Source organism: Bradyrhizobium sp. Ken01 (genome assembly GCF_055807355.1).
Map to the genome: position 1 here is coordinate 1 of NZ_JBVVPC010000010.1, position 111543 is coordinate 111543.

A 111543-nucleotide genomic window follows, 5' to 3' on the forward strand; every position below is an offset into this window, starting at 1 on the left:
CAAGGCACGCGATGCGCGCACCGCCTACGCCAATGCAACTTGACAACAGAGATAGTCGCTCACCCGTCTCGCCGCTTTGCGGCGAACCACCCTCTGCCACAAGGGGAGAGGGGAACTGTCAGCGCGGCTCGACAGCGATGTTGCTAAACTCACGCCTCGCCGCGCAGCCACGCCTTGACCTTCTGCAACAGACCGTGCCGCAACTCGCCCACCGAGGCCGCTTCAGCCGGTGTCAGTGTCTGCAAAGCTGCATCGACGTCGTCGGTTGCCAGCGTCGGCTCGGGCGCAGACGACGATGCAAGCCCCGCCGCCGCAAGCGCGATCGGGCCGACCTGGGTCAGAAACACGCGCTCGTACTCGCGCGACAGGCGCGCGAGCGCGTCTTCCAGCGTCAGCCAGTCGACCGCCTTGATGTCGTTCATCAGCTTGCGGACCGGACCGTCCCCTGCCTCCATGCGCCAGAAATGCACGACCTTGGAGCGCCCGCCGGACTGATAGACGAGCGTGCCCAGAAATTCGTGGATGGCGACGTCGTGGCCGGTCTCTTCCAGCACTTCGCGATGCGCGGCCTGCTTCGGTGTTTCGCCGTCGTCGAGCTTGCCCTTGGGCAAAACCCATTCGTTGCGCTTGCGCTGGCGCACGACGGCAACCAGCGGCGGCGCACCTCGCCGCAGCACAATACCACCCGCCGCCATGACCGGCGCCCGTGCCATCACCAAATCCGTCGTCGCAGAAACGTCCCCAGGGACGATATAGGCGGCCGACGCGGCTGATTGAAGGCTAGTTTTTTCTCAGCAGCGCTTGACCTGCGCGAATGCGCGTGCCCTCGGCGATGCCGTCGCAGAAGGTGAAATCGCCGGGCGCAAGGATGATGATAGTCGAGCCGTGCTCGAACCAGCCGAGCTCCTCGCCCTTGCTCACGTTGACGTCGCAGGGAAAATTGACCGGCCCCCTGGTCTGCGCATTCAGCACCATGTCGAGGAAATGCAGCCGGATGCTTGCGACCAGGATCGCGGCGACCGGAACCAGCGTCACGGCTTCGCCAGTTGATAGATGCGTGCGGATCACCGCGCGCTCGTTCTTGCAGAACAGACGCTCAACCCGCTTCAGCGCGATCGGGTTGACGTTCCAGACATCGCCATGGATCAGCGTGACGCGCTCGATATGCGCGTCAAAGGGCGCATGGAAGCGATGATACATGCTCGAGGTCAGCCGCAGCGTGACGAAGGAGCCGTTGCGGTGCTGGTCGACCAGCACGGAATCGCCGAGCAAATCGAGCAGCGAGTACGGCGCGCCCTTGACCTGGAACAGCTCGGTGTCCGCGATCCGGCCATGAGCGCCGACGATGCCGTCGGACGGACTGGCGACAGTGGAGGGGTCCGGATCAAAGGGCCGCAGGCCCGGCTTGAGCTCCCGGGTGAAGCACTCGTGCAGACTCCTGAAATGAGTCTTGCGCGCCTCCGACAGATCGAGGTCGGAGAACAGCTTCCACAGCGCGATGGAGCCGTCCCGGACCAGCGGGTTCTCGATCTTGGAGAACCAGCCCATGAAGCGGGTTAGCGCGGCGCGGGGGATGCGGTTGGTCAACAGGAAGTTGAGGTCTTCCTGCTGGGTGAAAGTGGCGATGAGGGCTTTGACTGTCATGAATCTGTCAGCTCGCAGTATTAGCGCTTGTTGTCATGGAAACGACACTCCCGATTCTTTCTTTGTCCGTGGCCGCCGCAGCGTCCGCTGCCGCCGCCTTCCCGAAGATCAAGGCGCGGATCGAATTGTCCCGCGCCAAGCACCGCTCGCTCGCCGGACATTCCAAGATGTCCCGCCGGGTGGCGAGGCTGCTCCCGTTCTACGAATTCGAAGGCGATGCATACTTCGCCTGCGACGGCGCGCCCCCAAACATCGTGGCCCAGCGCAAGGACGGCTTCTTCCGTCTCGCGCGTCTCTACGCCGAGCGCTACCCCAAGGGCCGCGCGATGACGAAGGAAGCGGCGGAAAAGATCTCCGACCTGCACTTCACCGAAACTTACCGCGTGCCGTTCCAGTTCTCGCGTCTCGTTCGCGAGCATTTGGGCACCTCGAGCTTCGTGGAGTCCTCGCGCGGCGTCACCGTCACCGATGTCGACGGCAACACCTCCTACGACCTCACGGGGTCCTACGGCGTCAACATCTTCGGCAACGACTTCTACAAGGAGTGCATCGAGGGCTCCGAGAAGCGGGCGCACTTGCTCGGACCGGTGCTCGGCCCCTACCACCCCGTCATCCTCGATAACGTAGCGCGGCTGTGCCAGATCTCGGGCCTCGACGAAGTGTCCTTTCACATGTCCGGCACCGAAGCCGTGATGCAGGCGGTGCGGCTCGCGCGCTACCACACCAGGCGCACCCATCTGGTCCGCTTCGCCGGCGCCTATCACGGCTGGTGGGGCGACGTGCAGCCCGGCGTCGGCAATCCGATCACCGCGCACGAGACCTACACCCTCGCCGAGATGTCGGAGAAGACGCTGCACGTGCTGCGGACGCGCAAGGACATCGCCTGCGTGCTGGTCAATCCGCTGCAGGGGCTGCATCCGAATAGCAACGCGCCCGGCGACTCCTCGCTGGTTGATTCCTCCCGCGGCGGCAATTTCGACCGCGCGGCCTATACCGAATGGCTCAAGAAGCTGCGCGACGTCTGCACGGAGCGCGGCATCGTGCTGATCTTCGACGAGGTCTTCGTCGGCTTCCGTCTCGCTGCCGGCGGCGCCCAGGAATACTTTGGCATCAAGGCCGACATGGTGACCTACGGCAAGAGCCTCGCCGGCGGCCTGCCGGTCGGCGTGGTCTGCGGCAAACGCGAGCTGATGCGCCGCTTCCGCGACGATCGTCCCGCCGACGTCTGCTTCGCCCGCGGCACCTTCAACTCGCACCCCTATGTCATGACGGCGATGGACGAGTTCCTGAGCCGGCTCGCCAGCCCGAACTTCCGCGCCGTCTATGACGGACTGGACGAGACTTGGAATGAGCGCGCGGAAAGGCTCAACGGGACGATGACCGACGCCGACCTGCCGGTGCGGTTCGCGAACTTCTCGTCGATCTGGACGGTGAAATACACCACACCGTCCCGCTACAACTGGATGCTGCAGTACTATCTGCGCGCCGAAGGCCTGTCCCTGAGCTGGGTCGGCACCGGCCGGCTGATCTTCAGCCTGAACTACACCGACGCCGATTTCACCGAGGTCGCCGAGCGTTTCGTTCGCGCCGCCGAGAAAATGAAGGCCGACGGCTTCTGGTGGCACGATGGCGTCCTCACCAACAAGACCATCAAGCGGCAGATCCTGAAAGAGATGCTCGCCAAGCGCTTCGGGCGCTGAGTTTTTCGCACACTTAGCCCCGATCACCGCGCGCCCTTCTCCCTCGCCCCGTTTGCGGGGAGAGGGTCGGGGTGAGGGGGACTCTCCGCGCAGTCGGTAAGAGTTGGCGGACACCCAGCTAGCAGTACCCCCGCGGAGAGCCCCCCTCACCCGGCTTTGCGCTAGGCGCAAAGCCGACCTCTCCCCGCAAGCGGGGCGAGGTGAAGAGAGCGCGCGGCTCGCTTGAGTCACTTTAAAGGGCATCCCCAAGACGTGGATGCCCGGCACGTGGCCGGGCATGACGCAACCAATGGACATCGGAGTGTTTTGTGTACGCGGCGCGCTCAGGCGTGCTGCTCTTCGAGCGTGGGCTCGCCGATGAGGCCCAGGGTGTGCTCGGGGTTGAGGTGCAGGCCGGGGTCCATCAGCTCGCCGCGCATCAGCGCCAGCGGCGCGTTGCGGTAGAGCATCAGATCGTGGAAGGGGTCGGTCAGGATCTTCGTCATCCAGACGAGGCCGGTCTCGACGTCGCGGATGAAGAACAGGTGCACCGTGCGGAACATGAGACCGCCGCCGCCGACCACGAGCCAGATCTTGGCGACCTGCCGCATGAAGTCGGTCGCGCCCGCCCAGGGCGTGAACAGTCCAAACAGCGTGGGATCGACCAACAGCACCAGTGGCGACAGCGCCCAGATCGACATCAGCACGACCTTGCGCTGAAGATTGTAGCCGACCTTGATCTCTTCCTTGTGCTCGTGCGTCGCCTGGTTGATCTGGTCGTAGCCGTGCGGCTCGAAGAAGAAGTGGCCCGCCTGGCGCGAGGTCATCGAGACCAGCCAGCCGACCAGCGCCGAGATCATGGGGTCGACGAACAGCCAGACATAGGCGAACAGGAAGCTCAGCGCGCTGACGAAGTGCAGGCTCTGATTGATGCGGCTGTGGTGATAGTAGCGATGGTCGTCCCAGCGCTGGATCCGCAGCTGCTCGAGATAATTCTTGATCATGCTCTCCCCCAAATGCTTTCGGGTTCAGGATTTACAGAGATTCGATGTAGGCCGTGTGACATCATCATTTTGTCATGTGACGATGTGCAGCGGCGCGGTGACGCACGCGACGCGTGAGCTTGGGTTACGCTGCCTTGGCGACGTCGACCTTGCGGAAGCGCACCAGCGAGAAATGACCGAGCGGCGGAATCAGGCGGCGCTCGGCAAGCTCGATGCCGTTGGCGCCGGCGAGCCATTTGGCATAACGCGACCAGGCGAACTCGGCGGTGCGGAAGCCGAGCGGACGCACCACCGGCTGCAGCTTCTGCTCGATGAAGCGGCGCATGCCGGTATCGGCGCTGACGCGGGTGAGGATGATGAGCTCGCCGCCCGGGCGCAGCACGCGGGCGAATTCGTCCAGCGCGATTTCCGGATTCGGCACGGCGGTGACGACGTATTGCGCCATCACGACGTCGAAGCAGTCGTCGGGGAATTCGAGCTTCTCGGCATCCATCACCGCGAGGCCTTCGACGTTGTTCAGCTTGCCCTCGGTGACGCGCTGGCGCGCCTTGTCGAGCATCGCCTCCGAGATGTCGGTGCCGAAGATGCGCAGATGCGGCGCGTAGAGCGGCAGCGAAATGCCGGTGCCGACGCCGACCTCGAGCACCCGGCCGCCGATCTTGTTGGTGGCCGCGATCGCGGCCTGCCGGCCCTTGGCGAACACGCCTCCGAACACGAGGTCGTAGACCGGTGCCCAGCGGTCATAGGCCTGCTCGACCGTGCCACGAGTGAGGTCGAGCTGCTGGGTGCCGTCAAGGTTCATGATCTTAGCCATCGATGAGGTTCTCGCTGTGGTTCGAAACATTGGGTCAACCACGCACCGGCCGCCGCGCCATGCGAGGCGAGGCGCGCAAGGCACGGCTCGGCTGAAGTGAGGTGAGGTTGCCGACGAACTGGCGCGCGCTGTTTTCCCAGGAGCGCTCCAGCGCGAAGTTGCGGCAGGTCTGGCGCGACATGGTGAGCGCGCGCAGACACGCGGCGCGCAGATCGTGGTCGATCGCGCCGATCGGATGATCGGCGATGACGTCCTTCGGACCCGTCACCGGAAACGCCGCAACCGGGGTGCCGCAGGCGAGCGCCTCGAGCTGCACCACGCCGAACGTATCGGTCAGGCTCGGAAACACGAACACGTCGGCGGCGGCAAGATGCGCGGTGAGATCGGCGCCCTTCTTCTCGCCTAGGAAGACGGCGTCCGGATATTTCTTTTCGAGCGCAGCTTTCTGCGGGCCGTCCCCGATGACGACCTTGGTGCCGGGCAGGTCGAGCGAGAGGAACGCTTCGAGGTTCTTCTCCACCGCCACGCGGCCCATCGTCATGAAGATCGGCCCGGGCAGATCGAGCTTGGCCGGAGAGTCCGGATGGAACAGCTCGGTATTGACGCCGCGGGTCCAGAAGCCGAGCCGCTTGAAGCCGCGCTCGGAGAGCTCCTGCCGCAGCGAGGGCGTTGCGACCATCGTCATGGCGGCGGCATCGTGGAAGTGGCGCAGCACGGCATAGCCGACGCTCGCGGGAATGCCGGTCCGCACCGAAACGTATTCGGGAAAGCGCGTGGTGTAGGAGGTGGTGAAGGCGAGCCGGTTGCGACGGCAATAGGCCCGCGCCGCCCAGCCGATCGGCCCTTCGGTCGCGATGTGCAGCGCCTCGGGTGCCGCCCTCTCGATCCGCCGCGCAATCTCCTTGCCGCTCGGCAGCGCAATGCGCAGCCCCGGATAGGTCGGCAGCGGCCACGACCGAAAACCGTCCGGCGTCAGGAAGTCGATCTCGACATCCAATGCCTTGGCCGCGCCAGCCAGCGAGGTCAGCGTTCGGACCACACCGTTGACCTGCGGATGCCAGGCGTCAGTCGCGATTAATACCCGCATGGGGAAATCCCGAGATTTTTATGATTCTCGGCTTTGGACCATCAACCACGGATATTTCAGGCGTGTGACGTCATGGAAGTGTCGGCCCGCTGTTTTGTTCGTTAACGGGTCCGCGCAGCCACGAAACCGTCATGAAACAATCCTTGCCGCCATGAAGCCGTTTTCGGTTTTCCGCGCAAACGTCCCGAAACTTCTTTCCGTTAGTGATCTAGCCAACAGAGCACCGAAACGGTGCCGGGGTGACCAAGAAACACCGCGCAACAGGGGCGACCAATGATCAATCTGGAGACGTTGAAGACTTATTCGCGCGCCGTTGCGTTTGGCGCAGTGGCTGTCACCGCGATCGCGTTCACTGGCCCGGCAAAGGCCGCGCCGGTGCAGCTCTTCCCGTTCTTCCAGCCGCTGCCGCCGATCGCGACGCCGCAGCCGTATCAGCCTTATCAAGCCACGCCCTATCAGGCCGCGCCGTCCGAGGATCAGGACGCCGTCGAAACCCCGGCCCGCTTCCGTCGCCAGACCGTCACCTATGCGACGCGTGAGGCGCCGGGCACCATCATCATCGATACGCCCAACACCTACCTCTATCTCGTGCTCGGCAACGGCCAGGCGATGCGCTACGGCATCGGCGTCGGCCGCGACGGCTTCACCTGGTCCGGCACCCAGTCGGTGACCAAGAAGGCGGAGTGGCCGGATTGGACCCCGCCGCCGGAAATGATCGCCCGCCAGCCTTATCTGCCGCGCCACATGGCCGGCGGCCCCGGCAACCCGCTCGGCGCGCGCGCCATGTATCTCGGCGGCACCATCTACCGCATCCATGGCACCAACGCCCCCGACACCATCGGCAAGCACGTCTCCTCCGGCTGCATCCGCCTGACCAACGACGATGTCGCGGACCTCTACTCCCGCGTCAACGTCGGCACGAAGGTCATCGTGCTGCCGATGACGGAACGCCGCGCCGACCTCGGCGCCGCGACGCGGTAAGCGACAGGACATTGTGACGCAAACGGCCCCGGAACCCACCGGGGCCGTTTTCGTTTGCCCTCGGCATCCCGACGCGCGCGTGCTGCGGCGCGATCCCCGATGGAGGCGCGAATGCAATCACGTCCGCAAACGCCGCAAGGCACATGGCTGCGCGCGATCGCCGGAGCCGGCGCATTGGCACTGCTGTTGACCGCGCCCGCCTCGCTCGCACAGCAGCCGCCGAGCGACGACGCAGCCCAACAGGCCTTCAACAATTCCTGCCGCACCTGCCACTCGGTGAAAGAGGGCGACAATCGTCTAGGCCCCAACCTCAATAAAATCGTGGGACGCAAGGCCGGCTCGCTGCCGAACTACAATTATTCCTCCTCGATGAAAGAAGCCGGCTTCGTCTGGGACCAGGACAAACTCACCCGCTTCATGGTCAAGCCGGACGAAATCGTATCCGGCAACAAGATGCAGCCCTATGGCGGCGTCTCGGCGGAGGAAGCGGGCAAGATCGTTGCTTATTTGCAGGCGGCTTCGCGGTAGAGCTACCGACTTCACCGCTCCGCAATCAACCTCAGCCACGCCGCCGAATGAAACGCGCTCATTAAGAGATACATCGGCACCATCCCTTCGAGCATCGCCCCATGTCCGGCGCCGCACAGCATGTCCGCGGGGCCATCGAGCGCGACCGTCAGCACGGCCATGATCGCGAAGGTCGGCGTCGCCGCCAACGCCAGCCATCTGGCGAGGTGGCGCGCGGCCGCCATACCGTTGCGGCTCGCGCCGGCAGTTGCGCTCATGGGACTAGTCACGTCCTTCAGCGGCCTCCTCGCGAAAAGCCTTCTCGCCGGCGGTCGAGATCTCGACCCATTTCTTGTCGGGTGCCGCACCTTCGGTGTAGCTGTCGTGCCAATTCCACCATTTGTAGGTCGGCGTCTGCGGATAACCCTTCGGCGAATCCTCCCAGACCTCCTGCCGTCCCAGCGGCGTGATGTCGAGGTAATTCCAGGTGCCGCCCATCTGCTCGTCGCCGCGGCTCTTGACGAAGTAGGTGCGGAAGATGCGCGTCCCGTCCCGGTAGAACACGTTGGTCCCGTGCCACTCGTCGACGCCGAAATCCGCATCGAAACTATCGGTGACGGTGACCCATGGCATGGTCCAGCCCATCCGCTGCTTCAGCCTGCTGATATCAGCCTGCGGCGCCCGCGAGGCGAACACCAGCGTGGTGTCGCGGGCATTCAGATGCGCGACATGGGCGACCTGGTCGGCCACCATGGAGCAGCCGCGGCAGGCATGATCCGGCCAGCCGAACACGCCCGGCTCGAAGAAGGCGCGGTAGACGATCAGTTGTCGCCGGCCCTGAAACAGGTCGTGCAGACTGACCTTGCCGCCGGGCCCCTCGAACGCATAGGTTTTGGTGACTTCCATCCACGGCATGCGCCGACGCTCGGCGGCCAGGGCGTCGCGGGCACGGGTATGCGCCTTTTCCTTCACGAGCAGTTGCTGACGGGCGGCCTCCCAGTCCTGCGGCGACACCACCGGCGGTGTTTGCATGGCGGCTTGTCCGTTATTTCCTGCGTTGTCAGCTGATGTCATCATGGCTCTCCAAATCTCTTGTCTGGGCGATCGCTCCGCGTCTCGCGGAACCGCTCGCCCCTCGCCGCACATTGTCGGCCGTCAACGATCTCTCGCACCGGACAGTTGCGTGGTGGGAGTAACAAGTGTGGCGGGATTTGAATGGAGTCGCTGATCACGGCCGCGGCGCGCGCGCTCCAAGCCGGCGATCCGCTCGGCGCGCTGAACCGCGTTGCGCTGCGCAACGATGCACCTTCGCTGGCGCTGCGCGGCATCGCGATGGCGCAGCTCGGCGATCTCGCCAAGGCGAAGACGTTGCTGCGCAGCGCCGCACGCGCCTTCGGACCTAAAGAAGCGATCGCACGCGCAAGATGCGTGGTGGCCGAGGCCGAGATCGCGCTCGTGTCGCGCGACCTGAATTGGCCGGCGAAGACGCTCGCGGCCGCACGGGCGACGCTCGAAGGACACGGTGACCTCGCCAACGCCGCCCATGCGGGTCACATCGAAGCGCGTCGTCTTCTCCTTCTCGGCCGCCTAGACGAGGCCGAACGCACGCTGGCCGAGATCAAGACCACGCCGTTGCCCCCGGCTTCGCAGGTCGCCCGCGAGCTCGTGATCGCCGGCATCGCCATCAGGCGGCTCAGAACGAAAGACGCGCGCGCGGCGCTCGGGCGCGCGGCGAGCGCCGCACGGCAGGCCGGCATTCCAGCACTTGCGGCCGAGGTCGAGGGCACGAGCCGCGTGCTCGACACGCCCGCAGCGCGCCTGATCACGCGCGGACACGAACGGCCGTTGCTGCTCGAGGAGGTCGAGGACCTCGCGACATCGGAGGCGCTCGTGGTGGACACGTTCCATCACGCGGTTCGCAGGCGCGGCATCCTCGTGCCGCTCGGAAGGCGGCCGGTGCTGTTCGCGCTCGCCCGCATCCTGGCGCAGGCCTGGCCCGCGGATGTCTCGCGGGAAGCCTTGATCACGGGAGCGTTTCAGGCAAGGCACGTCGATGAATCGCATCGCGCCCGGCTGCGCGTCGAAATCGGGCGGCTCCGCACCAAGCTCAAGCCTCTGGCCGATGTCAACGCGACCAGGCAAGGTTTTGCGCTGACACCGCGCAAGACGCGGCAGGTTCTCGTGCTGGCACGACCCGTCGAGGAGAAGCATGCGACCGTGCTCGCCTTCCTCTCCGACGGCGAGCCCTGGTCGAGCTCGGCGCTCGCGCTGGCGCTGGCAACGAGCGCGCGCACCGTGCAACGGGCCCTCGAAGAGCTGGCGCGATCGAACAAGGTGCAGTCCTTCGGACACGGACGCGCGCGGCGCTGGATGACACCGCCCGTCCCGGGTTTCCCGACAGGCTTGTTACTCCCCGGACCGCTCATGAAGACCTAAGATGGGATACACACCACAGGGACCGAGCAGATGAAACGTTCAGCCGCCGAGATCGTCAGGGAATACGGGCCCTTTGCAGGCGTCGAAGCCGTGCACGGCGTCACCTATGACGGCAGCCATATGTGGTTCGCATCCGGCGACAAATTGAATGCGGTCGATCCGGCCGATGGCAAGATCGCTCGCTCCATCGATGTCGCCGCGCATGCGGGAACGGCGTTCGACGGCCGCCACCTGTTCCAGATCGCCGAGGACCGCATCCAGAAGATTGACGCTGCGACCGGCAAGGTGCTCGCCACCATCCCCGCGCCCGGCGGCGGCGGCGACTCTGGATTGGCCTGGGCCGAGGGCTCGCTCTGGGTCGGACAGTATCGGGAGCGCAAGATCCATCAGGTCGATCCCCAGACGGGAAAAATTCTCCGCACCATCGAAAGCAAACGCTTCGTCACCGGGGTGACGTGGGTCGACGGCGAGCTCTGGCACGGCACCTGGGAAGGCGAGGACAGCGACATCAGGCGGATCGATCCCGAGACGGGCAAGGTGCTGGAGCAGCTCGACCTGCCCGCCGGGACCATGGTGTCAGGATTGGAGTCCGATGGCGGCGACCGCTTCTTCTGCGGGGGCGGAGATCGCGGCAATGTGAGAACGGTCCGCCGTCCGAAGCGCAGCTAGGGTGTGCCATGAAGAATGCACGGCAATTGCGCGATCGCAGCCGTTAATTTGTTTGCCCCAATTCCACCCCATCGGTGGGCTCTAGCGCCCTCCTCGCCTGCCCTGTAGACTTCTGCCCGGGCGGCCTGGGGGATTGATGCGACTGACGCTGAACTTGAAAACTGTCCTGATCGCCGTCGCGGTGCTCGCGGCGTCGTTTTTCATCAGCCTGAAGGCGATGGACTGGCTGTCGCCGCGAGCGACGAATTCCGCACCGCCGGTCGCGCAACTGCCGCCGCTGCCGCCGGTCGCGAAGAGCTCGATCGTGGTGGCGCCGGTCGCCATCGCGCTGTCGGCGATTCGCGAGCAGGCCGAGAAGGCCGCCCCGCGCAATTTCGCCGGCAAGGCCGAGAACCCGATTTCGCAAATCCTGGAGAACGCCGACATCGGCTGGTCCGCCGTGCGCGGGCCGATGGCAGCTGCCGGCGACAAGGACGTGCTGACGATCTCGACGCCGCTCACGGGCAAGCTGAACGTGACGGGCTCGCTGTCGTCGAAAGCCACCGGCGCGCTCGGCGAGGCGCTCGGTAGCGTGCTCGGCGGCAATGCCGCGAAACAGATCGGCGCGGTCAACATCAAGAATCTGAACGCCAGCGCCGAGATCAAGGGCAACGTCGTCGTCACCTCGCGGCCGAAGCTCGCGGCCAACTGGCATCTCGAGCCCAATCTCGGCGCCCAGGTCAATCTCGGCGATACCAACCTCAACATCTCCGGCGCCAAGGTCAACGTACCTGCACAGGTGAAGCCGCTGATCGACAAGACCGTCGGCGAACAGATCAACGCCGTTTCCGAACGGATGCGCAACGATCCGACCTTGCGGGAGAACGCGAAGCTGCAATGGGCCAAGGCCTGCCGCTCGATCCCGCTGCAAGGCTCGGGCTCCTCGGCCGCGCTGCCGCCGCTCTGGCTGGAGATGAAGCCGATCCGCGCCATCGCGGCGCAGCCGCGCGTCGACGCGCAGGCCGTGACCCTGCTGATGGGCCTGGAAGCGGAGACGCGCGTCACCTCCACGCCGACCAAGCCCGACTGCCCGTTCCCCGACAAGATCTCGATCGTGCCGCCGACCGGCACCGGTGTGAACATCGGCGTCCCGATCGACGTGCCTTTCACCGAGATCAACAAGCTGATCGCCGCGCAGATGGTCGGCCACACCTATCCCGAGGACGGCTCCGGTCCCGTGGACGTCACCGTCAAGAGCGTCAACGTAGTCCCGTCGGGCGAGCGCCTCCTGATCTCGCTGCTGGTGCGCGCCAAGGAGAAGAAGAGCTGGCTTGGTCTCGGCGCCGAAGCGACCGTGCACATCTGGGGCCGGCCGATGCTCGACCAGGCGCAGCAGACGCTGCGGCTGGCCGACATCCAGCTCGCGGTAGAGTCCGAGGCGGCCTTCGGCCTGCTGGGTGCCGCGGCGCGCGCGGTGGTGCCGCAGATGCAGCAGGCGCTGGTGCAGAAAGCGACAATCGATCTAAAGCCGATTGCCGCCAATGCACGCGAGAAGATCGCCGCCGCGATCGCCGACTTCCAGAAGAGCGAGGACGGCGTCAGGGTCGATGCAAAGATCGACAGCCTGACGCTGGCCGACATCGCCTTCGACTCCAAGACGCTGCGCGTGATCGCGGAAGCCGGGGGCTCGCTGAATGTGTCCGTGACGAAATTGTCGGGAATGTAGCGCGCGCCTTTTCCCGACGGCTCCGTGCGCGTCGTCGTTTGCGCCGCTGGCAATCTGGTCGGAGGATGCTAAGCTATTCCTCGCACCCCGGGGACGAGGTGCTGACAGCACTGGTGCTGACAACGCGAGGACGACATGGAAGCCGGCATGGTCACGCCTGCGCCGGCGCTGGTGCGCTTTTCCGGCATTCAGAAGACCTACGATGGCGAGCACCTCGTGGTGAAGAACCTCGATCTCGACATCAGGAAGGGTGAGTTCGTCACCCTGCTTGGTCCGTCGGGCTCCGGCAAGACGACTACGCTGATGATGCTGGCCGGCTTCGAGGTTCCGACCCATGGCGAGATCTACCTCGCGGACCGGCCGATCAAGAACGTGCCGCCACACAAGCGCGACATCGGCATGGTGTTCCAGAACTATGCCCTGTTTCCGCACCTGACGATTGCGGAAAATATCGCCTTCCCGCTCTCGGTTCGCAACACGAACAAGGCCGAAGCGCAGGATCGTGTCAAAGCGGCATTGCGCATGATCAAGATGGAAACCCTGGCGCAGCGCCGGCCCGGGCAACTGTCCGGCGGTCAGCAGCAACGCGTGGCGCTGGCCCGCGCCCTAGTTTTCAATCCACAACTCGTGCTGATGGACGAGCCGCTGGGCGCCCTGGACAAGCGCCTTCGGGAGCAGATGCAGCTGGAGATCAAGCAACTGCACGAGACGATGGGCATCACCGTCGTCTACGTCACCCACGATCAGGGTGAAGCGCTCACCATGTCGGACCGCATCGCCGTATTCAACGACGGCATCGTGCAGCAGATCGACAGGCCCGACGCGCTGTATGAGCATCCGGTGAACAGCTTCGTCGCCCATTTCATCGGCGAGAACAATGTTTTGTCCGGCACCGTCGAGACGGTTGAAAAAGAATATTGCCGCGTTGCGCTGGCTGGCGGCGGCGCCGTGACCGCACGAGCGGTCAACGTATCAGGCGCGGGCGCATCGACCTCGCTGTCGGTGCGGCCGGAGCGGATCGCCATTATCCCGGATGGCACCTCCGGCGACGAACCGAACCGACTGCCGGCAAAGGTGCAGAACACCATCTATCTCGGCGACCACGCGCTGGCCGTGCTCGATGTCGCCGACAACAAGGAGTTCATGGTCAAGCTTCAGCCGGGGGCGCATGACAGCCTGACACATGGCAGCCTGAGAGCTGGCAGCCTAACACCTGGCGATGACGTGTTCATCACCTTCCGCCCGGAGGACTGCCTGGCCCTCGATCCCGTCTGAACCAACCATGCAGCATCGCTCCAACGCGGGCGGACCTGCACCGACCAAGCTCAACGCAAGTCACGTGAAGAAGAAGGAACAAAGACCATGCTGAAGCGCAAGATTGTTCTGGGTTTCGCCGCGGCACTCACCGCCAGCGCGGCGCTGGCCACGGTGGCGCAGGCGCGTGACCTCACCGTCGTGTCGTGGGGCGGGGCCTATCAGGATGCCCAGAAGAAGGTCTATTTCGAGCCGTTCAAGAAAGCGGCCGGCGTTGCGATGAACGACGAGTCCTGGGACGGCGGCGTCGGCGTGCTGCGCGCCAAGGTGCAGGGTGGCGCCGCCACCTGGGACGTCGTCCAGGTCGAGAGCGACGAACTGGCGGTCGGCTGCGAGGAAGGCCTGTTCGAGAAGCTGGATTATTCGAAGATCGGCGGCGAGGCCGCCTATATCCCGCCGTCGGTCAACGCTTGCGGCGTTGGCGCCATCCTCTACGATTTCGTTCTCGGCTACGACAAGGACAAGCTCAAGGAGGCCCCGAAGGGCTGGGCCGACTTCTTCGACACCAAAAAGATCCCGGGCAAGCGTGCCTTGCGTCAGGGACCGAAGACCACGCTCGAGATCGCCCTCATGGCCGACGGCGTCGCGCCAAAGGACGTCTACAAGGTGCTGGCGACCGACGAAGGCGTCGAGCGCGCGTTCAAGAAGCTGGATACCATCAAGGGCGACATCGTCTGGTGGAAGGCCGGCGCTCAGCCGCCGCAATTGCTCGCCTCGGGCGAGGTGGCGATGACCTCGGTCTACAATGGCCGCATCGACACCGCGAACAAGAACGAGAAGAAGAATTTCGGCATGGTGTGGGACGGAGCACTCTTCACCCTCGACAGCTGGGTGATCCTGAAAGGTAGCTCGAACAAGGACGCGGCCTACAAGTTCCTGGACTTCGCGGGCAAGGCGGAGAACCAGTCGAAACTGTCGGAGAACATTGCTTATGGCACCTCGAACAAGGACGCAGCCGCCCTGCTCGCGCCTGCCGTTCTGAAGGACCTGCCGACAGCGCCCGACAACATCAAGAATGCGGTCGAGATCAACGTTGCCTTCTGGCTCGAGAACATCGACCGCCTGACCGAGCGCTTCAACAAATGGGCCGCGAAGTAGCGCGCTCCGCAGGGCTCGACCGAAGGTAACACCAATGACGGATGCGCTCTTGACCGGCGCCGATGCGTCGACCGAGGTGCCGCTCAAGCGCCGATTGCGGCGGGCGGAGCGAGCACGCCAGGTCAAAGCATTGGCGCTGGTTCTGCCGCTTCTCGTCTTCCTGCTCTTCACCTTCGCTGGGCCCATCGCCGGCATGCTGTGGCGTGCCGTCGATGACCGGGAGGTGCGTCTGGTTCTGCCTCAGACCATCGCGGCTCTCGCCAGTTGGGACGGCAGGAATCTGCCGGACGAAAAGGCCTACGCGGCGCTGGCGGGCGACATCCTGGCCGCGCGCGCTTCCGGAACGATCGCGATCGCGGCCAAGCGGCTCAACTACGCCCAGAACGGCTTTCGCACGATCCTGACCAGCACCGCACGCAATCTGAAGACCGTGCCCGAGCCCGGCACGGCGAAGGAGACGCTGGGCAAGATCAACCCGGCCTGGCGCGAGCGCGCCACCTGGACCACGATCAAGGACGCCAGCGGTCCCATAACCGGCTTCTATCTTTTGTCGGCGCTCGATCTGACGCGGAACGCGGACGGCGCGATTATCGCAGCCCCGCCGGATCAGGCCATCTACCGCGACGTTTTCGCCCGCACCTTCATCATCAGCTTCAGCGTCACGGTACTCTGCCTGATCCTCGGCTTCCCGGTCGCTTACTTGCTGGCCGCGCTGCCGCCCGGCCGGTCGAACCTGCTGATGATCTTCGTCCTGCTGCCGTTCTGGACATCGCTGCTGGTCCGCACCTGCGCCTGGATCGTTCTGTTGCAGAGCAAAGGCGTCGTGAACGACAGCCTGCTCTGGCTTGGCATCATCGATGCGCCGTTGCGCCTGATCTACAATCGCTTCGGTGTCTGCGTGGCCATGACCCACGTTCTCCTGCCGTTCATGATCCTGCCGCTGTACAGCAGCATGAAGGCGATCTCACCGGCTTACATGCATGCCGCCGCCTCGCTCGGTGCGCCACCCCTCACCGCCTTCCTGCGGATCTACCTGCCTCAGACGCTGCCCGGCATCGGCGCGGGAAGCCTGCTCGTCTTCATCCTGGCGCTCGGCTATTACATCACGCCAGCACTCGTCGGCGGCGCCGCCGACCAGATGATCAGCTACTTCATCGCGCTCTACACGACCGAGACCGCCAATTGGGGCCTTGCGTCGGCACTGGGTGCGGTGCTGCTGCTCGCCACTGTTCTGCTCGCGCTCGTTTACGGAAAGCTGGTGCAGGGACAGCAGGTGACGGGAGGGATGAAGAATTGAGCGACAATTCCTCCATCCGCACGCCGAGCCAGCGCATCGCGTGGACCGCGACCATCGTGATCTCCACGCTGGTGTTCATCTTCCTGATCGCGCCGATCCTCGCGATCATGCCGCTGTCCTTCAGCTCGGGCTCGTACCTCACCTATCCGCTGCCGGGCCTCTCGCTCCGCTGGTACGACGACTTCGTCAATTCGCCGCGCTGGATGAATTCGCTGAAGAACAGCATGATCATCGGTGTGGCATCGACCCTGCTGTCGATGATGCTTGGCACGCTGGCGGCGCTGGGGCTGGCGCAGTGGAAGAGCCGGTTCAAGCCGCTCGTGCTGGCCTTCGTGCTGTCGCCGGTTGTCGTGCCCGGGGTCATCACCGCAGTCGGTCTGTATTTCTTCTTCGCGCCGATCGGGCTGACCGGCAGTTATCTCGGCTTGATTCTGGCCCACACCGCGCTGGCGACGCCCTTCGTGGTGATCACGGTCGGTGCAACGCTGCAGAGCTTCGACACCAATCTGGCCCGCGCCGCCGCCTCGCTCGGTGCTTCGCCGCTTGAGGCGTTCCGCCGCGTGATCCTGCCGCTGATCCTGCCCGGCGTGGCGTCGGGGGCCCTGTTCGCCTTCGCGACGAGCTTCGATGAGGTGGTGATCGTGCTGTTCATGGCAGGTCCGGAGCAGCGCACCCTGCCGCGCGAGATGTTCAGCGGCATCCGCGAGAACATCAGCCCGACCATCACGGCAGCGGCGGTGATCCTGACGACGGTCTCGGTCATCCTGCTCGCCACACTGGAAGGCCTGCGCCGGCGCAATGAACGGCTCAAGGGCGGCAGCGCGTGAACGGTCTCATCGTCATTCCGGGGCGCGCGAAGCGCGAGCCCGGAATCTATCGTGCCGCAGCGAGGGTGGCTGAATGGATTCCGGGTTCGCGCCCAAAGGGGCGCGCCCCGGAATGACGGAAACACCCCTGCTTATTTCTCAACCCTCCTCGCGCATTCCGGGCTTTGCTCCCGCGACCGATTGTCGTTAGAACGGTCCCCGCAACAAAACCCCAAACAACAATGCTGAGGGAGAAAAACAAATGCAAAAACTCATCGCCGCGATCGCGGCCGGCCTCGCCTTCGCCGCCACGTCAGGCGCCGCGCAGGCGCAGATTTCCGACGACGTCGTCAAGATCGGCGTGCTCACGGACATGTCGAGCCTTTATGCGGACGCGACCGGCAAGGGCTCGCTCGCCGCCGTCGAGATGGCGGTCGCCGATTACGGCGCCAAGGTCGCGGGCAAGCCTGTCGCAGTGGTCTCCGCCGATCACCAGAACAAGCCCGACGTCGGCGTCAACATCGCCCGCAACTGGTACGACAACGACAAGGTCGACGCGATCTTCGACGTGCCGACCTCGTCGGTGGCGCTGCCGATCTCGGCGCTGACGCGCGAGAAGAACAAGATCCACATCAATTCCGGCGGCGGCTCATCCGATATCACGGGCGTCGCCTGCTCGCCCAACACGGTGCACTGGACCTACGACACCTATGCGCTGTCGAACGTCGCCGGCAAGGCGATGGTCAAGCGCGGCGAGGACACCTGGTTCTTCGTCACCGCCGACTACGCCTTCGGCATGGCGCTGCAGCGCGACGCCGCCAACGTGGTCAAGGAGAGCGGCGGCAAGGTGCTCGGCGAGGTCCGGCATCCGCTCAACTCGTCGGACTTCTCCTCCTTCCTGCTCCAGGCCCAGGCCTCCAAAGCCAAGGTGGTCGCGCTGGCCAATGCCGGCGGCGACACTACCAATGCGCTGAAACAGGCGGCCGAGTTCGGCCTGACGCAGGGCGGCCAGAAGATGATCGCCTTGCTCATGGAGATCACCGACGTTCATTCGCTCGGCATCAAGTCGACGCAAGGCCTGATCATCACCGATGCGTTCTACTGGGACACCAACGAGGAGACGCGCGCCTTCTCCAAGCGCTTCAACGAGAAGGTCGGCCACATGCCGACCATGATCCAGGCGGGGCTCTATTCGGCGACCATGCACTATCTGAAGGCGATCGACGCCATCAAGACCGACGAGGCACCGAAAGTGATGGAGCAGATGCGCAAGACGCCGGTCAACGACTTCTTCGCCAAGAACGGCAAGATCCGCATCGACGGCCGCATGGTCCACGACATGTATCTGTTCGAGGTCAAGAAGCCCGAGGAATCCAAGGGCGAGTGGGACCTCTACAAGCTGATCGCCACCGTGCCCGGTGACGAAGCCTTCCGTCCGCTCGACAAGGGCGGCTGCCCGCTGGTGAAGGGGAACTAGGGGCATTCTCCGTCATTGCGAGCGGAGCGAAGCAATCCCGAAATGCATCCGCGGTGACAGCCTGGATTGCTTCGTCGCAAGAGCTCCTCGCAATGACGGGAGACGAAAAAAGCACGGCAGCGCGCCCGGCGAAAACCGGGCGCGCTTCGTTTAGCCGTTCAGAGCCGCGTTACTCCGAGTACTTGAACTCGGGCATGTTCTTCAGCTCATCCTTGCTCGCGTTGAACACGGCGTGGTCCGGATACCATTTCGACGAGGACGTGGCCGTCGTCGCGGGCTTGTTGTCGGTGCCGGTCGCGGCACCCGTCGTGGTGGTCGCGGCGGGCCGGTTGGCCGCGCTGTTCGGGTTGTTCCCGGCAGCACCGGTGTAGGCAACGGCCTCGTTGACGAATTTCAGCTTCTCATAGGGCACGGCGACCAGATGCTCGCCCAGGCCGAGGAAGCCGCCGACGCCGATCACGGCGATCTTGACGTTGCCGCTCTTGTCCATCAGCAGATCATTGATCGAGCCGATGTTCTCGTTGGCGTCGTTGTAGACCTTGATGCCGTCCATCTTGGACGTACGCCACTGTCCCGACGCGGTCGTGGTCGTCGTCGAGGCGGCAGCGGGCGCCTTGTCGGTGGTGGCGGTCGGATTTTGCGCGAACGCAACGGTTGCGAGCAGTGCGGTACCGGCGAGACCGGCCGCGATCGATTTCATCAACATATTGTCCTCTCCTTCAGCAGAAAACTCGTGCGGAGAAAACAGCTCGGATCAGTCCCAGTTCCGCGCGTGCTGCAATTTCGTCGCGTGCTGCGCGAGGATTGGAGCCGCGTGCGATTGTTCCTAAGTCACTCAGGAACATTTTGCAGCGCACTGTTCCTCGCCGACGATCGTGCGTCCTGGGTGAAGCACGACCGCAGCGAGGAACGCGCTGATCTCCGTCGCGCAGGTCAGCTCTTGTAATCGATCAGAAGCGCGGCGAAGTCCGAGCCGCCGGATGAGCTGCCGTTGGCGCCGTAAGACGACGATGACGATTGCGACTGCTGCAGTGCCTGGAGAAACTGCTTGAGTATTTCGGCCGTGGTGGAGACGGTCGACGTGCTGCTGGTCGCGTCCGTCGACGACGAATCCGATGAGCTGTCGTCCGGCGGCGGGCCTGGCGGGGGACCGCCCGCACCACCGGGGCCGCCGGCGCCATTGGCGAAGGCGGACTGGAATACGTTCTTCAGCTCGTCGGCCTGGTCTGACGTCAGCGTCCCGTTCGACACTTCGTTGGTGATGAGGTCGTCGATCTTCGACTTGATGTCGTCCTTGGAAGGACGCGCGCCGCTCGACTGATCGCTCGACCGGCCCCGCTGAAGCGCCGTGTCGATGTCGGTCAGCGCCGTCGAAAGCGCCGACTGGTCCGACGACGAGACCGTGCCGGCGGACACGTCCGATTGCAATTCCTGCTGCAGCCGCTGCAACGGCGACTGGTGGTGACCGGCGGAGGCCGCCGAAATCGAGGTCATGATGGCTCCGTGAGTTCTGCGGGGTTTCGTGGCCGACCAGGCCACGATATGGTTAGCGCGCTTAACGAGAGCTTGCCGCTTCCCTGCCCGGTGATGTCCTGCTGTTGCGGCATCGGCCATGGAAACAATCTGAAACAAATCTCCTCGCCATTTGGCCCGAATCTTGGACAAACAAAGCGCATGGCCCTTCCCAATCCCAACATCCTTGTCGTCGAAGACGACCGTGAAACCCGGACGTTGATTGCGAAATATCTGCGCAACAACGCCTGCAACGTCACCGCCGTGAGCGACGGCCGCGAGATGTCGCGCGCGATGGCCGATCATCGCATCGACCTCATCATCCTCGACGTCATGCTGCCCGGCGAGGACGGCCTCAGCCTGTGCCGCAAGCTGCGCGCGGAAGGACAGACGCCGATCATCATGCTGACCGCACGCGGCGAGGACGTCGACCGCATCGTCGGTCTGGAGATGGGCGCGGACGACTATCTGCCGAAACCGTTCAACCCGCGCGAGCTGCTCGCCCGCATCAACGCGGTGCTGCGCCGCCAGGCGGCCGCGCAGGCGGCAAGCTCGATCGAAGGCGCGAGCACGCTCGCCTTCGAGGGCTGGCGCATCGATCTGCGCCTGCGCGAGCTGCGCAATCCCGAGGGCGCGCGCGTCGCGGTGACCAGCGCCGAGTTCGATTTGCTGCGGACGTTCTGCGAGCGTCCCGGCCGCGTGCTGTCGCGCGACAGCCTGCTCGACCTCACCCAAGGGCGCAGCACCGGCTCGTTCGAGCGTTCGATCGACGTGCTGGTCAGCCGCATCCGCCGCAAGATCGAGCCCAATCCGGGCGATCCGACCATGATCAAGACGGTGCGCTCCGGCGGCTATCTGTTCACGCCGAGAACCGAAGTGGTGAGAACGGAAGCGGCAAACACGGAAACGACAAGCGCGGAAGCGGTCGCGGCAGTCTTGAGCATCTGACATGCGGCTTTTGGGATTTTTCCATCTCAGGAGCATCAGCGGCCAGATCGCTGCGCTCGTCGTGGTGTCGATCGTCGCGCTTCATCTGGTCATCACGGCGGGTTTTCTGATCACGCGGCCGGATCGCGCGGCGGCGCCGCCCGACAGCGAGCATGAGCTCGCCAATGCCGCGCTGCTGCTGTCCGCGGCCGACGCGAGCGAGCGGCCGCGCCTGCTCGCCGACATCGCGCGCGCCTTTCCGGATCTGCGGCTCGAAGCGATCGCGCCCGGCTCCGTGACGGCCATCGCCGACGGCCCCCATATGCACGGGATGCGCCGCCATCTCGGTGAGGGCTACAAGGTCGTCACGCTGCCGCCGAACGGCGGTTCGTCGCGGATCGGCATTCAGCTGCCCGACGGCACGACAGTCGCGGGCCATGTTGAACGGGGGCGGCCGGGCTGGTTCTGGGGCAATCCCTGGATATCGACGCTGCTATCTGCCGTGATCAGCGTGACGTTGCTCGGCGTATGGGCTGCGCACGCGCTCGCCGCGCCGCTGTCTTCGTTTGCAAAGGCGGCCGAGAATTTCAGCCTGGACGGGACGGCCGATCCACTTCCCGAGCGCGGCCCGGAAGAGATCCGCTCGGTAGCGCGCGCGCTCAACCGCATGCACGAGCGGATCGCGCGGCTGATGTCGGACCGCACGCGGATGCTTGCCGCGATCAGCCACGATCTGCGCACGCCGATCACGCGGCTGCGCCTGCGCGCCGAGTTCGTCGAGGACGAAGGCAACCGCAAGCGCATGCTGATCGATCTCGACCAGATGCGCGCGATGCTGGAATCCGTTTTGTCGCTGTTGCGCAACGACCGCCAGATCGAGGCGGTGACGCTGGTCGACATCGCGAGCACGCTGCAGCTCATCGCCGACCAGTTCGGCGACATGGGCCACGTCGTGCGCTATGATGGCCCGCTATCTGCGACCGCCGCGGCGCGGCCCGACGATCTGCATCGCGGCGTCACCAACCTCGTCGAGAACGCGGTGCGCTTCGGTGCCGAGGTGACGATCCGGCTCGACATCTCAGGCACCAGGCTCGTCATCGACGTCGAGGACGATGGTCCCGGCATTTCGGATGCCCGTAAGCAGGAGATGCTGGAGCCGTTCGTCCGCGGCGACGATGCGCGCACCATGGACGAGTCCACCGGCTTCGGCCTCGGTCTGTCGATCGCGCGCGCGATCGCCCTCGCCCATGGCGGCGAGCTGTCGCTGCACGACCGGGAGCCGCATGGGCTGATCGTGCGGATGCAATTGCCGATCTGGCAGCAGCCGCGGCTTGCGGCTTAACTTCAGGCCGCGAGGGGCGGATGCGCGATGGGCATATCGTCGAAGATCGCCACCGCCTCGAAGCGATAATTGCAGGCGTGGCACGTCCAGAGATAGGAGACGCGCCCTTCGCCCGGCTCGATCCAGTCGGGCGTAGGGATCAGCGTGCCGCATTGGGCACAGGGGTTGTTTCTGGGCAAATCGTGTTCTGACATGTCGCCGCTGTGGGCTTTGACCATGGTTGATTTTGTCATGGCACCTCTCCCGATTCGCTGGCCGTGACATACTCGCTTTCGTGCGCCGGTGCGAATAGACAGGCCTGCTGTCGCGAGTTGTCCGCCTGAAGGAACTCTGGCGCCAGCATTGAGTCGTCACTGCGGCTCCGCCGCGAAAAAATTAACGGCGGCGTTTGGTCACATCATTGCCGCGTTCGGGAGGCCTAAACGGCAGCCGGGCGCTGGCCTTCACTCGGTCTCAGGGACCTCCGGGATATCTGATGAAAATTTTACATGTCGCCGCGCTGCTCGCGGCCGGACTGACGTTGCCGCAGGCCGCATTCGCAGGCCAAGCGGAGTACGCCGACATGGTCGCCGCCCATGCCCGCGCCAACGGTGTGCCGGAGGCGCTGGTGCATCGCGTCATCATGCGCGAAAGCCGCTATCAGCCCGGCCTGGTCGGCCATGGCGGCACCATCGGGCTGATGCAGATCAAGCTCGCGACCGCCCGCGGGGTCGGCTACACCGGCGACGCCGCCGGCCTGCGCGATCCCAACACCAACCTCACCTATGCCGTGAAATATCTCGCCGGCGCCTATCGCGCCGCCAATGGCGATCACACCCGGGCCGTTCGTTATTTCGCCGGCGGCTATTACTACGCCGCAAAGCGGCAGCGGCAGGAGGCCGTGCAGGTCGCCAATATGGGCGAGGCCAATGTGGGCGCCCCCTGGCTCGAGCCGAACGGCAATCCGCAGCCGATGTTCGGCACCGCCCCGCACCGCAAGCTCGCCCAGCGCGTCCGCAACGCCCGGGCACAGGCGCCCAAGTAAACGCCCAGGTAAGCGCGGTTCCCGCCAAGCGCGTTGACCACCCAGCCCTGCTGGCATACATTAGAGCCGTTCCGAGGGGTGCTCCGAGGAGGAGCTGAGATACCGCTAAATGGGCAAATCCGCCCAGGACCGCGGTGACCCTTTGAACCTGATCCGGGTCATGCCGGCGAAGGGACAGGGATGTTGCAGACGACCAAGCGATCGGATTCCCCGGTATCCATCATCGGCGCAGGCATTGCTGGCGCCTGGCAGGCCTTGCTGTTCGCGCAGGCCGGCCACGCCGTCACCCTGCACGAGCGCGGTGACGCCGACATGACCGATGCCACCAGCCATTGGGCCGGCGGCATGCTCGCGCCCTATTGCGAGGCGGAAGTTTCCGAACCGATCATCTCCAGGCTCGGCCTGCGCTCGCTCGACATCTGGCGGCGCGAGCTGCCCGACACGCCCTTCAACGGCTCGCTGGTCGTCGCCCATCCGCGCGAGCGCAACGATTTCGAGCGCTTTGCCCGGATGACCGAAGGCCATCGCCGGCTCGATGCCGCCGGCCTTGCCGAGCTCGAGCCGTCGCTCGAAGGCCGCTTCCGCGATGCGCTGTTCTTCCCGACCGAGGGCCATGTCGAGCCGCGCCGCGTGCTGCCGAAACTGCACGAGCGCATCCGCGCCGCGGGCGGCACCATCAAATTCGACAGCGACGTCGCCGCGGCCGAACTCGCAAAACTTGATCCCAAAGGCATCGTGATCGACTGCCGCGGCCTTGCTGCGCGCGACGAGCAGCCGGAGCTTCGCGGCGTCAAAGGCGAGATGATCCTGATCGAGACCGCCGAGGTGCAGCTCGCGCGCCCGGTGCGGCTGATCCATCCGCGCTGGCCGCTCTATGTGATCCCGCGCGAGGACAATCTGTTCATGCTGGGCGCGACCTCGATCGAGGCCGAGGACACCGGCGTCAGCGTGCGCTCGGCGCTGGAGCTGTTGGGCGCGGCCTATGCCGTCCATCCCGCCTTCGGCGAGGCCCGCATCGTCGAATTCGGCTCCGGCCTGCGCCCCGCCTTCGCCGACAATCTGCCGCGCATCGGCATTCGCGGCAACACGATCAGCGTGAACGGCCTCTACCGCCACGGCTTCCTGATCGCGCCGGCCCTGGCCGAGCTGACGCTCGGCTTTGTCGAGCGCGGCCAGATCGACAATGAGGTGATGCAATGCGCGTGATCGTGAACGGCGAGCAGCGCGAGATCAATTCTGCCAGCGTCGACGCGCTGCTCAGCGAGCTCGACTACGAAGGCACCCATTTCGCGATCGCACTCAACTACGACGTCGTGCCGAAGAGCCGCTGGGCCGAAACCGCGCTGAAGGCCGGCGACGAGATCGAGATCATCACGCCACGGCAGGGAGGGTGATGGGGATGGCTCTCCATTTATCGCCTTGGCGCGCGCCACACACTCCGCTGTCATCGCCCGGCTCGACCGGGCGATCCAGTACGCCGCGGCGCCTCCGTATCATCGCACGGCCTCTGGAATACTGGATCCCCGCCTTCGCGGGGATGACAGCGTCATTTGAGGAGACACCCCGCACATGGTGACCTTCTACGGCAAATCCTTCCCCTCCCGCCTCCTCATCGGCAGCGCGCTCTATCCCTCGCCTGCGATCATGCAGGCGGCGATCCGGGCCTCGGGCTCGAACATCGTCACGGTGTCGCTGCGACGAGAATCCGCCGGCGGCAAGACCGGGGACGCGTTCTGGAATCTGATCCGCGAGCTCGACGTCACCGTGCTGCCGAACACCGCCGGCTGCCGCAGCGTGCGCGAGGCGGTGACCACGGCCAAGCTCGCACGCGAATTGTTCGGCACGAGCTGGATCAAGCTCGAAGTCATCGCCGACAACGACACGCTGCAGCCCGACGTGGTCGGTCTCGTGGAAGCAGCAAGCCTCCTGATCAAGGACGGCTTTGAAGTGTTCCCCTATTGCACCGAGGATCTCTCGGTCGCCAACCGCCTGGTCGATGCCGGCTGCAAGGTGGTGATGCCGTGGGCTGCGCCCATCGGCAGCGCAAAAGGCATCACCAACCGTGACGCGCTCAAGCTGATGCGCGAGCGGCTGCCCGATATCACGCTGGTGGTCGACGCCGGTATCGGTGCGCCGTCGCATGCGGCGCAGGCGCTCGAGCTCGGCTACGACGCCGTGCTGCTCAACACGGCCATCGCAAAAGCCGCCGATCCCGTCGCCATGGCCAACGCCTTCCGCCTCGGGATCGAGGCCGGCCGCACCGCTTACGAAGCCGGGCTGATGAACGCCCGCGACTTCGCCTCCCCTTCCACCCCTGTCGTTGGGACACCTTTTTGGCATGCCGTATCCTGATCGCTTCTATCCCGTCGTCGACAGCCTCAGTTGGGTCGAGCGCCTGACCAGGCTCGGCGTCGGCACCATCCAGCTGCGCGCAAAAGACCTCGACGACTCCCAGTCGCTCCAGATGGTCACCGACGCGCTGGCGATCACCGCGGGCACCCAAGCCAAGCTCGTCGTGAACGACTATTGGCGCGCCGCGATCGTCGCCGGCGCAAAGTATCTCCATCTCGGCCAGGAGGACTTGGCAGACGCCGACCTCGCTGCCATCCGCGAGGCCGGCTTGTCACTCGGCGTCTCCACCCATGACGATGCGGAGCTGGACATCGCGCTCGCCGCCGAGCCCGATTACGTCGCGCTGGGTCCGATCTTCTTCACCACGCTCAAATCGATGCGCTTCGAGCCGCAGGGCATTCCGAAGATCACGGAATGGAAGAAGCGCATCGGCCCCATCCCGCTGGTCGCGATCGGCGGCGTCAAGTTCGAGCACGCGGCGGAGATCTTTGCCGCCGGCGCGGATTCCATTGCCGTCGTCAGCGACGTCACCCAGAACGCCGACCCCGATGCGCGGGTGCGGCAATGGCTCGGCCTATCCGCGGAGGCCGCGTGATGCTTCACCTCCCAGGCCATCCACACACTCCGCCGTCATCGCCCGGCTTGACCGGGCGATCCAGTACGCCGCGGCTTCTCGGCTTGAGCCGCACCGTCTCGGAGTACTGGATCCCCGCTTTCGCGGGGATGACAGCGGTATTTGTCTCTCGCGCAGCGACGCCAACGAACTGAATCAAGGAGGATCCCATGAACATCCGCTCCAATCCCGACAAGACCGTCCCCGCCGTCACCACCGGCCCGCTGCCCTCGTCGCGAAAAATCTTCGCCTCGCCCGACGCCGCGCCTGATCTGCGCGTGCCGCTGCGCGAGATCATCCTGTCCGAGGGCGCCGGCGAGCCGAACCTGCCAGTGTACGACACCTCCGGCCCCTACACCGACCCGAGCGTGACCATCGACGTCAACGCCGGTCTGGCGCGCGGCCGCAAGGCCTGGGTGCTGGAGCGCGGCGGTGTCGAGGAATATCAGGGCCGTCAGATCAAGCCGGAGGACAATGGCAGCGTCTCCACCGACAAGGCCGCGCGCGCCTTCTCGGCCTATCACCAGCCGCTGCGCGGCCTCGACGGCCACAAGATCACGCAGCTCGAATTCGCCCGCGCCGGCATCATCACCAAGGAGATGATCTACGTCGCGGCGCGCGAAAATCTCGGCCGCAAAGAGCAGCTCGAGCGCGCGGAAGCAGCCCTTGCCGACGGCGAAAGCTTCGGCGCGGAAGTCCCCGCCTTCATCACCCCGGAGTTCGTCCGCTCCGAGATCGCGCGCGGCCGCGCCATCATCCCCTGCAACATCAATCACAGCGAACTCGAGCCGATGATCATCGGCCGCAACTTCCTGACCAAGATCAACGCCAATATCGGCAACTCGGCGGTGACGTCCTCGGTCGAGGAAGAGGTCGAGAAGATGGTGTGGGCGATCCGCTGGGGCGCCGATACCGTGATGGACCTGTCGACGGGCCGCAACATCCACACCACCCGCGAATGGATTTTGCGCAACGCGCCGGTGCCGATCGGCACCGTTCCGATTTATCAGGCGCTGGAGAAGTGCGACGGCGACCCGGTCAAGCTGACCTGGGAGCTCTACAAGGACACGCTGATCGAGCAGTGCGAGCAGGGCGTCGATTATTTCACCATCCACGCCGGCGTGCGCCTGCAATACATCCACCTCACCGCCAACCGCGTCACCGGCATCGTCAGCCGCGGCGGCTCGATCATGGCGAAGTGGTGCCTGGCGCATCACAAGGAAAGCTTCCTCTACACCCATTTCGACGAGATCTGCGACCTCATGCGCAAGTATGACGTCTCGTTCTCGCTCGGCGACGGCCTGCGTCCGGGCTCGATTGCGGATGCCAACGACCGCGCGCAGTTCGCCGAGCTGGAGACGCTCGGAGAGCTCACCAAGATCGCGTGGGACAAGGGCTGCCAGGTCATGATCGAAGGCCCCGGCCACGTGCCGATGCACAAGATCAAGATCAACATGGACAAGCAGCTCAAGGAGTGCGGCGAGGCGCCGTTCTACACCCTCGGGCCCCTGACCACCGACATCGCGCCGGGCTACGACCACATCACCTCGGGCATCGGTGCCGCCATGATCGGCTGGTTCGGCTGCGCCATGCTCTGCTACGTCACGCCGAAGGAGCATCTTGGGCTACCCGATCGCAACGACGTCAAGGTCGGCGTCATCACCTACAAGATCGCCGCGCATGCGAGCGATCTCGCCAAGGGCCACCCGGCCGCCCAACTGCGCGACGACGCGCTGTCCCGCGCCCGTTTCGACTTCCGCTGGAGCGACCAGTTCAACCTCGGCCTCGACCCCGACACGGCGAAAAACTTCCACGACGAGACCCTGCCGAAGGAAGCACACAAGGTCGCGCATTTCTGCTCGATGTGCGGGCCAAAGTTCTGCTCGATGAAGATCACGCAGGACGTGCGGGACTACGCGGCCACGCTGAACGATCCGAACGGCGTGGGCATGTCGATGAGCGGGACCGCCGAGGACGGCATGAAGCAGATGAGCGCGAAGTTCAAGGAGATGGGCGAGAGCTTGTATCTGGATGCGGAGAAGGTGAAGGAGAGTAATCGGGTGTTGTGAAGAAACATCGCATTCTCTCGAGGAGCGCGAGGTGACCGCGCTCCTCGATCAGTACACCTAAAGGCTACCTTTGCGACACCAATTGAGCCTTCGCTTTTTCAATGAAAAGTTGTAAGATGCGGATATTAACCCAAGCAGATTTGCGGAGAAGTGATGAGTCAACTGGACATTGGACTGGTTGAAGCTGGAAAATGCATTCTCTTCGTAGGCGCAGGGTTTTCGTATGGCGCAACGAATTTAAAGAACCAACCTATCGTAGGCGCCACTGGGCTAACTGAACTCCTGCTCAATGCGTGTAACATCAGTGACAAGACCGGCTACGATCTCGACACCGCCGCGGATGAATATATAGACCGATTTGGGGACGATTCCCTGGTACAACTCCTTCATCAGAATTTCACATCGAAGGACGCGACCGACGATCAAAGCACGATTATTTGCCAACCCTGGCACCGCATTTACACGACCAATTATGACGACCTGATTGAAAAAATTTCTCATAAGTACAACAAGGCACTTACTTCCAAGGAGATAACAGATCCAGTGGAGCCACCACTTATTGGCACCACCCAACTAATTCATATCTATGGAAACATCAGCCGAGCTTCGCCGGCAGAGTTCAAAGGCAAATTTCTCCTTACCGAACGACAGCGCGACAACTCGGCGTTTTTGAACAGCCCGTGGAAATGGCGCTTCAACGATGATGTACTCGCTGCCAAAGCCGTGATCTTCGTCGGATTTTCACTGACGGACATCGATCTGCGACGCCTGCTCGGACAGCTTCCGCCGCAGGTAGCTGACAAGACCTTCTTCTTTGACGTCCCGGAGATTCCCACACCCATAATGAAGCGGCTCTCTCGTTTCGGCCAGCTGGAGCTGGTTGGAGCCACCGGCCTTGCTACCTTCCTCGGACAAAGGCGAGCAGGAGCCGCAATTTCGAGCACGGAGCTCCTCCCGAACTCCCTTGAAGAGATCAACGTGGAACTTCGCATATCTCGGGACGACATCTCTCAACCCGACATCGAACAACTCTTAATTGGAGGCATTTTGCAGGAGCAAAAGCTTTCGCAGCGCGATATGGAGGGTTCGCCGGGCTCTTACATAGTTAAACGTGGCGACAACCATTTTCGCCGCGCGAGCACCTCCACGCGACCAGTGTTGGTTCACAGCGACATAGGAAACGAAAAATCCATCTTTGCTACGCAAATTGCGATCAGTCGCTGCGTTGCAGGGGGGCGCGCATTTAGATTACGCCGCGAACCAGAACAAGTCGGCGACGTAATCTCTTACTTTCAAGCCCTGGATACTCCCGCAGTAGTCGTTGCGGATGATATCATGAAGTTTCCCACGCTTGTCAGGAAACTAATCGACCTCAGGATGAACAGCCTGACTATAATCACTACTGTGAGATCGAATGTTCTCGAATCGGCTCGCACATTGGTCGAAGGGCGATTGGGACACACCAGCGCCACCGAAATTGACCTCAACATTTCATCACCGGATGAAATACGAAGAATCTCTACGTATCTTGACGAGAATGGACTATGGGGCTCCTTCGCTGAATTCAATACTACAGAGAAAGCAGATTTCATCGCTCAAAAGTGCGGCGGACAATTGAGAGATGTCATACTCAGTCTTTTCGAGCAAGGATCGCTTCACGAGCGGGTCACAACGCTCATCGGAACAATTGGCGATTTGGATCCATTTGTCTACCGCCTCCTCGTGTTGTCGGCTCTCCTTACGATCGCCGGCCACGACGAATTTGATCGACTCTATATGATCGCGGACTTGGTTGATTATAACGGCTCATACGAGGATCTCCGAGACGTCCTGCGAAAGAATGGTTTACTTGGATTGATTCAGGTGGAACGCGGCGAACTCGGCTTCCGCTCTCCAGCCTTCGCAGAGTTTTTGCTCAGAACATCCGTGGGACTGGATCGCGTCTTGGACGTAGCGAAACAAGCACTCTTTCATCTCGATAAATTTTATTCGGACGACTACGAATTTGATGGCTTGAGTCGCGCCCTTCTGAAGTTCTCCCTGTATGGCAAAATCTTCAAAGAGAAGAAATTGGAAGTGCGAATGGAGAGCTTTTATGATGAGTGCCGAGCCTTGGGCATAGCTAAACGTGATCCGCTATTCTTAGTACAACGATCGATTACCAACATGAGCGCTCGGAGATTCTCCTCTTCCAAATTATTTATCGATACTGCTTACGCGATGGCTAAGAAGAAACGTGGTTTCGACACCTACCAAATCGACACTCATTTTGCGAAGTTGCTCTTGACTGAATCTCTTCAGGAGGGGCTTAGCGATGATCTCGAACGGGAAACTGAAGCGCATGATTTGGTTCAGGGCGTATTAGCTCGCCGACGGAACGACCTTTATCATCCCCTTTCGGTTCTTCGTCTAGATGGCGATCTGGTGAGAAAATGGGGTCCTAAGATGACCCCCAGCCAACGAAGGAGGATGCTCGCTCTCATCGCAAGGGGTGGTCAACTACTCGCTGCTTTTCCCGATCAGCAGAGAAGCAGGCATCGCAGCTACTCGTCGGTGAAGCAGATATTGGAGAGAGCCAAGATCGAACTGACCAAATTCTCGTAACCGGGCAATTCAGTGTTATCAAAAAACTGACCTGTGACGGTTTGTCGGCTCCAGTCGCCTTCGCGATAAATATAAAGTTCCTCGTTGGCCAATCCTTCCCTCCACCGCCTCCCCGACCAGCTCCGCCCCAACCTCCGCCTCGTCTTCGTCGGCACCGCCGCCAGCGCGCGCTCGGCCGAGCTTGGGCACTACTACGCCCATCCCGGAAACCGCTTCTGGCGCGCGATCCATGAGGCCGGGATCACGCCGCGGCGGTATCAGCCGGGCGAGTTCGCAAGCCTGCTCGACCTCGGGATCGGCTTCACCGATCTCTCCAAGTCGGGCGCCGGGATGGATCACCAGATCGCGGCTGAGACGATCGACGTGCCCGGCTTCAGGGCCAAGATCGAGAAGTTTCGGCCACGGACGATTGCGTTCACGAGCAAGAAGGCGGCGAGCTTGTTTTACGGCAGGCCGTCAAGCGTGATTGCGCTGGGGCGGCAGAAGCGGGATGCAGGCTTGCCGGAGGTATTCGTGCTGCCCTCGCCGTCCGGCGCGGCGTCCGGGCATTGGACGATTGAGCCGTGGCGGGAGCTTGCGGCGTGGATCGCGGCGTAGCGTGAATTTGCGATAGCGCTCCACCCTCAGACGTCGTCCCGGCGAAGGCCGGGACCCATAACCCCAGGGAGTGGTTTGGCGGGGACTCGAGGTCCGGTAGAGCGACCATTCGTAGTCGATGGATTCCGCGGTATGGGTCCCGGCCTTCGCCGGGACGACACTGCCGATTTGGCAACGCATCCCGCGACAAGCTCACCCCGCATACGCCTTATCCAGATCCACAATCACGATCTTTCTCATCTGCATCATCGCCTGCATGACGCGGTTCGCCTTGCTGCGGTCGGGGTCGCCGAGGTAGCGGCCGAGCGCTGATGGGATCACCTGCCAGGACAGCCCGAACTTGTCCTTGAGCCAGCCGCAGCGGGATTCCTCGCCACCGTCGGCGGTGAGCCTGTCCCAGAAATAATCGACTTCCGCCTGGGTCTCCACGCTGATGAAGAACGACACCGCCTCGTTGAACTTGTATTGCGGCCCGCCATTGAGCGCATTGAAGCGCTGGCCTTCGAGCTCGAACACCGCCATGAAGTCGCTGACGGTCTCAACCTTGGCATTGGGAAACACCGATTTGTAGAAGGCGACGGCCTCCGGCACGTTGTTGTCGAACCAGAGAAACGGCGTGATGGAGCTCATGAACGTGTATCCTTTCGCCTCGGGCGGGCGCGCGGCGGCGCGCCGATGTTCCAAGGACGAGGCAGGAGGCAACGATCCGACAGTGGCGGCGGGATTTTCTTGTAGCCCGGATGAGCGACAGCGACATCCGGGGCCGGCACCTGCCCCGCATATCGCTATCGCTCATGCGGGCTACGGGTCCACGAAAACGCATTGACCTGTCGGAATCCACTCATTCCATTCGTCCTCCGAACGCAAGCCACCACCCGGAGCCCGCCAGATGCCCCCCACCATCACCGCCTTCGCGAACTCGCCCGACCGCGGCCGCGGACAGGCCCGCGACATGCGAGTTCGTTGGGCGCTCGAAGAGGTCGGCGCGCCGTACGACGTGCGCCTCGTTTCGTTCAAAGCGATGAAAGAACCTGCGCATCTCGCGTTACATCCGTTCGGGCAAATTCCAACCTACGAGGACGGCGACCTCACCCTGTTCGAGTCCGGCGCGATCGTGCTCCATATCGCGGAGCGCCATACCGGGCTGCTGCCGACGGAGCCGCACGCCAGGGCCCGCGCGATCGCGTGGATGTTTGCGGCGCTGAGCACGCTGGAGCCGCCGATCGTCGAGCTCGGGATGGCCATGCTGTTCGAGCGCGACAAGAGCTGGTACGCGGAGCGGCTGCCCATGCTCAGGGATCGCGTCCGTGTCAGGCTCGGCGAATTGTCCCGCCGCCTCGGCGATGCCGACTGGCTCGACGGTGCGTTCAGCGCCGGCGATCTCATGATGGTGACGGTGCTGCGCCGGTTGAACGCGTCAGGCCTGCTGGACGAATATCCAGATATCGCCGGCTATGTCGCCCGCGGCGAGGCGCGGCCGGCGTTCAGGCGGGCATTCGAGGCGCAATTGGCGGTGTTCGCCGGGGCACGCTTGGCGCCTTAAAGATCGAAATTGGTCGGCAGCATCACCACGTCGCGAATGGTCATGCCGCGCGGCCGCGTCAGCATGAACATCACGACCTCAGCCACCTCGCTCGCCTCCAGCAGGCTTCCCGAGTCCCTGGCTTCCTTCAGCTTCTCGGGTGGCCAGTCCGCCAGCAGTGCGCTGACGACGGGCCCGGGCGAGATCGAGCCGACGCGGATGCCGTGCTTGAAGACCTGGCGCCGCACCGTCTGGACGAAGCAGTTGACCGCCCATTTGGACGACGCATAAACCGGCTCCCATGGCGTGGGAAAATGCGCCGCCAGCGAGCTCGTGACGATGATGTCGCCGGTTCCGCGCGCGATCATGTGCGGCAGCACGTCGTGCACGTTTTTCATCACGACGTTGACATTCAGGTTCAGCATCCGGTCGATCGCCATGGTGTCGGCATCGACCAGATCGCCACCGACATACGTCCCCGCATTCGCATGCAGGATGTCGAGCTGACCGGCCTGCTCCAGAACGCGCGGCAGCAGCGTTGCGCAATCCTTTGGATTCAGCAGGTCGACCAGCAGCGGCAGCACGGCGTCGCCGTGCTTGTCGCAGAGCGCCTTCAGCGCGGCCTCGTCGCGGTCGACCATCACCACGCGTGCGCCCGCGGCCAACATCGCCTCGGTGCTGGCCAATCCGATGCCCGACGCGGCCCCGGTCACGGCCGCAACCTTGCCTTCCAATTCTCTCGCCATGGGATCCCATCCTGCTGACGTCACCAGGATGCAGAGTGTAGCGATTTCAGGCGGCGTTGTCGGGGACAAACCAGCGCCGCGGGATCACAGCAAGCGGCTTCTCAATCAAACCGGTACGTCACCCCGAACGTCGCCAGATGCGTTCGCATCGCGACGTCGTAGGTGCTGGCGGACGGATTGCGGCTGGCGTCGGTGGCGGATCTCGCGACAGTAAAGGACGAACTGCCGTAGTCGGCATAGCGGTATTCGGCGCGCGCCAGCCAGTGGCCGAAGAGCGCGGTTTCGATGCCGCCGCCGGCCGTCCACCCTGCTTTTGTGGTCGCCCCCGAGATGATCGCCGGCGTCAACCCGAAAAGGCCGCAGACGACGCTGACGCAGGTCGAGGTCAGCTCATAGTGCTGCCAGGCCACGCCGCCGGTCGCGTAGAGCAGCGTCCGCGGTGTCACGAGATAGCCGAGCCGGCCCCGCAGGCTGGCGTCCCATTTGGTGCGAATCGCCAGGCTCTCGCCGCGAGACTGGGAGTCGGCGAGCGATATGGTGGTGAAGCCTTCGCGCGTGGTGGTGCTGTCGGCAAAGCCAAAATCGCCTTCGACGCCCGCGGTCCATTGCGGGGCGAACTGCCAGAGATAGCCGGCATAGGGGTTGACGCGGAACGCGGTGTTGTCCATCGGGCGAATGGTGGCGCGACGCGTCAGATCCTCGGGGAAGCCGGCACGCGATTCGGACGTCGTGATGAGATCGGTGCGCGTGGCGCGCGCACCTTGACCCAAGCCCACATACGCGCCGGTCCAGGACGGCAGGATCGCGGCCTGCGCAGCCAGCGGATGCGAATGGCCGCCGATGACGGGCTCGCCGAACTTCCAGGCGAGGCCGACGCTTGCGGTGTGCGTCCGCAAGCTCGCGTCGAAATTGTCGACCGTGAGCGCCGGGCCTGCAGTCGCCGTGCGCGTGAAATTGAACGGCGCAGCGCCGAAATCCGCGTAGCGATATTCTGCGCGCACGAGCCAGTTGCCCCACAGCGCGGTCTCGATGCCGGCACCTAAAGTCCAGCCGGTCCTGGTCGTAGATTTCGAGATCAAATTGGGTGCCAGGCCGTTGCTGGCACAGCTGGCGCTGACGCAGATCAAGGTGACGTCATAGTGCTGCCAGGCGAGGCCGCCGGTGGCATAGACCAGCGTCGCCGGCGTCAGCAGATAACCGGCGCGACCGCGTAGGCTCGCGTCCCAACCGGCTTTGACTGAAACGCTGTCGATCCCGAAGGTGGACGAGCCGGCCCAGGGCGAGGCGCGAAACCCGGGAAGTCCCGTGGTCTTGTCCCCGAAGCCGACATCGCCTTCGACGCCGACGACCCAACTGGGTGCCACCTGCCAGTTGAAGCCTGCATAGGGATTGACGCGAAAGCCGGCGCCGTCGAACGGCTGGGTCAGCACAGCGCCGGTCAAGTCACGGGGAACGCCGTCTTGCAGCACTGACGTGGTGGTGAGATCGGCGCTGGTCGATCGAAAGCCGAGGCCGAGCCCGGCGTAGAAGCCGGTCCAGGACGCGGCCGCGAGCGGCGGCGCCTTCGTGTACGGTTTTGGCGCGACGTCGGCGGCCTTCGCCGGCGCTATGAGAGCCAGCCCGGCCAAAAGTGCCGTGCCACACAGCAGGGCGGCAATCATTCGGCGGGTCGATGAACGTCGCATGTCGGGCCCTGGGTCGCTGCAGGAGTGTCGAGCGATTCCATACTGCGAACGGGCGACGCCAATCGTCCTCCGATCGAAGGAGGCGGCGCACAAGGCGCGAGACTGTTGCAAGGGTGTCACTGCGGCGATACGACTTCAGCTTGAGGAGCGTCCCATGCTGACCCTCTACTCCTATCCAGAGCTGTTCGGCGTCGCCGACAACAACGGCTACGGCCTCAAGGTCTACGCCTTCCTGAAGCTCGCAGGCGTACCGTTCGTGCATGAGCACGTGTTCGATGCCTCCGCCGCGCCGCGCGGGCAGTTGCCCTATATCGTGGACGATGGCGAGACGATCGGCGACAGCGAGACCATCATCGCTCACACGACGGCGAAATACCGCCTGACCATCGACGCGGGGCTTTCACCGGAGCAGCGCCGCACCAATCACTTCGTCACGCGCATGCTCGACGACCTCTACTGGGTGATGTCGTATTCGCGCTGGAAGGACGAGCGTTATTATCCCGCGTTCCGCGACGCCTTCATCGCGCAGCACAGTCAGATCGACGCGGCAGGGTTCGAGAAGGCGAAGGCGTATAATGCGCAGCGCTATCATTTCCAGGGCATCGGCCGCTACACGCCCGAGCAGGCCTACGCGCGGGGTCTCGCCGATCTGCAGGTGCTGGCGGAAATCGTGCCGGCGAACGGCTTCGTGCACGGCGCGGCGCCTGCTAGCATTGATGTCGGCATCTACGGCTTCATCGCCAACATCTATTACTTCCCGATCCCGACACCGCTGAAAACCTTCGTCGATGCGCACGCGAATCTCGTCGCGCATTGCGAGCGGGTACATGCGATGGTGAGCGCGTAGTCCGCAGGTCTCGCAGGGTGGGCAAAGCGAAGCGTGCCCACCAACTTTTCATATGCCGCTGACACCATGTGGGCACGGCGCTTGCGCGCCTTTGCCCACCCTACGGCACCAAGTGCTACGGCATCGCCCCTATCGCATCGTGATCGCAAGGCCGCTGAGATCCGCATTCGCCATCAGGCCGACCTGCGTGCCGGACAGCTCGAGCACGGCGCCCTTCTGGTTGGTCAGCACGATCGCACGCGCGCCGCGGCCCACTGCAATGCCCGCACCGGCGGCGCCGTAGACGCCGGCGATGTCGGAGGGCCGGTTGATGTTGGAGACGCGGCCGCGCAGCACGGTCTTGGAGCCGCCGAAGACGAGGCCGTAATCGAGACCGCCGGTCGAGAGCGAATAGGCCCGACCGCGGAAGTTCAGCACGCCCGAACCGCCGGAGCCGCCGATGATCCAGCCCGCCTTGTAGATCGTCAGCACCACGGTGCCGCCGTCGGCCAGCGCCGAGGTCGAGAGGCCGGCAAGCGCGGCAATGCCGACCAGCGCGGCGCGAAGGGTGGATCCGAACTTCATGGGGGTCTCCGGGGGCTATTCTTCAAGGAGGGAAACGAATCAGACGCAGCGAATGTATCCGATGCATCGCGGCGGCAACATGATGGGGGTATAGAGCGCGAGGTGCGGCAGCGCATTCAACTGTCATCGTCCGGCTTGACCGGACGATCCAGTATTCCAGAGACCGCGGTGGGATACGGCGACGCCGCGGCGTACTGGATGCCCCGGTCAAGCCGGGGCATGACGGCGGAGTTTGGCCCGACAAGACGCTCACCCGCCATCATGCCATCATGCCATCATGCCATTCTGCTCCTGTTTTGCCCGACGGAGCAACGATTATTTTGCTTTTCCCGAAGTCAAAAAGAAAGCTCAACGATTTCCGCCGGATGCCTACTGTGCATGGGGTTGTTTTCGCGTTTTTTGTTGGAGGCGCCCCGAGCTGCCGCTACGCTTGCGCTTCCAGCCCTGCATCCGAGGTGATCCCATGCCGATCCAGCATTTCGCGCCCCCGCCCCACGTCAAGGCGCCGCCGCTGTCCTTTGCGACGCGCGCCGGCGATCTCCTGTTCGTCTCCGGCATTCCCGGCTTCGACGCTAACGGCGCGCTGCCCGACGCCTTCGAGGCGCAGTTCGCCAACGTCGTCGTCAACATCAAGCGCGTGCTGGCGGAGGCCGGCGCCGAGATCCGCGATCTCGTCAAGGTCAATGTGCTGCTGACCCGCGCCTCCGACGTGGCCGCCATGAACGCGCTCTATGCCGGCGCCTTCGGCCCGCCGCCCTACCCTGCCCGCACCACCTGCGTGGTCCACGCGCTGCCCGATCCGAAGATGCTGATCGAGATCGAGGCGGTGGCATCGCTGGCCAAGGGGTAGACGTGTGATCGTCAGGCGATAGTCAAGGGATAAGGGTCGTTCGAACAGCCGACGAATGGCTGACATATCCGTGAACGGTCGCCGCCCCGCTTGCCAGCCGCACCATTTTGCCGCACCAGTTTCCGTCTCACGTTCCCATCAGGAGATATTTCATGCGTCGCGTTCTCGCCCTCTGTGCCGTTGCCGGCATCGCCACCTCCGTGTTCGCCGTGCCGGCGTCCGCGGCGGTCGGCTATTACGTGATCCGCTGGGACAACACCGGCATCTGCCAGGTCTGGAACGAAGACCTCAAGTACAAGCCGTTCCAGTGGGGCGTGTCGACCTACAAGGTCGTCAGCAAGCCGCTCCCGACCTTCACTGCCGCCTCGGAGCTCCAGATCAAGCTGCGCGGGGAGCGCCGCTGCACGCTCTAGGCGTGAGGACAGATCGGATTTCAAAGGGCGGATCGCGCAAGCGGTCCGCCCTTTTCTTTTGGACGGGCCACTGGTTTTCGGCCGACATCGCGCATTTTCCGCGCACCCGCTTTGAACCTGGCCGGTTGGCGGACCTACTCACATCTTTCCGGGGCGCACCCCCAAGCGTCCCGCGCCAACCACCATCCTTGCCCGCTTGTTTTTGCCCGCTTGTTTTTCACCTCGCGGCTTTGGAGCCAATCGATGCGCGCGCCGACGACAGCAATGATTTTCGCCGCATCGCTCCTGCTCGCCGCAACGGCGTACGCGCAGGCCCCGCAATCCTTTCGCGTGATCTCGCCGGTCTTCGGCCAGCTTGTCAGCTTCGCGATGCCTTCGAATTTTTCCGTGGTGTTCGAGAACACCAAGGGCGGCCACTACATCCGCGAGGCCGTGCTGAAGGGCGAGACGCCTGAACGCTGGAGCGAGATGATCACCGTGACCGGCGAGAAGGGCATGACGCTCACTCCAGGTTCATCGCCGGAGAAGTTCGCGGGCTCGATCGCAGGCGGTTTCAAGTCCGCCTGTCCCGACAGCTTCGCGGCAAGGCCGCTCGGCGCCAGCACATTCGGCCGCTTCGAAGGTTTCGTCGCCGTGATCGGCTGCGGCCGCATCGACAGCGGCCCGACGCGGCACAGCGAGACCGCACTCCTGGTCACGCTGAAGGGCGCGAGCGACTATTACACGATCCAATGGGCCGAGCGCGGCCCCGAGACCGACGAGCCGCCGGTGAACGATGACCGCTGGCAGGCGCGTTTGCGCGCGCTCAGCCCGATCGAGCTCTGTCCGATCGTAGCAGGCGAAGCCGCGCCCTATCCGAGCTGCGTGAACAAGAGCTGAGCTCTCACGCGTCCTTGTAGGCGCGGGGATGGATCAGGATGTCGCGCGCTGCGGCAAGGTCGATAAATGCTTGCGCGCTGCCGCCCTGGTCGGGGTGCATGCCCTTGGCGGCGCGGCGATAGGCCTGGTTGATGTCCTCGCAGGTGAGCTGCACCCCGAGCGGCAGGCCGAGCACCTTGCGGGCGCGGTCCTCGCTGGACAATTTTTTCGGCGCAGCATTGCGGCGGCCGAAGCGCGGCGCGGTCAGGTCGTGAACGACATCGAGCACCACGCCGAGACGGCGGCGGGCCGCCAGCGTGACGCTGTGATCGTCATTGTCCACGGCCTGGCGCAGCACTGGAAGCGCCTGCTCGGCAGCCTGACGCAGCATGGTATCGGTGCTCGTCCGCGAGATCTCGGCCACGAGACGGCCCGCCTCGGCCCAATCGGCGCCGTCCGCCGACCGCAGGCGTTCGAGTGCGAGTTTCCAGGATTCAAGCCGTTCCATCATGCGCGCAACGTTTAGCAATCAACACCAGTATGCCAAGGCCGCCGTTTCCGACCCCTTAATTTCGAGTTAGCCTTTCATGAAACTTCGAGAAGAAATCGGGAGGAAATTGTCATGGCATTGCTCGCGAACCACATCGCAATCGTCACGGGCGCCGGTTCCGGCATCGGCCGGGCCATCGCTTCCGGCTACGCCCGCGAGGGCGCGCAGGTGGTGCTGCTCGACGTCAATACCGACACGGTCGCGGAAGCCGCCGAGGAGATCCGCAAGTCCGGCGGCAAGGCCGAGAGCTTTGCGCTGGATGTGACCAAGCGTGACGACTGCTTTGCACTCGCCAAGCGGGTCGCCGACGAGATCGGGCAGGTCTCGATCCTCGTCAACAATGCCGGCATCACCCGCCGCAACGCCTTCACCGCGGAGCCGGAGACGGTGGCGAAGGACTGGAACGACATCATCTCGCTCAACCTCAACGGCGTCTTCAACATGACGCAGGCATTCCTCAGCCCCTTGCGCGCCGCGAAGGGCCGCATCGTCAATATCGGCTCGATCCAGTCCTTCGTGCATCTGCGCACGCCGAGTTCGGCGGCCTACACCACCTCGAAACACGGCGTGCTCGGCTTTACGAAGGCGCTCGCGGTGGAGCTCGGCAAGGAGGGCGTGCGCGTCAATGCGATCGGGCCGGGCTTCATCGAGACCAACATCAACGCCAATGTGCGCGCGACCAATCCGGCGCTGGTACAGGCCTTCGTCGATCACACCCCGCTGGCGCGCACCGGCAAGCCCGAGGACATCGTGGGTCCAGCGATCTTCCTTGCGTCGGACATGTCGGCCTACGTCACAGGAACGATCGTGATGGTGGATGGCGGATACCGGACGGTGTGAGCGAGATGATGCTTGCCTTGCAATGCGGGGTATGCTCGCAGGAATATGCAATCCGTGCCAATCGCGGCGGTGCGGCGGCATTCCCAAGGTCAATTCGTGCGATCGCCCGCGGTTAACCTTTCGTTAACCAAACCCGCCCACCGTAGATCTACGGCTTGGGGGTCGTTTGTTCTCGATCCGCTTCCAAAGACGGGAGCGGGCGTTGATCGGGGAGTGAGTCGATGACCACTGTTCATGTCGCTGCGTCCGAGCCGGGCGCGTATGTCCTTTCACCGAACCAGATCGTTCCGCTGCTGATCGGCGCGACCGTCGACGAGGTCGAGCGTGAGCTCGTGCTGCAGACGCTCGCCCGCTGCGACGGCAATCGCACGCGCGCGTCGCGCGTGCTCGGCCTCTCGGTGCGCACGCTGCGCAACAAGATCAGGCTCTACGCCGCCTCCGGCATCGAGGTCCCCGCCTATCACGACTAGCGCGCGACGTGCCACCGATTGGTGTTGATCATGCCCAGGCGCGAGCCCGGCGGAATTGCCGCTGTCGTCAAACGCCGCTAATTAGCTTGCTTCCGGTCAAGGGAGCAGCGGCGTGGCAGACGAACAAAAACGACAGGGACCTCAGGGACCGCGCGGACGGCAGGGCGAACCGGGGCGGCCGGGACCGCAGGGTCATCCAGGCAAGCGCGGGCCCGATGGGGCGCGTGGCAAGCCGGGTCCGCAGGGCAAGCCGGGTCCGATCGGAAAGGCCGGACCGCTGGGCAAGCCCGGTCCGCAAGGCAAGCAGGGCGAAGCCGGACCGCGCGGGGCGGCCGGTGCAGAGGGACCCGTCGGACCGCAAGGGCCGGCGGGGCCGCAAGGCCCGCGCGGCGAACCGGGGCCGCCCAGCCCATTGCCGTCAATCGAGCAGGTGCTGCCGTGGCTCGATCAGCTGTTCGACGCCTGGGACGAGCGCCGCCGCCAGCGCGAGCGCGAAGCCGCCGAGCGCGACGCTCTGGAAGCCGCCGTGCAGGAAACCGACGACGCGCCCTTCGGCGATGAGGATGACGGCAGCGAAGACGACAATCACAGGAAAAAGAAGAAAAGGAAGAAGCACGGCCACAAGGACTGACAGACGAATCTATTTCGTCCCGTTCTCGCGTCGCGGCAGCATGCCCATGCGCTCGAACTGCCAGCGCATGGCGCGGTACCAGAGATAGCCGACCGCCGCGCCGCACAAGGCCAGGATCACGACGCTTGCGCTCGAGAACGAGCCGCTCCACCACGTCATCCACGCGGTCCACAGCAGCGTAAAAACGATAGCGCCTGCTTTCAGTGGAAGCAGAGGGCGGGTCATGGTGGTGCTCCCGGGTGTCAAAAGCCCGGTAAACATCATCGCGCGTTGCGACCGTTGCCACCGTGAGCCAGGTCACGGAACGGACGTTCGAGCCGCCTAACCGAAGCGCAGCCGCGAACGTTCCTTGGCCTTTTCCGCCTCGACCTCACGGTCGCGCGCCGGCGCATGGGTGTGCAGCGACGTCAGGAGCTTTCGCGCAGCCTCCGAGACCTCCGCCACCGCATGGTCGAAGGCCGCCTCGTTGACCTGCGACGGTCTGTTGAAGCCGGACAGTTTGCGAACGAACTGGAGCGCGCTGGCGTGGATCTCATCCTCCGTCGCCTCCGGCTCGAAGTTGAACAGCGTCTTGATGTTGCGGCACATGCAGTCTCTCCTGACCTTTCCCTCGAGGACGACCGGTGAAAACGAAATCCTACATCCTTCCGGACAGTTCTGCTAAGTTCCACCGCAACGCGGCCGCCGACCAGAGCCGCACGGGGGAAATAGACATGAAAGCTTCTTGCGCGGCGCTATCAGCCATCCTGTTGTCCGTCGCTTTGTCGAGCATCTCGACATCCGCATGGGCGGCCGATTATCTGGCGCCGAAACAGGGCGACTGGATCGCCAGGGATTTCAAGTTCCACACCGGCGAGACCATGCCGGAGCTGAAGCTGCACTACACCACCGTGGGTGAGCCGAGCGGCCAGCCCGTCCTGGTGCTGCACGGCACCGGCGGCTCGGGCGCGAGCATGCTGTCGCCAGCCTTTGCCGGCGAGCTGTTCGGCGCGGGGCAACCACTCGATGCCTCCAAATATTACATCATCATCCCCGACAATATCGGCCATGGCAAATCGTCAAAACCGTCCGACGGGATGAAGACGAGCTTCCCGAAATACGATTACGATGACATGGTCGAAGCGCAGCATCGCCTGGTGACGGAAGGGCTCGGGGTCAAGCACCTGCGGCTCGTCATCGGCAATTCGATGGGCGGCATGCACACCTGGCTGTGGGGCGAGAAATACCCGAAGGCGATGGACGCGCTGATCCCGATGGCCTCGCAGCCGACCGAAATGGCGTCACGCAACTGGATGCTGCGGCGGATCATGCTCGACACCATCCGCAGCGACCCCGACTACAATGGCGGCAATTATACCGGCCAGCCGCGCATGATGAAATACGCCATCACCGCCTACGGCATCGCGAGCATCGGCGGAACGCTGGCCTATCAATCGCAGGCGCCGACGGCGGCCAAGGCCGACAAGATCGTCGACGAGCGGCTAGCCATGCCGATCGCGGCAGATGCCAACGACTTCGTCTACCAGTGGGAGTCCTCGCATGACTACAATGCCGGCGAGAAGCTCGAGGCCATCGAAGCGTCGCTGCTGCTGATCAATTCCGCCGATGACGAGCGCAACCCGCCGGAGACCGGCATCACGGACGCTGCGATGACGCGGGTCAAGAACGGCAAACTGTATCTCATCCCGGCCAGCACCGAGACGCGCGGCCACGGCACCACCGGGAACGCAAAATTCTACAGCGAGCAGGTCCGCCAGTTTCTGCAAGCCGCGCCGCAGCAAACGATTGAATCTGCGCGCCGCTGATTTTGCATCGCATCAACGGCCGTCGAGGCCGCATATTATTTGAGCATGCATTACGCCGGCTGCTCGGGCTTAATCGCATCGATGTCCGAATCGACGCGCGGGACCATCGCGCGCCGATGGCACGACACGCGACGAGGAGGATCGCATGCACAGGCTCGCACTGTGCGTTTGGTTGGCCGCGCTGACAAGCGCCGCGTTCGCGTTCGACAATGGGCAATATGATCACGTCCCGCCCGACATCCGCGCCTGGTTCAAGAGCGTGATCGCACCGAACGGCGTGCCCTGCTGCGACGTCTCCGACGGCCATCGCACGGAGTACGACGTGCGCAGCGGCGCCTATTGGGTGCCGATCGAGGGACAGTGGATCGAGGTGCCCGAGCGCGCCATCATCCGCGACCGCGGCAATCCGGTCGGCCAGGCCGTGGTGTGGTACGTCCATCACCGCGGCGCCATCATCATCAGTTGCTTTGTGCCGGCGGATGCGGTGTAGCGCGATAGCGCCTCGACGCCGCGCGTGCTAGGTCGACCGATGGCTCCTGCAACCGACAGAACGCGCGCTCGCTCTCTATGCGCTTGGCCTGTGGGCCGCAAAACATCAAGCATGCCTGGAGGCATCGACCTTCGACCCATCCCCGACAGCTGGCTCCATCACGGGCCGCGGCTGGCGCTTCAGCCGGTCCTGATCTGGTGGGCTCCGTACTGCGCCGGCGTGATCGAGTGGCCGTGGCGGCGCGACAAGGGGCATAGCGATCGGGCCGGGAGATGATATTCTCAGGCATTCAATCAGGGAGACCTTCGTGACTGATCTTTGCGCCGAAGACCTCGCCACGATCTATGCCCAGCCGAGCCCGCGCGTGATCGCGAAAGCGCGCCCCGCAATCGACACGCATGCGAAGAAATTCATCGAGATGTCGCCGTTCTGCGTGCTCGCGACATCGGGAGCGGACGGCAGCGTCGATGCCTCACCACGCGGCGGCGGCACTGGCTTCGTCCACGTCGCCGGCCCCAACCAGCTGCTGATGCCTGATCGCTCCGGCAACAACCGGATCGACAGTTTTCGAAATGTGGTCGAGGGCTCGGGCTTCGTGCATCTGTTGTTCTTCGTACCCGGCATCGACGAGACGCTGCGCGTCGGCGGCCGCGGCACGCTGTCCGCCGATCCGGACCTGCTCGCCTCGATGGTTGAGTTTGGAAAGTCGCCGCGCGCGGTGCTGAACGTCGCCGTCAGCGAAGTCTATTTCCACTGCGGCAAGGCCCTGATGCGCTCGAAGCTGTGGTCATCCGAGAAGGTGCCGCGCTCGGTGATGCCGAGCATCGTCGAAGTGGTCCACGAGCAGACCGGCCTTGGTGAGCCGCAGAGGCAGGACGTGGTGGAAGCGCTCTACAAGACGCAGCTATAAGCCGGGCTTTCGAACCGCACACGGGCGTCATGCCCGGGCTTGTCCCGGGCATCCACGTTTTCGTTGCGGGGTAGCACGTGGATGGCCGGGACAAGCCCGGCCATGACGAATGGAGAGTGCGGAGTAAGGGACCTAATGTCCCTCGCCCTCGAGCCCGCCAACGTGCTTCTGGGTGTAGAGTTCGAGGCCGATGCGGCCGATCAGGTCGAGCTGGGTCTCGAGGAAGTCGATGTGGTGCTCCTCGTCGCTCATCAGCTTCTCGAACAGGTCGCGCGTTACGTAGTCCTTGACGCTGTGGCAGTAGGTCGCCGCTTCCTGGTAGAGCGCCCGCGCGCTCATCTCGGCGGCGAGATCGCACTCGATGATCTCCTTGACGTTCTGGCCGATACGCAAGGGATCGAGCACCTGCATGTTCGGGAAGCCGTCGAAGAACAGGATCCGCTCCGTGAGCTTGTCGGCGTGCTCCATCTCCTCGATGGACTCCTTGCGCCAGACCTTGGACATGTCCCGCAGGCCCCAATTGTCGAGGAAGCGGTAGTGGAGCCAGTACTGGTTGATCGCAGTCAGCTCGTGACGCAGTGCCTTGTTGAGATATTCGATAACTTTTGCGTCGCCCTGCATGGTTCACTCCAGCTCTTGCAGTCCAAATCGGCCGTAAACCGAATTTAGAACGCTTCTAAATGAGTTCGAAGACTGGAGCAACCGGCTACGGGGACGCAGCCGGGGAAAAGCTCAGTCAGGGAGGCGGAAGATTTCAGCAGGCCGCGAGGGCGAACTCGGCCGGCTGGGCCGTCTCGTCATTGGCCGCCACAGTGTCGTTGTGCGGGCAGCCGGAGCAGCAGGAGGAGGCACAGGGGCCAAGCGCTTCGTCGATAATGGTCTTGATCGTCCGGGCGCAGCGGCCGCATTCGGCGCTACAGCCGAGACATCCATAGACCTGCTTGGCATGGCGCAAGGCGTCGTCGGACTCGGCGACGGCGGCGCGGATGTCATCATCGCTCAGCACGTTACAGGAACAAACGATCATGGAAGCGGCAGGCCCTTTGGTGATGCGCCATCATCGATATTTAAGGGGCCGGCCGGATGCAAAAGGAAAAAGCGGAATTTGAAGCTATTCCAAACTAGCCCGGAAACAGCCTAGAACGGCTCTAAAATAGAGCTTTGCGCTGGATCAAGATGCGGCGGATCTAGTCGCCGCCGCCGCCTCCACCATCGCCGCCGCCACCGCAATCTCCGCCACTACTGCCGCTATCGCTGCTGGAACAGCTGCCGCCGTCGGTCGAGCTGCCGGAACTATCGCTGGAAAACCAGCTCCCCCAAGAGAAGCCGTCGCTCGTGCCCGTGGAGGTGTCGCCATCGCTATTGCCGGTGGCCCCGGCGCGGGAGCGCCGCTGACCGCGGTTCTGGAGATGGGTGATCCAGCCGTAGCCGATCGCGGAGACGATCCCGGCAGCGATCAATGCATTTATCATCGCGTTACCCATCATCGCCCTCCCCTGGCTGGGCTGCGGTCCATGTTAATTGGTCGTCCGCGGCAAAGGTGCCGTTCATTGATCATTCAATCGAAATATGGAACTTTACCCCCAAAGAGTTCCCGCGTGTTTTGCTCGAAAGGTCAGCCCATGAAGAAGTCGCTCCTGGCAATCGCTGCCGTCGCCGCTGTGGCCCTTAGCGCCGCTACACCAGCCCAGGCGCAACGCGGCGTTGCCGCGGGCGTGGCCGCCGGCATCATCGGCGGCGCCATTGTCGGTGGGGCGCTGGCCTCTCCGTACTATTACGGGCCTGGCCCTGGCCCCGGCTACGCATATGGTCCGGGATATAGCCCGGGCTACTATCCGCCGCGCTACTACGCGCCGGGCCCGGGCTACGTCGCCGACGACTATTACGGCAACGGCTGCGTCTGGCAGAAGCAGCGCTTCTGGGACGGTTATGCCTGGCGCGTCCGCCGCGCCAGAGTCTGTGGCTGAAGTCGTCCCAAGCCGGTTCATTCCAGATGCGCCGTTCATCTAGGGGCCTGAAAAAGACCGCTTTTTCTCGTCACAGCTCCGTGTGCGTTTACTGCGGATTGACCATTTGCGCGCTTCCTAGCTGCAAGGCCAATTCCATCAGAGTCTGCGTGAACCTTTGAACCCCGGGGGCTCCTAACAAGGAGCATCCATCTCTCAGGAGAGCCAAGAGTATGAAGAAGACTTTAGTTGCCGCCCTTACGGTTGCGACGATCGCCGGTTCGCTGGTGACCGCCACGCCGTCCGCCCAGGCCCATGACGGCGTCGGCGTCGGCATCGCAGCCGGCCTGATCGGCGGCGCGATCGTCGGCGGCGCCATCGCATCGAGCCGTCCCGCCTATGGTGGACCGGTTTACGTGGCCGAGCCCGGCCCGCCGCCGCCGCCCTGCTATTGGCAGCGCCAGCGCTACTGGGACGGCTACGGCTGGACCGTCCGCCCGGTTCGCGTTTGCTACTGATCTGATCGCACGGCGCTCATGAGCGCCGCGATCGAAGCCCGGCCGAGCACCTCGGCCGGGCTTTTTCTTTGGCGAAGAGCTGCGGCTCGCTATCGCGCCGCCTGGATCGAGTGCAGCACTTCTTCGCTCGGCCAGCAATCGACCTTGAGGCCTGCCGACTTCTGGTAGGCGCCGAGCGCAGCGCGCGTCTGCATGCCGGCCTTGCCGTCGATCTTGTCCTTGTAGAGCCCGACGCGCGTGAGCCCCCGCTGCATCGCCTCGACGTCCCTAGTCCGCAATTGCTTCGAGGCAGACCACGGCGTCGCGAACGGCTGCGGGCTCGTCATGCGGTCGGCGAGATGGCCAACGAACAGCACGTAGAGATCGGAGAAATTGTATTCCTTGATGACGAAGTAGTTCTTCGTGGTCAGGAAGGACGGGCCGTAGATGCCTTCCGGCTGCAACAGCGAGGCCGACTGTGCCTGCTCGGCGGCAGTGAGCTTTTGTCCACCCACCGGCACGAAGCCTTCGCGCAGCCACTGGCCGATCGGCTTCGTCACCTCGGGCACGCCGGCGGTGCAATCGACCTTGGTCGGTGCCTGCACCTCGTAAGCCCAGCGTACGCCGCTCTGCCAGCCCTTGTTGACGAGCTGCTGCGCGGCGGAGGCCAACGCATCCGGCACCGAATGCCAGATATCGATGCGGCCGTCGCGGTCGAAATCGACGCCGTGCTTGTAATATTCGGACGGCAGGAACTGCGTGAGCCCGGTCGCACCGGCCCAGGACGAACGCATGTCCTTGCGTGTCACCACGCCGTCGCCGAGAATCTTCAGCGAGAGGATGAACTCGTTGCGGTAGGTGTCCTTGCGGCGGCCGACATAGGCCTGCGTCGCCAGCACGCGCACGAGATCGTAAGGCAACGTGTAGCGGCCGTAGTCGGTCTCGCGGCCCCAGATCGCCAGCATGACGGTTGCCGGAACGCCGGAGTTTTTCTCGATCTCTGTCAGCGCGGAACGGTATTTTTGCAGCAGCCGCTGCCCCTCGGCGGCGAGCCGCGCGATCGAGGCTTCCCTGACATAGTCTGCCGGCACCTGCACGAACTCAGCCTGCGACGGCGCACCGGTCGCTGGCCGCCCCGGCAGGATCAGATCCGGCAGCTTGTAATCCGGCTCGAGGCCGCGCGTCTCTCGCTCGAACGTCGCGCGCGACACGCCGGCGGCCTCCGCCTCCGGCCAGAGCGAGGCGATGAACTGCGTAAAGGCGGCGTCGGCGGCGCGGGCGGGCGACAGGCCGCAGGTGATAGCGATCACCGCCGCTATGAGCGCCCGCCGCATCATGCCGAGATCACCGCGTCAGCTTCTTGTACTTCACGCGATGCGGAATGATGCTGTCCTGGCCGAGCCGGCGCATCTTGTCCTTCTCGTAGTCCTGGAAGTTGCCCTCGAACCATTCCACATGGCTGTCGCCTTCGAAGGCCAGGATGTGGGTCGCGATGCGGTCGAGGAACCAGCGATCATGGCTGATGATGACGGCGCAGCCGGCGAAATCCTCCAGCGCCTCTTCGAGCGCACGCAGCGTGTCGACGTCGAGGTCGTTGGTCGGCTCGTCGAGCAGCAGAACGTTGGCGCCGGATTTCAGCATTTTCGCAAGGTGCACGCGGTTGCGTTCGCCGCCGGAAAGCGCGCCGACTTTCTTCTGCTGGTCGGCGCCCTTGAAGTTGAACGACGAACAATAGCCGCGTGAATTGACTTCCCTCTTGCCGAGCAGGATCAGCTCGTTGCCGCCGGAGATCTCCTCCCACACATTCTTGCTGCCGTCGAGCGCGTCGCGCGACTGGTCGACGTAACCGAGATGAACGCTCTCCCCGACCGTGATGGTGCCCTTGTCCGGCTGTTCCTGCTTTGTGATCATCCTGAACAGCGTGGTCTTGCCGGCGCCGTTGGCGCCGATCACGCCGACGATACCGCCGGGCGGCAGCTTGAAAGTGAGATCGTCGATCAGCATGCGATCGCCGAAACCTTTGCTGAGCCCTTCGAAGTCGACCACGTTCTGACCTAGGCGCTCGGCCACCGGAATCGTGATCTGCGCGGTCTGTGTCTGCTTTTCGCTCGCCTGCTTCAGCAGTTCGTCATAGCGCTGATAGCGCGCCTTGGATTTGGCCTGGCGGGCTTTCGGCGAGGACGCGATCCATTCCTGCTCGCGGGCCAGCGTCTTCTGATGCGCAGCGTCCTCGCGGCCCTCCTGCTCGAGCCGCTTCTGCTTCTGCTGCAGCCAGGACGAGTAATTGCCCTCGTAGGGGATGCCCTTGCCGCGATCGAGCTCGAGGATCCAGCTCGTGACGTTGTCGAGGAAGTAGCGGTCATGGGTGACGATCAGGATCGCGCCGGGATAGTTGCGCAGATGGCCTTCCAGCCACGACACCGACTCTGCGTCGAGATGGTTGGTCGGTTCGTCAAGCAGTAGGAGCTCGGGCTGGTCGAGCAGCAGCTTGCACAGCGCGACGCGGCGGCGCTCACCGCCAGAGAGTTTCGACACGTCGGCATCATCGGGCGGACAGCGCAGCGCGTCCATGGCCTGGTCGACCTTGCTGTCGAGATCCCAGAGGCCCTGGGCCTCGATCTCGTCCTGCAGCTTGGTCATCTCGTCGGCGGTCTCCTCGGAGTAGTTCATCGCCAGTTCGTTGTAGCGATCGAGGATAGCCTTCTGCTTGGCGACGCCCAGCATGACATTCTCGCGCACGCTCAATGATGGATCGAGATGCGGCTCCTGCTCGAGATAGCCGACGCGGGCGCCCTGGGCGACCCAGGCCTCGCCGTTATACTCCTTGTCGAGGCCGGCCATGATCTTGAGCAGCGTCGACTTGCCCGAGCCGTTGACACCGAGCACGCCGATCTTGGCGTCCGGGTAGAAGCTCAGATGGATGTTGTCGAGCACCTTCCGGGTCGGGTAGCTCTTGGTCAGGCCCTGCATGAAATAGATGAACTGGCGCGCCATCGGTCCCGAAAACCTTCGATTTGAGGAAATTTGCTTGCCGCCGATGTAGCGATCCCGCCCCCAAAGGGCAATGTTTTCCCTCCGTTCACCACGGATGAATACGGGACGGACACCATCCCGCCGTCGATCCGGACAATTGAAACCATCTTTTAATAAATCAGGCCAAAGCTCGGTTTCGCGCGGAAACAGCGCCACCCGCTCAGAATGAACGGGAGCACAGCGAGACAGCGTCATGGCCATGATCGAGACCAATTCCCTTCCCGTTCCGGTGGAAGCCGGCAGCGCCTCCGCGTTCGCCTCGGAGATCAAGGGCTTCTGGAAGCGCTTCTTCGCCACCGCTTTCAACCCCTACCGGCCCGAACTGCATTACATGCGCGGCCCCGGCCCCGCCTGGCGCGCCAAGCACGGCATGAATGCGCCGTTCCGGCTCAAGCCCCGCGACCTCTGAGCCTTTACCACCTGTCGGATTTTTGAAGACGCGAACGGCTTGCGCACGGTCCTGATTGCGCGCAACCATGGCCTGGTTCCACCTCTCGCCATGGATGAACGCTGATGACGCGGCTGCGCTGTGCAATTCTCGACGACTATTTCAACCTCGCCCTCGACCTCGCCGACTGGCAAAGCCTGTCCGACCGCATCGACGTCACCGTGTTCAGCCATCCCTTCGCCTCCGAGCAGGCTGCGGCGAGCGCGCTGGCCGATTTCGAGATCGTCTGCGCGATGCGCGAGCGCACCGCGTTCCCGAAGAGCCTGTTCGAGAGCCTGCCGAAGCTGAGGCTGCTGCTGACGTCAGGCATGCGCAACGCCTCGATCGACATGGAGGCCGCCAAGGCGCGGGGCGTCACGATCGGCGGCACGCAATATTCGCGCGATCCGACCGCGCCCCTCACCATGGGCCTGATCCTGGAACTGACCCGCGGCATCGGCCGCGAGAACGCGCGCATGCATGCGGGCGAGCCCTGGCAGGCCTTTGCCGGCGTCGAGATCGAGGGCTTGACGCTCGGCGTCGTCGGGCTCGGCAAGCTCGGCAGCAAGATGGCAGGCATTGCGAAGGCGTTCGGCATGAATGTGATCGCCTGGAGCCCGAACCTGACCCCGGAGAAGTGCGTGGCCGCCGGCGTCGCCTACGCCACCAAGGAGGAGCTGTTCGCCAAGGCCGATATCGTCAGCATCCATGTGGTGCTGAGCGAGCGCTCGCGTGGGCTGGTCGGGACTGCCGATCTCGCGCGGATGAAGCCGACGGCCTTCCTCGTCAACACCGCGCGCGGGCCGATCGTGGACGAGCAGGCGCTGCTCGAGGCGTTGCAGCAGAAGAGGATTGCAGGCGCCGGCATCGACGTGTTCTCGGTCGAGCCGCTGCCGACGGACCATCCCTTCCGCAAGCTCGACAATCTCGTGCTGACGCCGCATCTCGGCTACGCCACCGAGGACGGCTTGCGCATCCATTACGGCCAGATGGTCGAGGCGATCGACGCCTTCACCAAGGGCGGCGAGCTGCCGCGGAAGCTGGCCTGAAGCCTCAGGCCGCCGAGCGGTGGCTGGTGGGCTGCCGTGCCGCGTCGGCAAAGCCGTCGCGCCAGGAAGCATGCGCCGGCAGCCAGCCGAGCTCGCGCTTGGCCTTGCCGTTTGAGGCTCCACGCACCTCCGTCATCATCGCCACCATATGCTCGCCCGCAAGCAGGCGGCCGAGCCAGGCGGGAATGTGACGCGGCGGCTTGGCACCGAGGAGTTCGGCCAGCGCGGGCAACCAATCCTTCACCTGCGCCGGATGATCGTCGACGATATTGTAGATGCTGCCGGCGCGCCCGCGTTCGAGCGCGGCACGCGTGGCAGAGGCGGCATCTTCGGTGTGAATGAACGACCACGTGCCGCCGCCATCGCCGATCACCGGCACACGCCGGTGGCGCAGTTGGTCGATCATCGCCGGCGAGAGCGTGCCGGTGTCAGGTCCATAGAAGAATCCATAGCGCAGCACGATGCCCTCCGGCGTCGTCGAAGCGGTGACGCTTCGCTCCAGATAACGGATTGCCTCAAGCGTGCGTCGCAGCTCTCGCGGCGGATTCGAGTCCAGCTCATCGGTCTCGGTCTTCACCGTTCCCCCGGCGCGACTGAAGGTCCAGCCGCAGAAGCTTTGCGCGATGAAGCGCCTGGCGCCGGCCTCGCGTGCGGCATTCAGCAGAATGTCGGTTCCGCGGGTGCGAAGCTCGTTGGTTCGCGCGAAGGCCCGATCGAAATGCCGGAGGTCCGTGGCGGCCGCGAGATCTGTCATCTGATGGACGACTGCGTCGGGCTTTGCCGCAATCAGCGCAGCCCGCATGCTGCCGGCATCGAGGCCGTCGGCCACGACCGGCTCCGCACCCAATCGCCGCACAAGCTCTGTTTTTGCCGCACTCCGTGTCGTGCCGATCACGGAATGACCCGCGGCGACCAGCGCCGGAACAAGATACTGACCGACCGCGCCGGTCGCGCCCGCAACAAAGATGCGCATCCTGTGCTCCTCAATTCGTTGCAATCCTCCCGGACTTAGTCGAGGCGCGGAGCGGTTCAAGCAGGGCATGCGCATACGCAAGCGAGACATGCGCGCATGCGTCAAATGATGACGGCGCGTGACCGAAGGTCACGCGCCGTCATCAGATCAATTCTTGCGAGATCAATTCTTGCGAGGCCGGTTCAGCGTACGGTGACGGGCGCGGGCAGCGGCGGCACCACCGTCGGCTGGGTGCCTCCGACCGGGCCGGCCTGCGCGGCCATCGGAGCGGGCCCGGCAGCGCCGGGCACGGGCGCGGCGGATGCGGTCGCGGTTCCCGGCGGCGGACCACCCGGCATCACGACCACGCGGGTGCCCACCTTGACGCGATCGAACAGGTCGGAGACGTCCTCGTTCAGCATGCCGATGCAGCCGGAGGACACGAACTTGCCGATCGTCGAGGGCTGGTTGGTGCCGTGGATGCGGTAAACGGTCGAGCCGAGATACATCGCGCGGGCGCCGAGCGGATTGCCGGGACCGCCGGCCATGAAACGCGGCAGATAGGGCTGGCGCTCGATCATCTCGGTCGGCGGATGCCAATCCGGCCACTCGGCCTTGCGGGTGATCTTCTGCACCCCGGTCCAGGTGAAGCCGTCGCGGCCGACGCGGACGCCGTAGCGGATCGCACGGCCGTTGCCGAGCACGTAATAAAGGTAGGTATTCGGGGTATCGACGATGAGCGTTCCGGCCGGCTCCTTGGTCGCCAGCGAGACTTCCTGGCGGCGCAGGTTTTGCGGCAGCTGCGCCGGAGCAGCGTCAGGCTGCTCCTCGGGCGGGAGCGAAGCTATCGCCATCGGCCGGCCGTCGGCACCCACGGGCGGCTGCCCGGCCTGGACCGTTCCGGTCGCGCCGGGACCAGCCACTGCCTCGGGCGGACGCAGGCCGTCACTGCCGGGCGCCTGAGCCGGACGATCGGCGTAGATCACTGCGGGCGGGCCGGCGGGGCGGCCGTAGCGCGGATCATCGGGTGACGTCACGGGACCCTGCGGCGGGGCGGCCGAATAGACGGGGGCACCTGCGGGACGGCCATAACGGGGATCATCGGGCGACATCACCGGCCCCTGCGGCGGCGCGGCGGAATACACCGGCGGAGCGCCGGGCGGACGGCCGTAGCGCAGATCAGGACCGGGCGGCGGCAGCGCTGCCTGCGGCATCGCATCGTCTTCATCGTCGAGCGCGTCGAAACTCGGCGCGCGGTCGCCGGGCCGATATTCGGCCGGCGCGCCATAGCTCGGCGCCTGCTGGACCGGATAGCTCTGGGCCTGCGCGAGCGAGGTTCCCGCCGCAGCGACTGTTGCGGCAGCGCATATCGTCAGAATATGTTTGATCATCATCGCTCTTGTATAGTCCCCGGGCCCCGTCCGGACCGTTAACGGCCAGATGACGGAAGATAGCGGCACATTCAAGACATTACAGGCAGATTTGTGCCTGATTTGCCGATTTGTGGTCCGCAAGACTACCGTTGCCTCCTTGCATCACGGGACGAAAATCAGCCCACGCCCGAGATCGCAGGAGTCGCCGGCTCCGTTTTTTACGGAACGGCGCGGAATCGTTGCGGTATGTTCGAATCAGCCTGATTCGCCTCCGCTTTGAGCTTCGATCCCCGCGTGGCGAACGCGGCAAGCAGTACCGTCACCGCGTTCAGATGGCTCATGGGCCCTGGCCACTTCGCCGCCGGGGCGGAAATTCGCAATCCCTCGATGCTTCCCGGCTTTCGCTTCCTGTTTGCCGCGATCCTGCTGTCAGCCTCCATCCTGGTGTTCGGCCTGGGCGCCGCCGCGCTGCTGCGGGCGAGCCACGAGCAGTATGTCAGCAACCCCTCCTGGCGGAATGGTCCGCAGGAGCAGGTGTTTGCACAAGCTCCCGAGCCGGCCCAGCCGGTGCTCGCGGTCCTGCGCACCGAGTCGGAAGCAGCCACCGATCCGACGCCGTCGCTGCGCGATCAAGTCCCGACCATCGCGCTGCCGATGAGCGAGCCCGAACAAGTCGTCGCGCTGACGACTGAGACCGACGGTCAGCCGCAGGTCGCTGCACCTCCGGCCGATGTCCCGGCCGAACCGGCCAATGTCGAGGCCAAGGCCGAGACGACGACGGAGACCGCGGTGCCGGCCTCAAGCAACACGCTTACTCCGGCCGACGCCAGCGCATCCATCGCCGAGACGAAGCCCGTTTCGATCGCTCTCACGAGCAAACCTGCACCTGCCGCAGCCCCGGCTTCGTCCACGTTCGACATGGCGAGCGCGAAGTTCGCCGCATTGAACGACCCGGCGACCAGGACCTGGAAGGATCCGCCGGCCAAGGCCAAGGCCAACGCTATGGCCGACAGCGGTTCGCCGGAGAGCAAGGCGACCAAGCCGCGGGCGCATCGCGTGAAGAAGCGCCGCCGCATTGTCCGGCGTCCGCCGCCACCGGTTCAGCAACTCGATCCGTTCGGGCAGCCGCAACCGGCCCTCGCCGCGACGACCGCGCGCGCACGTCAGTAAGGTTAGGCCGGCCCCGTCGCGATCGGCGGTCCCTTTTCCCGCCCCCATTCCGACCATGAGCCGTCGTAGAGCGCGGTGTCGGTGATGCCGAGGCGATAGAGCGCCAGCGTCAGCACGCCGGCAGAGACCCCGGAGCCGCAGCTCGTCACGATCGGCGCCTCGAGCTTGACGCCGGCGTTCGTGAAGGCAGCGCGCAGATCATCGAGCGGCTTCATCGTGCCGGTCGCGGCATCGAACAGGAGATTGTAGGGCACGTTGCGCGCACCGGGGATATGGCCGGAGCGGATGCCCGCGCGCGGCTCCGGCGCCCTGCCCTCGAACCGGTCGGCGGCGCGCGCGTCGATCACCTGCTCGGCACGGCTTTCGACGTTGGCGATCAGTTGCTGCATGCTGCGCACGCGCTTGGAATCATAGCTCGCCTCGAATGTCGCTGGCTTCGGCTTCGTCTCGCCGCTCTCGGTCGCACGCCCGTCGGCACGCCACTTCTTCAGGCCCCCGTTGAGGATGCGCACATTGCTATGGCCGAAAGCCAGGAACATCCACCACGCGCGGGGAGCAGCGACCCAGCCACCGGCATCGTAGATCACGACGGTGTCGGCATTGGAGATGCCGAGATGACCGACGTCGCGGCCGAACTGCTCGGCGCTCGGGTACATGTGCGGCAGCGGGTTGGAATGGTCCGAGACCGCGTCGACGTCGAAGAACACTGCGCCTGGCAGATGCGCGGCGAGGTAATCATCCTTCGGCAATGGCAGCACGCCGGGCAGCTTAAAGCTGGCGTCGAGCACCTTGACGTTGGCATCGTTGATGTGGGCGGCGAGCCATTCGGTGGAGACGAGGGGATCGGTGGGAGTGGTCATTAGGGTGCTCCGGCAATTGTCTCAGTCGTCATGGCCGGGCTTGTCCCGGCCATCCACGTTCTTCTTGCGGCGAAGACGTGGATGCCCGGGTCATCTAGCGCGAAGACGCGCTTCGCGCTTTTGCCCGGGCATGACGGAGTGTGTGGTGAGAAAGGTATTCACCTCACCCCTTCTTCTTCGGCTCCCACTGCTCGACCGGCCCGCCGGCGTCGCGCCAGGCGGCGTAGCCGCCGGCGATGTGGGCGACGGGCTTGAGGCCCATGTCCTGCGCGGTCTTGGCGGCGAGCGCAGAGCGCAAACCGCCGGCGCAATGGAAGACGAACTTCTTGTCCTCCTGGAACACCGGCTTCGCATAAGGGCTCTGCGGATCGATCCAGAATTCGAGCATGCCGCGGGTGCAGGCGAACGCGCCGGGGATGCGGCCGTCGCGCTCGATCTCGCGGGGATCGCGGATGTCGACGATGACGACGTCGCCGTTCTTGGAGATCTCGATGGCGTCCTTGGCGGTGAGCGTCTCGATCTCGGCATTGGCTTCGCCGATCAGCGCCTTGATGCCGCGGGTGATGGTCTGGGGCATTGTTCGTATCTCCCTCTTCTCGTCATTCCGGGGCGCGCGTAGCGCGAACCCGGAATCCATTCATCTACACGTACTGCCACCCGATGGATTCCGGGTTCGATGCTTCGCATCGCCGCGGAATGACGACGGCGAGAGTCAGTGCGTCAATTCCTTCATCGCACCTTCCAGACCTTCAATCGTGATCGGATACATGCGGTTGGCGAAGATGCGTTTGATGATCGTGGTGGATTCCGAATAGTCCCAGTGCTTCTGAGCGACCGGATTGAGCCACACCGAATGCGGATAGGTGCGGATGATGCGGTCGAGCCAGACCGAGCCCGGCTCTTCGTTGACGTGCTCGACCGAACCGCCGGGCACCATGATTTCGTAGGGCGACATCGAGGCGTCGCCGACGAACACGATCTTGTAGTCGTGCGGGTATTTGTGCAGAACGTCCCAGGTCGGGGTGCGGTCGGTGAAGCGGCGCTTGTTCTGCTTCCACACGCCTTCATAGAGGCAGTTGTGGAAGTAGAAATACTCCATGTGCTTGAACTCGCTCTTCGCCGCCGAGAACAGCTCCTCGACCTGCTCGATATGCGCGTCCATCGAGCCGCCGATGTCGAAGAACACCAGCAGCTTCACCGCGTTGCGCCGCTCGGGCCGCATGTGCACGTCGAGATAGCCGTGATTGGCGGTCTCGCGGATGGTGGTGTCGAGATCGAGCTCGTCCGGCGCGCCGGTGCGCGCGAACTTGCGCAAGCGGCGCAGCGCCACCTTGATGTTGCGGATGCCGAGCTCGACATTGCCGTCGAGATCCTTGAACTCGCGCTTGTCCCACACCTTCACGGCGCGGTTGTTGCGATTCTTCTCCTGGCCGATGCGAACGCCTTCGGGATTGTAGCCATGGGCGCCGAACGGCGAGGTGCCGGCGGTGCCGATCCACTTCGAGCCGCCCTGATGGCGGCCCTTTTGCTCCTCGAGGCGCTTCTTCAGGGTCTCCATAAGCTTGTCCCAGCCCATGGCCTCGATCTGCTTCTTCTCATCGTCGGTCAGGTATTTCTCGGCGAGCTTCTTCAGCCACTCCTCGGGGATCTCGGCCCCCTCCATGGCGTCTAGCAGGCTCTCCAGCCCCTTGAAGACGGTGCCGAAGACGCGGTCGAACTTGTCGAGGTTGCGCTCGTCCTTCACCAGCGAGGTGCGCGAGAGATAGTAGAAATTCTCGACCGAATAGTCCGCGAGATCAGCGTCGAGCGCCTCCATCAGCGTGAGGTATTCGCGCAGCGTCACGGGGACCTGCGCATCGCGCAGAGAAGTGAAGAATTGCAGGAACATGGGTGACAGATTGCCCGTCGGGGGGCGAACGTCAAGGGGCGGAGGCCATCGCTCTGCGCTGGACCGGGAGGCTTTTTGCTCTAGAATTGGCAGTCTCACGGGGTTGTTTTGGGGACGTTTGCAATGGGAATTCTCGCAGCGCTCATCATTGGCGCGATCGCAGGCTGGCTTGCCGGCAAGATTGTCCACGGGGCGGGATTTGGGCTGATCGGCAACATCGTCGTCGGCATCATCGGTGCGCTCGTGGCCAGCTGGATTCTGCCTCAGCTGCATATCCAGCTCGCAAGGGGCACGGTCGGGGCCATCGTGGATGCCACGATCGGCGCGGTGATTGTGCTCGTCATCCTTTCGCTGATAAAACGGGTCTGAAAGCCTGACCGAACCAGGAACGGCCGCCACGCGCGGCCGTTCCGTTTGTTGGACCAGGGCCATGAAACTGGCAATTCAAACTGGCAATGCCTGGGACGACGACCAACAAGGACGCGCGATGAAATTTACCGGCACCAAGGACTATGTTGCGACCGACGATCTCAAGGTCGCGGTCAACGCCTCGATCGTGCTGGAGCGCCCGCTGCTCATCAAGGGCGAGCCCGGCACCGGCAAGACAGTGCTGGCGGAGGAAGTGGCGAAGGCGCTGAACGCCCCGCTCCTGACCTGGCACATCAAGTCCACCACCAAGGCGCAGCAGGGACTCTACGAATACGACGCGGTGTCGCGCCTGCGCGACAGCCAGCTCGGTGATGCCCGCGTGTCCGACATCAAGAACTACATCAAGCGCGGCAAGCTGTGGGATGCCTTCACCGCCGAGCAGCGCCCGGTGCTGCTGATCGACGAGATCGACAAGGCCGACATCGAATTCCCGAACGATCTTTTGCTCGAGCTCGACCGCATGGAATTCCATGTCTACGAGACCGGCGAGACGATCAAGGCGAAGCAGCGCCCGATCATGATGATCACCTCCAACAACGAGAAGGAGCTGCCGAACGCGTTCCTGCGCCGCTGCTTCTTCCACTACATCAAGTTCCCCGACGCCGACACCATGACCCGGATCGTCGACGTCCATTTTCCCGGCATCAAGAAGCGGCTGGTCGAGGAAGCCCTGCGCATCTTCTTCGAGGTCCGCGAGGTGCCCGGCCTGAAGAAGAAGCCGTCCACCTCCGAACTGCTCGACTGGCTCAAGCTGTTGCTCAACGAAGACATGAGCGTCGAGCAGTTGCGCGAACGCGATCCGCGCAAGCTGATCCCGCCGCTGCACGGTGCGCTGCTCAAGAACGAGCAAGATGTGCATCTGTTCGAGCGGCTGGCGTTCTTGAGCCGGAGGGAAGTGTAGGTTGGAGCGCACTCCGCTGCCGCCCCAGCTTCCGGTGTCATTCCCCGCGAAGGCGGGGAATCCAGTACGCCGCGGCTTCTCGACTCGATCGTAACCGCCTCTGGAATACTGGATCGCCCGGTCAAGCCGGGCGATCCAGTATTCCAGAGTGTGGCTCACTCTCTCCACATCGTCATTGCGAGCGCAGCGAAGCAATCCAGGCTGCCTCCGCGGAAAGATACTGGATTGCTTCGCTGCGCTCGCAATGACGGAGCAAGACAACACACTCAAGTGTCCCGGACGCGCTCCGCTGCGTCCGGGGCACGAGACGTTGCTACGCCACCGCCGCGTCCGGCACGCGTGCGGCTTCCATCGGCTGCTTGCCGCGGATCAGGTCCGAGGCGCGGTCGGCGATCATCATGGTCGACGCATTCAAATTCGCCGAGATCATGCGCGGCATCACGGACGCATCGATGACGCGGAGACCTTGCAATCCGTGGACGCGGAGCTGGTCGTCGACCACCGCCCAGGTGGAATCCGCCGGGCCCATGCGGCAGGTGCAGCCGGGGTGGAAAGTGGTGGTGCCGCGCTCGGTGGCGGCGGCCAAGAACTCGTCGTCGGTGTTGATGTTGGGGCCGGGGAAATCCTCGTAGGCGTAATAGGGCGACAGCGGCGCGCTCTTCAAAAGCTTGCGCGCGAGCTTCATGCCGCCGACGATGACGCGGCGGTCGAGCTCGGCGTCGAGATAGTTGGTCTGGATGATCGGCGGCGCGAACGGATCAGACGAGCGGATGCGGACATAGCCGCGACTCTCGGGGCGCTGCTGCCAGGAGGCCACCGTCATGCCGGGCTCGTCCTCGAGCTGGCCCTGCACGCCTTCCTTGTAGCTCGCCGGCGTGAAGGTGAGCTGCAAATCGGAGCTTTCCGCGCTCTCGCCGGAATGCCAGAAACAGTAGACCATGGTCGGCGACAGCGACAGCAGGCCTTTGCGCGCAGTCGCCCATTTCATCGCCTCGACCCAGAGACGCCAACCACGGCGGAGCTCGTTGATGGTCCTGATGTCCTTGACGCGCGCCACCGTGCGCGGGGCGTAGTGATCCTGCAGGCCTTCGCCGACCGGAAGCGCGTGACGCACGGCGATGCCGTGGGCGCCCAACAAATCCGGCGAGCCGATGCCGGAGAGCTGCAAGAGCTGCGGCGAATTATAAGTGCCGCCGGACAGGATCACCTCCTTGTTGGCGCGGACTTCGACCGGCGTGCCGCCCGAGCCGCCTTTCATGTAGCGCACGCCGACGGCGCGCTTGCCCTCGAAGATGATCTCGGTCGCATGCGCGTGGGTGTGGACATGGACGTTCGGCCGCTTCATCGCGGGCTTGAGGAAGGCTGTGGAAGCCGAGACGCGCAGACCCTTGTCGATGGTGCGCTGGCAGTAGGAGACGCCTTCCTGCATCGCGCCATTGTAATCGGGATTGCGGGGAATCCCGAGCGAGACCGCGCCCTCCATGAAGGCTTCGCAAAGCGGATCACGCCAGTTCATGGTGGTGACGGTGAGATTGCCGTCGCGGCCTCGATAAATGTCCTCGCCCTCGCCGACCCGTTTCTCCAGCCGCCGGAAATAGGGCAGCACGTCGGCATAGCCCCAGCCACGATTGCCCATCTGCGCCCAGGTGTCGAAATCCATGCGCTGGCCGCGATTGTAGATATGGCCGTTGATCGAGGACGAGCCGCCGAGCGTCTTGCCCCGCGGCGCGTAGATGCTGCGCCCGCCGGTCCAGGGCCCGACCTCCTGCTGGTAGGCCCAGTTGATGCTCTTCATGTGGAAGGTCTTGATGAAGCCCGCCGGCAAATGGATGTAGGGATGCCAGTCGCTCGGGCCCGCCTCGAGCACACAGACGCTGGTCGCAGGATCTTCGCTCAGCCGGCTGGTAAGCACGCAGCCGGCGGAGCCCGCGCCGACGATCACATAATCAAATCTGTCCATGGTGCCTCGGCCGCCTCTAGCGCGGCTTGTCGTTGAGTTGATAATTCAAATGCGTTCGCACGGTCGGCCATTCGGCCGCGGTGATGCTGTAGACCACGGTGTCGCGGAGCGTGCCGTTGGGCGCGACCTGGTGGCTGCGCAGGATGCCGTCCTGCTTGGCGCCCAGGCGCTCGATGGCGCGGCGGCTCTGGTGATTGAAGAAATGCGTGCGGAATTCCACCGCGATGCAGTCGAGGGCTTCGAAGGCATGGGTGAGCAGCAGCAGCTTGCACTGCGTGTTGAGCGGGCCGCGCTGCGCGCTCTTGCCGTACCAGGTCGAGCCGATCTCGACGCGGCGGTTGGCGGCATCGATGTTCATATAGGTCGTCATGCCCACGATCTTGCCGCTGCCATCGAACACGGTGAAGGGGAGCATCGAGCCCGCGGCCTGAAGACCGAGCCGGCGGTCGATTTCCTTGCCCATGTTGTCCGGCGTCGGAATCGCGGTGTACCAGAGGGTGGAGAGCTCGCCGTCCTTCACGGCCTCGACCAGCTCCTCGCGGTGCTGATGCGACAGCGGCTCCAGACCGGCATGCTGTCCGCGCAGGGTGATGGGATCAGGCCAGGGCATTGCGGGTCTCTCTCTGTTGTCATTGCTAGCGGAGCGAAGCAATCCAGGCTGTCAGCTCCTCATCCTGAGGAGCGCGGCACGCGCGTCTCGAAGGATGAAGGCCCCGCGCTGGTGGCCTCGCCCTTCGAGACGCGCGCAAAGGACGCGCTCCTCAGGGTGAGGGTCTGCCGGATTGCTTCGCTCCTCGCAATGACGGCTTGGCTCACTTGTTCAAAAAGTTCAACGGCAAACCGCTGCGCGGCCAGTCCATGGCGATCAGCTCGCCCTTGCCTGAGAGCGTGATGTAGGCGGTCTTCAGCTCGGGGCCGCCGAAGGCGATGTTGGTGGTGACGCGGTCGCCGGTCGGGACCTGCTCGACCAAGGTACCATCAGGCGCGATCACCGAGATGCAGCCGGAGACGAGGGTGGCGACGCAGACATTGCCGTTCGCTTCGACCGCGAGCGAGTCGAACATCTGGTAGCCGCCGAGGCCGCAGATCGGTTTGCCCCGCTCGCCGCGATAGATCACGTCGCGCGGCTTGAGCGTGCCGGGCGCGGAGAGCTCGTAGGCCCAGAGCCGGCCCGTCGGCGTCTCCGCGATGTAGACGGTGGTCTCGTCGGGCGACAGACCGATGCCGTTCGCCGGCAACACGCCGTGGACGATTTCGACGATCTCCTTCATGCCGGGCTTGAGATAATACATGCCGCCAACGTCCATCTCGCGCGCGCGGCGCTTGCCGAGATCGGAGAACCAGAGGCCGCCCTGCTTGTCGAACACCAGATCGTTCGGCCCGCGCAGATCGTGCTCGCCACATTTGGTCACGACGGTCTCGATCTTGCCCGCTTGGAGATCGACGCGCTGGATCGAGCCGCCGAGATAATCGTCGGGCTGCGGACCCGGCATGATCATGTTGCGGGTCGGGATCCAGGAGAAGCCGCCATTGTTGCAGATGTAGATCTTGCCGTCGGGCCCGAGGGCTGCGCCGTTCGGACCGCCCGGAATTTTCGCGACGATCTCCTTGCGCCCGTCGGGATGGATTCGGGTCAGGCGCTGGCCGCGGATTTCCACCAGCACCACCGAGCCGTCCGGCATCACGACCGGCCCTTCGGGAAATTCGAGGTCGGTGGCGAGAACGCGGACGTTGGACATGTGGGACCCTCCCGGCTGCTTGTTATGACTTGCACGGGATGTCCGGCACGGGCCCCACACGCAAGATTGACTGCGGTTATGACAAAGTCGCCGGGGCTTGCCAAGCAAGCGGGATGGTATGCCAGCGTTGCGCACTAATCTCGCACGGGTATCCAAATCTCCAGGCCGCCATTGCCGGTGGCGGGATCGAATTTCTCGTCGTAGCGTTCGAAGTTCGGCGCATCGGCAGCCTTCAGGCCGGAGGCCGGCAACCACTGATTCCAGATAGCGTTGACGGTGCGCCTGATCGAGGCGACGTGGTCGGCGTGGGTGAACACCGCATAGCGCTGCTCGGGGATACGGATACGGCCGAAGCGGCGGGGCAGCTCGGAGAAATCGGCGACCTCGACGCCGGCGATGTAGTCGAAATTGCCGGCATCGTCGCCGTTGCAGCAGACGCCATAGGCGACCGGTCCAACGCGCGCGGGAATGTCGGCGACATCCTGGTGGAAGCGCTGCCACAGTCCGGGAATCACCGCGCCGTTGTCGCAGGAGATGCGCTCGTTGATGCCTGCGATGAGGAAGGCCTTTGTGGTTTCGAAGCGCGGGGCGGCGAGTTTGTCGGAGATGGTCGAGTCCATGAGGATCGGCTCCTGAAGCTTGAGATGGCCGGTGCATTGCGCGGCGCGCACCGCTTCGGGCGTGGTGCCGAACTGGTCGCGGAACGCGCGGGTGAATGCTTCGTGCGAGCCGTAATCCGCCTCCAGCGCCAGCGAGAGGATGTCCGGCGCGCCGTTCGCAAGACTGCGCGCCGCTCCGCTCAGCCGCCGCGCGCGCACGTACCGCATCACCGGCAGGCCGGTGGCTGCGGCAAACGCGCGCACGATGTGGAACCGCGACACGCCTGATATCGCAGCAATCTCGTCGAGCGTCATAGGCTCGGCCAGATGGCTCTCGACATACCAGAGCGCGCGCTGGGCTGGGTTCATGGCGTTTCTCGTTCGAAGCGCAACCATGATGCACGGAAGTCCGCAGGCTTCGCTTGATCGGCGTTGCGATCCAGCAAGAGGATAACGCCGGACCAGCCGCTGGCAACATCCGGGCGTTCATGGCTACACTCGGGACGTCCTTGAAACCGCTCACGAGAAAGCAGGAGGAACCCCATCATGAAGATCACCGATGTGCGGGCGCATCATATCCGCATCCCCTATGACGCCGGTGTCGCGAGCTTCCGTCAGGGCGCCTCCGCCATCACCGCCCTCGACATGGTGATCGTCGAGGTCACCACCGACGCCGGGTTGACCGGCTGGGGCGATGCCTTTGCCTATGTCTGCCCCCGCACCACGCACACTGCCGTCGAGGAAATGATCGCACCGCAGGCCCGCGGGCTGGAGGTTCCCGATGCCGCCGGCATTCCCGCGGTGATTGAGCAGATCCAGCGCAATCTGCATCTGTTCGGGCGTTACGGCATCACCATGTTCGCGATCTCCGGGCTCGACATCGCGCTGTGGGACCTCGCCGCCAAGATCGAGGGCGTCCCGCTGCACCGCCTGCTCGGCGGCACCAGGCGGCCGGCCATTCCGGCCTATGCGAGCCTGTTGCGGATCGGTTCGCCCGACAACATCGCCGCCGAATGCAAGAAGGCTCTCGCGCTCGGCTATGGCGCCATCAAGCTGCACGAGACCACGGCGCCGGCGGTGTTTGCCGCGCGCGCGGCGATCGGGCCCGGCATTCCGCTGATGGTGGACATGAACTGCCCGCTATCAGGCGAAGAGGCGATCGCGTTCGCCAGGACATGCCGGGACGCGCAGCCGATGTTCCTCGAGGAGCCGATTTGGCCGCCGGAGGATTTTACGGCGCTCGCCGAGGTCCGCAGCAAGGGCGGACTCGGCGTCGCCGCCGGCGAGAACGCCTGCACGGAATATCAATTCCGCCAGATGATGGATGCGGGCGCGGTCAGCCACGCCCAGCCGTCGGTGATCAAGGTCGGCGGCATCACGGAATTTCTGAAGGTTGCGGCGCTCGCGGATCGGCAAGGCGTCAAGATCGTTCCGCACTCCCCGTATTTCGGCCCCGGCCTGCTGGCGACCTTGCATCTCCTGGCAGGGCGCGACGACGGGTTGGTCGAGATGTTTTACCTGAAGCGCGAGGCCTGCCTCTGGGGCGGCCGCGCCGATGTCGATGCCACCGGCCATGTCGCGGTGCCGACCGGACCTGGACTCGGCTATGAGCCCGACCGCAGCGTGATGGAGCGATATCGCGTCGCCTGAGCGCGGCGCCTATTTCGCCGCATCTTTCGGCGGCGACGCATCCTGTTTCTTCTTTACATCCTCCGCGGTCTTCGCCTGCGCGCTCTGGAGATCGCCGAGCATCTTCTGCAAGCCGGCCACCGTCGTCTTCAACGCGTCGATCTGGCGGCCCGCGGCATCCAGCTTCTGCTGGTGATCGAGATTCAGCCTGGTGATCGTCTTCTGGAGGAAGTCGACGTTGCTCTGGAGGCAGCTGGTGCGGCGCTCCATGGTCTTCTCGACGGTGCAGATCTCGATGCCGGGCACGTCCTGCGCGCGGACCGGCGCAATCGCCAGCGTGGCGAGCAGCAACATCGCGAAGCAGACGCCGGTGCCTCGAAGCAGCATGCAGGTTCCTCGTCAAATCAATCACGGCAATGTGCGCTTTTTGCACGCGGCCTGTCGAGGCTACCACACTCGCACCGCATTCTCGCGTTGAGCTTGCAGCTGTTCCCTCGGACGGGGAGCGATGATCTGCACGCGGAGGAAATGGGCGCTCCTTCCGCGGCTTTGTTTAGGGGAGTTTTTGATGGCAACGCGCGACAGACGACTGGCGGAATTCGACGGCGCCGGAGAACCGCCGCCTGGCCTTGCAGTCGAAGTGCTGTGCGAGGACCACAGCGGGACTTATCAGCTGCCGTTCGCCTGCCGCTATGTCGAGGGACGCTGGCAGAACCACACGGCCGGCGTCGCAGTTGAAGCTACCGTCATCGGCTGGCGCGTCCCGCGCATGAAGCATTCGGGCGTGGCCTGAGCACTGATGTCTGTCTCAAAATGCAACGGGGTCGCGTCCCGGCTTAACCTTCGGAACGCGGCCCGAACGAATCGCGTCCGAATCAGCCGTAGGGCCCCGTACGCGCCTGTTCACGGCTAGATGTCGCAACTGGCCACCAGGCGCATACAATATCTGCGCACCGCTTGAGCAGGGCCAGCCAGCCATGGGCGTCAAAAGTTAACGGCTTCAATGACATGACCGCGGGTGCGGCGATTGGATGCTCGCTTCCAAAACAGGCAGATGGCACCCGGCCTGCCTAATATTCGACCTCGAGCTCCTCGATCTCAGCCGGCTCATCCTTTGCCGCCGCGATCCATTCCTTCATCTCCGGCATGGCCATGATGGTATCGGCATAGGCCTGCAGCTGCGGCTCAAGCTTGACGTTATAGGTCACGAAGCGCGTCACCACCGGGGCGTACATCGCATCAGCCATGGTGCGGGTCTCGCCGAACAGGAAGGGCCCGCCCGATTTGTCCAGGCAGTCGCGCCAGATCGCCCAGACGCGATCGATGTCGGCCTGCGCGCGCGACCAGATCTTGAAGCCGGGGAAGTGCCCCTTCAGATTGACCGGCAGCGAGGCGCGCAAGGTGGTGAAGCCGGAATGGATTTCGCCGCAGATCGAGCGGCAATGCGCGCGCTGGACGCGATCCGCGGGCAACAGCCCTGCATCCGGCATCGCCTCGTTGAGATATTCGGCGATTGCCAGCGTATCCCAGACGATCGCGCCGTCGTGCCGCAGGCACGGCACCAGGATCGACGATGACAACAGCAGGATTTCGGCGCGCGCCGACGCGTCGTCCGGCGCGGTGACGATCTCCTCGAAATCGAGCCCGGAAAACTTCGTCAGCAGCCAGCCACGCAGCGACCAGGACGAATAGTTCTTGCTGCTGATGGTCAGTGTCGCCTTCGCCATGTGGCCTTCCCTCACGCCTGTGACTTGCACCCGCCCGGACTGCCGAGTGCGCACCGCCTGTGCTTCCCGCGAAAAGAGCAGCAAGCGACGTGCCAATCTTGAGGGCGGCCCATCTCCGGTTTGGCTCCGATATTGCATAACAGCACGGGGACAGGTGGGCGTTTCAGTATGATGTCGATGTATTATCAGGCCTTTCAGAACCATATGGACCTGACGGCGCCGTGGCGGTCGGGGGCTTCGTCCGCGCTCAAATTCCTCAATCTGGTGCCGCAGGGCTTATCGGATCAGGTCGTCGGCCGGCTGTCGGCCGCGCTGGAGCTGATCTCCCGCTCCACCCTCACCTACCACCGCCCCGCCTACGGCATCGACAGCGTCATGGTCGGCAATCGCGAGGTCGCCGTGACCGAGGAGATCGCTTATGCGACTCCGTTCGGCTCGCTGCTGCGCTTCAAGAAGGAAGGCGTGGGCGAACAGCCGCGCATGCTGCTGGTGGCGCCGATGTCCGGCCATTTCGCGACGCTGCTACGCGGCACCGTGAAGACGCTGCTGCAGGATCACGACGTCTACATCACCGACTGGCACAATCCGCGCGACATTCCCCGCAGCGAGGGCCGTTTCGGGCTCGACGACTACACAGAGCATCTGATCGACTTCCTCGGCCAACTGGGCCCGCGCCCGCACATGGTCGCGATCTGCCAGCCCTCGGTCTCTGCACTCGCGGCCGCCGCGATCATGTGCGAGGGCAACCATCCTTCGCGGCCGGCGACGTTGACGCTGATGGCCGGCCCGATCGACACGCGCATCCAGCCGACCAGAGTCAACGAATTCGCCAAGAGCAGGCCGATCGACTGGTTCGAGCAGAACCTGATCAACTACGTGCCGATGCAGTGCCGCGGTGCCTTGCGGAAAGTCTATCCCGGCTTCGTGCAGCTCACCGCCTTCGTCTCGATGAATCTCGAGCGCCACATCAAGCAGCATATCGATCTCGCCGATCACATCGCCAAGGGCGAGAAGGAGAAGGCGGCCAGCATCAAGACCTTCTACGACGAATATTTCGCCGTGATGGACCTGCCCGCGGAATTCTATATCGAGACCGTGCGCGACGTGTTCCAGGAGCACCTTCTGCCCCAGGGCAAGCTGATGCATCGGGGACGTCCGGTGAACACCAAGGCCGTCAGCCGCATGGGGCTGATGACGGTCGAGGGCGAGAAGGACGACATCTGCTCGATCGGCCAGACGCTGGCCGCGCAAGACCTCTGCACCGGCGTGCGCGCCTATCGCCGTGTGCACCACATGCAGGCCGGCGTCGGCCATTACGGCGTGTTCTCGGGCAAGCGCTGGAACAACGAAATCTATCCGCTGCTGCGGGATTTCGTGCACGTGAACTCCTGAAGCCGCGCCAAATTTCTTTCAGCAGGATTGGACAAGGCAGCGCTGCTTTGGGAAAGACGCTGGCGCTGCACCAGACCTAAAACCTGGCCATGCCGCTCGCCCCGGAGGCCAAGCCATATCCGAACTTCCCACCCCAGCTGCAACACCCGCCGCGGTCGTCGAGGCATTGAAGGCGGTCGCAGGCAATCCGCCGAAGGTGCGCGCGAGCTTCGCTAAGGGGCGATGTGTGCGCGGAACCTACGCCCCGTCCGACCGCGCGGCAGAGGTTACGCGATCGCTGAGCTTCACCAAGCCCTCGCGTGTGCTCGCGCGCTTCTCCGTCGGCGGCGGCAATTCCGGGGTGACCGACACCGACAACCTCGTGCTGCGCGGCTTCAGCTTCAGGCTTGGCGACGACGCCCATCGCTCGGACATCCTGACGGAAACCGCTCCGGTGCATTTTGCACGGACGCTCGACCAGATGCTCGCCTTCCTCGAGGCGCGCATTCCGGGCGCGGACGGCAAGCCTGACATCGAGAAGGTCCGGGCCTTTTCCGCGGACAATCCTGAAACACTGAACCAGGCGAACTACCTCGCGGCACGCCGGCTGCCCGGCAGCTTTGCCGGCACGACCTATTGGGGCGTGCACGCCTTTCCCGCGACGAACGCGAAGGACGAGACCCGCTTCATCAAGTTCAAGGTCGCGCCTGTCGGCGGCGACGTCACCTTGAGCGAGGACGAAGCCAGGACGAAGTCGGCCGATTTCCTCCATGACGATCTCGCGCGGGGAATCGCAGCCGGCGATGTCCGCTTCAACGTGATGGCCTTGCTCGACCGTCCCGGCGATCCCACCATGGACGTGACCCTGCGATGGCCGGACGAGGACAACCGTGAGCAGGTGCGGCTGGGGACGATCGTCATCACCAGCCTCGAGGCCAACGAGGCCTGCGACGGCTCCATCTTCAATCCCGCCAATCTTGCCGACGGCATCGGCCATCCGCCGGACGAGATCTTTGCGGCGCGCCGCACGGCCTACACAATCTCGCTGTCGAAGCGCCGGTAAATTCAAGTCTTGTCCCGTCCGCCATCCGTTTCGCGGCGCCACGCGCCCGGACTGACACCGACGATGGACGAGAACACGCGGGTGAAATGGCTCTGATTGGCAAATCCGGCCGAGATGGCAATCTCGGACAACGGCAGGTCGCGGACTGTCATGAGTTGCTTGGCCGCCTTCACGCGCTGCTGGAGCAGCCATTGATGCGGCGGCAGGCCGGTGGAGATCCGGAATGCGCGTGAGAAGTGGCTGACCGACAGGCCAAGCTCGGTCGCGATCAGCTGTAGCGCGATCTTGCCCGAGAGATCGGAATCGAGCCGGTCACACGCACGCTTCACCTGCCATGGCGCGAGACCGCCGCGGCTCGGTTCTGCGGCTGGCTTCAGCCCACCATAGGTCTGGGCGACATGGGCGGTGAGCGCGAGCATCATGTGATCGACGAAAAGCTGGTTGGTCTCGTCGGGCCGACGCAGTCCGTGCTGCAACGAGGCGCCGACATGTCGAACGACTTCGTCGTCATGACCGACACCGGGCTCGTAGCTGAGCTCGCCAACGCGCGGCCCGCCCGGTTGCCTGGCAACGCTGTTGAGCGCCGAGCGCGGCAAATAGAAGAAGAGCGAGTGAAACGGCTTGTCGATCACATAGCGCGGATCGCGCTTGAGGTCGTACAGATAGGTCGCACCTGCGCGAACATCCGCTTTGGTGACACAGCGGCCCTCCTCCCAGCATTCGCAATCCGGATAGTCGCGGAGTTTCAGGCTGAGGAGATAGGCATCTTCCGCCGCCAGCGAGCCGGAAATATCCGGTGTCGGATCGTCGTTGCGGACTTCGGTAACCGCGAGCTCGGCGCTGTGCAGCGAACGCGTGATCAGGACCGGTGCTTGCTTCGAGCGAAGGCCCTGCCCGAGCCTCTGCCCGTAGACGCCTGCTTGTGTCATTCTAGCAAATCCATCCGAAGGCACGTCTTCGCCGGCCCTCCCGAGATCCGCGCATTATCGGAGATCGCCGGCCGACGGTCCAGCTGCAGCGCATAACACGAAGCCGTCGCGGCGGGCGGGTGCAGCGGGCCGCGACGCGATGATTTCATTGTGATTTCAGCGTGATGTCACCGGCCCGGCATGGCGAAGGACAACACCGTTGACCTGCCAGACAGATTGCTGCGCGACTTCATCGTGCATTTCGGAAATGATTTGCGGCCTGCGCACGTCAGGCGGACCATTCCTCGCCCCAGACCTGGACGACGTGGCCCGGCGACACCTCGCGATATTGGCGCACGGGCGGCTGGTAGTCGGGCGCGCGCACCGGGCTTCTGATCTCGTCGTTCGCTACCTCGCGCCTGGTGCCGCGGCGCGCTGGATCGGGCACCGGCACGGCCGCCATCAGCTTCTTCGTATAGGGATGCTGCGGATTCCCGAACAAGGCCGCGCGCGGACCGGTCTCGACGATCTCGCCGAGATACATCACCGCGACGCGATGGCTCATGCGCTCGACCACCGCGATATCATGGGAAATGAAAAGATAGGCAAGTCCCATGCTGGCCTGAAGATCCAGCATCAGATTGACGACCTGCGCCTTGACCGAGACGTCAAGTGCCGAGACCGCTTCGTCCGCGACGATCAGCTTCGGTCCGAGCGCGAGCGCGCGGGCAATACAGATGCGCTGGCGCTGGCCACCGGAGAATTCGTGCGGAAAGCGCGCGGCCATGTCGGCGGTGAGGCCAACGCGGACGAGCAGGTCGGCGACCTTCTCCCGCGCCTGCGACGCCGTTGCGAGCCCGTTGGCGAGCAATGGGGCCGCAATCGCCGTTCCCACCGACATGCGCGGGTTGAGGCTCGCGAACGGATCCTGGAACACGATCTGCATCTGCTTGCGAAAATCACGCAAGGTGCGGGCATTCATCGCCAGCACATCCTGCCCGTCGACCAGAACGGTGCCGCTGTCCGGCTCCGTCAGCTTGAGAATGGAGCGGCCCGTCGTCGATTTGCCGCAGCCGGATTCGCCAACCAGCGCAAGCGTCTCGCCGGCGCGCAAGGTGAAGGAAACGTTCTCGACCGCATGGACGCGGCCCGAGACCTTGCCGAACAGGCCCGAGCGAATTGGAAAGCGCGTCGTGAGGTTGGAGACTTCAAGCAGCGGTCGCTCGGAAATCGAGACCGTATCGGGCGTCTCGGTCGGTTCGTCCGCGGTGCCCGTTACCTTGTCGACGATCGGAAACCGCATCGGTCGGGTCCGCCCCTCCATCGAGCCGAGGCGCGGCACGGCCGCGAGCAATGCCCTTGTATAAGGATGCGAAGGGGCTGCGAAGATGCGCGTGGTCACGTCGGTCTCCACCGCCTGACCGCCATACATCACCACGGTGCGGTCCGCGATCTCGGCCACCACGCCCATGTCGTGGGTGATGAAGAGGATCGACATCCCCTCTTCCTGCTGAAGCTCCTTCAGAAGCTCCAGGATCTGGGCCTGGATCGTGACGTCGAGCGCGGTGGTCGGCTCGTCCGCGATCAGCAGCCTCGGCTTGCAGGCCAGTGCCATCGCGATCATCACGCGCTGGCGCATGCCGCCGGAGAAGCGATGCGGATGCTCGTGGAAACGCGATTTCGCCGCAGGTATCCGCACGCGGTCGAGCAGGCGAATGGTCTCGACCTCCGCCGCCGCGCGCGACAGACCGCGGTGCTGGATCAGTGCTTCCGCAATCTGGAAGCCGATGGTCAGCACCGGATTGAGGCTCGTCATCGGCTCCTGGAAGATCATGGCGATGTCGTTGCCACGAACATCCTTCATGCTCGCTTCGGGCAGCGTCAGCAGGTCGCGACCGGCAAGCCGGACGCTGCCTTCGACCCGCCCGTTCTCCTTCGGAATGAGCCGCATGATCGAGAGCGCGGTGACGCTCTTGCCCGAACCGGACTCGCCAACGATCGCCACGGTTTCCCCCGAGGCAATATCGAACGACACGTCGCGGACGACGGGACTCCATTGCCGTTCGCGGAGGAAGGACGTCGTCAGGCCTGAGACCGACAGCACCGGCGACGGCGCGTTGGCAGCGACTTGATCAGCTCCGCTTGCGCCCATGCTCATGCCTATGTCCTAATAGCCACGACGACGATCGACACGCCCAGGCAGCTCTTCGCCGCGGCGGTGGCGCGCGATCACGTCCAGCACGAAATCGACCGCGGTATCCGGCGTCGTCATGCTGGCATTATGCGGCGTGACCAGGATGCGTGGGTGGCTCCAGAAAGGGTGGCCCGCAGGCAGCGGCTCCGGCTCGGCGACATCGAGGACAGCACCCGACAACGCGCCGCTGTCGAGCGCCGCGAGAAAGTCGGCTTCGACCAGATGCGGGCCACGCCCGACGTTGACGAGCGACGCGCCGCGCGGCAGGTGCGCGAACAGATCCGCATCCAGGATGCCGCGGGTCTCATCGGTCAGAGGCAGCAGGCAGACGAGAATGTCGGTCTGCGCAAGGAAATCCGGCAACGTCTCCATGCCCGCATAACAGGTGACGCCGTCGATCTCGCGCGGCGAGCGATTCCAGCCGAGAAGCGGAAAGCCGAACGCCTTGAAGCGGTCGAGCACGGCCTGGCCGAGCTGGCCGAGCCCCATCACGCCGACGCGACGACATTTGGCCGGCGTGATCCGGATCTCGCGCCAGACCTGTTCCTTCTGCTGGCCAATGAAGTGCAGGAGATCGCGATGCAGCGCGAGCACAGCCATGGTGACGTATTCGACCATCGTCTCCGCGATGCCCGGCTCCAGCATGCGCACCAGGGGAATGTGCGGCGGAACTTTTGACGCGTCGAACTGATCGACACCCGCGCCGACCGAGAAGACCAGCTCGAGATTGGGGAAAGTCGTCGCGATGTCGTCCGGCGGCACCCACGCCACGAGATAGCGGACGTCAGCGGGATCGCCGATGTCGGGCCAGAGCCGAAACGGAACATCGGGCGCGCGCTCGGCGAAGAAGCCCGCCCACTCAGCGCCCCGAACCATGTTGGCCTTGTAGAGAACCGTCATGCTGCAAGACCCTCAGAACGGGCTGACCGGCGCGAGCCGGCGGCCGTCGATCAGGCGCTTGTGGCTGTAGGCCGCGGGATCGACCAGCGGCGTCGCGCCCGTCACGATGTCGGCGGCGAGCTTGCCGGCCGCAGGACCGATGCCAAAGCCGTGGCCGGAGAAGCCGGTGGCGAGAAAGAAGCCGGGCATGGCGTCGACCGGCGAGATCACCGGAATGGTATCCGGCGTGCAGTCGATCGTCCCGCCCCAGGCTTCCGCAATCTCGATATCCTTCAATTCAGGGTTCGACTTGATCAGCGAAGCCAGCGCGGCATTGACCAGCGACATGTCAGGCGCGGGATCGCGCACGCGCTCGGTCTCGAACGGCGACGGCTTGTCCAAGCTCCAACTGGTGCCCCGCATGAGCTGGTCGAAGAAGGATTTGCCGAACGACAGTTTCAACCCGTTCTTGCGATGCAGATAGGTCGGCCAGAAGGTTCGCGCGTAGCGGAACAGATCGGGCGACAGTTCGACCGTACCGCGGTTGCGCAGCGCCAGGGTAAAGCCGCCGTCGAGCCGGCGGCGGATGCAATAGAAATCGGTGCCGAGCGCGCCGGAGGTAATCTCCGGCCCCGGCGTGGTCCGGCACGCGGTGGCGTTGACGAGGCCGATCGGCAGCTCGATGCCGTGGCGTCGGCAGAACAGCGACGACCACGCTCCGCCGGACAGCAGCACCGATTGCGTGCGAATGGTGCCCTTCTCGGTGACGACGGCGCTCACCCGTCCGCCCTGCGTCTCCAGTCCGCGCGCAGCGCAGTCCTGATGAATGGTGACGCCGTGTTTTCGGGCGGCGGTCGCAAGCGCAGGCACGGCCATCGAGGGCTCGGCGCGCCCGTCGCTCGGCGTGTGCAGGCCGCCCACCCATGTCTCGGAATTGCCGGGCAGACGCTCGGCCACCTCGGCGGGCGTCAGGACGGTCGAGTGAACCTGCATGTCGCGCGCCGTTGCGGCCCATCGCTCCCAGCTGGCGAGCTCGTCCTTGCTCTTGGTCAGGAACAGCACGCCGGTGCGGCGGAAGCCGGCATCGACGCCGGCGTCGTTCTGCATGTCTTCCCACAGGCGCAGCGCCTCGCGGGCCAGCGGGATCTCCTCACGCGCGCGGCCCTGCTGACGGCACCAGCCCCAATTGCGGCTCGACTGCTCGCCGCCGACATGGCCCTTCTCGACCAGGGCGACGGAGAGACCCTTCTTCGCGAGATGATAGGCCGCGGACACGCCGATGACGCCGCCGCCGATGACGACGACGTCAGCCTGCTGAGGCAGGCGTTCGTCGCTATTTATACGGGTGAGCGGCGGGGACATGGGGCACTCCTGGAAATCAGCTCGATCGAAGCTCGTCGGCTTGTCATGGGATGTTCATTCGCGGATCGAGCGCGTCACGCAGGCCGTCGCCGAGAAAATTGAAGCTCGTCACCGCCAGCGTGATGGCGAGGCCCGGCGCAATCGCGAGCCAGGGCGCGCTGGTAAGATAGATCTGCGCGTTGTTGAGCATGTTGCCGAGGCTCGCGGCCGGCGGCTGGATGCCGTAGCCGAGATAGCTGAGATAGGACTCCAGCAGGATCGCCTTGGCGACATTCAGCGTCGCCGCCACCACGATCGGCGCGATCGCATTGGGCACCAGCTCACGGAACATGATCCGCAGGCTCGACGAGCCGAACGCGAGTGCAGCAACCGCAAACTCGCGTTCCCGCAGCGAGCGCACCTGAGCCTCGACGACGCGGGCCACCCACATCCAGGCGGTTGCCGCGATCAGAACGGTGGTGGTGACGAAGCCGGGCTCGATGAGCGCCGCGAGCGCAAGCAGCAGGAAAATGGTCGGAAAACACAGCATGGCGTCGACGAGCCGCATCAGCACGGCGCCGACCACCCCGCCATAGAAGCCGGCGAAGGCGCCGACGGCGATGCCCACCGCCATCGCGATCACCATCGCGACGAAGCCGATCGACAGCGAGACGCGCGCGCCCATCATCAGACGCGCCAGCACGTCGCGGCCGAGTTCGTCGGTACCGAGGATGTGCGCGCCGGAAAACGGCGGCGCGAACCGCTTCATGATGTCGATATAGGTGTCGTCGAACGGCAGCAGATAGGGACCGAAGGCCGAGCCGAGGACGAGCACCAGAATGATCACGGCGCCAGCGAGCGCGAGCCGGTGCCGGCGGAAGCGCCGCCAGGCGGCTTGGCCCGGCGCAAGCTGAACGGTCGAGAGGGCTGCGCTCGTCATCGCCTAGCCCACCCGTATCCTGGGATCGACGACGGCATAGAGGATGTCGGCGAGCAGGGAGCCGATCAGCACCATCATTGCCGAGAACATCAAAATGCCCATCACCACGGGGTAGTCGCGATAGCCGATGGAATCGAGAAACAGGCGCCCCATGCCGGGCCAGGTGAACACGGTTTCGGCGACCAGCGCGCCGCCGAGCAGCGTCGGAAACTGCAGGCCGGCAACGGTGATCATCGGCAGCAGGGCGTTGCGCAGCGCATGCACGGTGAGAATGCGCCATTCCGGCATGCCCTTGGCGCGCGCGGTGCGGATGTAGTCCTGGTTGATGACTTCAAGCATCGAGGAGCGCATGAAGCGGCCCCACATCGCGGTCTCGACCAGCGCCAGCACCAGGGCCGGCGCGATCAGATGATGCAGAAGGTCGAGGAAGGAGCCGTCGCCGACGGTCTCGCGGTTGCCGGCCGGTAGCCAGCCGAGCTTCACCGAAAAGACATAGATGGTGACGAGGCCGAACCAGAAGGTCGGGATCGACAGCGCGATCATGGCGCCGACGGTTGCGAGCGAATCGAACAGAGAATAGCGGCGGAGCGCGCCGAGCACACCGATCCAGCAGCCAAGCAGTACGGCGATGATGGTCGCTGTCGCCATCAGCTCCAGCGTGGCGCCGAGATGCGACGAGATCACCGCCAGCACCGCCTCGCCGTCGCGATACGAGCGGCCCCAATCGCCGCTCAGCATCCGGCCGAACCAGTCGAGGTACTGGATCGGCAGCGAACGATCGAGGCCAAGCTGCCTGGTGACGCGATCGAGATCCTCCTGCGTCATCTGCGCGGACGCAGCGAATTGCGAGAGCGGACCGCCGGGCGCCAGATGCAGGATGGCGAAGCCGATCGCGGACACGATCACCAGCAGCATGATCGCCTGCGCCAGGCGATTGGCGACGTAACGAGCCATCTCAGGCGATCTCGCGCACCTGAACCATTAGGCCCAATACCATTCGCGGATGTTCCAGCAGTTGATCGACATGTTGATGTTGGGGCGGAAACCTCGCAGCCCTTCCTTCACGCCTTCGGCGATGAAGCCCTGGAACAGCGGCAGGATCGCGAGGTCGTCGCGGATGAGCTTTTGCAGATTGCCATAGGTCGTCTTGCGCTGCGCCAGATCGAACTGCTTGGCACCTTCGGCGAGAAGCCGATCCGCCTCCGGGTTGCGATACTGATAGGTGTTGTAGCCGCGGCCACCCTTGGCAGGGATGGCGCCGGAGCCAAAGCGGGGCGTCACGTCGGGGTCGCTGCCGAGCATGAAATTCACCCCCACGATCACCGAGTTGAATTTCGATTGCTGCCAGAAGTCGCCCCAGATCACGGCGGCCGGCATGTTGTTGACGCGCATCGCGGCACCGATCGCGCGCCAGTCCTGGATCAGCAACTGCTGGGTCTGCTCGCGTACCGCGTTGCCCGACGTCGTGGAATTGGCGAATTCGAGCTTGACGCCGCCCTTCTCGCGCACCCCACCGGCGCCGCGGACCCAACCGGCCGCATCGAGCAGCGTGTTGGCCTTGGCCGGATCGTATTTGTGCTGCGGCAGTCCCTGCTGGAACGACCAGGCCTGTTGCGGCACGAAGCTTTCGGTCTGCGTCGGCAAGCCGTAGTTCAGCGCATCGATGATCGCCTGCTTGTTGATCGCGAGATACAGCGCCTCGCGCACGGTGCGGTCCGCCAACGCGCCGAACTCCAGATTGGGCGCGATGTGCTCCACCGACGACGTCGAGGAGACGAAGATCTTGCGGCCCTTCAGCGTCTTCGCCTCCTGCACGAAGTTTGGCAGAATGCCTTGCAGGCCGGTGTAGTCGACCTGGCCGGTGCGGAACTGGGTGTAGAGGACAGTGAGGTCAGGAATGTACTTGAACACCACGCGCTCAACGTAAGGTCCCTTGCCGTGATAGCCGGTATGGGCATTCAACTGAATGTGGTCGCCCGGCACGCGCTCGCCCCAGCGGAACGGTCCGGTGCCGACAGGCGCATTGTGGAACGGCGAGGCGTTCGGATCGGTCACCTTCTCCAGGATGTGCTTGGGCACGATGAAGGTCAGCGATCCCAGGATCGACATGTAGGGCGAATACGGAGCTTCCATGCGCCAGTGAATCTCGTCGGGCGCGACGACCTTGATGTCCTTCACGAGACTATGGCCGACCCGGCTGCGCGCGCGGAAATCGGGGTTGTTGATCAGCTCGAGCGAGAACTTCACGTCCTCGGCCGTGAACGCCGTGCCGTCGTGCCATTTCACGTCGCTGCGGAGCTTGATCTTCCAGGTCAGGCCGTCGGCCGACAGGCCGCCATTCTCGATGGTCGGGACCTCGCGGGCGAGATCGGGAACGAACTTGCCATCGGGATCGATGAACCAGAGCGGCGAGAACACCTGCCACCAGATGCCCTGGTCGACCTCGATACCCGGCATCAGGGGATGAAAGACCGTCGGCTCCTGCGACAGCGCCGCGATCACCTGCCCGCGCGGCTTGTCGGGCGGACTGGTCGGGCGTTCGGTCTGCGCAAATGCGCTGCCCGAAAGCGTCCATCCCGCCGCGGCGCCTGCGCCGAGCTGAAAGATCTGACGGCGATTCGGATTGCCGAGATGCAGTGCTCCAACGCCGAACTTCCCGGTGTCGTCCGCCATGACCACTCTCCGTTTTCGCACGCGGCACCGTCTCCCGCGCCCCGAGATCCCCGGCAAAGGGACAGGAGTGGGCTTTAGTGCTTCTAAATTTTTCTATCAAAAGTTCATCACGACTAAATACAGCTGTCAATCGCATTGCTAGGATGCGCGACCTTTTCACTCCGACTGATGCTCCGGACCGTCCTTGTCCGGGGCTGAGGTGATGCATGGGAGAGCGACATGGATGGTCGCGGCGAGATCAACGATCCGAAGGATGCCCCGGCGATCGAGACCGACGATGCGGTCGACCAGCGCCTCGGCGAGACCGTGCGGCTGCTGCGCCAGCGTGCGGGCCTGTCGATCCAGGACGTCGCCAACAAGACCGGCCTCTCCAACGGCATGATCAGCCAGCTCGAACGCGCGCGCGCCATGCCGTCGATCCGCACGTTGCGCCTGCTCAGCATCGCGCTCGATGTTCCTATCTCCTATTTCTTCGAGACCACCGATCCCGCCGACGTGCAGCGCTACATCGTGCGCAAGAACAGCCGGCGCCTGCTGCGGCTCACCGCCAGCGGAGTCGTCAAGGAAGCGCTGACGCCGGCAGACAAAGGCCAGCTCGAACTCTACGAGCTCACGCTCAATCCCGGCGCCTCGTCCGGCACCGACTTCCTGCAGCACACCGGCGAGAAGGCGGGCTATATCCTCTCGGGGAGCCTGCGGCTGTGGCTCGACAACCAGGCCCATCTGCTCGAGGCCGGCGACAGCTTTCGCTTTCCGAGCATCGTGCCGCATATGTTCGACAACCCGACCCAGCAGACCGCCCGCGTGATCTGGGTGACGACGCTGCGCCAGACCGATTCGCCGGCAGGTTGAAGCGCCGCCAACCCGGCACCACCGCAAATTGCCCCTCGACGCCGCCGCGCGGAATCTGTAGCTCACATCTGTCGCTGACGTGGAGCCGGACATTGACAGGGCGGACACGGGGGGCCGCGACTGACGCGTTGGTGTGAGACCATGAAACTCAGGGGGCTTCTGACACTCGCGATGGCCGCGCAGGTCATCGTGACCGCGGCGGCTCTCCTTGTCTCCTATGCCGCGACCGGAACCGGGTTCGGCATTGCCCAGATCGTCGCCCTGCTAGCAAGCGGCGCCATTGCCGTCCTGCTCGCTGGTCTGTGCACGCGCGCGATCGAAAACACGCAGGAAAAACGTGCCGCCGCGCAACTGGCCGAGCAGGCGCAGGCCAGCGCACAGATGACGCAAGCCGTCATCAAGACCGCGCTCGACGCCTTCATTCAGACCGACCAGAGCGGCATCGTGCTGGAATGGAGTCTTCAGGCCGAGGCCCTGACCGGATGGACGCGCAAGGAGGCACTCGGCACCGATGTAGTCAACCTCCTCATCGCCGAGCCGCTGCGCGACGGCTTCAGGCAACGCATGATGCGGCTGCTGCCGGAATTGTCGGATACGCCGATCGGCATCCGGTTCGAAGCGACCCTGCTGCACCGGGACGGCGACGAGATCCTGATCGAGGCCTCCAGCACGGCGCTCCGCATCGGGGAGCGCACTCTCATCAACAATTTCGTCAAGGACGTTACCCAGAAGCGCGCCGCCGCGGAGCAGCTGATCCAGGCCCAGAAGATGGAAGCGATCGGCCAGCTCACCGGCGGCATCGCGCACGAATTCAACAACATGCTCACCGTGATCACGGGCACGATCGAGATCCTCGCCGACGCCGTGAAGGACAATCCGCCGCTCGCGACCATCACCAAGCTGATCAGCGACGCCGCCGATCGCGGCGCCGCGCTGACGTCGAGCCTGTTGTCGTTTGCCCGCAAGCAGGCGCTCAAGCCGGCCGAGAGCGACATCAACGTACTGCTCGAAGAGCTCGCAAAGCTGCTGCTGGCAACCTTCGACAAGAAGATCGAAATCGTGACCCGGCTCGACGGCAACGTCTGGCTCGCCCTCGTCGACCGCGGCCAATTGAGCTCGGCACTTCTCAACCTCGCGATCAACGCCCGCGACGCGATGCTGGACGGCGGCAGACTGACGCTGACGACGCGCAACGTCGTGTTCGGCGTCCGCGAGGCCGTGGCGGTCGGAGCCGGCTATGCCGGCGACTATGTCGAGATCGAGATCGCCGACACCGGCACCGGCATTCCGCCGGCCATTCTGGAGCGGATCTTCGATCCCTTCTTCTCGACCAAGGACGTCGGCAAGGGCACGGGGCTTGGGCTCAGCATGGTATTCGGATTCATCAAGCAGTCCGGCGGCGGCATCAAGGTCGCTTCCGAAGAAGGACGCGGCACCATTTTCACGATCTACCTGCCGAAGGCGGAGGCGAGCACGCTTCGCCCCACCGGCTATGACGAGCGCAAGGTCGTGGGCGGGACGGAAACCATCCTCTGTGTCGAGGACGACCGCGACGTCCGCCAGTACGTTACGGTCCAGCTCGAAAGCCTCGGCTACAAGGTCATCCCGGCCGCCAATGCGGCCGAGGCACTCGCCATCTCGGCCGAAGGCACGCCCTTCGACCTGCTCTTCACCGACATCGTGATGGCCGGCACATTGAATGGACGAGAGCTCGCCGACGAGATGGTGGCAGCGCGCCCCTCGCTGCGGGTGCTGTTCACGTCGGGCTATGCCTACGACGCCCCGCATGCGCAGGGACGCGCCACCAAGGGCGCGCCGCTTCTGACAAAGCCCTACCGGAAGGCCGAGCTCGCGCGCATGCTGCGCCGCTCTCTCGACACCGCCGTCGACGACGCGGGCGATCCGATCCCGACGCCCTATTCCGTGCAGGCCGATCTCGAAGGCTTTCTGCGCAGGCAGGCGGCTGAACGCGACAGGCGTTAGTGCGAGTCTTGCGCATGGACAGCGCATGGTTGCTGCGCAACACTCCACGTCAGTTACAATCCCATTGGAGGCGAGCCATGACTGCACTCGAAAAGGGCATCACCGCGAACGGTACGGGCTATGGCGGCAAGACCTGGAACATCCTCGGCCAGGTCTACTTTCCGAAGGCCGTCACCGAGTCCACCTTCGCGTTCGAGACCAACAGCGAGCCCGGCCAGTTCGTGCCGGTGCACATCCATCCGACCCAGGACGAATTCATCCTGGTGCAGGAAGGCACGCTCGACCTAAAGCTCGATGGCAAATGGGTGAAGGCCCATGCCGGCGACCTCGTGCGCCTGCCGCGCGGGATCCCGCACGGCTATTTCAACAAATCCGACAAACCGGCCCGCGCATTGTTCTGGGTCTCGCCGATGCAGAAGCTGGAGGCGCTGTTCAATCAGCTCCATGACCTGACCGACCCGGCCGAGGTCGTGCGCATCTCGGCGCTGCACGAGGTCGACTTCCTGCCGCCCGAAGCCAACGACTAGGCTACGATCCCCCGACCGACGAATCGTTAGGGGAACTGGCCATGCCTGCACGACGTCAACTCCTCGCCATCGGGGCGCTTGGGCTGCTCCTTACGACGTTCGTCCCGAGCCGGGCGCAAACGCTCACCGCCAGGCAATCGGAAGCGGTTGCGACCTACGAGCGTGCGCTCGGCGATTTCAAATCCATTCTCTCCGAGCGGCGCCGCCAGATCGAGGCGAAGCAGCCGCTGCCGAACCTGCCGGGCCAGGCGCTGTATCTGGCACGCGTCGCCGTGATCAGTGCTTACAAGGATCTCACCGATGCCATGCCGTCGCGGATCGGCAGGCCCAACAAGTTCGAGATACCACCGGCCTATTTCGATGCCGACATCGAGCCGCTGGTCGACGAATACTCAAAACTGTTCGACATCATGGAAGCGCCGCCGGCCGGCGCGCAGGACTCGGCGACGCCGTTCAAGGACGTGGTCGATCTCGCGGTCGCGATCGCGCGAGCCAAGGGACTTGCGCCTGGCCACGCCGAAGCCGCGGGCCGGATCAGCCTCGGGCTGTTCTTCGCCGAGACCAACGGCAAGCAGAACGTCCGCAACGGACGCTCGAACACCTATATGGGCAGCTTCCAGACCGGCCCGTCCGAGGATCGCAACGGCCGCAGGAAATGGGAGGCCATCAAGGGCGAGATCGCGGCGGCCGATCCCGACTTGAGCGCGCGCGACGACAAGGAGGAGGCGCGGGCCCGCGGCACCGATCATCGCTTCAATCACTGGACCAACGTACGCGACGGGCTGATGAACGCGCATGCAGATATTTTCCGGGAGATCCCGGGGATCGTGAAGACGCTGCCCGACCCGATCGACCAGATGAAGCTGTTCGAGCTGATCCAGATCATTCCCACGCCGACGCGGGCGGCGCTCAAGTCCGTCGATCTCCTGAACTACAGGGTGTCCAGTCCGACCATCATGAAGCACCTGCGCAACAACAGCATCTTCGCATTCGGACGGGCCGACCGGGCGCGCACCTCGGCGAGCTTCCGGGAAATCCTTGGCGCGATGTGGCTGTTCAAGCGGAAATTCGAGAAGGCGATGGCGAAATATGCGGAGATCAAGCCGCGCTGAGGGGCAGCTTGCTCGCCGCATGGCACGAGGGTGAGAGGCGCCAGCCCGCGGGCATCCGCACTGCGGAGCCGTTGGGCCTGCCCCACTCCAACGAGATCGGCGCGTTCTTTGTGAGATTGTTGTCATGGGCCTCGCCCAAAATCCAACGCTCGTGGCGACGTAGACTCCTGCCGCACCACAGCGCTCCGAAGGGTCATCAAAGGCGCTTGGTGAAATGGTAGCGACGAATGCCACCACCCACGGTCTTGTTGCTGGCGGCATCGGCAATCTCTTCGCGCACGCTTCGGTATCCCGCGTTTCGATACAGAGCCAGCGCGTCCCGCTGAAGCTCCGACGTGCTCAGCTGCAGTTGCTGCCGATTTCGCCGGCGGCATTCATCCTCCGCGAACGCCAGCATCTTTCGCGCAATTCCCTGGCGCCGCAAGCCGGGAGCGACGTACATGCGCCGCAACTCCATCGCATGCTCGCCTGAGGCCTCCAAACCGAACATGCCGACGATCTCGCCGTCGGCAACGGCGACCCAGAAACCGCCGTTCCGGCTTGCATAATAATCCGCGAGCCGATCAATCTCTTCGGCGAGCGAGCGGACGATATAGCGTTCAAACTCCTCCGCCATATGCGTCGGAGCCAATAGACGATTCACCCGGATGAACAGCTCGCGCACGGCAGCGGCATCAGGCGGCGCGAAGGCGCGAATCTCAATCTCTCTTGTCATAGAGGCGCTGCCGCCGCTACTCGGTTCTTATAGGCGAATCCTTCAGGCCGTTGTTGTCATAGGCCTTGCGCAAGGTGCCGTTCGTCACCGCCTCGTTCATGAACTTGGCGGCGAAGGTCAGCGCTTGGGGATGGCCGAGCGGCACAGCGACCGCGGTGACGGTCTTCTTGAACGTCTCGTCGAGCACGCGCGTGCCCGGAATCTTCTGCGCCATCTTGTTGAGCTGGTCGCGCGACAGCGCGAAGGCATCGATCTCGCCGCTCTTCAGGAGGCCGAAGATCTCGTCATAGGTCTGGTAGCCCGTGACCTTCGCGTTTTTCAAATGCGCGACCGCGCCGCGCATTGTGGTGGTCGCGTTGACGGCCGCGACCTTGATGCCCACCTGGTCAAGGGTGACAAAGTTACTGACGCTCGAACCGGCCTTGACAATGTAGGTGGCGTCCGCGACCTCGTAGATCGGGCCGAACATCATCCTGGTCTCGCGGTCAGGGTCCTTGGGGAGCCAGGTGACGTCCCATGTGCCTTTGCCGGCGGCATCGGTGATCTGGCCGGAATTCTGGTGCACGACATATTCGACGGGCACGCCGAGCTGCGCGGCCATCTCCCTGCCGAGATCGACGGGAACGCCGGCATAGCCGGCCTCGGTCTTGGTGGACCAGAACGCGCCGCCCGCCGGGCTGATCGCGATCGCGACCCGCAGCTTGCCGGTCGGTGCGATCTCGTCCTTCAGACCATCGGCTAGCGCGGGCATGGCGACCGCCGCTGCGAGAACGAGGCCGGCAAGGACCGACTCAAGCACCGACATAAGAGACGTGGGCATGTCATGATCTCCCGACCTTTTCTTCTTTTATTCTTCTCTTGTTCTTCCCGACTGCTTCGCGCGTCGTCGCTCGGCCTTGACTCAATTCTGGTCGATCGTGCGCGCGATGAAAAGCGGTTTGTGATGGCAAAACTGCCAAAGGCCACAGCGCGATCTGCAGTGCAAGGCCGACGACTGCCATGGCTATGGTGTTCCACGGCCGGGCATTTGTTGGTAGCCTCCCGCCCCGACAGACAGTAACCGGGGGCCACCGAATGACCTGCGCGAATCCCGCATCTCCCGCACGGCGCAACCGAGCCTGGAGACATGTCGGGCGGGCACTGGCCGCCGCGATGGCCGTCGCCGCGCTCGCCGGCTGCGAGGACAAGAACACATTCGTCGCGCCGCCCCCGCCCAAGGTGGACGTGGCTACGCCCGTGCAGCGCCCGGTGACGCGCTATGTCGAGGCCACCGGCAACACCGCGCCGGTCAAGAGCGTCGATCTCGTCGCGCGCGTGCAGGGCTTCCTGCAATCGATCGACTACCAGGACGGCACCTTCGTCAAGCAGGGCACCCAGCTGTTCACGATCGAGCCCGAAACCTACAAGCTCAAGCTCGAACAGGCGCAAGCGGCCGAGGCCGGCGCGCAGGCCTCGCTTCGGCAGGCGGAGGCCGACTACAAGCGGCAGGCCGAACTGGTGCAGCGCCAGGCGGTCTCGCAGGCGACCCTGGACACTTCGACATCGAACCGTGACAACGCCCAGGCCAACCTGCAGCAGGCCCAGGCCAACACCAGGCTCGCCGAGGTCAATTACGGCTACACCAAGGTGAGCGCGCCGTTCGACGGCATCGTCAGCGCGCATATGGTCTCGATCGGCGAGCTGGTCGGCGTCTCCTCCCCAACCCAGCTTGCCACCATCGTCGCGATGGACCCGATCTGGGTGAACTTCACGGTCAACGAGCAGGACGTGCTGCGAATCCGGGCCGAGGCGCAACGGCGTGGCCTGACGCCGGCCGACCTCAAGCAATTCCCGATCCAGATCGGACTGCAGACCGAGTCCGGCTATCCGCATGAAGGCCACCTCGACTATGTCGCGCCGACCATCAACACGTCGACCGGCACGCTGGCTGTGCGCGGCCTCGTGCCCAACGACAAGCGGGTGCTGCTGCCCGGCTATTTCGTCCGCGTTCGCGTGCCCTTCACCCAGGAGAAGGACGCCCTGCTCGTGCCCGACACCGCGCTCGGCAGCGATCAGGGCGGTCGCTATCTGCTGGTGGTCGGCAAGGACGACACCGTCGAGCAGCGCAAGGTGCAGATCGGTCCCGTCGACAACGGCCTGCGCGTGATCGAAAGCGGCCTGAAGCCGGACGACCGCGTGGTGACCGCAGGGCTGCTGCGGGTGATTCCGGGCCAGAAGATCGACCCTCAGGTGACGAAGATCGAGCAGCCGCAGGCGTCTGCCAAGTAAGTAGGGAGCGCCTGCCATGATCTCAAAATTCTTCATCGAGCGGCCGGTCCTCTCGAACGTCATCGCACTGCTGATGATCCTGATCGGCGGCGTCGCGCTGTTCAACCTCGCGATCGCGCAATATCCCGACGTGGTGCCGCCGACGGTGCAGGTCACCACGCGCTATCCCGGCGCCAGCGCCAAGACCGTGATCGACACGGTTGCCTTGCCGATCGAACAACAGGTCAACGGCGTCGAGGACATGCTCTACATGCAGTCCTACAGCGGCTCCGACGGCACCTATACGCTGACCGTGACCTTCAAGATCGGCACCGACCTGAACTTCGCGCAGGTGCTGGTGCAGAACCGCGTCTCCAGCGCGCTGTCGCAATTGCCGCAGTCGGTGCAGAACCAGGGCGTCACCGTGCAGAAGCGGTCGACCTCGATCCTGCTGTTCGTGACGCTGACTTCGCCGGACAAGACGTTCGACAGCCTTTATCTGAGCAACTACGCCACCATCAACCTGCGCGACGAGCTCTCGCGCCTACCCGGCGTCGGCAACGTCACCGTGTTCGGCGCCGGTCAGTATTCGATGCGGGTGTGGCTCGATCCGAACAAGTTGCAGGTCCGTGGCCTGGTGCCGCAGGACGTCATCCAGGCGATCCAGCAGCAGAGCCAGCAGGTCTCCGCCGGTCAGGTCGGCGCGCCGCCGACGCCGCCGGGTCAGGCGTTTCAGTATACACTCAACGTCAACGGCAGGCTCGACGACACCACCGAGTTCGAGAACATCATCGTCAAGTCGGGCACCAGCGGCGACGTCACGCGGGTGCGCGACGTCGGTTGGGTCGAGCTCGGCGCGCAGACCTACAGCCAGATCTTCTCGCTCAACAAGCAGCCGGCCACCGGCATCGGCGTGTTCCAGTCGCCCGGCGCCAATGCACTCCAGGTCGAGCAGGCCGTCGAGAAGAAAATGGCGGAGCTCGCGAAGGCCTTCCCGCAAGGGATGAAGTACGACACGCCCTTCGACACCACCAAATTCGTGCAGGCCTCGGTTCACGAGGTCTACATGACGCTGATCGAGGCCGGCCTGCTGGTGCTGGTCGTCATCCTGGTGTTCCTGCAGGACTGGCGCGCGATGCTGGTGCCGGCGACCACGGTGCCGGTCACCATCATCGGCGCCTTCGCCGCGATGGCCGCGCTCGGTTTCACCATCAACATGTCGACGCTGTTCGCGATCGTGCTCGCGATCGGCATCGTCGTCGACGACGCCATCGTCGTGGTCGAAGGCGCGGCTCACAACATCGAGCAGGGCATGAACGGCCACGACGCCGCTATCAAGGCGATGGACCAGCTGTTCGCGCCGATCGTCGGCATCACGCTGGTGCTGATCTCGGTTTTTTTGCCGGCGTCGTTCCTCGCCGGGCTCACCGGCCGCATCTATTCGCAATTCGCGCTGGTTATCGCCGCGACCGCGCTTCTGTCCGCCATCAACGCGGCGACGCTGAAGCCGACGCAGTGCGCGCTCTGGCTGCGGCCGACGGTGCCGCCGGAGCAGCGCAACTTCTTCTATCGCGGGTTCAACGCGGTCTACAACCGCGTCGAGCGCGGCTACATCCGCCTGATCGGCGTGCTGTGCAGGAACAGCACGATCTCAGTCGCGATCGCACTGGTGCTGATCGTGATCGGCGGCTACGGGCTGTCGCGGGTGCCGACGGGGTTCCTGCCAATCGAGGATCAGGGCTATCTGATCGCCGCCGTGCAACTGCCGGACGGCGCCGCACTGGAGCGAACCCAGAAGGTGCTCGACAGAGCGAGCGAGCTGATCAAGGACACGCCCGGAGTCCAGCAGGTCATCACCATCGCCGGCATCTCCGCACTCGACAACAGCGCCAGCCTTGCCAACGCCGGCGTCGCCTACATCATCCTGAAGGACTGGGACGCGCGCAAAGGCCCGGGCGAAGATCTGCGCTCGCTGGTCTACGGGCTGAACGACAAGCTCGCAGTCATCATGGAGGCGCGCACGCTGGTGCTGCCGCCGCCGCCGATCCAGGGCATCGGCAACGCGGCCGGCTTCTCGATGCAGGTCGAGCTGCGCGACGGCAACAGCGATTTCGCCAAGCTCCAGGCCATCACGGGCGCGATGGTCAGCAACGGCCAGAGCCAGAGCGCGCTGCAGCGCGTCCAGTCCTCGTTCCGTTCCTCGGTGCCGCAATTCAACGTCGAGATCGACCGGATCAAGACCCAGACCCTGCACGTCACAACGGACCAGGTGTTCTCAGCGCTGTCGACCTATCTCGGCTCGTCCTATGTCAACCAGTTCAACAAGTTCGGCCGCGTGTTCCAGGTCTACACCCAAGCCGATCCCGCCTTCCGCGTCACCGAGCGCGATATCGCCAACATGATGGTGCGCAATTCGAACGGCGACATGATCCCGATCGGCACCGTCGCCACGATCACACCGGCCACCGGTCCGTCGCTGATCAGTCTCTACAATCTCTATCCCTCCTCGACCGTGATCGGCCTGCCGGCGCAGGGCTATTCCTCCGGCCAGTCGCTGAAATTGATGGAGGAGATCGCGGACAAGACGCTGCCGCCGGGCACGGGCTTCGAATGGACCACGATGTCCTATCAGGAGAAGGCCGTCTCCAACCAGATCTACTGGGTGTTCGGGCTCGCCATGCTGCTGGTCTATCTCGTGCTCGCCGGCCAATACGAGAGCTGGTACGCGCCGATCTCGGTGATCCTGGCCGTGCCGCTGTCGTTGCTCGGCCCCATGCTGATCCTCAACGGCCTGAAGATCGACAACAACCTCTATTGCCAGATCGGGCTGATCCTGCTGATCGCGCTGTCGGCCAAGAACGCGATCCTGATCGTCGAGGTCGGGCTCGAGCTGCACGGCCGCGACGGCAAGCCGGTGCTGGAAAGTGCGATCGAGGCGGCGCGCGCCCGCTTCCGCCCGATCCTGATGACGTCGTTCGCCTTCATCCTCGGCGTGGTGCCGCTGGTGATCGCGACCGGCGCCGGCGCCAGCGCGCGCAAGTCGATCGGCATCACCGTGTTCTCGGGCATGCTGGCCTCGACCTGCCTTGCGGTGCTGTTCGTGCCGGCGTTCTTCGTGGTGGTGCAGCGCTTCGAGAACTGGCGTGCGTCGAAGAAGACGCCGAAGGCGGTGGCGGTGGCCGAGGTGAAGTCCTAGGCTTTCTCCGTGGACGTCGGCCGCGCCTCGCCGCTCGAGACCAGGAGCACCGAGACCTTCGCCTGCCTGAGCACGGCGTCGGCGACGCCGCCGAAGGAGAGGTGGTCGGCCTGGATGCGATCGACGCCCATCACCACGAGATCGACGTCGGTGGTCTCGATCTCGCGCAGGATCGCCGCTTCAGGCGCCCGGTTCGCGCGCAAGGTCGTGGTGATGTCGACCTCGTAGCGGGCGGCGAGATCGCTGGCGTCCTTCAGGATGCCGGCCTCCTGGCTCAGACCACGCGAGGCGCCGCGCTGCGCGCCCCTGTCGCGCGTCGTCGCGACATAGATCACCCGAAGCGAGCCTGATCCCGCCTGCGCCAGCGCGACCGCGACCTCGGCGCCGCGCTTGGAGACGCCGCTGCCGGAGACCGGAACGAGGATGTTGAGCGCCTCGGGCATCGGCTGCTTCAGGTGCTTGCCCTTGGCCGCCACGATCGCGAGCGGTCCTTCGAACTCCGCTGCGATGTCCTCGATCCTCCGGTCGAATCGATCCTTGGTGGCCACGACCTTGTCGATGCCGACGACAAGAAGATCGAAGCCCTTCTTCGCTTCGTCTCCGATCGTCTCACCGAGCCCGGATTTGCGGGCCCGCGTCGTGACATCGACATCGCGGACATCCTGGTCGCCGCTCGCTGATACCGCTTCGGCGGCTTTCTTCACCACCGCTTCGGGGCTTTCCTCTTCGTCGCGACCCTTCTCCTGCTCCTTGGCGCGCTTGCCGATGTGCAGCACGGTGATCGGCAGGCCGCGCATGCCGGCGATCAGGCCGGCGATGTGGGCGGCGAAGCTGGCATTGACGCTCTCGTCCACCGCGAGCAAGGGACGTTCGAGATTGGCGACGAAGCCGCGCCTCTCGAACTCTTCGCGCTCCAGGCGCTCCCTCTCCTCCTTGTTCATCGGCAGCTTCGCCAGCGCCGCGCGCAGCATCGGCGGCATGGCCATCGTGGTCACGATCGCCATGGTCACGATCATCGTGAACAGGTTCTGGCTGAGCACGCCGATCGAAAGACCGATGGTGGCGATGATCACCTCGGTCGAGCCGCGCGCGTTCATCCCGCTTGCGAGTGCCAGCGACTCCCGTGTGTTCAGCCCGCCCACGGTTCCGCCGACGAAGGCGCCCCCGAACTTGCCGACGCTGGCGATCACGACCAGCAGGCCGGTGAGCATCAGCAAATGGGGATCGCGCAGCACCGTGAGGTCGGCGCTCAAGCCGGCGAGACCAAAGAACACCGGCATGAAGAAGCTCGAGATCAATCCGCGCAGCCGCTCGTCGATTTGCCGCGTCAGGATCGGAGACTCCCCGACCAGAATGCCGGCGACGAAGGCACCGAGCACGGTGTGGACGCCGATCAGATGCGTGATCAGCGCCATGGCGCACATCATGAGCAGGATCACCGTGATGACGGGCGCGGTGCTGACGAGAGTGTCGTTGGCCCAGCGAATGAGCTGGAACGCGAGGCGACGGCCGATGGTGAAGCTGATGGCGAGGAAGGCCAGCGTGCCCAGCACGGCTTTCGCCACCGACGCGATATCCAGCGTGCCGTGCGAGGCCAGGCTGAAAATGACCGCGATGATGATCCAGCCGATGGTGTCGTCGATGACGGCGGTGGCGACGATGATCTGTCCGACATTGCGGCGCATGAAGTTCATCTCACGGACGACCACCGCGACGATCTTCACCGAGGAGATCGACAGCGCCGTGCCCATGAACAGCGACGCCACCAGGCGGGCTTGCGGATTGGGCAACAGCGCATCCGGCAGGAATTCACCGAGCGCAAAGCCGCAAGCGAAGGGCACGAGGATGCCGGCGATCGAGATCGCGATCGCGGCCTTGCCGACCTTCCTGACCAGCTTGAGGTCGGTCTCCATGCCGGTCAGCAGCAACAGCAGCAGGATGCCGAACTGCGCGATGCCGTCGATCATCGCCTTCTGCTCGGGCGTTTTGGGGAAAATCGCATGCTGTGCGTCAGGCGAGACCCAACCGAACAGCGAGGGACCAAGCAGGATGCCGGCGAGCAATTCGCCGATCACCGAGGGCTGGCCGAGGCGCTGCATGATCTCGCCGAGACCGCGGCCGACCGCGATCAACAGCACAATCTGGGCCACCAGCAGGAATTCCGAGGGACCGGCCGATTTGCCACCTTCGGCACTGGCCGCAACGGTGGTGAGGACAAGAGCCGCGGCGACAAGGCCGACCGGTCGGAGCAGGCGCCACTGCATGCAGGAATCTTACCCCCTTCATCTGCCCCGGCGAGGTGCCGGGATGACGGGGATAGAACCCGCGGCAGGCAACCGGAGTTCCTTGAGTTCGCGGCCGGTTAAGGGGGCAACACCAAAAAACGCGAAAACAACCCCATGCACAGTAGGGATGAGGTTGAAAAGGCTGGATAAAATTTTGTCTTTGCCGAAATCAAGTTTCGTCTTTGCCGAAAATGCTTGCTCCGTCGGGCAAAACACTGGCATGATGGCATCGTGGGTGGTGTGCGCAGGGTGCCTCCTCATCCCCCGTCATTGCGAGCGCAGCGAAGCAATCCAGAGTCCCTCCCCGGAAAAATTCTGGATTGCTTCGCTGCGCTCGCAATGACGACGTGGAGGCAGCCGCGCGCCTCACGCCGATCCCTCACACCGCCTGCGGCGTCCTGATCTCGCGCGGGAGAATGATCGCGGCTGCGATCGCGAGCAGGCAGAGTGCGGCGAAGGCATGCAGCATGGTGACGAAGCCGCCCTGCTCGTAGAGCCAGGCGACCAGGCCGACTGAGGCGCCGGCCGCGGTGAAGCCGATGAAATAGCGCACGGCATAGGCGCGCGAGCGCCATTCCTCGCTGGTGTATTTGCCGACCATGGCGTCGTTGACCGTGACCTGCCCGAACGCGCCCATAACGATGCCGATCGAGACCAGGATCAGCGGCAGATTGGACAGGCTCGCGGCCAGATACAGGAACGGCGCCAGCATGAAGGACAGCGGCAGCGCCACCGTCTTCAGCGAATAGCGGTCGAGCAGCCGGCCGATCGTGTACTGCGTCATCGCGCCGAACACATAGACGCAGGCGGCGATGACGCCGAGCAGCGCCGGGCTTTTGGTGAGATCGGCAAGCCGCTCGGCGAACAGCTTTGGCAGCGCCACGGTGACGGCATTGAAGGTCGTCGAGATCGCGATCACCACGATCAGCAGCGACAGGATCACGCGCCACATGTCGTGCTTGGCGACCCGCGCCTGCGCTGCCGCCTGCTTCGAGCCCTTGCGGTCCTCGTGCACGACCATCATCGCAAACGCGATGCCGATCAGGATGGTGACGATGCCAGGGACGATGAAGGCGAAGCGCCAGCCGAGATACTGGCCGATCACGCCGGTGACCAGCGCCGACGATGCGACGCCGAGATTGCCCCAGACGCCGTTGATGCCCATCTCGCGGCCGAGCCTGTCAGCATAGGAGACGATCATGGCGGTGCCGACGGGATGATAGATCGAGGCAAAAATGCCGATCGCGAACAGCGCCGCGCCGAGCTGCGCCTGCGTCTGCACGAAGCCGACCGAGATCATGGCGGCGCCGATGCCGACGAAGAAGATCAGCATCATGTGGCGGCGGCTCCAGCGGTCGCCGAGCCAGCCGGTGAGCAGCGAGCCCGCGCCGAAGGCGACGAAGCCGGGCGTCGCGTAAGGCAAGAGTTCCGAATAGGCCATGCCGAGCGCCGGTCCCATGATGATCACCGCGGCGGCGAAAATCAGCATTGCGTAATGGTCGATGAAATGGCCGGCGTTGACGAAACTGATCACCCGGCTGGGGCTGTTCATTCCGAATCCTCTCCTGCTTCGAAATGAGTTATATGTCTTGGGCATGACGGGATGCTGCCAATGACTGTCGTCGAGACGCCAATCCTCCGGGCAGTCCGGAGCAATCATCGCTCGCCCGCGGGCGTGCATCTGGTCGCGCGCGACTACCCCAAGGGCATGCGGATCGATCCCCATCTGCACCGCGAGGCGCAGCTGATCTATGCCGCCAAAGGCACCATGCAGGTGACGACGCCCGGGGGACGCTGGCTGGTGCCGCCGGACCGCGCGGTGTGGGTGCCGGCCGGGCTCCAGCACGCCATCGATCTGCTTGCCGACATCGAGATGCGCACGCTGTATTTCGACCTCGCCTGGCTGAAGCGCGAGCAGCGCCATGAGGGACTGACCAAGGAATTCGTGGTGCGCGTGTCGCCGCTGCTGAACCAGGCGATCCTCGCGCTGTTCGACGCGCGCAATACCGAGGAGCGGACCGATCTGCTGGTCCGCCTGGTGATGCTGGAACTGGTCCAGGCCGAGGATTCCGCGACCTTCGTGCCGCTGCCCCACGAGCCGCGCTGCCGGCGCGCGGCCATGATCGTGCTCGACGATCCCACCGGCCTGCACGACATCGACGCGCTGGCGCGCGAGGTCGGAACCTCCGCGCGCACACTGTCGCGGCTGTTCTCGACAGAGACGCAGCTGAGCTTCAAGAGCTGGTGCCAGCGCGCGAGAATCGCGGCGGCGATCCAGCGGCTGTCGACCGATGCCAATGTGTCGGTCAAGCAGCTCGCGACCCAGCTCGGCTATGCCAGCGTGCCGGCGTTCTCGGCCGCGTTCCGCCAGGTGACGGGGCGAACGCCGACGGAGTTTGCGAAAAAAGCATGACTACAGATGCGAGCGGCCGGTCAGCTTGCGCGGCGTTACGCCAGAATGTCGCGACGGCGCGCCGGCCCTTAGGCCTCCACAAGCTGGGCAAGATCTATTCTTCAGGAAGTCCTGCCTTGCGTAAGCCCTCCGCAATGCGAACTCGCTGCGCAAGACAGATCGGATGATCCGTTGGCGAACTGGCGCGGAATCGGGCTATGCTGAAGCCCGGAGCGAGCGTCAGTCCCGCCCGGACACGGATCTGCGCTTCCTTGATCTCACCGAGATGCGCCTGCCCGGCGGCGAGATAGAAATGAACAAAGGGCGCAATATTACGGTTGGTCTCGATCGATCGCTTGAACCAGTGAACGGCAGCCTCGTCGGCGCCGAGATATGATTGCGCGACGCCTGCCGTATTCATCCAGGAACAGGCCTTATTATCGCGGGGAGAGAGCCGGAATGCCTCCATGACGTGGGCTTCGGTCTCTTCGGCTCGGCCCAGATTGCACTTGCCAAGTCCGATCCACGCATGGGCCGTGGCCAGATTCCGGTCCAGCACCAACGCCCGCTCGCACTCGGCGATGCCCTGGGCAGCGCGGTTTGTGAAAATCTGGACGACGCCCATCAGGCAATGCGCCCTCGCGTGATTGGGCGTGTTGGCAAGTATTCTGGTCAAGGATGTTTCCACCAGTTGCAGAGGCGCCGTCCGGTCGATCAGCATGGAGGTCGCCCGCATGGTATCGACGTCTGTGATCCCCACCATGGCTTCGACGTTTGTGGCGTCCAGCAGGAGCGCTTGTTCGAAGAACGGGCGAGCCTGCGACAGGCTCGTGGGATCCGTTCCGCGATTCAGATACGCCATGCCCTGGAAATATAGGTCGGTCGAGTCTGGATGTGGCGCACGCGCAGCGCGCCGTGCCTCTACCCTGACGAGCTCGGTTCCCAATTGATTGGCGAGACGCGCACCGATTTCGTCCTGCATGTCGAAAAGATCTGCCACCTGCTTGTCGAAACGTTCGCCCCACAAATGGTTTCCGGTCTCGGGGTCGATGAGCTGGACGTTGATGCGCATCCGGCTTCCGGCCCGCTGCACCGAGCCCTCGAGCACGTAGCGAATGCCGAGCTCGCGGCCGAGCTGCTTCCGATCGACAGGCATACCCTTGTAGCTGAAGGCGGTGTTGCGGCCGATCACGAAGATACCGGCCATTCGCGACAGATCCGTGGTCAGGCTCTCGGTCACGCCGTCGACGAAATAGTCCTGGGCGGGATCGGGGCTCAGATTGGCAAAAGGCAGAACCACGAGCGACGGCTTGCCTGCGGCGGGGCTCGGCAAGCCCGCAGTCGCTGGCACTTCGCGCACCTCCGCGACGAAGCGGACGCCCTTGCGAGGAAAGGTCTTGATCAGGCGCTGCGCGTCTCCGGAATCGCTGATCGCCTTGCGCGCCGCATTGAGTCGCGTGGTCAGGGCAACCTCGGAGACGGCGCGACCATGCCAGATGGCGCGGATCAGGTCGTCCTTGCTGACGACACGCTCGCGGTTGCCAATCAGATAGCCGAGCAGGTCGAACACCTGCGGCGCGATGGCGATGACCTCCAGCCCGCGACAAAGCTCGCGCCGCTCAGTGTCGATTGAAAAATCGTTGAAGAAATAGCGCAAGCGACTTCCCCGAGACCGCCGTCCGGCGTCGACATCCGTGCGGTCCGCAAGAATAAGCTGCCGGTAAGGAAAATGTAAGCCGGCGACCAAGCCCGTTCATCCTTCATGTGATACATCCGGCGGTAGTACCCGTTCGGTGACCCAAATGGATGAGGGAGGACAGGGGATGATCACGCGTCGTACCGTATTGGCCGCATCGGCGGTCTGTGTGGCGAGCTCCCCCTCCTGTCTCGTGCCGCGCGCGCTCGCACAGCCGCTCTCAAAAACCGTGCACATTCTGACGGGCTTCTCGCCCGGGCTTCAGGACGCCATGGCGCGGTTGGTGGCCGGACAGATGAAGGGCTATGCGGACACCATCGTGGTCGAGCCCCGGCCGGGCGCAGCGGGTCGCATCGCGGTGGAGGCGGTGAAGAACGCTGATGCCGACGGATCGGCTATGTTGTTGTCGCCGCTCGGCTTCATGATGTTCTTTCCGCACGTCTACAAGACGCTGAGGTACCAGCCGCGTGATTTCACGCCGGTGTCGACCGTCGCCTCTACCCCCACATTGCTGACAGTCGGCCCGATAGTTCCCGCCGACGTCAAGACGCTGGCGGATTTCGTGGCCTGGTGCCGCGCCAATCCGAAGCTTGCCACGTTTGGCACGCCGGGCGCCGGAACCCCGCTCCATTTTCTCGGTACGATGCTGGGCCGCAGCGCGGGCTTCGATTTTCTTCACGTGCCATATCAGGGCGGTGGCGCGATTCAGGATCTGGTCAAGGGAGTGATTGCAGCGACCGTTATGCCGATCGGCAGCTCGCTCGGACTTGTCCAATCCGGAGATCTTCGTGCGCTGGCGACCACGGGGCCGCGCCGAAGCCCATTCGTTCCGGCGGTACCGACGATGCGGGAAGCGGGATACCCGACGCTCGAGGACCTCACATGGTTTGCGTTTTTCGTTCCGGCGAAGACGCCGGCACCGATTGTCGATAAGCTCAGTGCCGCGATCCAAGCGGCCGTTCGCACCGACGAGGTCAGGGCCGGCATGGCAAAGCTGGCCATCGAGCCCGATGTGATCGCGATGGACGAATTCGCCCGGCTGATCGCATCCGAATCCGAGCGATGGAAGGCCATCGTGCAGGAAACAGGGTTTGTCCCGACCGATTGAGCGCAGCAATGGAGGCAACAGATGAGCCGGCCAGCGTCCGTCCTTGATCTCGTGCAGTCGCATCGCATCACCGCGGTGATCTATACTGCGGCAAAGCTCAATCTCGCTGAGGCCGTCGGAGGCGAGGCGAAATCGGTGGCTGAGCTTGCCCGGCTGGTGTCCACCGACGAGGGGGCTCTGCGCAGACTGCTCGTTGGTCTGACCACACTTGGTCTTTGTAGGCAGGCAGACCACGACCGGTTTGCCATGACCGATCTCGGCCTCCAGCTCGGCGAGACGGCCGACCCATCCTTCAAGGACTGGGTTCTCTTTGAGGGAGAGGTGCTCGCGCAGTCCTGGAGTGGACTGGTCGATTCGGTTCGCTCCGGAAAGACCGCGACTCAGCTGCGCGGAGAAGGCGACGACCGTTATGCGGCCACGGGCAATACGCCGGAATCAAGCCGCCGGTTCAACGCTGCGATGGTCAGCCTCACGCGGTCCATGGTTCCGAAGATCGTTGCGGCCCACGATTTCGCAGCTGCGCGCCTCGTCATGGATGTCGGCGGCGGCACCGGCGAATTGATCGGCGCCGTAGTTCAGCACAACCCGCGTCTTGAGGGCGTCGTCCTTGATCTTGCGCGTTGCGAGGCAGATGCGCGCGCACATTTCGATCGGCTCGGTATTGCCCGCCGCAGCCGATTCGTCGCCGGCAGCTTCTTTGAAGAAATTCCGGGGGGCGCCGACACAATCGTGATGAAGAGCATTCTCCACAATTGGAATGAGGACCGTTGCCGGATTATCCTGCACAATTGCCGGAACGCGCTGCCGTCCCACGGGACATTGATCGTGATCGAGCGGATCATGCCGGAGCGCGCCACGACGGCGCCCGAGGATCGCTCCTGTGTCATGAGCGACCTCAACATGCTGCGAGGACCGGGCGGTTGCGAGCGGACGGAAGCCGAGTATCGCAAGCTGGCGGACTCGGTCGGCTTCGCTTTCGTCCGGACGACCGGGATCGGCTCCTTCAGCCTGGTCCAATTCAGGAAATCCGGTCACTGAGCAGGCTGTCGCTCTGGCAGGAAGGGCCGGGATCATGGACGCCCCGGCCGCCACCCGCGGCACGCTGGCCGCGGCGTACTCGAAGTCCCGCCTTCGCCGGGCATGACAGCATTCTCGAAACGCACGCCCCGCTAAACTTGCCAAAATCCCCGCTTGATTGTGATCGGCTTCCGCCCAAATCCCGTGTAAGATTCCCGCACCGCACAAACCTGAGACGAAAGCCCCGATGGCCAACGCCTTCTTCTCCGACCTGCTCACCACCATCTCCGAGCGCGGCCGCACGCTGCTTCGCCGCGGGGATTCTGCCGACACCAAGCCGGACGCCGATGGACTCATCGAGCTCTGCGGCGCGCTGCTGTCGGGCCGGGGGGAAGCGTCGGGCACCGCCATGGCGCGTGAGGTGCTCGACATCTACCAGGACCTGGATGCGGCGGGACGTCGCGCCTTTTTCGAAGCCCTGGTGCGCGATTTCGGCCCGGATCGGGAACGCCTGTCCAAGGCGATCGAGACATGGCGCGCCAAGCCGGCCGACGAGGATGCCAGCGCTCTTCACTTCGCCTCCGAGCCGCGCCGGCAAGAGCTGATCCGCCGCCTCAACCGTGCACCCGGCGGCACGGGCGACCTCGTCAAGATGCGCGCCGACCTGCTCGACATGATGAACGGGCACGCCGATCTCGCCGCGCTCGATCGCGACGTTTCGCATCTTCTCTCGTCATGGTTCAACAGGGGGTTTCTCGTGCTGCGCAGGATCGACTGGTCGACGCCGGCCAACATCCTCGAAAAGATCATCCGTTACGAAGCCGTGCACGAGATCAGCGACTGGGACGATCTGCGCCGCCGCATCGATCCGGTCGACCGCCACTGCTACGCCTTCTTCCATCCCGCCATGGTCGACGAGCCCTTGATCTTCGTCGAGGTGGCGCTGACCGAGACGATCCCCGGCGCGATCGCGCCGCTGCTCGCGGTCGATCGCCCCTCCGTCCCGATCGAGCGCGCCCGCACCGCCGTGTTCTACTCGATTTCCAACACCCAGCGCGGTCTCGGCGGCATCTCCTTCGGCAGCTTCCTGATCAAGCAGGTGGTGGAGGAGCTGCGCCGTGAATTGCCCAAGCTCGACAATTTCGTGACGCTGTCGCCGGTCCCGGGCTTCATGCCATGGGTGAAGCAGGACAAGGATTTGCCGCTGTCGGACGAGGACCGCGAGATCCTGAAGCGCCTCGATGATCCCAAATGGTTCGAGAACCCCGAGACGACGACGCTGCTACGTGGCGTGATCGAACCGCTGGCGGCGCACTACTTCCTCAAGGCGCGCACGCCGAAAGGCAAGCTGATCGACTCCGTCGCGCGCTTCCATCTCGGCAACGGCGCCCGCCTCGAGCGCATCAACTGGTTAGGGGATCTCTCGCCCAAGGGCGTGCGCGAGTCCGCCGGCGTGATGGTCAACTACCTCTACCGCCTCGACGACATCGAGAAGAACCACGAAGCCTACGCCAATGACGGCGAGGTCGTGGCCTCCAGCGCGGTGAAGAAGCTCTTGAAGGGCGAAGGGCGGCGGCTGCTGGATATGCGGCTGTCGTAGAGACGCACTCGCTTCGTATTCCATCGTCGTCCTGGCGAAAGCCAGGACCCATTACCACCGCCGCCTGTTTGGCGAAGACTGCGCCTTGCGTTGTTCAAGCAAGCGATTGCTAGTCTGCGCGCTAACTCCCTCTTGGGGTAATGGGTCCTGGCTTTCGCCAGGACGACGTTGAGGGGGCGCGCGACTATCGCAACGGCGCATGCCGCCGCAGCCGCGTGAATTACTCCGCCAGCGCCTTCATCTCCTTGTAGAGATCCGACTTGCCTTCGAAGCCGATGCCTGACAGCTCCGGCATGGTGATGTGGCCGTTCTCGACGCGGACGCCGTCTGGGAAGCCGCCATAGGGCTGGAACAGGTCGGGGTAGCTCTCGTTGCCGCCGAGGCCCAAGCCGGCTGCGATGTTGAGCGACATCTGGTGGCCGCCGTGGGGGATGCAGCGGCTCGGCGACCAGCCGTGAGTTTTCAACACTTCAAGCGTGCGCTGGTATTCGCACAGGCCGTAGGACAGCGCGCAGTCGAATTGCAGCCAGTCGCGGTCCGGCCGCATGCCGCCGTAGCGAATCAAATTACGGGCGTCCTGGTGGCTGAACAGGTTTTCGCCTGTGGCCATCGGTCCCGGATAGAATTCGGCGAGGGCCGCCTGCAGCGCGTAGTCGAGGGGATCGCCGACTTCTTCGTACCAGAACAAGGGATAATCCCGCAGCATCTTGGCATAGGCGATCCCGGTCTCGAGATCGAAGCGGCCGTTGGCGTCGACGGCGAGCTGCGCGTCCTTGCCGATCTCCTTCAGCACCGCCTCGATGCGGGTGCGGTCGTCCCCGATGTCAGCGCCGCCGATCTTCATCTTCACGACGTTGTAGCCGCGATCGAGATAGCCGCGCATCTCGCCGCGCAACATCGAAAGGTCCTTGCCCGGATAATAATAGCCGCCGGCAGCGTAGACGAACACGCGCGGATTGGCTTTGACGCCATGACGCTCAGCCAGCAGGCGAAACAGCGGTTGGCCTGCGATTTTCGCCACAGCATCCCACACCGCCATGTCGATGGTGCCGACCGCGACGGAGCGCTCGCCGTGGCCGCCCGGCTTCTCGTTGGTCATCATCGCGCCCCAGACCTTGTCGGGGTCGAGATTGTCGCCGGAAGCGTTCAGCAGTGATTTCGGATCGGCCTCCAGGATGCGCGAGGCAAAGCGCTCGCGGATCAGGCCGCCCTGCCCGTAGCGACCGTTGGAGTTGAAACCGTAGCCGACGACGCGCTTGCCGTCGCGCACGACATCGGTGACGACGGCAACCAGGCTCGTCGTCATCTTGGTGAAATCGATATAGGCGTTGCGGATCGGCGAAGAGATCGGCTTCGTGATCTCGCGGACGTCGACGATGCGGACGGACATGGGGTTTTGGCTCCTTCGGTCATTCCGGGGCGATGCGCAGCATCGAACCCGGAATCTCGAGATTCTCAGGTGCGCAACTGCGCACCATAGTTCGCGCTATCGCGCGCCCCGGAATGACGGCTTCGCCGTCACTTCTTATCCCTGAAATACGGCTCGACCGGGCCGTGCACCTTGATGGTCAGCGGGTTGCCGTGGCGGTCCTTGGCGTTCCCTGCGGTGACGCGGACCCAGCCTTCGCTGATGCAGTATTCCTCGACATTCGTCTTCTCGACACCCTTGAAGCGGATGCCGACGTCCCGCGCGAGGATGTCCGCATTGTAAAAGGGGCTGTTCGGATCGACCGAGAGGCGGTCCGGAAATTCGTCGCTCATGATTGTCTCGCTCATAACAGGGTCTCGATTTGCTGCCGCAATCCTTCGGGCCGGGCGGTCGGCGCGTGGCGCGCGACCACCTTGCCGGTACGGTCCACCAGGAATTTCGTGAAATTCCATTTGATGGAGGCACCCAGCAGGCCGGATTGCTGGCGTTTCAGGTACTCATACAACGGATGCGCATTGCTGCCGTTGACGTCGATCTTCTCGAACAAGGGAAAGGTGACGTCGTAATTGGTCGAGCAGAACGCCTGGATCTCGCTCGCCGGTCCAGGCTCCTGCGCACCGAACTGGTTGCAGGGAAAGCCGAGCACCGAGAAGCCGCGCGGATTGAGATCGCGATGCAGATCCTCCAGCCCGCGATATTGCGGCGTGAAGCCGCACTTGCTAGCGGTGTTGACGATCAGCAGCACCTGTCCCTCGAAGCTGCGCATGGGCACTTCTTCGCCGAGAAGCGAGTTGGCCTTGAAGTCGTAGATCACCGACATCGCTAACCCACGGGGTCGATCGGCGACGGTGGCACGCCGCCCGCCTCGATCGCCTCGCCTGCGAGGAGACAAAGATCCTCGCGATAGCGGCCGGACACGATGTGCACGCCGACCGGGGCCTTGCCGACGAGGCCGGTGGAGACAACGAGGCCAGGCAGCCCCATGAAGGGAATCGCGATCTGCGGCAGCTGTGCTTCCCAGACCCGCTTGAAGGAAGAATCGTCCTTGCGGTCGAGATGGTCGGGGAACGGCAATTCGCCGGAGACCGGTGTCAGCAGCACGGCATAGGTCTCGAAGAACAGCATCCAGTCGCGGGTCAGCGTGGCGCGGCGGGTCAATGCCTTGGCGTAATTGGCCTGGTCCATCGGCGTGACCCTGGCGCGGTTGCCGTTGAGGCACGCCAGCGCGCCGGGATCGCCTTCACGCTCGGCCATCTCCAGTTGCGCCTCGTAGCCGTCGCCGAGCCAGAGCTTGATCTGCCATTCGACGGCATCGCGCATCGGCGGGGTGTTCTCGATTGTATCGACGGTCCAGCCGGCACGCTCGAGCCGCTTGCCCGCGTCGATGACGGCGGCCTTCACCTCGGGCGCTGTGGCCAAGCCGTCCGGATTGAGGCAGAGCGCGGCGCGCTTGGGACGCGAGGGGCCTTCCAGCGGCGCGGGCACGAACCAGGGGTCGCGGATGTCGCGGGCCGACATCGCCGCGAGCGAAATCCTGATGTCGTTGACGGTTCGCGCCAGCGGGCCCGACACCGCCATGATCTGAGGCCCGATCGGACGCTCCGGCAGGGCCGGATTGAAGGCGGGGATGCGGCCGAGCGTCGGGCGCAGACCGTGCACGCCGCAGGCATAGGCGGGATAGCGGATCGAGCCGGCAATGTCGGTGCCATGGGCGATATGGCCAATGCCTGCCGCGACCGCCGAACCCGCGCCGCCGGACGAGCCGCCCGGGGTCAGCGAGGCGTCGCGCGGGTTCTTGGTGTCGCCATGGACCAAATTGGTGGTGAACCAGCGATAGGAGAAGGCCGGGCAATTGGTGCGCCCAAGCAGAACGGCGCCGGCTTTGCGGAAATTGGCGACCACCGGATTGTCCTCGCGCGCGATCAGGTCGCGCTGGAGCTTGAGGCCGTTGGTGGTGGCAAAACCCTCCTGGTCGACATTGGCCTTGATGGTGACGGGCACGCCGGCCAGCACGCCGGGGTCCTCGCCCCGCGCAATGGCGGCATCGACGGCGTCGGCCTGCTTGAGCACGTCCTCCGGGCGGTGGTCGACCACGGCGTTGAGGCTGGGATTGACGGCGTCGAGCCGGGCCAGGCCAGCCTGCGCGGCCTCCCTGGCGGAAACCTTCTTGGTTTTGACGAGGTTGGCGAGGTCGGCCGCCGACAGGCGCCAGAGATCTTGCATGGCTTGCTCCGTTTAACCGGCGTCTTTTAGCCCCGGGAACGCGGCAAAGCCATGCGGATTTCGCAGGGGCGAAGGGCGGGGGATGCCGGGTAAGGCCTCATTCGCCGTCATTGCGAGGAGCCCTTGCGACGAAGCAATCCAGTCTGCCTCCGCGAAGGCATTCTGGATTGCTTCGCTACGCTCGCAATGACGGGGAGAGAGTCGGGGCTAATGCCGCGTCGCGGACTGGTCCGGGATGTCCAGCAATGCCTCGGTGAAGGGGAATTCGAGCACGATCTCGCCTTCGCGGTCGGTGACCTCAATGACCGCCTCGAGCAGGGCCGGCTGGGTGCCTTCCGATCGCAGCACCTCCAGAATCATCTGGCGGGCAACCTCCCAGGCACGGTCGGGATTGCGCAAATCCTCTCCCTCAGGATCCACGATCAGTTCGTTGCCGATACGGGTGTTAAAGAAATATCTGGGCATCACGAAGTTCCAGTTGGGTCGCCTGTACCGGATTGAAAGCTGCACTGCACTCACAACTGCTTTATCAGGACAGGGTTCGCGACCGAATACGCCGAAGCGCAGAGCCGCATCACCAGAAAGTACTGTTCCCGACGCTTTTTTCGCGGCGCAATATGCCCTTGCTCGGGAAAATTTCACTGGCGAACTTTTGTGCTCGCAGTAACTTAGCCCCGGGCGGATACGTCCGAAATCTCGAAAATGGAGAGCCGAAATGGCCTGGAAAGCCCCGAAGATCGTCGAAGTGCCCTGTGGCATGGAAATCAACATGTATGTGAGCGCCACCCGCAAGTAAGCGGTTGGTTCGCGTTCTGCGCAGGTGGATCTTTCGGTCACGATGCATGTCCGGAAGACGGGATTCGTGTTGGCGTGAGGTCCACCTCGCGACATTGTCTCCAGGAGACGGATCATGCTTCGCGTCGTCGTCCTGGGCGCCGCAGCCGGCGGCGGAGTGCCGCAATGGAATTGCGGCTGCGGGGGCTGCCGGACGGCCCGTGAAAACGGCCAAGAGCTGCAACGGACCCAAGCCTCGGTCGCCTTCAGCGGCGACGGCGAGCACTGGTTTTTGATCAACGCCTCCCCCGACCTCCGCCAGCAATTGAATGCCACGCCGCAGCTGCATCCGAAGGCAGGCGCGCTACGCCATACACCGATCGCAGGCGTGATCCTGACCAACAGCGAAGTGGACGCGGTCGCCGGCCTGCTGTCGATGCGCGAGGGCTCGCCCTTCACGGTCTATGCGCATGAGAAGGTGCTGGCGATCCTGAAGGCCAACAGCATCTTCAACGTGCTGAACGAGAAGAACGTGCAGCGCCAGCCGGTCGACATCAACGAGCCGTTCGAGCCGCGGCTGCCGGACGGGGCGCGCTCAGGGCTTGAGGTGCTGCCCTTCGCGGTCTCGGGCAAATCGGCCTGGTACCTGGAAGGCAAGGCGCATCCCGGCGGCGACACCGGCGAGGGCGATACGCTGGGGCTGAAGATCACCGATAAATCGACCGGCAAAAGCTTCTACTTCATCGCCGCCTGCGCCGAAATCACCGACGCGCTCAAGGCAGAGATCGACGGCGCTGCGCTGGTGTTCTTCGACGGCACGGTGTGGCAGGACGACGAGATGATCAAGGCCGGGCTCAGCCACAAGACCGGCAAGAGCATGGGCCATGTCGCGATGTCCGGCGACCACGGCGCCATCGCGCGGCTCGCCGGCCTCGCCCTCGACAGGAAGATATTTCTGCATATCAATAACTCGAACCCGGCGCTGCTGCCCGCGTCCCCCGAGCGCAAGGCCGCTGAAGCGGCGGGCTGGCAGATACCCGCTGACGGAACGGAGATCGTGCTGTGAATGCCGCGTCACTGACTGGAATGACCGCGCTCTCGATCGGCAAGGACATCAGGCTCAACTCGGCCGAGGAGCTGGAGACGGCGCTGCGCCATATCGGGGCGACGCGCTATCACAGCCTGCATCCGTTCCATAAGCTCTTGCACGGCGGCAAGCTGAACAAGGGCCAGGTCCAGGCCTGGGCGCTGAATCGCTACTATTACCAGAGCACCATCCCGATCAAGGACGCGGTGGTGATCTCGCGCTTCCGCGACCGTGCCACGCGCGTGGAATGGCGCCACCGCATCGAGGATCATGACGGCGATATCGGCTCCGAAGGCGGTATCGAGCGCTGGCTGAAGCTGACCGACGGCCTCGGGCTGGACACGGCTTACGTGGAATCGACCGAAGGCATCCTGCCGGCGACGCGCTTTGCGGTGGAAGCCTATGTGCATTATTGCCGCGAGAAGTCGCCACTGGAAGCGATCGCCTCCTCGCTCACCGAATTGTTCGCGCCGAACCTCCACGAAGAGCGCATTGCCGGCATGCTGGAGCACTACGACTTCGTCAACCCTGACACCATGAGCTACTTCAAGCGCCGGCTGGCGCAGGCGCCGCGCGATGCCAATTTCGCGCTCGACTATGTCAAGGCGCATGCCACCACGCCCGAACAACGCGCGTCCGTCTGCAACGCGCTGATCTTCAAGACCAACGTGCTCTGGGTGCAGCTCGACGCGCTCCAACACGCCTATGTCGAGGGCCACATTCCGCCGGGCGCGTTCGCGCCCCAAGAACACCAAAAAGCGAGCTGAGGAACAAGCGATGGCCGGGCCGCGTCACATCAGCGTCAGCGAGACCAGCCGGCCGGTTCTGCCGCGGCACGCCAAGCTGAAATATGACGAGACGCGAAAAGTCTGGGTGATCCTGGCGCCCGAACGCGTGCTGGCACCCGACGAGATCGCGGTCGAGGTCTTGCAGCTCTGCGACGGCGAGCGCAATGTCGGCGAAGTGTCCGACCAGCTCGCGGCAAAATACGCAGCGCCGCGCGAGGCGATTTTGGCCGACGTCATCGTCATGCTGCAGGATCTCGCCGACAAGGGCTTTCTCACGGAGGCCCGGGAGAAGACATCATGAGCGATGTGCTCGGCAATCCCACCATCCCGCCCGACACGAACGACAGCCTCGCGGTGCTGGAGAAGAGCCGCTCGACGGCGGAGACGTTCGGCATTCCGCTCGCCGTGCTGCTCGAGATCACCCATCGCTGCCCGCTGCAATGTCCCTATTGCTCCAACCCGGTCGAGCTCGACCGCTCGGGCAAGGAGCTGACCACCGAGGAATGGAAGAAAGTCCTGAGCGAACTCGCCGAGATCGGCGTGCTCCAGGTGCATTTCTCCGGCGGCGAGCCGACCGCGCGCAAGGACCTCGTCGAGCTGGTCAAGCATGCGAGCGATGTCGGCCTCTACACCAATCTCATCACCTCGGCCGTGCTGCTGACGCGCGAGCGGCTGAGCGAGCTTGCGGATGCCGGGCTCTGTCATGTGCAGATCAGTTTCCAGGGCGTCGAAGAAGCCCTCGCCGATCGCGTCGGCGGTTACAAAAACGGGCACCGCAAGAAGCTGGAAGTGGCAAAATGGACGCGCGAGCTCGATTTGCCGCTCACCGTGAATGCGGTGATGCACCGGCAGAACCTGCACCAGCTGCCTGATATCATCCAGATGTCGGTCGATCTCGACGCCGACCGGCTCGAGGTCGCCAATGTGCAATATTACGGCTGGGCGCTGAAGAACCGCGCCGCCTTGATGCCGACAGTGGCGCAGCTCGACGAGTGCACCCGCATCGTCGAGGAGGCGCGCGAGCGGCTGAAGGGCCGGCTCACGATCGACTATGTCGTGCCCGATTATTACGCGCTGCGGCCGAAGAAGTGCATGGGCGGTTGGGGCCGGCAGTTCTTCAACATTTCGCCGGCCGGCAAGGTGCTGCCCTGCCACGCCGCCGAGAGCATTACCGGGCTCGACTTCGAATCGGTACGCTCCAACCATTCGATCGCCTGGATCTGGCAGAACTCCGAGGCCTTCAACCGCTATCGCGGCACCGGCTGGATGAAGGAGCCGTGCAAGACCTGCGAATTCCGCGAGATCGATTTCGGCGGCTGCCGCTGCCAGGCCTTTGCGCTGACCGGTGACGCCGCCAACACCGATCCGGCCTGTGCGCTGTCGCCGCTGCACGAGACCATCTTCAAGCAGGCCGAGCGCGAGGCCGAGGGCGACACCAACCGCTTCGTCTATCGCAATTTCGCCGGCGGCACTCTGGAATCCGGCGAATGACGCCTGACGCCGACGCGGCCGGCTCAGTCAAGCGCGCCGATCCCTTTGCGCCGCTGACCTCCGAAATGCTCGACGTCGGCGACGGCCACGAGCTCTATGTCGAGAGCGTCGGCCGCAACGACGGCATCCCCGCGGTCTATCTGCATGGCGGCCCCGGCAGCGGTAGCCAGCCCGACCATCGCCGGCTGTTCGATCCCGACCGTTTCCACGCCGTGCTGTTCGACCAGCGCGGCTGCGGTCGCAGCCGGCCGAAGGGATCGCGCCAGCACAACACCACGCAGCATCTGATCGCGGACATGGAAAAGATCCGCGAGAAATTCGGCGTCGCGCGCTGGATGGTGGTCGGCGGCTCCTGGGGCGCGACGCTGGCGCTGGCTTATGCGCAGGCGCACCCCGAGCGCGTCTCCGGGATTGCGCTGCGCGCGACGTTTCTCGGCACGCGTGCTGAAGTCGAGATCGCCTTCACCTCGCGCCTGTCAGAATTCTACCCCGCGCTCTACGAGGATTTTCTCAGCGTGCTGCCGCTCGAGGAGCGCGCGCGACCGGTGGAAGCCTACTATCGCCGCATCCTCGATCCCGATCCGGCCGTGCATGGACCCGCATCGCGCGCCTGGCACGACACCGAGCGCGCCTTGTCGGAGCACAAGGCGGCAAAGACGCGGATCGACCTGGCGTCGCTGAACGTGTGGCGCACATTGCCGGCGACGCCGTTCATGGAGGCGCATTATTTCGTCCAGGACAGCTTCATGACGGAGAACCAGTTGTTGCGGAACGCCGGCAAGCTTGACGGCATTCCCGGCATTATCGTCCAGGGACGCTACGACCTGTTGTGTCCTCCCAAGACATCCGAGCGGCTAGCGAAAGCGTGGCCGGGTTCCGAGATTCGTATCGTGGAAGAAGCCGGCCATTCGCTCTATGATACCGGCGTGCGAGACGCGGTCATGAAGTCGATCGCGGACATCGCCTCGAAGATCTCGCGCTAACAGGACAACAAGAAAATGCCACTCGCTGGAAAAGGCATGCTGCTGACGTCGATGAACATCGATGCGGCTGCCGAAGCCGATTTCAATCGCTGGTACGATCGCGAGCATCTGGAAGAGCGCGTTGCGATCGAGGGTTTTCTGGAGGCGCGGCGCTATGTCGCGCACGCCGCCAATCCCAAATATCTCTCGCTGTATTCGACCGCGACGCTCGACGTGCTCGACAGTCCCGCCTACCGGGCGCGGCTCGCCAATCAGACCGAATGGTCGCGACGGAGCATGGCGCATTTCAAGGACATGCTGCGCGTGGTCGCCCGCATCACGATCAGCAACGGGACCGGCCGCGGCGCGGCGCTCGGCGTAGTCCGGCTGCGGCCGACGCCGGACAATGCAGCCGCGTGGCGTGACGCACTGCAAGAACGGCTGGCGCCGGACAAGCACGACGGCATCATCTCGATGCATCTGCTCGAGAGCGAACCGGAATTGTCGGGCGCGACGGCGGACATTCCGGCGGTGCGCAACGAAGGCGCGCGCGACTGGTTCGTGCTGATCGACGGCACGCATGTCGGCGCGGTGTCGGCCGTGATCGCCGCGCGCTTCACCGGCCCTGCCGCCTCGCCATTCCCGCTTCCCGTGTCGGTCGGCACCTACAGCCTGATGTGGGACCTCGCGAAGAGCGACATCACGCGCAACTAGGCCACCGGACGCATCGCAACATGCTGCACCGCCACATACTGCGCGCGGCCGTTAATGCTGTGTGCGCGTAGCTCCCATGAAAGAGGGGAAGCGCGAAATTTGCCGTTGTACTTCGGAGCCGTTCTAATAAGCTAACCCAATGACGTCATTCAGAAACCAGATCGCCGCGCGTTAGCGTTCGCAAGCTCAAGAAAAGGCCGCCGGGTCTTTGAGCCTGCGCGGACAGGGTAGGAATGAAACCGACCGATATTGCGGCCCCCGACTACTTTCACAAAGTGGTCGATTGCCAATGGGCCTGTCCTGCGCACACTCCCGTTCCCGAATACATCCGACTGATCGCCCAAGGCCGCTACAGCGACGCCTATATGATCAACTGGAAATCGAACGTGTTTCCCGGAATTCTGGGACGCACCTGCGACCGTCCATGTGAGCCGGCGTGCCGCCGCGGACGCGTCGAGGATACCCCGGTCGCGATCTGCCGCCTGAAGCGCGTCGCCGCCGACTTCAAGGATGACATCACGCAACGCCTGCCGCGGCCCGCGGCCAAGAACGGCAAGCGTGTTGCCTTCGTCGGCGGCGGTCCCGCTTCGCTGACGGTGGCGCGCGATCTCGCGCCGCTCGGCTATCACTGCACCGTGTTCGACGCCGATCCGAAAGCCGGCGGCATGATGCGCTCGCAGATCCCGAAATTCCGCCTGCCCGACTCGGTCATCGACGAGGAGACCGGCTACATCCTGAATCTCGGCGTCGACTTCAAGGGCGGCCGCCGCATCGAGAGCATGAAGGCGCTGCTCGCGGAGAAGTACGACGCGATCTTCGTCGGCTCCGGCGCACCGCGCGGCCGCGAGCTCGACATTCCCGGGCGCAAGGAAGCAGCCGCCAACGTCCATATCGGCATCGACTGGTTGTCCTCGGTCTCGTTCGGCCATACCGACAAGATCGGCAAGCGCGTCGTCGTACTCGGCGGCGGCAACACCGCGATGGATTGCTGCCGCACCGCGCGCCGCCTCGGCGGCGAAGAGGTTAAGGTCGTCGTGCGCTCCGGCTTCGAGGAAATGAAGGCCTCGCCCTGGGAGAAGGAAGACGCGCTCCACGAGGACATCCCGATCCTCAACTTCCTTGTGCCCACAGCCTTCGTTCACGACAATGGCAAGCTCACCGGCATCACCTTCCAGAAAGTGAAGGCCGAATACGACGCCAAGGGCCGCCGCAACCTTGTGCCGTCGGGCGAGCCGGACCAGACCATCGAATGCGACGACGTGCTGGTCGCGGTCGGCCAGGAGAACGCCTTCCCCTGGATCGAGCAGGACTGCGGCATCGAGTTTGACAAATGGCACATGCCCAAGGTCGATCCGAAGACGTTCGTATCCACCAATCCAAAAGTGTTCTTCGGCGGCGACGCCGCCTTCGGGCCGAAGAACATCATCTGGGCGGTGGCGCAGGGCCATGACGCCGCGCTGTCGATCCACAAAATGCTCTCGGGCGAGGACGTCACCGAGCGGCCATTGCCGGAGGTGCACATCTCCTCGCAGAAGATGGGCATCCACGAATGGAGCTATGACAACGACATCTCCAACGACAAGCGCTACAAGGTGCCGCATCGCGACAAGGTGATCGCGCTGAAGGACATCCGCACCGAGGTCGAGCTTGGCTACGACGTCAAGCTGGCGCTCGGCGAGGCCCATCGCTGCCTGAACTGCGACGTCCAGACCGTGTTCTCGACCTCGCTCTGCATCGAGTGCGATGCCTGCGTCGACATCTGCCCGATGGATTGCATCACCTTCACGGAGAATGGCGATGAAACCGATCTGCGCCAGCGCCTGAAGGCGCCGTCACTGCATCCCGACCAGGACCTCTACGTGTCCTCTGATCTCAAGACCGGGCGCGTGATGGTGAAGGACGAGGACGTCTGCCTCCATTGCGGGCTGTGCGCCGAGCGTTGTCCCACCGGCGCCTGGGACATGCAGAAATATTTGATCGAGATGACTCAAGCGGGTTCGACATGTCCGACAAAAAGCCGATCAGCAGCGTAAACGACTTCGTCGTCCGCTTCGCCAACGTCAACGGATCGGGCTCGGCCAGCGCCAACGAGATGTTTGCGCGCGCGATCCTGCGCCATGGCGTTCCGGTGAGCCCCCGTAACATCTTCCCGTCCAACATCCAGGGCCTGCCGACCTGGTACGAGGTGCGGGTGACCGAAGACGGCCATCTCGGCGCCCGCGGCGGCGTCGACATGATGGTCGCCATGAACCCGCAGACCTGGGACAAGGACGTCGCCGGCATCGAGCCCGGCGGCTATCTGTTCTACGATTCCACCAAGCCGATGCCGTCGACGAAATTCCGCGACGACATCACCGTGATCGGCGTCCCCCTGACCGCGATCACCAACTCGACCTACACCGATCCGCGCCAGCGCCAGCTGTTCAAGAACATCATCTATCTCGGCGCGCTCTCGGCGCTGCTCGACATGGACCCGAAGCTGATCGAGCAGCTGATCGGCGAGCAGTACAAGGGCAAGGAGAAGCTGCTCTCGTCCAATGTCCACGCGCTGCATCTCGGCCGCGACTGGGCGCTGCAGAATTTGAAATGCCCGACCGGGCTTCGGGTAAGGAAGTCCGACAAGGTCGGCGACCGCATCTTCATCGAGGGCAACAGCGCCGCCGCGCTCGGCGCCGTCTATGGCGGCGCCACAGTGTGCGCCTGGTATCCGATCACGCCGTCCTCGTCGGTGGCGGAGGCTTTCACCGCGCATTGCAAGAAGTACCGGCACGATCCGGAAACCGGCAAGGCGAAATACGCCATCGTGCAGGGCGAGGACGAGCTGGCTTCGATCGGCATCGTGATCGGCGCCTCCTGGAACGGCGCACGCGCCTTCACCGCGACCTCCGGCCCCGGCATCTCGCTAATGACCGAGTTCATTGGCCTGTCGTATTTCGCCGAAATCCCGGCCGTGATCATGAACATCCAGCGCGCCGGTCCCTCGACCGGCATGCCGACCCGTACCCAGCAATGCGACATCATCGCCTGCGCCTATGCTTCGCATGGCGACACCAAGCAT

113 protein-coding genes and 1 riboswitch (1 of these 114 only partly in view) are annotated in these 111543 nt (G+C 64.2%); of the genes, 62 read left to right on the forward strand and 51 right to left on the reverse strand.

Annotated features, from left to right (window positions below; translation table 11 throughout):
• Positions 1 to 149 precede the first annotated feature (149 nt).
• A complete protein-coding gene (locus AC0L3S_RS12390; RefSeq protein ID WP_473279254.1) occupies positions 150 to 713 on the reverse strand; it encodes an NUDIX hydrolase in 564 nt (187 codons plus the stop codon).
• Positions 714 to 780: 67 nt separating this feature from the next.
• Positions 781 to 1644, reverse strand: a complete 864-nt coding sequence (asd, locus tag AC0L3S_RS12395; protein WP_473279255.1) for an archaetidylserine decarboxylase — start codon at positions 1642 to 1644, stop codon at positions 781 to 783.
• A 35-nt stretch (positions 1645 to 1679) separates the two neighbouring features.
• Between asd and AC0L3S_RS12400 the strand changes: the two genes are divergently transcribed.
• Positions 1680 to 3344 carry an aminotransferase class III-fold pyridoxal phosphate-dependent enzyme gene (locus AC0L3S_RS12400; RefSeq protein WP_473279256.1) on the forward strand — a complete coding sequence of 555 codons (1665 nt, stop codon included), beginning with the start codon at positions 1680 to 1682 and terminating at the stop codon, positions 3342 to 3344.
• Between the two features lie 323 nt (positions 3345 to 3667).
• Here AC0L3S_RS12400 and AC0L3S_RS12405 read toward each other — a convergent pair whose 3' ends face one another.
• The 3 genes from AC0L3S_RS12405 to AC0L3S_RS12415 all read right to left on the reverse strand — a co-directional run bounded on the left by AC0L3S_RS12405 (position 3668) and on the right by AC0L3S_RS12415 (position 6228).
• Complete coding sequence (locus tag AC0L3S_RS12405) at positions 3668 to 4327, reverse strand: hypothetical protein (RefSeq protein ID WP_473262956.1); 660 nt, start codon at positions 4325 to 4327, stop codon at positions 3668 to 3670.
• A gap of 124 nt (positions 4328 to 4451) precedes the next feature.
• A complete protein-coding gene (locus AC0L3S_RS12410) occupies positions 4452 to 5141 on the reverse strand; it encodes a class I SAM-dependent methyltransferase (protein ID WP_473279258.1) in 690 nt (229 codons plus the stop codon).
• A gap of 34 nt (positions 5142 to 5175) precedes the next feature.
• Positions 5176 to 6228, reverse strand: coding sequence for a glycosyltransferase family 4 protein (locus tag AC0L3S_RS12415; RefSeq protein WP_473279259.1), 1053 nt, complete (start codon positions 6226 to 6228; stop codon positions 5176 to 5178).
• Between the two features lie 273 nt (positions 6229 to 6501).
• Here AC0L3S_RS12415 and AC0L3S_RS12420 point away from each other — a divergent pair, with 273 nt between their 5' ends.
• Both AC0L3S_RS12420 and AC0L3S_RS12425 read left to right on the forward strand, forming a co-directional pair.
• The gene (locus AC0L3S_RS12420; protein WP_473279260.1) at positions 6502 to 7209 is read left to right on the forward strand and encodes a L,D-transpeptidase; all 708 of its coding nucleotides are present in this window, start codon (positions 6502 to 6504) and stop codon (positions 7207 to 7209) included.
• Positions 7210 to 7320: 111 nt separating this feature from the next.
• Positions 7321 to 7737: a c-type cytochrome gene (locus tag AC0L3S_RS12425; protein ID WP_473262960.1), complete on the forward strand. Its 417-nt coding sequence runs from the start codon at positions 7321 to 7323 to the stop codon at positions 7735 to 7737.
• Between the two features lie 11 nt (positions 7738 to 7748).
• Here AC0L3S_RS12425 and AC0L3S_RS12430 read toward each other — a convergent pair whose 3' ends face one another.
• Positions 7749 to 7994, reverse strand: a complete 246-nt coding sequence (locus tag AC0L3S_RS12430) for a hypothetical protein (RefSeq protein ID WP_473262961.1) — start codon at positions 7992 to 7994, stop codon at positions 7749 to 7751.
• A 4-nt stretch (positions 7995 to 7998) separates the two neighbouring features.
• Positions 7999 to 8793: a DUF899 domain-containing protein gene (locus AC0L3S_RS12435; RefSeq protein ID WP_473279261.1), complete on the reverse strand. Its 795-nt coding sequence runs from the start codon at positions 8791 to 8793 to the stop codon at positions 7999 to 8001.
• Between the two features lie 138 nt (positions 8794 to 8931).
• On the opposite strand from AC0L3S_RS12435, the gene AC0L3S_RS12440 reads away from it, so the two are divergent.
• The 8 genes from AC0L3S_RS12440 to AC0L3S_RS12475 all read left to right on the forward strand — a co-directional run bounded on the left by AC0L3S_RS12440 (position 8932) and on the right by AC0L3S_RS12475 (position 18518).
• Positions 8932 to 10152 (forward strand): helix-turn-helix domain-containing protein, encoded by a 1221-nt coding sequence (locus AC0L3S_RS12440; RefSeq protein WP_473279262.1) that lies wholly within the window; start codon positions 8932 to 8934, stop codon positions 10150 to 10152.
• A gap of 30 nt (positions 10153 to 10182) precedes the next feature.
• Positions 10183 to 10821 (forward strand): Vgb family protein, encoded by a 639-nt coding sequence (locus tag AC0L3S_RS12445; RefSeq protein WP_473279263.1) that lies wholly within the window; start codon positions 10183 to 10185, stop codon positions 10819 to 10821.
• Positions 10822 to 10957: 136 nt separating this feature from the next.
• Positions 10958 to 12526, forward strand: coding sequence for a DUF4403 family protein (locus tag AC0L3S_RS12450; protein ID WP_473279264.1), 1569 nt, complete (start codon positions 10958 to 10960; stop codon positions 12524 to 12526).
• 135 nt (positions 12527 to 12661) lie between these two features.
• Positions 12662 to 13801, forward strand: coding sequence for an ABC transporter ATP-binding protein (locus AC0L3S_RS12455; RefSeq protein ID WP_473279266.1), 1140 nt, complete (start codon positions 12662 to 12664; stop codon positions 13799 to 13801).
• Between the two features lie 87 nt (positions 13802 to 13888).
• On the forward strand, positions 13889 to 14938 hold the full coding sequence (locus AC0L3S_RS12460; protein WP_473279267.1) for an ABC transporter substrate-binding protein: 1050 nt from the start codon (positions 13889 to 13891) through the stop codon (positions 14936 to 14938).
• A 34-nt stretch (positions 14939 to 14972) separates the two neighbouring features.
• Positions 14973 to 16235, forward strand: coding sequence for an ABC transporter permease (locus AC0L3S_RS12465; RefSeq protein WP_473279268.1), 1263 nt, complete (start codon positions 14973 to 14975; stop codon positions 16233 to 16235).
• On the forward strand, positions 16232 to 17062 hold the full coding sequence (locus AC0L3S_RS12470) for an ABC transporter permease (RefSeq protein WP_473279269.1): 831 nt from the start codon (positions 16232 to 16234) through the stop codon (positions 17060 to 17062). Before AC0L3S_RS12465 ends, AC0L3S_RS12470 begins: the two co-directional genes overlap by 4 nt.
• A 241-nt stretch (positions 17063 to 17303) precedes the next feature.
• A complete protein-coding gene (locus tag AC0L3S_RS12475) occupies positions 17304 to 18518 on the forward strand; it encodes an ABC transporter substrate-binding protein (RefSeq protein WP_473279270.1) in 1215 nt (404 codons plus the stop codon).
• A gap of 169 nt (positions 18519 to 18687) precedes the next feature.
• Here the strand turns inward: AC0L3S_RS12475 and AC0L3S_RS12480 are convergent, their stop codons facing one another.
• Positions 18688 to 19224 (reverse strand): PRC-barrel domain-containing protein, encoded by a 537-nt coding sequence (locus AC0L3S_RS12480; protein ID WP_473279271.1) that lies wholly within the window; start codon positions 19222 to 19224, stop codon positions 18688 to 18690.
• Between the two features lie 227 nt (positions 19225 to 19451).
• Positions 19452 to 20012, reverse strand: a complete 561-nt coding sequence (locus tag AC0L3S_RS12485; protein WP_473262975.1) for a hypothetical protein — start codon at positions 20010 to 20012, stop codon at positions 19452 to 19454.
• Positions 20013 to 20192: 180 nt separating this feature from the next.
• Here AC0L3S_RS12485 and AC0L3S_RS12490 point away from each other — a divergent pair, with 180 nt between their 5' ends.
• On the forward strand, positions 20193 to 20978 hold the full coding sequence (locus AC0L3S_RS12490; RefSeq protein ID WP_473279272.1) for a response regulator: 786 nt from the start codon (positions 20193 to 20195) through the stop codon (positions 20976 to 20978).
• A 1-nt stretch (position 20979) separates the two neighbouring features.
• Positions 20980 to 22299, forward strand: coding sequence for an ATP-binding protein (locus AC0L3S_RS12495; RefSeq protein ID WP_473262977.1), 1320 nt, complete (start codon positions 20980 to 20982; stop codon positions 22297 to 22299).
• Positions 22300 to 22301: 2 nt separating this feature from the next.
• Here the strand turns inward: AC0L3S_RS12495 and AC0L3S_RS12500 are convergent, their stop codons facing one another.
• On the reverse strand, positions 22302 to 22532 hold the full coding sequence (locus AC0L3S_RS12500) for a hypothetical protein (RefSeq protein ID WP_473262978.1): 231 nt from the start codon (positions 22530 to 22532) through the stop codon (positions 22302 to 22304).
• 242 nt (positions 22533 to 22774) lie between these two features.
• Between AC0L3S_RS12500 and AC0L3S_RS12505 the strand changes: the two genes are divergently transcribed.
• The 8 genes from AC0L3S_RS12505 (at position 22775) to AC0L3S_RS12540 (ending at position 31558) form a co-directional block, all read left to right on the forward strand.
• Complete coding sequence (locus AC0L3S_RS12505; protein WP_473262979.1) at positions 22775 to 23323, forward strand: transglycosylase SLT domain-containing protein; 549 nt, start codon at positions 22775 to 22777, stop codon at positions 23321 to 23323.
• A gap of 64 nt (positions 23324 to 23387) precedes the next feature.
• Positions 23388 to 23516, forward strand: a riboswitch (TPP riboswitch).
• A complete protein-coding gene (locus tag AC0L3S_RS12510; protein WP_473279273.1) occupies positions 23504 to 24529 on the forward strand; it encodes an FAD-dependent oxidoreductase in 1026 nt (341 codons plus the stop codon). It overlaps the preceding riboswitch by 13 nt.
• Positions 24520 to 24717, forward strand: coding sequence for a sulfur carrier protein ThiS (gene thiS / locus AC0L3S_RS12515; protein WP_007600772.1), 198 nt, complete (start codon positions 24520 to 24522; stop codon positions 24715 to 24717). The genes AC0L3S_RS12510 and thiS overlap by 10 nt, the downstream gene beginning before the upstream one ends.
• Before the next feature lie 175 nt (positions 24718 to 24892).
• Positions 24893 to 25675 (forward strand): thiazole synthase, encoded by a 783-nt coding sequence (locus AC0L3S_RS12520; protein WP_473279274.1) that lies wholly within the window; start codon positions 24893 to 24895, stop codon positions 25673 to 25675.
• Positions 25662 to 26270 carry a thiamine phosphate synthase gene (locus tag AC0L3S_RS12525; RefSeq protein WP_473279275.1) on the forward strand — a complete coding sequence of 203 codons (609 nt, stop codon included), beginning with the start codon at positions 25662 to 25664 and terminating at the stop codon, positions 26268 to 26270. Before AC0L3S_RS12520 ends, AC0L3S_RS12525 begins: the two co-directional genes overlap by 14 nt.
• Before the next feature lie 188 nt (positions 26271 to 26458).
• Positions 26459 to 28357, forward strand: coding sequence for a phosphomethylpyrimidine synthase ThiC (thiC, locus tag AC0L3S_RS12530; protein WP_473279276.1), 1899 nt, complete (start codon positions 26459 to 26461; stop codon positions 28355 to 28357).
• Positions 28358 to 28510: 153 nt separating this feature from the next.
• The gene (locus tag AC0L3S_RS12535; protein ID WP_473279277.1) at positions 28511 to 30961 is read left to right on the forward strand and encodes an SIR2 family protein; all 2451 of its coding nucleotides are present in this window, start codon (positions 28511 to 28513) and stop codon (positions 30959 to 30961) included.
• 84 nt (positions 30962 to 31045) lie between these two features.
• A complete protein-coding gene (locus tag AC0L3S_RS12540; RefSeq protein WP_473279278.1) occupies positions 31046 to 31558 on the forward strand; it encodes a mismatch-specific DNA-glycosylase in 513 nt (170 codons plus the stop codon).
• Positions 31559 to 31750: 192 nt separating this feature from the next.
• Here the strand turns inward: AC0L3S_RS12540 and AC0L3S_RS12545 are convergent, their stop codons facing one another.
• Complete coding sequence (locus AC0L3S_RS12545; protein ID WP_473279279.1) at positions 31751 to 32188, reverse strand: VOC family protein; 438 nt, start codon at positions 32186 to 32188, stop codon at positions 31751 to 31753.
• A gap of 259 nt (positions 32189 to 32447) precedes the next feature.
• Between AC0L3S_RS12545 and AC0L3S_RS12550 the strand changes: the two genes are divergently transcribed.
• Positions 32448 to 33101 (forward strand): glutathione S-transferase family protein, encoded by a 654-nt coding sequence (locus tag AC0L3S_RS12550; protein ID WP_473279280.1) that lies wholly within the window; start codon positions 32448 to 32450, stop codon positions 33099 to 33101.
• On the opposite strand, the gene AC0L3S_RS12555 is transcribed toward AC0L3S_RS12550, so the two are convergent.
• On the reverse strand, positions 33098 to 33826 hold the full coding sequence (locus AC0L3S_RS12555) for an SDR family oxidoreductase (protein WP_473279281.1): 729 nt from the start codon (positions 33824 to 33826) through the stop codon (positions 33098 to 33100). The two genes, AC0L3S_RS12550 and AC0L3S_RS12555, sit on opposite strands and share 4 nt — an antisense overlap.
• 101 nt (positions 33827 to 33927) lie before the next feature.
• Positions 33928 to 35487 carry an outer membrane protein gene (locus AC0L3S_RS12560; RefSeq protein ID WP_473279282.1) on the reverse strand — a complete coding sequence of 520 codons (1560 nt, stop codon included), beginning with the start codon at positions 35485 to 35487 and terminating at the stop codon, positions 33928 to 33930.
• A 178-nt stretch (positions 35488 to 35665) separates the two neighbouring features.
• Between AC0L3S_RS12560 and AC0L3S_RS12565 the strand changes: the two genes are divergently transcribed.
• Positions 35666 to 36358, forward strand: coding sequence for a glutathione S-transferase family protein (locus AC0L3S_RS12565; RefSeq protein WP_473279283.1), 693 nt, complete (start codon positions 35666 to 35668; stop codon positions 36356 to 36358).
• 129 nt (positions 36359 to 36487) lie between these two features.
• On the opposite strand, the gene AC0L3S_RS12570 is transcribed toward AC0L3S_RS12565, so the two are convergent.
• Positions 36488 to 36922, reverse strand: coding sequence for a hypothetical protein (locus tag AC0L3S_RS12570; protein WP_473279284.1), 435 nt, complete (start codon positions 36920 to 36922; stop codon positions 36488 to 36490).
• Between the two features lie 463 nt (positions 36923 to 37385).
• Here AC0L3S_RS12570 and AC0L3S_RS12575 point away from each other — a divergent pair, with 463 nt between their 5' ends.
• From AC0L3S_RS12575 to AC0L3S_RS12585, 3 genes are all read left to right on the forward strand, one after another.
• Positions 37386 to 37772: a RidA family protein gene (locus AC0L3S_RS12575; RefSeq protein WP_473262990.1), complete on the forward strand. Its 387-nt coding sequence runs from the start codon at positions 37386 to 37388 to the stop codon at positions 37770 to 37772.
• A 152-nt stretch (positions 37773 to 37924) separates the two neighbouring features.
• On the forward strand, positions 37925 to 38185 hold the full coding sequence (locus AC0L3S_RS12580; RefSeq protein ID WP_007600739.1) for a hypothetical protein: 261 nt from the start codon (positions 37925 to 37927) through the stop codon (positions 38183 to 38185).
• A 243-nt stretch (positions 38186 to 38428) separates the two neighbouring features.
• Positions 38429 to 39064, forward strand: a complete 636-nt coding sequence (locus AC0L3S_RS12585) for a hypothetical protein (RefSeq protein WP_473279286.1) — start codon at positions 38429 to 38431, stop codon at positions 39062 to 39064.
• 4 nt (positions 39065 to 39068) lie between these two features.
• Here the strand turns inward: AC0L3S_RS12585 and AC0L3S_RS12590 are convergent, their stop codons facing one another.
• Complete coding sequence (locus tag AC0L3S_RS12590) at positions 39069 to 39554, reverse strand: J domain-containing protein (RefSeq protein WP_473279287.1); 486 nt, start codon at positions 39552 to 39554, stop codon at positions 39069 to 39071.
• A gap of 111 nt (positions 39555 to 39665) precedes the next feature.
• On the opposite strand from AC0L3S_RS12590, the gene AC0L3S_RS12595 reads away from it, so the two are divergent.
• From AC0L3S_RS12595 to AC0L3S_RS12605, 3 genes are all read left to right on the forward strand, one after another.
• A complete protein-coding gene (locus tag AC0L3S_RS12595; protein ID WP_473279288.1) occupies positions 39666 to 40433 on the forward strand; it encodes an SDR family NAD(P)-dependent oxidoreductase in 768 nt (255 codons plus the stop codon).
• Between the two features lie 221 nt (positions 40434 to 40654).
• Positions 40655 to 40903, forward strand: a complete 249-nt coding sequence (locus AC0L3S_RS12600) for a helix-turn-helix domain-containing protein (protein ID WP_018454141.1) — start codon at positions 40655 to 40657, stop codon at positions 40901 to 40903.
• A gap of 112 nt (positions 40904 to 41015) precedes the next feature.
• On the forward strand, positions 41016 to 41534 hold the full coding sequence (locus tag AC0L3S_RS12605) for a collagen-like protein (RefSeq protein ID WP_473279289.1): 519 nt from the start codon (positions 41016 to 41018) through the stop codon (positions 41532 to 41534).
• A gap of 9 nt (positions 41535 to 41543) precedes the next feature.
• On the opposite strand, the gene AC0L3S_RS12610 is transcribed toward AC0L3S_RS12605, so the two are convergent.
• Together AC0L3S_RS12610 and AC0L3S_RS12615 are read right to left on the reverse strand one after the other, a co-directional pair.
• On the reverse strand, positions 41544 to 41759 hold the full coding sequence (locus AC0L3S_RS12610) for a hypothetical protein (RefSeq protein WP_473262997.1): 216 nt from the start codon (positions 41757 to 41759) through the stop codon (positions 41544 to 41546).
• 96 nt (positions 41760 to 41855) lie between these two features.
• The gene (locus AC0L3S_RS12615) at positions 41856 to 42122 is read right to left on the reverse strand and encodes a DUF2277 domain-containing protein (protein ID WP_473279290.1); all 267 of its coding nucleotides are present in this window, start codon (positions 42120 to 42122) and stop codon (positions 41856 to 41858) included.
• Positions 42123 to 42247: 125 nt separating this feature from the next.
• Between AC0L3S_RS12615 and AC0L3S_RS12620 the strand changes: the two genes are divergently transcribed.
• The 3 genes from AC0L3S_RS12620 (at position 42248) to AC0L3S_RS12630 (ending at position 44739) form a co-directional block, all read left to right on the forward strand.
• Positions 42248 to 43339 (forward strand): alpha/beta fold hydrolase, encoded by a 1092-nt coding sequence (locus tag AC0L3S_RS12620; RefSeq protein WP_473279291.1) that lies wholly within the window; start codon positions 42248 to 42250, stop codon positions 43337 to 43339.
• Between the two features lie 145 nt (positions 43340 to 43484).
• Positions 43485 to 43829 (forward strand): hypothetical protein, encoded by a 345-nt coding sequence (locus AC0L3S_RS12625; RefSeq protein WP_473263000.1) that lies wholly within the window; start codon positions 43485 to 43487, stop codon positions 43827 to 43829.
• A 307-nt stretch (positions 43830 to 44136) separates the two neighbouring features.
• On the forward strand, positions 44137 to 44739 hold the full coding sequence (locus AC0L3S_RS12630; protein WP_473279292.1) for an MSMEG_1061 family FMN-dependent PPOX-type flavoprotein: 603 nt from the start codon (positions 44137 to 44139) through the stop codon (positions 44737 to 44739).
• Positions 44740 to 44871: 132 nt separating this feature from the next.
• Here the strand turns inward: AC0L3S_RS12630 and bfr are convergent, their stop codons facing one another.
• The 3 genes from bfr to AC0L3S_RS12645 all read right to left on the reverse strand — a co-directional run bounded on the left by bfr (position 44872) and on the right by AC0L3S_RS12645 (position 46226).
• Positions 44872 to 45360 carry a bacterioferritin gene (gene bfr, locus AC0L3S_RS12635; RefSeq protein ID WP_473279293.1) on the reverse strand — a complete coding sequence of 163 codons (489 nt, stop codon included), beginning with the start codon at positions 45358 to 45360 and terminating at the stop codon, positions 44872 to 44874.
• Positions 45361 to 45493: 133 nt separating this feature from the next.
• Positions 45494 to 45766: a (2Fe-2S)-binding protein gene (locus tag AC0L3S_RS12640; protein WP_473263002.1), complete on the reverse strand. Its 273-nt coding sequence runs from the start codon at positions 45764 to 45766 to the stop codon at positions 45494 to 45496.
• 160 nt (positions 45767 to 45926) lie between these two features.
• Positions 45927 to 46226 (reverse strand): hypothetical protein, encoded by a 300-nt coding sequence (locus AC0L3S_RS12645; RefSeq protein WP_473263003.1) that lies wholly within the window; start codon positions 46224 to 46226, stop codon positions 45927 to 45929.
• A gap of 135 nt (positions 46227 to 46361) precedes the next feature.
• Between AC0L3S_RS12645 and AC0L3S_RS12650 the strand changes: the two genes are divergently transcribed.
• Together AC0L3S_RS12650 and AC0L3S_RS12655 are read left to right on the forward strand one after the other, a co-directional pair.
• Positions 46362 to 46706 (forward strand): hypothetical protein, encoded by a 345-nt coding sequence (locus AC0L3S_RS12650; RefSeq protein WP_247358544.1) that lies wholly within the window; start codon positions 46362 to 46364, stop codon positions 46704 to 46706.
• 212 nt (positions 46707 to 46918) lie between these two features.
• Entirely contained in the window at positions 46919 to 47203 is a 285-nt protein-coding gene (locus tag AC0L3S_RS12655; RefSeq protein ID WP_007613695.1) for a hypothetical protein, read from the forward strand.
• Positions 47204 to 47292: 89 nt separating this feature from the next.
• Here the strand turns inward: AC0L3S_RS12655 and AC0L3S_RS12660 are convergent, their stop codons facing one another.
• Both AC0L3S_RS12660 and ettA read right to left on the reverse strand, forming a co-directional pair.
• A complete protein-coding gene (locus tag AC0L3S_RS12660) occupies positions 47293 to 48519 on the reverse strand; it encodes a lytic murein transglycosylase (RefSeq protein WP_473279294.1) in 1227 nt (408 codons plus the stop codon).
• 7 nt (positions 48520 to 48526) lie between these two features.
• Entirely contained in the window at positions 48527 to 50176 is a 1650-nt protein-coding gene (gene ettA, locus AC0L3S_RS12665; protein WP_473263005.1) for an energy-dependent translational throttle protein EttA, read from the reverse strand.
• A gap of 232 nt (positions 50177 to 50408) precedes the next feature.
• Here ettA and AC0L3S_RS12670 point away from each other — a divergent pair, with 232 nt between their 5' ends.
• Entirely contained in the window at positions 50409 to 50624 is a 216-nt protein-coding gene (locus tag AC0L3S_RS12670) for a hypothetical protein (RefSeq protein ID WP_007613701.1), read from the forward strand.
• 104 nt (positions 50625 to 50728) lie between these two features.
• Positions 50729 to 51691, forward strand: coding sequence for a D-2-hydroxyacid dehydrogenase family protein (locus AC0L3S_RS12675; protein WP_473279296.1), 963 nt, complete (start codon positions 50729 to 50731; stop codon positions 51689 to 51691).
• Positions 51692 to 51695: 4 nt separating this feature from the next.
• On the opposite strand, the gene AC0L3S_RS12680 is transcribed toward AC0L3S_RS12675, so the two are convergent.
• Together AC0L3S_RS12680 and AC0L3S_RS12685 are read right to left on the reverse strand one after the other, a co-directional pair.
• Complete coding sequence (locus tag AC0L3S_RS12680) at positions 51696 to 52664, reverse strand: NAD-dependent epimerase/dehydratase family protein (RefSeq protein ID WP_473263007.1); 969 nt, start codon at positions 52662 to 52664, stop codon at positions 51696 to 51698.
• A gap of 182 nt (positions 52665 to 52846) precedes the next feature.
• A complete protein-coding gene (locus AC0L3S_RS12685) occupies positions 52847 to 54034 on the reverse strand; it encodes a L,D-transpeptidase (RefSeq protein ID WP_473279297.1) in 1188 nt (395 codons plus the stop codon).
• A gap of 321 nt (positions 54035 to 54355) precedes the next feature.
• On the opposite strand from AC0L3S_RS12685, the gene AC0L3S_RS12690 reads away from it, so the two are divergent.
• Complete coding sequence (locus tag AC0L3S_RS12690) at positions 54356 to 55186, forward strand: hypothetical protein (RefSeq protein ID WP_473279298.1); 831 nt, start codon at positions 54356 to 54358, stop codon at positions 55184 to 55186.
• Positions 55187 to 55188: 2 nt separating this feature from the next.
• Here the strand turns inward: AC0L3S_RS12690 and sseA are convergent, their stop codons facing one another.
• From sseA to AC0L3S_RS12705, 3 genes are all read right to left on the reverse strand, one after another.
• Positions 55189 to 56046: a 3-mercaptopyruvate sulfurtransferase gene (gene sseA / locus AC0L3S_RS12695; protein WP_473279299.1), complete on the reverse strand. Its 858-nt coding sequence runs from the start codon at positions 56044 to 56046 to the stop codon at positions 55189 to 55191.
• Between the two features lie 163 nt (positions 56047 to 56209).
• Positions 56210 to 56623: a rhodanese-like domain-containing protein gene (locus AC0L3S_RS12700; RefSeq protein ID WP_473279300.1), complete on the reverse strand. Its 414-nt coding sequence runs from the start codon at positions 56621 to 56623 to the stop codon at positions 56210 to 56212.
• A gap of 135 nt (positions 56624 to 56758) precedes the next feature.
• Entirely contained in the window at positions 56759 to 57934 is a 1176-nt protein-coding gene (locus tag AC0L3S_RS12705) for a vWA domain-containing protein (RefSeq protein WP_473279301.1), read from the reverse strand.
• A 123-nt stretch (positions 57935 to 58057) separates the two neighbouring features.
• On the opposite strand from AC0L3S_RS12705, the gene AC0L3S_RS12710 reads away from it, so the two are divergent.
• Together AC0L3S_RS12710 and AC0L3S_RS12715 are read left to right on the forward strand one after the other, a co-directional pair.
• Positions 58058 to 58303, forward strand: coding sequence for a GlsB/YeaQ/YmgE family stress response membrane protein (locus tag AC0L3S_RS12710; protein ID WP_473279302.1), 246 nt, complete (start codon positions 58058 to 58060; stop codon positions 58301 to 58303).
• Between the two features lie 118 nt (positions 58304 to 58421).
• Complete coding sequence (locus AC0L3S_RS12715; protein WP_473279373.1) at positions 58422 to 59264, forward strand: AAA family ATPase; 843 nt, start codon at positions 58422 to 58424, stop codon at positions 59262 to 59264.
• Positions 59265 to 59577: 313 nt separating this feature from the next.
• Here AC0L3S_RS12715 and AC0L3S_RS12720 read toward each other — a convergent pair whose 3' ends face one another.
• The 4 genes from AC0L3S_RS12720 to AC0L3S_RS12735 form a co-directional block, all read right to left on the reverse strand.
• Positions 59578 to 61224, reverse strand: a complete 1647-nt coding sequence (locus AC0L3S_RS12720; protein WP_473279303.1) for a GMC family oxidoreductase — start codon at positions 61222 to 61224, stop codon at positions 59578 to 59580.
• Positions 61225 to 61240: 16 nt separating this feature from the next.
• Complete coding sequence (locus AC0L3S_RS12725; protein ID WP_473279304.1) at positions 61241 to 61834, reverse strand: GNAT family N-acetyltransferase; 594 nt, start codon at positions 61832 to 61834, stop codon at positions 61241 to 61243.
• Between the two features lie 202 nt (positions 61835 to 62036).
• Positions 62037 to 62963: an SMP-30/gluconolactonase/LRE family protein gene (locus AC0L3S_RS12730; protein ID WP_473279305.1), complete on the reverse strand. Its 927-nt coding sequence runs from the start codon at positions 62961 to 62963 to the stop codon at positions 62037 to 62039.
• Between the two features lie 134 nt (positions 62964 to 63097).
• On the reverse strand, positions 63098 to 63931 hold the full coding sequence (locus tag AC0L3S_RS12735; protein WP_473279306.1) for a GyrI-like domain-containing protein: 834 nt from the start codon (positions 63929 to 63931) through the stop codon (positions 63098 to 63100).
• 177 nt (positions 63932 to 64108) lie between these two features.
• On the opposite strand from AC0L3S_RS12735, the gene AC0L3S_RS12740 reads away from it, so the two are divergent.
• Positions 64109 to 65212, forward strand: a complete 1104-nt coding sequence (locus AC0L3S_RS12740; RefSeq protein WP_473279307.1) for a mandelate racemase/muconate lactonizing enzyme family protein — start codon at positions 64109 to 64111, stop codon at positions 65210 to 65212.
• A 9-nt stretch (positions 65213 to 65221) separates the two neighbouring features.
• Here the strand turns inward: AC0L3S_RS12740 and AC0L3S_RS12745 are convergent, their stop codons facing one another.
• Complete coding sequence (locus AC0L3S_RS12745; RefSeq protein WP_473279308.1) at positions 65222 to 65578, reverse strand: hypothetical protein; 357 nt, start codon at positions 65576 to 65578, stop codon at positions 65222 to 65224.
• 181 nt (positions 65579 to 65759) lie between these two features.
• Here AC0L3S_RS12745 and AC0L3S_RS12750 point away from each other — a divergent pair, with 181 nt between their 5' ends.
• Positions 65760 to 65984, forward strand: coding sequence for a hypothetical protein (locus AC0L3S_RS12750; protein WP_007595594.1), 225 nt, complete (start codon positions 65760 to 65762; stop codon positions 65982 to 65984).
• Between the two features lie 277 nt (positions 65985 to 66261).
• On the opposite strand, the gene AC0L3S_RS12755 is transcribed toward AC0L3S_RS12750, so the two are convergent.
• Positions 66262 to 66918: a glutathione S-transferase family protein gene (locus AC0L3S_RS12755; RefSeq protein WP_473263018.1), complete on the reverse strand. Its 657-nt coding sequence runs from the start codon at positions 66916 to 66918 to the stop codon at positions 66262 to 66264.
• Positions 66919 to 67086: 168 nt separating this feature from the next.
• Here AC0L3S_RS12755 and AC0L3S_RS12760 point away from each other — a divergent pair, with 168 nt between their 5' ends.
• Positions 67087 to 68310 (forward strand): polyhydroxyalkanoate depolymerase, encoded by a 1224-nt coding sequence (locus AC0L3S_RS12760; RefSeq protein ID WP_084777503.1) that lies wholly within the window; start codon positions 67087 to 67089, stop codon positions 68308 to 68310.
• Between the two features lie 115 nt (positions 68311 to 68425).
• Entirely contained in the window at positions 68426 to 69352 is a 927-nt protein-coding gene (locus tag AC0L3S_RS12765) for a catalase family peroxidase (protein ID WP_473263060.1), read from the forward strand.
• 2 nt (positions 69353 to 69354) lie between these two features.
• On the opposite strand, the gene AC0L3S_RS12770 is transcribed toward AC0L3S_RS12765, so the two are convergent.
• From AC0L3S_RS12770 to AC0L3S_RS12800, 7 genes are all read right to left on the reverse strand, one after another.
• Positions 69355 to 70281 (reverse strand): helix-turn-helix domain-containing protein, encoded by a 927-nt coding sequence (locus AC0L3S_RS12770; protein ID WP_085361471.1) that lies wholly within the window; start codon positions 70279 to 70281, stop codon positions 69355 to 69357.
• A gap of 268 nt (positions 70282 to 70549) precedes the next feature.
• A complete protein-coding gene (locus AC0L3S_RS12775; protein WP_473279309.1) occupies positions 70550 to 72418 on the reverse strand; it encodes an ABC transporter ATP-binding protein in 1869 nt (622 codons plus the stop codon).
• A 9-nt stretch (positions 72419 to 72427) separates the two neighbouring features.
• Positions 72428 to 73354: a 2-hydroxyacid dehydrogenase gene (locus AC0L3S_RS12780; protein WP_473279310.1), complete on the reverse strand. Its 927-nt coding sequence runs from the start codon at positions 73352 to 73354 to the stop codon at positions 72428 to 72430.
• Between the two features lie 12 nt (positions 73355 to 73366).
• Positions 73367 to 74695, reverse strand: a complete 1329-nt coding sequence (locus tag AC0L3S_RS12785; RefSeq protein ID WP_473263022.1) for an NAD(P)/FAD-dependent oxidoreductase — start codon at positions 74693 to 74695, stop codon at positions 73367 to 73369.
• A gap of 43 nt (positions 74696 to 74738) precedes the next feature.
• The gene (locus AC0L3S_RS12790; RefSeq protein ID WP_473279311.1) at positions 74739 to 75614 is read right to left on the reverse strand and encodes an ABC transporter permease; all 876 of its coding nucleotides are present in this window, start codon (positions 75612 to 75614) and stop codon (positions 74739 to 74741) included.
• A 3-nt stretch (positions 75615 to 75617) separates the two neighbouring features.
• Positions 75618 to 76568: an ABC transporter permease gene (locus AC0L3S_RS12795; RefSeq protein WP_473263025.1), complete on the reverse strand. Its 951-nt coding sequence runs from the start codon at positions 76566 to 76568 to the stop codon at positions 75618 to 75620.
• A 27-nt stretch (positions 76569 to 76595) separates the two neighbouring features.
• On the reverse strand, positions 76596 to 78287 hold the full coding sequence (locus tag AC0L3S_RS12800) for a peptide ABC transporter substrate-binding protein (protein ID WP_473279312.1): 1692 nt from the start codon (positions 78285 to 78287) through the stop codon (positions 76596 to 76598).
• Between the two features lie 219 nt (positions 78288 to 78506).
• Between AC0L3S_RS12800 and AC0L3S_RS12805 the strand changes: the two genes are divergently transcribed.
• From AC0L3S_RS12805 to AC0L3S_RS12820, 4 genes are all read left to right on the forward strand, one after another.
• Positions 78507 to 79139 carry a cupin domain-containing protein gene (locus AC0L3S_RS12805; RefSeq protein ID WP_473263027.1) on the forward strand — a complete coding sequence of 211 codons (633 nt, stop codon included), beginning with the start codon at positions 78507 to 78509 and terminating at the stop codon, positions 79137 to 79139.
• 141 nt (positions 79140 to 79280) lie between these two features.
• Entirely contained in the window at positions 79281 to 81122 is a 1842-nt protein-coding gene (locus tag AC0L3S_RS12810; RefSeq protein WP_473279313.1) for an ATP-binding protein, read from the forward strand.
• Between the two features lie 77 nt (positions 81123 to 81199).
• Positions 81200 to 81649: a cupin domain-containing protein gene (locus AC0L3S_RS12815; protein ID WP_473263029.1), complete on the forward strand. Its 450-nt coding sequence runs from the start codon at positions 81200 to 81202 to the stop codon at positions 81647 to 81649.
• Positions 81650 to 81690: 41 nt separating this feature from the next.
• Positions 81691 to 82761, forward strand: a complete 1071-nt coding sequence (locus tag AC0L3S_RS12820; RefSeq protein WP_473279314.1) for a hypothetical protein — start codon at positions 81691 to 81693, stop codon at positions 82759 to 82761.
• A gap of 196 nt (positions 82762 to 82957) precedes the next feature.
• On the opposite strand, the gene AC0L3S_RS12825 is transcribed toward AC0L3S_RS12820, so the two are convergent.
• On the reverse strand, positions 82958 to 83476 hold the full coding sequence (locus AC0L3S_RS12825) for a GNAT family N-acetyltransferase (RefSeq protein WP_473263031.1): 519 nt from the start codon (positions 83474 to 83476) through the stop codon (positions 82958 to 82960).
• Positions 83477 to 83492: 16 nt separating this feature from the next.
• Positions 83493 to 84296 carry an ABC transporter substrate-binding protein gene (locus AC0L3S_RS12830; protein ID WP_473279315.1) on the reverse strand — a complete coding sequence of 268 codons (804 nt, stop codon included), beginning with the start codon at positions 84294 to 84296 and terminating at the stop codon, positions 83493 to 83495.
• Between the two features lie 254 nt (positions 84297 to 84550).
• Here AC0L3S_RS12830 and AC0L3S_RS12835 point away from each other — a divergent pair, with 254 nt between their 5' ends.
• Positions 84551 to 85744, forward strand: a complete 1194-nt coding sequence (locus tag AC0L3S_RS12835) for an efflux RND transporter periplasmic adaptor subunit (RefSeq protein ID WP_473279316.1) — start codon at positions 84551 to 84553, stop codon at positions 85742 to 85744.
• Between the two features lie 16 nt (positions 85745 to 85760).
• A complete protein-coding gene (locus AC0L3S_RS12840; protein ID WP_473279317.1) occupies positions 85761 to 88919 on the forward strand; it encodes an efflux RND transporter permease subunit in 3159 nt (1052 codons plus the stop codon).
• Here AC0L3S_RS12840 and AC0L3S_RS12845 read toward each other — a convergent pair.
• From AC0L3S_RS12845 to AC0L3S_RS12855, 3 genes are all read right to left on the reverse strand, one after another.
• Positions 88916 to 91183 carry a cation:proton antiporter domain-containing protein gene (locus AC0L3S_RS12845; protein WP_473279318.1) on the reverse strand — a complete coding sequence of 756 codons (2268 nt, stop codon included), beginning with the start codon at positions 91181 to 91183 and terminating at the stop codon, positions 88916 to 88918. The two genes, AC0L3S_RS12840 and AC0L3S_RS12845, sit on opposite strands and share 4 nt — an antisense overlap.
• An 18-nt stretch (positions 91184 to 91201) precedes the next feature.
• The gene (locus AC0L3S_RS12850; RefSeq protein WP_473279319.1) at positions 91202 to 91426 is read right to left on the reverse strand and encodes a hypothetical protein; all 225 of its coding nucleotides are present in this window, start codon (positions 91424 to 91426) and stop codon (positions 91202 to 91204) included.
• A 157-nt stretch (positions 91427 to 91583) separates the two neighbouring features.
• The gene (locus AC0L3S_RS12855; protein WP_473279320.1) at positions 91584 to 92756 is read right to left on the reverse strand and encodes an MFS transporter; all 1173 of its coding nucleotides are present in this window, start codon (positions 92754 to 92756) and stop codon (positions 91584 to 91586) included.
• A gap of 60 nt (positions 92757 to 92816) precedes the next feature.
• Here AC0L3S_RS12855 and AC0L3S_RS12860 point away from each other — a divergent pair, with 60 nt between their 5' ends.
• On the forward strand, positions 92817 to 93617 hold the full coding sequence (locus tag AC0L3S_RS12860; protein WP_473279321.1) for an AraC family transcriptional regulator: 801 nt from the start codon (positions 92817 to 92819) through the stop codon (positions 93615 to 93617).
• Between the two features lie 94 nt (positions 93618 to 93711).
• On the opposite strand, the gene AC0L3S_RS12865 is transcribed toward AC0L3S_RS12860, so the two are convergent.
• Positions 93712 to 95253 (reverse strand): winged helix-turn-helix domain-containing protein, encoded by a 1542-nt coding sequence (locus AC0L3S_RS12865; protein WP_473279322.1) that lies wholly within the window; start codon positions 95251 to 95253, stop codon positions 93712 to 93714.
• Positions 95254 to 95419: 166 nt separating this feature from the next.
• Here AC0L3S_RS12865 and AC0L3S_RS12870 point away from each other — a divergent pair, with 166 nt between their 5' ends.
• The 3 genes from AC0L3S_RS12870 to AC0L3S_RS12880 all read left to right on the forward strand — a co-directional run bounded on the left by AC0L3S_RS12870 (position 95420) and on the right by AC0L3S_RS12880 (position 99017).
• The gene (locus tag AC0L3S_RS12870) at positions 95420 to 96400 is read left to right on the forward strand and encodes a Bug family tripartite tricarboxylate transporter substrate binding protein (RefSeq protein WP_473263043.1); all 981 of its coding nucleotides are present in this window, start codon (positions 95420 to 95422) and stop codon (positions 96398 to 96400) included.
• 21 nt (positions 96401 to 96421) lie between these two features.
• Positions 96422 to 97438 carry a methyltransferase gene (locus tag AC0L3S_RS12875; RefSeq protein WP_473279323.1) on the forward strand — a complete coding sequence of 339 codons (1017 nt, stop codon included), beginning with the start codon at positions 96422 to 96424 and terminating at the stop codon, positions 97436 to 97438.
• Between the two features lie 226 nt (positions 97439 to 97664).
• Entirely contained in the window at positions 97665 to 99017 is a 1353-nt protein-coding gene (locus AC0L3S_RS12880) for a malonyl-CoA decarboxylase (protein WP_473279324.1), read from the forward strand.
• 220 nt (positions 99018 to 99237) lie between these two features.
• Here the strand turns inward: AC0L3S_RS12880 and tarD are convergent, their stop codons facing one another.
• From tarD to AC0L3S_RS12905, 5 genes are all read right to left on the reverse strand, one after another.
• On the reverse strand, positions 99238 to 100407 hold the full coding sequence (gene tarD / locus AC0L3S_RS12885; protein WP_473263046.1) for a D(-)-tartrate dehydratase: 1170 nt from the start codon (positions 100405 to 100407) through the stop codon (positions 99238 to 99240).
• 128 nt (positions 100408 to 100535) lie between these two features.
• Positions 100536 to 100793, reverse strand: coding sequence for a DUF3297 family protein (locus tag AC0L3S_RS12890; RefSeq protein WP_007613756.1), 258 nt, complete (start codon positions 100791 to 100793; stop codon positions 100536 to 100538).
• Positions 100790 to 101266: a glutathione peroxidase gene (locus AC0L3S_RS12895; protein ID WP_473279325.1), complete on the reverse strand. Its 477-nt coding sequence runs from the start codon at positions 101264 to 101266 to the stop codon at positions 100790 to 100792. Before AC0L3S_RS12895 ends, AC0L3S_RS12890 begins: the two co-directional genes overlap by 4 nt.
• A gap of 2 nt (positions 101267 to 101268) precedes the next feature.
• Positions 101269 to 102669 (reverse strand): amidase family protein, encoded by a 1401-nt coding sequence (locus AC0L3S_RS12900; protein WP_473279326.1) that lies wholly within the window; start codon positions 102667 to 102669, stop codon positions 101269 to 101271.
• Between the two features lie 207 nt (positions 102670 to 102876).
• On the reverse strand, positions 102877 to 103134 hold the full coding sequence (locus AC0L3S_RS12905; RefSeq protein WP_007595657.1) for a DUF6894 family protein: 258 nt from the start codon (positions 103132 to 103134) through the stop codon (positions 102877 to 102879).
• A gap of 250 nt (positions 103135 to 103384) precedes the next feature.
• Between AC0L3S_RS12905 and pqqA the strand changes: the two genes are divergently transcribed.
• The 9 genes from pqqA to AC0L3S_RS12950 all read left to right on the forward strand — a co-directional run.
• Positions 103385 to 103465 carry a pyrroloquinoline quinone precursor peptide PqqA gene (gene pqqA / locus AC0L3S_RS12910; RefSeq protein WP_007595659.1) on the forward strand — a complete coding sequence of 27 codons (81 nt, stop codon included), beginning with the start codon at positions 103385 to 103387 and terminating at the stop codon, positions 103463 to 103465.
• A 114-nt stretch (positions 103466 to 103579) separates the two neighbouring features.
• Complete coding sequence (gene pqqB, locus AC0L3S_RS12915) at positions 103580 to 104509, forward strand: pyrroloquinoline quinone biosynthesis protein PqqB (protein WP_473279327.1); 930 nt, start codon at positions 103580 to 103582, stop codon at positions 104507 to 104509.
• Complete coding sequence (gene pqqC / locus AC0L3S_RS12920) at positions 104506 to 105297, forward strand: pyrroloquinoline-quinone synthase PqqC (RefSeq protein WP_473279328.1); 792 nt, start codon at positions 104506 to 104508, stop codon at positions 105295 to 105297. Before pqqB ends, pqqC begins: the two co-directional genes overlap by 4 nt.
• 10 nt (positions 105298 to 105307) lie before the next feature.
• A complete protein-coding gene (pqqD, locus tag AC0L3S_RS12925; protein WP_275169259.1) occupies positions 105308 to 105619 on the forward strand; it encodes a pyrroloquinoline quinone biosynthesis peptide chaperone PqqD in 312 nt (103 codons plus the stop codon).
• Positions 105616 to 106809: a pyrroloquinoline quinone biosynthesis protein PqqE gene (gene pqqE, locus AC0L3S_RS12930; RefSeq protein ID WP_473279329.1), complete on the forward strand. Its 1194-nt coding sequence runs from the start codon at positions 105616 to 105618 to the stop codon at positions 106807 to 106809. Before pqqD ends, pqqE begins: the two co-directional genes overlap by 4 nt.
• Positions 106806 to 107792: a prolyl aminopeptidase gene (gene pip, locus AC0L3S_RS12935; RefSeq protein ID WP_473279330.1), complete on the forward strand. Its 987-nt coding sequence runs from the start codon at positions 106806 to 106808 to the stop codon at positions 107790 to 107792. The genes pqqE and pip overlap by 4 nt, the downstream gene beginning before the upstream one ends.
• A 15-nt stretch (positions 107793 to 107807) precedes the next feature.
• Complete coding sequence (locus AC0L3S_RS12940) at positions 107808 to 108485, forward strand: hypothetical protein (RefSeq protein WP_473263053.1); 678 nt, start codon at positions 107808 to 107810, stop codon at positions 108483 to 108485.
• Positions 108486 to 108718: 233 nt separating this feature from the next.
• The gene (locus AC0L3S_RS12945; RefSeq protein ID WP_473279331.1) at positions 108719 to 110518 is read left to right on the forward strand and encodes an FAD-dependent oxidoreductase; all 1800 of its coding nucleotides are present in this window, start codon (positions 108719 to 108721) and stop codon (positions 110516 to 110518) included.
• Positions 110488 to 111543 carry the 5' portion of a 2-oxoacid:acceptor oxidoreductase subunit alpha gene (locus AC0L3S_RS12950; protein WP_473279332.1) on the forward strand. Its footprint extends 792 nt past the window's final position, so 1056 of the gene's 1848 nt are visible here — the first part of the coding sequence; it begins with the start codon at positions 110488 to 110490; the stop codon falls past the right edge of the window. The genes AC0L3S_RS12945 and AC0L3S_RS12950 overlap by 31 nt, the downstream gene beginning before the upstream one ends.

Coding starts and splice junctions, on each gene's coding strand:
- tarD (WP_473263046.1), bottom strand. CDS start 100,407: ATGTCCGTCCGCATCGTCGACGTCCGCGAGATCACGAAGCCGATCTCT.
- AC0L3S_RS12800 (WP_473279312.1), bottom strand. CDS start 78,287: ATGGCGGACGACACCGGGAAGTTCGGCGTTGGAGCACTGCATCTCGGC.
- AC0L3S_RS12710 (WP_473279302.1), top strand. CDS start 58,058: ATGGGAATTCTCGCAGCGCTCATCATTGGCGCGATCGCAGGCTGGCTT.
- AC0L3S_RS12680 (WP_473263007.1), bottom strand. CDS start 52,664: ATGCGCATCTTTGTTGCGGGCGCGACCGGCGCGGTCGGTCAGTATCTT.
- AC0L3S_RS12660 (WP_473279294.1), bottom strand. CDS start 48,519: ATGATGCGGCGGGCGCTCATAGCGGCGGTGATCGCTATCACCTGCGGC.
- AC0L3S_RS12890 (WP_007613756.1), bottom strand. CDS start 100,793: ATGAGCGAGACAATCATGAGCGACGAATTTCCGGACCGCCTCTCGGTC.
- AC0L3S_RS12545 (WP_473279279.1), bottom strand. CDS start 32,188: ATGAGCTCCATCACGCCGTTTCTCTGGTTCGACAACAACGTGCCGGAG.
- AC0L3S_RS12550 (WP_473279280.1), top strand. CDS start 32,448: ATGCCCCCCACCATCACCGCCTTCGCGAACTCGCCCGACCGCGGCCGC.
- AC0L3S_RS12645 (WP_473263003.1), bottom strand. CDS start 46,226: ATGATGGGTAACGCGATGATAAATGCATTGATCGCTGCCGGGATCGTC.
- AC0L3S_RS12700 (WP_473279300.1), bottom strand. CDS start 56,623: ATGCCCCAGACCATCACCCGCGGCATCAAGGCGCTGATCGGCGAAGCC.
- AC0L3S_RS12505 (WP_473262979.1), top strand. CDS start 22,775: ATGAAAATTTTACATGTCGCCGCGCTGCTCGCGGCCGGACTGACGTTG.
- AC0L3S_RS12535 (WP_473279277.1), top strand. CDS start 28,511: ATGAGTCAACTGGACATTGGACTGGTTGAAGCTGGAAAATGCATTCTC.
- AC0L3S_RS12390 (WP_473279254.1), bottom strand. CDS start 713: ATGGCACGGGCGCCGGTCATGGCGGCGGGTGGTATTGTGCTGCGGCGA.
- AC0L3S_RS12825 (WP_473263031.1), bottom strand. CDS start 83,476: ATGACAAGAGAGATTGAGATTCGCGCCTTCGCGCCGCCTGATGCCGCT.
- AC0L3S_RS12760 (WP_084777503.1), top strand. CDS start 67,087: ATGATGTCGATGTATTATCAGGCCTTTCAGAACCATATGGACCTGACG.
- AC0L3S_RS12430 (WP_473262961.1), bottom strand. CDS start 7,994: ATGAGCGCAACTGCCGGCGCGAGCCGCAACGGTATGGCGGCCGCGCGC.
- AC0L3S_RS12830 (WP_473279315.1), bottom strand. CDS start 84,296: ATGCCCACGTCTCTTATGTCGGTGCTTGAGTCGGTCCTTGCCGGCCTC.
- AC0L3S_RS12585 (WP_473279286.1), top strand. CDS start 38,429: ATGCGCGCGCCGACGACAGCAATGATTTTCGCCGCATCGCTCCTGCTC.
- AC0L3S_RS12715 (WP_473279373.1), top strand. CDS start 58,422: ATGAAATTTACCGGCACCAAGGACTATGTTGCGACCGACGATCTCAAG.
- AC0L3S_RS12775 (WP_473279309.1), bottom strand. CDS start 72,418: ATGAGCATGGGCGCAAGCGGAGCTGATCAAGTCGCTGCCAACGCGCCG.
- AC0L3S_RS12625 (WP_473263000.1), top strand. CDS start 43,485: ATGCACAGGCTCGCACTGTGCGTTTGGTTGGCCGCGCTGACAAGCGCC.
- AC0L3S_RS12805 (WP_473263027.1), top strand. CDS start 78,507: ATGGATGGTCGCGGCGAGATCAACGATCCGAAGGATGCCCCGGCGATC.
- AC0L3S_RS12755 (WP_473263018.1), bottom strand. CDS start 66,918: ATGGCGAAGGCGACACTGACCATCAGCAGCAAGAACTATTCGTCCTGG.
- thiS (WP_007600772.1), top strand. CDS start 24,520: ATGCGCGTGATCGTGAACGGCGAGCAGCGCGAGATCAATTCTGCCAGC.
- pqqD (WP_275169259.1), top strand. CDS start 105,308: ATGGCCGGGCCGCGTCACATCAGCGTCAGCGAGACCAGCCGGCCGGTT.
- AC0L3S_RS12650 (WP_247358544.1), top strand. CDS start 46,362: ATGAAGAAGTCGCTCCTGGCAATCGCTGCCGTCGCCGCTGTGGCCCTT.
- AC0L3S_RS12560 (WP_473279282.1), bottom strand. CDS start 35,487: ATGATTGCCGCCCTGCTGTGTGGCACGGCACTTTTGGCCGGGCTGGCT.
- pqqE (WP_473279329.1), top strand. CDS start 105,616: ATGAGCGATGTGCTCGGCAATCCCACCATCCCGCCCGACACGAACGAC.
- AC0L3S_RS12810 (WP_473279313.1), top strand. CDS start 79,281: ATGAAACTCAGGGGGCTTCTGACACTCGCGATGGCCGCGCAGGTCATC.
- AC0L3S_RS12815 (WP_473263029.1), top strand. CDS start 81,200: ATGACTGCACTCGAAAAGGGCATCACCGCGAACGGTACGGGCTATGGC.
- AC0L3S_RS12485 (WP_473262975.1), bottom strand. CDS start 20,012: ATGACCTCGATTTCGGCGGCCTCCGCCGGTCACCACCAGTCGCCGTTG.
- AC0L3S_RS12730 (WP_473279305.1), bottom strand. CDS start 62,963: ATGTCCAACGTCCGCGTTCTCGCCACCGACCTCGAATTTCCCGAAGGG.
- AC0L3S_RS12895 (WP_473279325.1), bottom strand. CDS start 101,266: ATGTCGGTGATCTACGACTTCAAGGCCAACTCGCTTCTCGGCGAAGAA.
- AC0L3S_RS12725 (WP_473279304.1), bottom strand. CDS start 61,834: ATGCCCTGGCCTGATCCCATCACCCTGCGCGGACAGCATGCCGGTCTG.
- AC0L3S_RS12610 (WP_473262997.1), bottom strand. CDS start 41,759: ATGACCCGCCCTCTGCTTCCACTGAAAGCAGGCGCTATCGTTTTTACG.
- AC0L3S_RS12615 (WP_473279290.1), bottom strand. CDS start 42,122: ATGTGCCGCAACATCAAGACGCTGTTCAACTTCGAGCCGGAGGCGACG.
- AC0L3S_RS12940 (WP_473263053.1), top strand. CDS start 107,808: ATGCCACTCGCTGGAAAAGGCATGCTGCTGACGTCGATGAACATCGAT.
- AC0L3S_RS12450 (WP_473279264.1), top strand. CDS start 10,958: ATGCGACTGACGCTGAACTTGAAAACTGTCCTGATCGCCGTCGCGGTG.
- AC0L3S_RS12410 (WP_473279258.1), bottom strand. CDS start 5,141: ATGGCTAAGATCATGAACCTTGACGGCACCCAGCAGCTCGACCTCACT.
- AC0L3S_RS12840 (WP_473279317.1), top strand. CDS start 85,761: ATGATCTCAAAATTCTTCATCGAGCGGCCGGTCCTCTCGAACGTCATC.
- AC0L3S_RS12555 (WP_473279281.1), bottom strand. CDS start 33,826: ATGGCGAGAGAATTGGAAGGCAAGGTTGCGGCCGTGACCGGGGCCGCG.
- AC0L3S_RS12580 (WP_007600739.1), top strand. CDS start 37,925: ATGCGTCGCGTTCTCGCCCTCTGTGCCGTTGCCGGCATCGCCACCTCC.
- AC0L3S_RS12780 (WP_473279310.1), bottom strand. CDS start 73,354: ATGACGGTTCTCTACAAGGCCAACATGGTTCGGGGCGCTGAGTGGGCG.
- AC0L3S_RS12655 (WP_007613695.1), top strand. CDS start 46,919: ATGAAGAAGACTTTAGTTGCCGCCCTTACGGTTGCGACGATCGCCGGT.
- AC0L3S_RS12435 (WP_473279261.1), bottom strand. CDS start 8,793: ATGATGACATCAGCTGACAACGCAGGAAATAACGGACAAGCCGCCATG.
- AC0L3S_RS12685 (WP_473279297.1), bottom strand. CDS start 54,034: ATGATCAAACATATTCTGACGATATGCGCTGCCGCAACAGTCGCTGCG.
- AC0L3S_RS12640 (WP_473263002.1), bottom strand. CDS start 45,766: ATGATCGTTTGTTCCTGTAACGTGCTGAGCGATGATGACATCCGCGCC.
- ettA (WP_473263005.1), bottom strand. CDS start 50,176: ATGGCGCGCCAGTTCATCTATTTCATGCAGGGCCTGACCAAGAGCTAC.
- AC0L3S_RS12850 (WP_473279319.1), bottom strand. CDS start 91,426: ATGCCAGTGTTTTGCCCGACGGAGCAAGCATTTTCGGCAAAGACGAAA.
- AC0L3S_RS12785 (WP_473263022.1), bottom strand. CDS start 74,695: ATGTCCCCGCCGCTCACCCGTATAAATAGCGACGAACGCCTGCCTCAG.
- AC0L3S_RS12870 (WP_473263043.1), top strand. CDS start 95,420: ATGATCACGCGTCGTACCGTATTGGCCGCATCGGCGGTCTGTGTGGCG.
- AC0L3S_RS12720 (WP_473279303.1), bottom strand. CDS start 61,224: ATGGACAGATTTGATTATGTGATCGTCGGCGCGGGCTCCGCCGGCTGC.
- AC0L3S_RS12845 (WP_473279318.1), bottom strand. CDS start 91,183: ATGCAGTGGCGCCTGCTCCGACCGGTCGGCCTTGTCGCCGCGGCTCTT.
- AC0L3S_RS12595 (WP_473279288.1), top strand. CDS start 39,666: ATGGCATTGCTCGCGAACCACATCGCAATCGTCACGGGCGCCGGTTCC.
- AC0L3S_RS12750 (WP_007595594.1), top strand. CDS start 65,760: ATGGCAACGCGCGACAGACGACTGGCGGAATTCGACGGCGCCGGAGAA.
- AC0L3S_RS12875 (WP_473279323.1), top strand. CDS start 96,422: ATGAGCCGGCCAGCGTCCGTCCTTGATCTCGTGCAGTCGCATCGCATC.
- thiC (WP_473279276.1), top strand. CDS start 26,459: ATGAACATCCGCTCCAATCCCGACAAGACCGTCCCCGCCGTCACCACC.
- AC0L3S_RS12860 (WP_473279321.1), top strand. CDS start 92,817: ATGACTGTCGTCGAGACGCCAATCCTCCGGGCAGTCCGGAGCAATCAT.
- asd (WP_473279255.1), bottom strand. CDS start 1,644: ATGACAGTCAAAGCCCTCATCGCCACTTTCACCCAGCAGGAAGACCTC.
- AC0L3S_RS12590 (WP_473279287.1), bottom strand. CDS start 39,554: ATGATGGAACGGCTTGAATCCTGGAAACTCGCACTCGAACGCCTGCGG.
- AC0L3S_RS12490 (WP_473279272.1), top strand. CDS start 20,193: ATGGCCCTTCCCAATCCCAACATCCTTGTCGTCGAAGACGACCGTGAA.
- AC0L3S_RS12570 (WP_473279284.1), bottom strand. CDS start 36,922: ATGAAGTTCGGATCCACCCTTCGCGCCGCGCTGGTCGGCATTGCCGCG.
- AC0L3S_RS12465 (WP_473279268.1), top strand. CDS start 14,973: ATGACGGATGCGCTCTTGACCGGCGCCGATGCGTCGACCGAGGTGCCG.
- pqqB (WP_473279327.1), top strand. CDS start 103,580: ATGCTTCGCGTCGTCGTCCTGGGCGCCGCAGCCGGCGGCGGAGTGCCG.
- AC0L3S_RS12565 (WP_473279283.1), top strand. CDS start 35,666: ATGCTGACCCTCTACTCCTATCCAGAGCTGTTCGGCGTCGCCGACAAC.
- pqqA (WP_007595659.1), top strand. CDS start 103,385: ATGGCCTGGAAAGCCCCGAAGATCGTCGAAGTGCCCTGTGGCATGGAA.
- AC0L3S_RS12900 (WP_473279326.1), bottom strand. CDS start 102,669: ATGCAAGATCTCTGGCGCCTGTCGGCGGCCGACCTCGCCAACCTCGTC.
- AC0L3S_RS12425 (WP_473262960.1), top strand. CDS start 7,321: ATGCAATCACGTCCGCAAACGCCGCAAGGCACATGGCTGCGCGCGATC.
- AC0L3S_RS12500 (WP_473262978.1), bottom strand. CDS start 22,532: ATGACAAAATCAACCATGGTCAAAGCCCACAGCGGCGACATGTCAGAA.
- AC0L3S_RS12795 (WP_473263025.1), bottom strand. CDS start 76,568: ATGGCTCGTTACGTCGCCAATCGCCTGGCGCAGGCGATCATGCTGCTG.
- bfr (WP_473279293.1), bottom strand. CDS start 45,360: ATGCAGGGCGACGCAAAAGTTATCGAATATCTCAACAAGGCACTGCGT.
- AC0L3S_RS12835 (WP_473279316.1), top strand. CDS start 84,551: ATGACCTGCGCGAATCCCGCATCTCCCGCACGGCGCAACCGAGCCTGG.
- AC0L3S_RS12495 (WP_473262977.1), top strand. CDS start 20,980: ATGCGGCTTTTGGGATTTTTCCATCTCAGGAGCATCAGCGGCCAGATC.
- AC0L3S_RS12520 (WP_473279274.1), top strand. CDS start 24,893: ATGGTGACCTTCTACGGCAAATCCTTCCCCTCCCGCCTCCTCATCGGC.
- AC0L3S_RS12455 (WP_473279266.1), top strand. CDS start 12,662: ATGGAAGCCGGCATGGTCACGCCTGCGCCGGCGCTGGTGCGCTTTTCC.
- AC0L3S_RS12620 (WP_473279291.1), top strand. CDS start 42,248: ATGAAAGCTTCTTGCGCGGCGCTATCAGCCATCCTGTTGTCCGTCGCT.
- AC0L3S_RS12675 (WP_473279296.1), top strand. CDS start 50,729: ATGACGCGGCTGCGCTGTGCAATTCTCGACGACTATTTCAACCTCGCC.
- AC0L3S_RS12735 (WP_473279306.1), bottom strand. CDS start 63,931: ATGAACCCAGCCCAGCGCGCGCTCTGGTATGTCGAGAGCCATCTGGCC.
- AC0L3S_RS12905 (WP_007595657.1), bottom strand. CDS start 103,134: ATGCCCAGATATTTCTTTAACACCCGTATCGGCAACGAACTGATCGTG.
- AC0L3S_RS12415 (WP_473279259.1), bottom strand. CDS start 6,228: ATGCGGGTATTAATCGCGACTGACGCCTGGCATCCGCAGGTCAACGGT.
- AC0L3S_RS12405 (WP_473262956.1), bottom strand. CDS start 4,327: ATGATCAAGAATTATCTCGAGCAGCTGCGGATCCAGCGCTGGGACGAC.
- AC0L3S_RS12440 (WP_473279262.1), top strand. CDS start 8,932: ATGGAGTCGCTGATCACGGCCGCGGCGCGCGCGCTCCAAGCCGGCGAT.
- AC0L3S_RS12575 (WP_473262990.1), top strand. CDS start 37,386: ATGCCGATCCAGCATTTCGCGCCCCCGCCCCACGTCAAGGCGCCGCCG.
- AC0L3S_RS12480 (WP_473279271.1), bottom strand. CDS start 19,224: ATGTTGATGAAATCGATCGCGGCCGGTCTCGCCGGTACCGCACTGCTC.
- AC0L3S_RS12400 (WP_473279256.1), top strand. CDS start 1,680: ATGGAAACGACACTCCCGATTCTTTCTTTGTCCGTGGCCGCCGCAGCG.
- AC0L3S_RS12525 (WP_473279275.1), top strand. CDS start 25,662: ATGCCGTATCCTGATCGCTTCTATCCCGTCGTCGACAGCCTCAGTTGG.
- AC0L3S_RS12445 (WP_473279263.1), top strand. CDS start 10,183: ATGAAACGTTCAGCCGCCGAGATCGTCAGGGAATACGGGCCCTTTGCA.
- AC0L3S_RS12600 (WP_018454141.1), top strand. CDS start 40,655: ATGACCACTGTTCATGTCGCTGCGTCCGAGCCGGGCGCGTATGTCCTT.
- AC0L3S_RS12460 (WP_473279267.1), top strand. CDS start 13,889: ATGCTGAAGCGCAAGATTGTTCTGGGTTTCGCCGCGGCACTCACCGCC.
- AC0L3S_RS12880 (WP_473279324.1), top strand. CDS start 97,665: ATGGCCAACGCCTTCTTCTCCGACCTGCTCACCACCATCTCCGAGCGC.
- AC0L3S_RS12790 (WP_473279311.1), bottom strand. CDS start 75,614: ATGACGAGCGCAGCCCTCTCGACCGTTCAGCTTGCGCCGGGCCAAGCC.
- pip (WP_473279330.1), top strand. CDS start 106,806: ATGACGCCTGACGCCGACGCGGCCGGCTCAGTCAAGCGCGCCGATCCC.
- sseA (WP_473279299.1), bottom strand. CDS start 56,046: ATGACCACTCCCACCGATCCCCTCGTCTCCACCGAATGGCTCGCCGCC.
- AC0L3S_RS12705 (WP_473279301.1), bottom strand. CDS start 57,934: ATGTTCCTGCAATTCTTCACTTCTCTGCGCGATGCGCAGGTCCCCGTG.
- AC0L3S_RS12740 (WP_473279307.1), top strand. CDS start 64,109: ATGAAGATCACCGATGTGCGGGCGCATCATATCCGCATCCCCTATGAC.
- AC0L3S_RS12690 (WP_473279298.1), top strand. CDS start 54,356: ATGGGCCCTGGCCACTTCGCCGCCGGGGCGGAAATTCGCAATCCCTCG.
- AC0L3S_RS12820 (WP_473279314.1), top strand. CDS start 81,691: ATGCCTGCACGACGTCAACTCCTCGCCATCGGGGCGCTTGGGCTGCTC.
- AC0L3S_RS12855 (WP_473279320.1), bottom strand. CDS start 92,756: ATGAACAGCCCCAGCCGGGTGATCAGTTTCGTCAACGCCGGCCATTTC.
- AC0L3S_RS12475 (WP_473279270.1), top strand. CDS start 17,304: ATGCAAAAACTCATCGCCGCGATCGCGGCCGGCCTCGCCTTCGCCGCC.
- AC0L3S_RS12420 (WP_473279260.1), top strand. CDS start 6,502: ATGATCAATCTGGAGACGTTGAAGACTTATTCGCGCGCCGTTGCGTTT.
- AC0L3S_RS12670 (WP_007613701.1), top strand. CDS start 50,409: ATGGCCATGATCGAGACCAATTCCCTTCCCGTTCCGGTGGAAGCCGGC.
- AC0L3S_RS12945 (WP_473279331.1), top strand. CDS start 108,719: ATGAAACCGACCGATATTGCGGCCCCCGACTACTTTCACAAAGTGGTC.
- AC0L3S_RS12510 (WP_473279273.1), top strand. CDS start 23,504: ATGTTGCAGACGACCAAGCGATCGGATTCCCCGGTATCCATCATCGGC.
- AC0L3S_RS12770 (WP_085361471.1), bottom strand. CDS start 70,281: ATGACACAAGCAGGCGTCTACGGGCAGAGGCTCGGGCAGGGCCTTCGC.
- AC0L3S_RS12745 (WP_473279308.1), bottom strand. CDS start 65,578: ATGCTGCTTCGAGGCACCGGCGTCTGCTTCGCGATGTTGCTGCTCGCC.